Annotated in this window: 106 protein-coding genes and 5 tRNA genes (2 of these 111 only partly in view); 73 read left to right on the forward strand and 38 right to left on the reverse strand. The window is 52.7% G+C overall.

Annotation, left to right across the window (positions count from 1 at the left end):
• From IDM48_RS01400 to IDM48_RS01410, 3 genes are all read left to right on the forward strand, one after another.
• Positions 1-50: the final stretch of a glycine betaine ABC transporter substrate-binding protein gene (locus IDM48_RS01400; RefSeq protein ID WP_068172325.1), read on the forward strand. It extends 940 nt beyond the left edge of the window; 50 of the gene's 990 nt are visible here — the last part of the coding sequence; the start codon falls outside the window, past its left edge; its stop codon occupies positions 48-50.
• Positions 51-132: 82 nt separating this feature from the next.
• Positions 133-486 carry a thiol-disulfide oxidoreductase DCC family protein gene (locus tag IDM48_RS01405; protein ID WP_190617732.1) on the forward strand — a complete coding sequence of 118 codons (354 nt, stop codon included), beginning with the start codon at positions 133-135 and terminating at the stop codon, positions 484-486.
• Positions 487-529: 43 nt separating this feature from the next.
• Positions 530-766: a hypothetical protein gene (locus IDM48_RS01410; RefSeq protein ID WP_190617733.1), complete on the forward strand. Its 237-nt coding sequence runs from the start codon at positions 530-532 to the stop codon at positions 764-766.
• 1 nt (position 767) lies between these two features.
• On the opposite strand, the gene IDM48_RS01415 is transcribed toward IDM48_RS01410, so the two are convergent.
• The 3 genes from IDM48_RS01415 to IDM48_RS01425 form a co-directional block, all read right to left on the reverse strand.
• A complete protein-coding gene (locus tag IDM48_RS01415; RefSeq protein WP_238398003.1) occupies positions 768-1,373 on the reverse strand; it encodes a recombinase RecJ in 606 nt (201 codons plus the stop codon).
• A gap of 61 nt (positions 1,374-1,434) precedes the next feature.
• Positions 1,435-2,154 carry a hypothetical protein gene (locus tag IDM48_RS01420; RefSeq protein WP_190617735.1) on the reverse strand — a complete coding sequence of 240 codons (720 nt, stop codon included), beginning with the start codon at positions 2,152-2,154 and terminating at the stop codon, positions 1,435-1,437.
• Positions 2,155-2,198: 44 nt separating this feature from the next.
• Entirely contained in the window at positions 2,199-5,906 is a 3,708-nt protein-coding gene (locus IDM48_RS01425; protein ID WP_190617737.1) for a TM0106 family RecB-like putative nuclease, read from the reverse strand.
• A gap of 507 nt (positions 5,907-6,413) precedes the next feature.
• On the opposite strand from IDM48_RS01425, the gene IDM48_RS01430 reads away from it, so the two are divergent.
• Complete coding sequence (locus IDM48_RS01430; protein WP_190617739.1) at positions 6,414-7,538, forward strand: CAP domain-containing protein; 1,125 nt, start codon at positions 6,414-6,416, stop codon at positions 7,536-7,538.
• A gap of 176 nt (positions 7,539-7,714) precedes the next feature.
• Here the strand turns inward: IDM48_RS01430 and dacB are convergent, their stop codons facing one another.
• Positions 7,715-9,133, reverse strand: coding sequence for a D-alanyl-D-alanine carboxypeptidase/D-alanyl-D-alanine endopeptidase (gene dacB, locus IDM48_RS01435; RefSeq protein ID WP_190617741.1), 1,419 nt, complete (start codon positions 9,131-9,133; stop codon positions 7,715-7,717).
• A 137-nt stretch (positions 9,134-9,270) separates the two neighbouring features.
• On the opposite strand from dacB, the gene ppa reads away from it, so the two are divergent.
• The 7 genes from ppa (at position 9,271) to folE (ending at position 16,102) form a co-directional block, all read left to right on the forward strand.
• Positions 9,271-9,792: an inorganic diphosphatase gene (gene ppa / locus IDM48_RS01440; RefSeq protein ID WP_068172293.1), complete on the forward strand. Its 522-nt coding sequence runs from the start codon at positions 9,271-9,273 to the stop codon at positions 9,790-9,792.
• A gap of 212 nt (positions 9,793-10,004) precedes the next feature.
• Positions 10,005-11,150: a zinc-dependent metalloprotease gene (locus IDM48_RS01445; protein WP_190617743.1), complete on the forward strand. Its 1,146-nt coding sequence runs from the start codon at positions 10,005-10,007 to the stop codon at positions 11,148-11,150.
• A complete protein-coding gene (gene tilS / locus IDM48_RS01450) occupies positions 11,150-12,322 on the forward strand; it encodes a tRNA lysidine(34) synthetase TilS (protein WP_068172286.1) in 1,173 nt (390 codons plus the stop codon). The genes IDM48_RS01445 and tilS overlap by 1 nt, the downstream gene beginning before the upstream one ends.
• A 22-nt stretch (positions 12,323-12,344) precedes the next feature.
• The gene (locus IDM48_RS11705) at positions 12,345-12,476 is read left to right on the forward strand and encodes a hypothetical protein (protein ID WP_255376927.1); all 132 of its coding nucleotides are present in this window, start codon (positions 12,345-12,347) and stop codon (positions 12,474-12,476) included.
• 125 nt (positions 12,477-12,601) lie between these two features.
• Positions 12,602-13,153, forward strand: a complete 552-nt coding sequence (gene hpt, locus IDM48_RS01455) for a hypoxanthine phosphoribosyltransferase (RefSeq protein ID WP_151146392.1) — start codon at positions 12,602-12,604, stop codon at positions 13,151-13,153.
• A gap of 328 nt (positions 13,154-13,481) precedes the next feature.
• A complete protein-coding gene (gene ftsH / locus IDM48_RS01460; RefSeq protein WP_238398062.1) occupies positions 13,482-15,533 on the forward strand; it encodes an ATP-dependent zinc metalloprotease FtsH in 2,052 nt (683 codons plus the stop codon).
• On the forward strand, positions 15,533-16,102 hold the full coding sequence (folE, locus tag IDM48_RS01465) for a GTP cyclohydrolase I FolE (RefSeq protein ID WP_145174035.1): 570 nt from the start codon (positions 15,533-15,535) through the stop codon (positions 16,100-16,102). The genes ftsH and folE overlap by 1 nt, the downstream gene beginning before the upstream one ends.
• 90 nt (positions 16,103-16,192) lie before the next feature.
• On the opposite strand, the gene IDM48_RS01470 is transcribed toward folE, so the two are convergent.
• From IDM48_RS01470 to IDM48_RS01480, 3 genes are read right to left on the reverse strand one after another with little or no spacing between them, the layout of a single operon-like run.
• Positions 16,193-16,954, reverse strand: a complete 762-nt coding sequence (locus tag IDM48_RS01470) for an ABC transporter ATP-binding protein (RefSeq protein WP_068172277.1) — start codon at positions 16,952-16,954, stop codon at positions 16,193-16,195.
• Positions 16,948-18,006 carry a FecCD family ABC transporter permease gene (locus tag IDM48_RS01475; protein WP_145174032.1) on the reverse strand — a complete coding sequence of 353 codons (1,059 nt, stop codon included), beginning with the start codon at positions 18,004-18,006 and terminating at the stop codon, positions 16,948-16,950. The genes IDM48_RS01470 and IDM48_RS01475 overlap by 7 nt, the downstream gene beginning before the upstream one ends.
• Complete coding sequence (locus IDM48_RS01480; protein WP_190617747.1) at positions 18,007-19,185, reverse strand: ABC transporter substrate-binding protein; 1,179 nt, start codon at positions 19,183-19,185, stop codon at positions 18,007-18,009.
• A gap of 198 nt (positions 19,186-19,383) precedes the next feature.
• On the opposite strand from IDM48_RS01480, the gene folP reads away from it, so the two are divergent.
• The 14 genes from folP to IDM48_RS01550 all read left to right on the forward strand — a co-directional run bounded on the left by folP (position 19,384) and on the right by IDM48_RS01550 (position 33,521).
• Positions 19,384-20,271 carry a dihydropteroate synthase gene (gene folP, locus IDM48_RS01485; protein WP_190617749.1) on the forward strand — a complete coding sequence of 296 codons (888 nt, stop codon included), beginning with the start codon at positions 19,384-19,386 and terminating at the stop codon, positions 20,269-20,271.
• 349 nt (positions 20,272-20,620) lie between these two features.
• On the forward strand, positions 20,621-20,986 hold the full coding sequence (folB, locus tag IDM48_RS01490) for a dihydroneopterin aldolase (protein WP_190618563.1): 366 nt from the start codon (positions 20,621-20,623) through the stop codon (positions 20,984-20,986).
• Entirely contained in the window at positions 20,977-21,483 is a 507-nt protein-coding gene (gene folK / locus IDM48_RS01495; protein WP_190617751.1) for a 2-amino-4-hydroxy-6-hydroxymethyldihydropteridine diphosphokinase, read from the forward strand. Before folB ends, folK begins: the two co-directional genes overlap by 10 nt.
• On the forward strand, positions 21,480-22,010 hold the full coding sequence (locus IDM48_RS01500) for a DUF3180 domain-containing protein (protein ID WP_190617753.1): 531 nt from the start codon (positions 21,480-21,482) through the stop codon (positions 22,008-22,010). Before folK ends, IDM48_RS01500 begins: the two co-directional genes overlap by 4 nt.
• 137 nt (positions 22,011-22,147) lie before the next feature.
• The gene (locus IDM48_RS01505) at positions 22,148-22,702 is read left to right on the forward strand and encodes a PH domain-containing protein (RefSeq protein ID WP_190617755.1); all 555 of its coding nucleotides are present in this window, start codon (positions 22,148-22,150) and stop codon (positions 22,700-22,702) included.
• Complete coding sequence (locus tag IDM48_RS01510; protein ID WP_190617762.1) at positions 22,702-24,171, forward strand: PH domain-containing protein; 1,470 nt, start codon at positions 22,702-22,704, stop codon at positions 24,169-24,171. The genes IDM48_RS01505 and IDM48_RS01510 overlap by 1 nt, the downstream gene beginning before the upstream one ends.
• Positions 24,172-24,222: 51 nt before the next feature.
• Positions 24,223-25,143 (forward strand): Rossmann-like and DUF2520 domain-containing protein, encoded by a 921-nt coding sequence (locus IDM48_RS01515; protein WP_190617764.1) that lies wholly within the window; start codon positions 24,223-24,225, stop codon positions 25,141-25,143.
• A 40-nt stretch (positions 25,144-25,183) separates the two neighbouring features.
• On the forward strand, positions 25,184-26,104 hold the full coding sequence (gene panC / locus IDM48_RS01520) for a pantoate--beta-alanine ligase (protein WP_233126048.1): 921 nt from the start codon (positions 25,184-25,186) through the stop codon (positions 26,102-26,104).
• A 100-nt stretch (positions 26,105-26,204) separates the two neighbouring features.
• Entirely contained in the window at positions 26,205-27,662 is a 1,458-nt protein-coding gene (gene lysS / locus IDM48_RS01525) for a lysine--tRNA ligase (protein WP_190618564.1), read from the forward strand.
• Between the two features lie 113 nt (positions 27,663-27,775).
• Positions 27,776-28,006 (forward strand): hypothetical protein, encoded by a 231-nt coding sequence (locus IDM48_RS01530; protein WP_068172236.1) that lies wholly within the window; start codon positions 27,776-27,778, stop codon positions 28,004-28,006.
• Between the two features lie 175 nt (positions 28,007-28,181).
• A complete protein-coding gene (locus tag IDM48_RS01535; protein WP_068172233.1) occupies positions 28,182-28,532 on the forward strand; it encodes a histone-like nucleoid-structuring protein Lsr2 in 351 nt (116 codons plus the stop codon).
• Between the two features lie 420 nt (positions 28,533-28,952).
• Entirely contained in the window at positions 28,953-31,610 is a 2,658-nt protein-coding gene (locus IDM48_RS01540; RefSeq protein ID WP_238398004.1) for an ATP-dependent Clp protease ATP-binding subunit, read from the forward strand.
• Positions 31,611-31,645: 35 nt separating this feature from the next.
• The gene (locus IDM48_RS01545; RefSeq protein ID WP_202939898.1) at positions 31,646-32,692 is read left to right on the forward strand and encodes a type IV toxin-antitoxin system AbiEi family antitoxin; all 1,047 of its coding nucleotides are present in this window, start codon (positions 31,646-31,648) and stop codon (positions 32,690-32,692) included.
• The gene (locus IDM48_RS01550) at positions 32,679-33,521 is read left to right on the forward strand and encodes a hypothetical protein (protein WP_145174014.1); all 843 of its coding nucleotides are present in this window, start codon (positions 32,679-32,681) and stop codon (positions 33,519-33,521) included. Before IDM48_RS01545 ends, IDM48_RS01550 begins: the two co-directional genes overlap by 14 nt.
• A gap of 154 nt (positions 33,522-33,675) precedes the next feature.
• On the opposite strand, the gene IDM48_RS01555 is transcribed toward IDM48_RS01550, so the two are convergent.
• The gene (locus tag IDM48_RS01555) at positions 33,676-34,638 is read right to left on the reverse strand and encodes an HhH-GPD family protein (protein ID WP_145174011.1); all 963 of its coding nucleotides are present in this window, start codon (positions 34,636-34,638) and stop codon (positions 33,676-33,678) included.
• Positions 34,639-34,716: 78 nt separating this feature from the next.
• Here IDM48_RS01555 and IDM48_RS01560 point away from each other — a divergent pair, with 78 nt between their 5' ends.
• Positions 34,717-35,529, forward strand: a complete 813-nt coding sequence (locus IDM48_RS01560) for a hypothetical protein (protein ID WP_145174008.1) — start codon at positions 34,717-34,719, stop codon at positions 35,527-35,529.
• Positions 35,530-35,617: 88 nt separating this feature from the next.
• On the opposite strand, the gene disA is transcribed toward IDM48_RS01560, so the two are convergent.
• From disA to IDM48_RS01575, 3 genes are all read right to left on the reverse strand, one after another.
• Complete coding sequence (gene disA, locus IDM48_RS01565; protein ID WP_145174006.1) at positions 35,618-36,664, reverse strand: DNA integrity scanning diadenylate cyclase DisA; 1,047 nt, start codon at positions 36,662-36,664, stop codon at positions 35,618-35,620.
• A gap of 91 nt (positions 36,665-36,755) precedes the next feature.
• Positions 36,756-38,156, reverse strand: coding sequence for a DNA repair protein RadA (radA, locus tag IDM48_RS01570; protein WP_068172215.1), 1,401 nt, complete (start codon positions 38,154-38,156; stop codon positions 36,756-36,758).
• 66 nt (positions 38,157-38,222) lie between these two features.
• Positions 38,223-39,467 carry an FUSC family protein gene (locus tag IDM48_RS01575; protein WP_238398005.1) on the reverse strand — a complete coding sequence of 415 codons (1,245 nt, stop codon included), beginning with the start codon at positions 39,465-39,467 and terminating at the stop codon, positions 38,223-38,225.
• Positions 39,468-39,751: 284 nt separating this feature from the next.
• Here IDM48_RS01575 and pstS point away from each other — a divergent pair, with 284 nt between their 5' ends.
• From pstS to pstB, 4 genes are all read left to right on the forward strand, one after another.
• Positions 39,752-40,858 (forward strand): phosphate ABC transporter substrate-binding protein PstS, encoded by a 1,107-nt coding sequence (gene pstS, locus IDM48_RS01580; RefSeq protein WP_369796775.1) that lies wholly within the window; start codon positions 39,752-39,754, stop codon positions 40,856-40,858.
• Between the two features lie 190 nt (positions 40,859-41,048).
• A complete protein-coding gene (pstC, locus tag IDM48_RS01585; protein WP_190617771.1) occupies positions 41,049-42,017 on the forward strand; it encodes a phosphate ABC transporter permease subunit PstC in 969 nt (322 codons plus the stop codon).
• A 2-nt stretch (positions 42,018-42,019) separates the two neighbouring features.
• Complete coding sequence (gene pstA / locus IDM48_RS01590; protein ID WP_190617772.1) at positions 42,020-43,120, forward strand: phosphate ABC transporter permease PstA; 1,101 nt, start codon at positions 42,020-42,022, stop codon at positions 43,118-43,120.
• A gap of 72 nt (positions 43,121-43,192) precedes the next feature.
• Positions 43,193-43,972: a phosphate ABC transporter ATP-binding protein PstB gene (gene pstB / locus IDM48_RS01595; protein ID WP_068172206.1), complete on the forward strand. Its 780-nt coding sequence runs from the start codon at positions 43,193-43,195 to the stop codon at positions 43,970-43,972.
• A gap of 130 nt (positions 43,973-44,102) precedes the next feature.
• On the opposite strand, the gene IDM48_RS01600 is transcribed toward pstB, so the two are convergent.
• Positions 44,103-44,678: a YceI family protein gene (locus IDM48_RS01600; RefSeq protein WP_233126047.1), complete on the reverse strand. Its 576-nt coding sequence runs from the start codon at positions 44,676-44,678 to the stop codon at positions 44,103-44,105.
• Positions 44,679-44,994: 316 nt separating this feature from the next.
• Here IDM48_RS01600 and IDM48_RS01605 point away from each other — a divergent pair, with 316 nt between their 5' ends.
• Together IDM48_RS01605 and IDM48_RS01610 are read left to right on the forward strand one after the other, a co-directional pair.
• On the forward strand, positions 44,995-45,237 hold the full coding sequence (locus IDM48_RS01605) for a hypothetical protein (protein ID WP_190617774.1): 243 nt from the start codon (positions 44,995-44,997) through the stop codon (positions 45,235-45,237).
• The gene (locus IDM48_RS01610; RefSeq protein WP_190617776.1) at positions 45,213-45,701 is read left to right on the forward strand and encodes a LuxR C-terminal-related transcriptional regulator; all 489 of its coding nucleotides are present in this window, start codon (positions 45,213-45,215) and stop codon (positions 45,699-45,701) included. The genes IDM48_RS01605 and IDM48_RS01610 overlap by 25 nt, the downstream gene beginning before the upstream one ends.
• A gap of 27 nt (positions 45,702-45,728) precedes the next feature.
• Here the strand turns inward: IDM48_RS01610 and IDM48_RS01615 are convergent, their stop codons facing one another.
• The 3 genes from IDM48_RS01615 to IDM48_RS01625 form a co-directional block, all read right to left on the reverse strand.
• Positions 45,729-46,745 carry an inorganic phosphate transporter gene (locus IDM48_RS01615; RefSeq protein ID WP_083147319.1) on the reverse strand — a complete coding sequence of 339 codons (1,017 nt, stop codon included), beginning with the start codon at positions 46,743-46,745 and terminating at the stop codon, positions 45,729-45,731.
• A gap of 3 nt (positions 46,746-46,748) precedes the next feature.
• Positions 46,749-47,369 (reverse strand): phosphate transport regulator, encoded by a 621-nt coding sequence (locus IDM48_RS01620; RefSeq protein ID WP_068172188.1) that lies wholly within the window; start codon positions 47,367-47,369, stop codon positions 46,749-46,751.
• 401 nt (positions 47,370-47,770) lie between these two features.
• The gene (locus IDM48_RS01625) at positions 47,771-48,505 is read right to left on the reverse strand and encodes a hypothetical protein (protein ID WP_068172186.1); all 735 of its coding nucleotides are present in this window, start codon (positions 48,503-48,505) and stop codon (positions 47,771-47,773) included.
• A 162-nt stretch (positions 48,506-48,667) separates the two neighbouring features.
• Here IDM48_RS01625 and IDM48_RS01630 point away from each other — a divergent pair.
• A tRNA-Lys gene (locus IDM48_RS01630) sits at positions 48,668-48,740 on the forward strand.
• A gap of 87 nt (positions 48,741-48,827) precedes the next feature.
• Here IDM48_RS01630 and IDM48_RS01635 read toward each other — a convergent pair.
• Complete coding sequence (locus IDM48_RS01635; protein ID WP_068172183.1) at positions 48,828-49,313, reverse strand: hypothetical protein; 486 nt, start codon at positions 49,311-49,313, stop codon at positions 48,828-48,830.
• 132 nt (positions 49,314-49,445) lie between these two features.
• Between IDM48_RS01635 and IDM48_RS01640 the strand changes: the two genes are divergently transcribed.
• A complete protein-coding gene (locus IDM48_RS01640; RefSeq protein ID WP_083147318.1) occupies positions 49,446-50,210 on the forward strand; it encodes an MOSC domain-containing protein in 765 nt (254 codons plus the stop codon).
• Between the two features lie 3 nt (positions 50,211-50,213).
• Here IDM48_RS01640 and IDM48_RS01645 read toward each other — a convergent pair whose 3' ends face one another.
• Positions 50,214-50,942, reverse strand: a complete 729-nt coding sequence (locus IDM48_RS01645) for an SDR family NAD(P)-dependent oxidoreductase (RefSeq protein ID WP_233126046.1) — start codon at positions 50,940-50,942, stop codon at positions 50,214-50,216.
• A 202-nt stretch (positions 50,943-51,144) separates the two neighbouring features.
• Here IDM48_RS01645 and IDM48_RS01650 point away from each other — a divergent pair, with 202 nt between their 5' ends.
• From IDM48_RS01650 to IDM48_RS01670, 5 genes are all read left to right on the forward strand, one after another.
• Positions 51,145-51,921, forward strand: coding sequence for a transposase family protein (locus IDM48_RS01650; protein ID WP_087038209.1), 777 nt, complete (start codon positions 51,145-51,147; stop codon positions 51,919-51,921).
• 227 nt (positions 51,922-52,148) lie between these two features.
• Positions 52,149-52,889 (forward strand): succinate dehydrogenase cytochrome b subunit, encoded by a 741-nt coding sequence (locus IDM48_RS01655; protein WP_068172177.1) that lies wholly within the window; start codon positions 52,149-52,151, stop codon positions 52,887-52,889.
• 21 nt (positions 52,890-52,910) lie between these two features.
• Positions 52,911-54,851, forward strand: a complete 1,941-nt coding sequence (locus tag IDM48_RS01660; RefSeq protein WP_145173971.1) for a fumarate reductase/succinate dehydrogenase flavoprotein subunit — start codon at positions 52,911-52,913, stop codon at positions 54,849-54,851.
• Positions 54,848-55,600 (forward strand): succinate dehydrogenase/fumarate reductase iron-sulfur subunit, encoded by a 753-nt coding sequence (locus IDM48_RS01665; RefSeq protein ID WP_068172174.1) that lies wholly within the window; start codon positions 54,848-54,850, stop codon positions 55,598-55,600. Before IDM48_RS01660 ends, IDM48_RS01665 begins: the two co-directional genes overlap by 4 nt.
• Positions 55,601-55,640: 40 nt before the next feature.
• Positions 55,641-55,949 (forward strand): hypothetical protein, encoded by a 309-nt coding sequence (locus IDM48_RS01670; protein WP_190617778.1) that lies wholly within the window; start codon positions 55,641-55,643, stop codon positions 55,947-55,949.
• Here the strand turns inward: IDM48_RS01670 and IDM48_RS01675 are convergent.
• Complete coding sequence (locus IDM48_RS01675) at positions 55,905-57,572, reverse strand: ABC-F family ATP-binding cassette domain-containing protein (RefSeq protein ID WP_202939899.1); 1,668 nt, start codon at positions 57,570-57,572, stop codon at positions 55,905-55,907. The genes IDM48_RS01670 and IDM48_RS01675 overlap by 45 nt on opposite strands.
• Before the next feature lie 360 nt (positions 57,573-57,932).
• On the opposite strand from IDM48_RS01675, the gene IDM48_RS01680 reads away from it, so the two are divergent.
• Positions 57,933-59,630: a hypothetical protein gene (locus IDM48_RS01680; protein WP_190617779.1), complete on the forward strand. Its 1,698-nt coding sequence runs from the start codon at positions 57,933-57,935 to the stop codon at positions 59,628-59,630.
• A gap of 80 nt (positions 59,631-59,710) precedes the next feature.
• Positions 59,711-60,178 carry a GNAT family N-acetyltransferase gene (locus IDM48_RS01685; protein ID WP_238398006.1) on the forward strand — a complete coding sequence of 156 codons (468 nt, stop codon included), beginning with the start codon at positions 59,711-59,713 and terminating at the stop codon, positions 60,176-60,178.
• 91 nt (positions 60,179-60,269) lie between these two features.
• Here IDM48_RS01685 and IDM48_RS01690 read toward each other — a convergent pair whose 3' ends face one another.
• From IDM48_RS01690 to IDM48_RS01700, 3 genes are all read right to left on the reverse strand, one after another.
• Positions 60,270-62,429 (reverse strand): glucose PTS transporter subunit IIA, encoded by a 2,160-nt coding sequence (locus IDM48_RS01690; RefSeq protein ID WP_190617783.1) that lies wholly within the window; start codon positions 62,427-62,429, stop codon positions 60,270-60,272.
• A 385-nt stretch (positions 62,430-62,814) separates the two neighbouring features.
• Positions 62,815-65,295: an HAD-IC family P-type ATPase gene (locus tag IDM48_RS01695; protein WP_190618568.1), complete on the reverse strand. Its 2,481-nt coding sequence runs from the start codon at positions 65,293-65,295 to the stop codon at positions 62,815-62,817.
• 336 nt (positions 65,296-65,631) lie between these two features.
• Positions 65,632-66,321, reverse strand: coding sequence for a DedA family protein (locus IDM48_RS01700; protein WP_274382298.1), 690 nt, complete (start codon positions 66,319-66,321; stop codon positions 65,632-65,634).
• 170 nt (positions 66,322-66,491) lie between these two features.
• Here IDM48_RS01700 and IDM48_RS01705 point away from each other — a divergent pair, with 170 nt between their 5' ends.
• From IDM48_RS01705 to IDM48_RS01750, 10 genes are all read left to right on the forward strand, one after another.
• Positions 66,492-68,675: a RecQ family ATP-dependent DNA helicase gene (locus IDM48_RS01705; RefSeq protein ID WP_190617784.1), complete on the forward strand. Its 2,184-nt coding sequence runs from the start codon at positions 66,492-66,494 to the stop codon at positions 68,673-68,675.
• 143 nt (positions 68,676-68,818) lie between these two features.
• Entirely contained in the window at positions 68,819-69,253 is a 435-nt protein-coding gene (tadA, locus tag IDM48_RS01710; RefSeq protein WP_151145565.1) for a tRNA adenosine(34) deaminase TadA, read from the forward strand.
• Positions 69,254-69,376: 123 nt separating this feature from the next.
• On the forward strand, positions 69,377-70,219 hold the full coding sequence (locus IDM48_RS01715; protein ID WP_190617786.1) for an ABC transporter ATP-binding protein: 843 nt from the start codon (positions 69,377-69,379) through the stop codon (positions 70,217-70,219).
• Positions 70,220-72,823 (forward strand): YhgE/Pip domain-containing protein, encoded by a 2,604-nt coding sequence (locus IDM48_RS01720; protein ID WP_190617788.1) that lies wholly within the window; start codon positions 70,220-70,222, stop codon positions 72,821-72,823. It begins immediately after the preceding gene.
• Positions 72,823-73,479: a TetR/AcrR family transcriptional regulator gene (locus IDM48_RS01725; protein ID WP_190617790.1), complete on the forward strand. Its 657-nt coding sequence runs from the start codon at positions 72,823-72,825 to the stop codon at positions 73,477-73,479. The genes IDM48_RS01720 and IDM48_RS01725 overlap by 1 nt, the downstream gene beginning before the upstream one ends.
• A gap of 62 nt (positions 73,480-73,541) precedes the next feature.
• Positions 73,542-73,632, forward strand: a tRNA-Ser gene (locus IDM48_RS01730).
• 90 nt (positions 73,633-73,722) lie between these two features.
• Positions 73,723-74,361: a uracil phosphoribosyltransferase gene (gene upp / locus IDM48_RS01735; protein WP_068172149.1), complete on the forward strand. Its 639-nt coding sequence runs from the start codon at positions 73,723-73,725 to the stop codon at positions 74,359-74,361.
• A gap of 804 nt (positions 74,362-75,165) precedes the next feature.
• The gene (locus IDM48_RS01740; protein WP_190617793.1) at positions 75,166-75,951 is read left to right on the forward strand and encodes a winged helix-turn-helix domain-containing protein; all 786 of its coding nucleotides are present in this window, start codon (positions 75,166-75,168) and stop codon (positions 75,949-75,951) included.
• 89 nt (positions 75,952-76,040) lie between these two features.
• Entirely contained in the window at positions 76,041-76,826 is a 786-nt protein-coding gene (locus IDM48_RS01745) for an alpha/beta fold hydrolase (protein WP_068172144.1), read from the forward strand.
• 9 nt (positions 76,827-76,835) lie between these two features.
• Positions 76,836-77,363 carry a SixA phosphatase family protein gene (locus tag IDM48_RS01750; RefSeq protein WP_145173943.1) on the forward strand — a complete coding sequence of 176 codons (528 nt, stop codon included), beginning with the start codon at positions 76,836-76,838 and terminating at the stop codon, positions 77,361-77,363.
• A 79-nt stretch (positions 77,364-77,442) separates the two neighbouring features.
• Here the strand turns inward: IDM48_RS01750 and IDM48_RS01755 are convergent.
• Both IDM48_RS01755 and IDM48_RS01760 read right to left on the reverse strand, forming a co-directional pair.
• A tRNA-Ser gene (locus IDM48_RS01755) sits at positions 77,443-77,534 on the reverse strand.
• Between the two features lie 179 nt (positions 77,535-77,713).
• Positions 77,714-77,801: transfer RNA gene (locus tag IDM48_RS01760), tRNA-Ser, on the reverse strand.
• A gap of 141 nt (positions 77,802-77,942) precedes the next feature.
• Here IDM48_RS01760 and IDM48_RS01765 point away from each other — a divergent pair.
• From IDM48_RS01765 to IDM48_RS01790, 6 genes are all read left to right on the forward strand, one after another.
• On the forward strand, positions 77,943-78,935 hold the full coding sequence (locus IDM48_RS01765; RefSeq protein ID WP_068172137.1) for an NAD(P)H-quinone oxidoreductase: 993 nt from the start codon (positions 77,943-77,945) through the stop codon (positions 78,933-78,935).
• Between the two features lie 100 nt (positions 78,936-79,035).
• Positions 79,036-81,315 carry a carbon starvation CstA family protein gene (locus tag IDM48_RS01770; RefSeq protein ID WP_145173937.1) on the forward strand — a complete coding sequence of 760 codons (2,280 nt, stop codon included), beginning with the start codon at positions 79,036-79,038 and terminating at the stop codon, positions 81,313-81,315.
• Between the two features lie 13 nt (positions 81,316-81,328).
• Positions 81,329-81,520, forward strand: coding sequence for a YbdD/YjiX family protein (locus IDM48_RS01775; protein WP_083147317.1), 192 nt, complete (start codon positions 81,329-81,331; stop codon positions 81,518-81,520).
• 151 nt (positions 81,521-81,671) lie between these two features.
• A complete protein-coding gene (locus IDM48_RS01780; RefSeq protein ID WP_145173934.1) occupies positions 81,672-82,148 on the forward strand; it encodes a dehydrogenase in 477 nt (158 codons plus the stop codon).
• A gap of 186 nt (positions 82,149-82,334) precedes the next feature.
• The gene (locus IDM48_RS01785) at positions 82,335-83,384 is read left to right on the forward strand and encodes a chloride channel protein (RefSeq protein WP_190617794.1); all 1,050 of its coding nucleotides are present in this window, start codon (positions 82,335-82,337) and stop codon (positions 83,382-83,384) included.
• Positions 83,385-83,520: 136 nt separating this feature from the next.
• Positions 83,521-84,723 (forward strand): acyltransferase family protein, encoded by a 1,203-nt coding sequence (locus tag IDM48_RS01790; RefSeq protein WP_068172127.1) that lies wholly within the window; start codon positions 83,521-83,523, stop codon positions 84,721-84,723.
• A 66-nt stretch (positions 84,724-84,789) separates the two neighbouring features.
• On the opposite strand, the gene IDM48_RS01795 is transcribed toward IDM48_RS01790, so the two are convergent.
• A complete protein-coding gene (locus IDM48_RS01795; protein ID WP_151145164.1) occupies positions 84,790-85,419 on the reverse strand; it encodes a response regulator in 630 nt (209 codons plus the stop codon).
• Positions 85,416-86,711 (reverse strand): sensor histidine kinase, encoded by a 1,296-nt coding sequence (locus tag IDM48_RS01800; protein WP_190617797.1) that lies wholly within the window; start codon positions 86,709-86,711, stop codon positions 85,416-85,418. Before IDM48_RS01800 ends, IDM48_RS01795 begins: the two co-directional genes overlap by 4 nt.
• 326 nt (positions 86,712-87,037) lie before the next feature.
• Here IDM48_RS01800 and IDM48_RS01805 point away from each other — a divergent pair, with 326 nt between their 5' ends.
• The 3 genes from IDM48_RS01805 to IDM48_RS01815 are packed head-to-tail and all read left to right on the forward strand — an operon-like array spanning position 87,038 to position 89,808.
• Complete coding sequence (locus tag IDM48_RS01805) at positions 87,038-88,171, forward strand: ABC transporter permease (protein WP_145174232.1); 1,134 nt, start codon at positions 87,038-87,040, stop codon at positions 88,169-88,171.
• On the forward strand, positions 88,171-88,905 hold the full coding sequence (locus IDM48_RS01810) for an ABC transporter ATP-binding protein (RefSeq protein ID WP_151145170.1): 735 nt from the start codon (positions 88,171-88,173) through the stop codon (positions 88,903-88,905). The genes IDM48_RS01805 and IDM48_RS01810 overlap by 1 nt, the downstream gene beginning before the upstream one ends.
• Positions 88,906-88,956: 51 nt before the next feature.
• Positions 88,957-89,808 carry an HpcH/HpaI aldolase/citrate lyase family protein gene (locus IDM48_RS01815; RefSeq protein ID WP_145173918.1) on the forward strand — a complete coding sequence of 284 codons (852 nt, stop codon included), beginning with the start codon at positions 88,957-88,959 and terminating at the stop codon, positions 89,806-89,808.
• A gap of 82 nt (positions 89,809-89,890) precedes the next feature.
• Here the strand turns inward: IDM48_RS01815 and IDM48_RS01820 are convergent, their stop codons facing one another.
• The 3 genes from IDM48_RS01820 to IDM48_RS01830 form a co-directional block, all read right to left on the reverse strand.
• Complete coding sequence (locus IDM48_RS01820) at positions 89,891-90,130, reverse strand: hypothetical protein (protein ID WP_068172109.1); 240 nt, start codon at positions 90,128-90,130, stop codon at positions 89,891-89,893.
• A 191-nt stretch (positions 90,131-90,321) separates the two neighbouring features.
• Positions 90,322-90,396, reverse strand: a tRNA-Thr gene (locus tag IDM48_RS01825).
• 221 nt (positions 90,397-90,617) lie between these two features.
• Complete coding sequence (locus IDM48_RS01830; protein WP_238398008.1) at positions 90,618-91,112, reverse strand: HAD family hydrolase; 495 nt, start codon at positions 91,110-91,112, stop codon at positions 90,618-90,620.
• Positions 91,113-91,235: 123 nt separating this feature from the next.
• Here IDM48_RS01830 and IDM48_RS01835 point away from each other — a divergent pair, with 123 nt between their 5' ends.
• From IDM48_RS01835 to IDM48_RS01860, 6 genes are all read left to right on the forward strand, one after another.
• Complete coding sequence (locus tag IDM48_RS01835; RefSeq protein WP_151145173.1) at positions 91,236-91,910, forward strand: SDR family oxidoreductase; 675 nt, start codon at positions 91,236-91,238, stop codon at positions 91,908-91,910.
• Positions 91,911-92,058: 148 nt separating this feature from the next.
• Positions 92,059-92,607, forward strand: a complete 549-nt coding sequence (locus tag IDM48_RS01840) for a GNAT family N-acetyltransferase (protein WP_190617800.1) — start codon at positions 92,059-92,061, stop codon at positions 92,605-92,607.
• 2 nt (positions 92,608-92,609) lie between these two features.
• Positions 92,610-93,233, forward strand: a complete 624-nt coding sequence (locus tag IDM48_RS01845) for an isochorismatase family protein (RefSeq protein ID WP_190617802.1) — start codon at positions 92,610-92,612, stop codon at positions 93,231-93,233.
• A gap of 150 nt (positions 93,234-93,383) precedes the next feature.
• Positions 93,384-93,716 carry an acylphosphatase gene (locus tag IDM48_RS01850; RefSeq protein WP_068172099.1) on the forward strand — a complete coding sequence of 111 codons (333 nt, stop codon included), beginning with the start codon at positions 93,384-93,386 and terminating at the stop codon, positions 93,714-93,716.
• A 14-nt stretch (positions 93,717-93,730) separates the two neighbouring features.
• Positions 93,731-94,648: a cation diffusion facilitator family transporter gene (locus IDM48_RS01855; RefSeq protein ID WP_145173905.1), complete on the forward strand. Its 918-nt coding sequence runs from the start codon at positions 93,731-93,733 to the stop codon at positions 94,646-94,648.
• A 44-nt stretch (positions 94,649-94,692) separates the two neighbouring features.
• Entirely contained in the window at positions 94,693-95,484 is a 792-nt protein-coding gene (locus IDM48_RS01860) for a spermidine synthase (protein WP_190617804.1), read from the forward strand.
• A 6-nt stretch (positions 95,485-95,490) separates the two neighbouring features.
• On the opposite strand, the gene IDM48_RS01865 is transcribed toward IDM48_RS01860, so the two are convergent.
• Entirely contained in the window at positions 95,491-96,549 is a 1,059-nt protein-coding gene (locus tag IDM48_RS01865) for an EamA family transporter (RefSeq protein ID WP_190617806.1), read from the reverse strand.
• A gap of 162 nt (positions 96,550-96,711) precedes the next feature.
• On the opposite strand from IDM48_RS01865, the gene IDM48_RS01870 reads away from it, so the two are divergent.
• The gene (locus IDM48_RS01870; protein WP_190617807.1) at positions 96,712-97,494 is read left to right on the forward strand and encodes a di- and tripeptidase; all 783 of its coding nucleotides are present in this window, start codon (positions 96,712-96,714) and stop codon (positions 97,492-97,494) included.
• A 231-nt stretch (positions 97,495-97,725) separates the two neighbouring features.
• On the opposite strand, the gene IDM48_RS01875 is transcribed toward IDM48_RS01870, so the two are convergent.
• The gene (locus IDM48_RS01875; protein WP_145173893.1) at positions 97,726-98,718 is read right to left on the reverse strand and encodes a hypothetical protein; all 993 of its coding nucleotides are present in this window, start codon (positions 98,716-98,718) and stop codon (positions 97,726-97,728) included.
• Positions 98,719-98,830: 112 nt separating this feature from the next.
• Positions 98,831-100,261 carry an adenylosuccinate lyase gene (gene purB, locus IDM48_RS01880; protein WP_190617809.1) on the reverse strand — a complete coding sequence of 477 codons (1,431 nt, stop codon included), beginning with the start codon at positions 100,259-100,261 and terminating at the stop codon, positions 98,831-98,833.
• Between the two features lie 205 nt (positions 100,262-100,466).
• On the opposite strand from purB, the gene IDM48_RS01885 reads away from it, so the two are divergent.
• A complete protein-coding gene (locus IDM48_RS01885) occupies positions 100,467-100,997 on the forward strand; it encodes a hypothetical protein (protein ID WP_190617812.1) in 531 nt (176 codons plus the stop codon).
• On the forward strand, positions 100,997-102,829 hold the full coding sequence (locus tag IDM48_RS01890; protein ID WP_202939900.1) for an alpha/beta hydrolase: 1,833 nt from the start codon (positions 100,997-100,999) through the stop codon (positions 102,827-102,829). Before IDM48_RS01885 ends, IDM48_RS01890 begins: the two co-directional genes overlap by 1 nt.
• Positions 102,830-102,832: 3 nt before the next feature.
• Here the strand turns inward: IDM48_RS01890 and IDM48_RS01895 are convergent, their stop codons facing one another.
• The 3 genes from IDM48_RS01895 to IDM48_RS01905 all read right to left on the reverse strand — a co-directional run bounded on the left by IDM48_RS01895 (position 102,833) and on the right by IDM48_RS01905 (position 105,865).
• Positions 102,833-103,933 carry a glutathione S-transferase C-terminal domain-containing protein gene (locus tag IDM48_RS01895; RefSeq protein WP_190617815.1) on the reverse strand — a complete coding sequence of 367 codons (1,101 nt, stop codon included), beginning with the start codon at positions 103,931-103,933 and terminating at the stop codon, positions 102,833-102,835.
• A 104-nt stretch (positions 103,934-104,037) separates the two neighbouring features.
• The gene (locus IDM48_RS01900; RefSeq protein WP_190617817.1) at positions 104,038-105,444 is read right to left on the reverse strand and encodes a Y-family DNA polymerase; all 1,407 of its coding nucleotides are present in this window, start codon (positions 105,442-105,444) and stop codon (positions 104,038-104,040) included.
• Positions 105,434-105,865: a LexA family protein gene (locus tag IDM48_RS01905; protein ID WP_190617818.1), complete on the reverse strand. Its 432-nt coding sequence runs from the start codon at positions 105,863-105,865 to the stop codon at positions 105,434-105,436. The genes IDM48_RS01900 and IDM48_RS01905 overlap by 11 nt, the downstream gene beginning before the upstream one ends.
• 149 nt (positions 105,866-106,014) lie before the next feature.
• Here IDM48_RS01905 and IDM48_RS01910 point away from each other — a divergent pair, with 149 nt between their 5' ends.
• From IDM48_RS01910 to IDM48_RS01925, 4 genes are all read left to right on the forward strand, one after another.
• On the forward strand, positions 106,015-107,169 hold the full coding sequence (locus IDM48_RS01910; RefSeq protein ID WP_190617819.1) for a histidinol-phosphate transaminase: 1,155 nt from the start codon (positions 106,015-106,017) through the stop codon (positions 107,167-107,169).
• 191 nt (positions 107,170-107,360) lie between these two features.
• A complete protein-coding gene (locus IDM48_RS01915) occupies positions 107,361-108,551 on the forward strand; it encodes a thiamine pyrophosphate-dependent enzyme (protein WP_190617820.1) in 1,191 nt (396 codons plus the stop codon).
• A 3-nt stretch (positions 108,552-108,554) separates the two neighbouring features.
• Positions 108,555-109,535, forward strand: a complete 981-nt coding sequence (locus IDM48_RS01920) for an alpha-ketoacid dehydrogenase subunit beta (RefSeq protein ID WP_190617821.1) — start codon at positions 108,555-108,557, stop codon at positions 109,533-109,535.
• 27 nt (positions 109,536-109,562) lie between these two features.
• Positions 109,563-111,110, forward strand: a complete 1,548-nt coding sequence (locus tag IDM48_RS01925) for a dihydrolipoamide acetyltransferase family protein (RefSeq protein ID WP_190617822.1) — start codon at positions 109,563-109,565, stop codon at positions 111,108-111,110.
• 410 nt (positions 111,111-111,520) lie between these two features.
• On the opposite strand, the gene IDM48_RS01930 is transcribed toward IDM48_RS01925, so the two are convergent.
• The 4 genes from IDM48_RS01930 to IDM48_RS01945 all read right to left on the reverse strand — a co-directional run.
• On the reverse strand, positions 111,521-112,540 hold the full coding sequence (locus IDM48_RS01930; RefSeq protein ID WP_190617825.1) for a hypothetical protein: 1,020 nt from the start codon (positions 112,538-112,540) through the stop codon (positions 111,521-111,523).
• Positions 112,533-113,858 (reverse strand): sensor histidine kinase, encoded by a 1,326-nt coding sequence (locus IDM48_RS01935; RefSeq protein WP_068169306.1) that lies wholly within the window; start codon positions 113,856-113,858, stop codon positions 112,533-112,535. The genes IDM48_RS01930 and IDM48_RS01935 overlap by 8 nt, the downstream gene beginning before the upstream one ends.
• A gap of 119 nt (positions 113,859-113,977) precedes the next feature.
• On the reverse strand, positions 113,978-114,691 hold the full coding sequence (locus tag IDM48_RS01940; protein ID WP_151145199.1) for a response regulator transcription factor: 714 nt from the start codon (positions 114,689-114,691) through the stop codon (positions 113,978-113,980).
• A gap of 249 nt (positions 114,692-114,940) precedes the next feature.
• Positions 114,941-115,343, reverse strand: the 3' portion of a protein-coding gene (locus tag IDM48_RS01945; RefSeq protein ID WP_068169301.1) for a hypothetical protein. The gene runs 626 nt beyond the window's last position; the window shows 403 of its 1,029 coding nt (coding positions 627-1,029); its start codon lies beyond the right edge, outside the window; its stop codon occupies positions 114,941-114,943.

Raw genomic sequence — 115,343 nt, forward strand, 5'->3', positions numbered from 1 at the left:
TTGCCTACGACTGGATGGTACAAGAAGGGTTTATCTCCGCAGCGAAGTAGATGAGTTCGCCGTCTATAAGTACCTCCATCCGATGCTGTGCCGGGCGGTCAATGCTCCCCTCTGCAGAGTAAAGTTTCTCCTATGAGTACCCTTCTTTTCGACCCGGACTGTGGATTGTGTACACGAGCCGCCGCTCTTTTGCGGCGGCTCGACCTGCGTGCAGATATTGAGCCGGGATGGCGCGAGGAGCTTATTGTTCATGGCGTTGACTTACGGCGGTTTGAGCGGGCTATTCCCTTTGTGCTACCGACCGGCCAGGTTGCTTACGGGGTGGTCGGTATTGCGTTGGCACTGAAAACAAGTCACAAGCGTTGGGCGCGAGGAACCGGCGTCCTGCTACTTTTTAGACCCGTCCGTAAGGTCGCCGAGAAAATCTACGGTTGGGTGGCAGACCACCGCGGCCAGTTACCCGGTTCGACGTGTTCGATGCGCTAGGTCTTGGTGCCTGCGCAATCGGGGAACTCAGGAGAGAGAACGGATGCTCGGAGTTTTAGAAGGCTTCACCATTATTGGTGTAGTCGTAGCTGTGGGCTATGTTCTTGCCCGTGTTGAAATACTTCCCTCGAACGCCGGGGTGGTGCTCAACCGTTTTGCCTTTTTCGTTGCGCTACCAAATTTCAGTCGTGCTGACCCGCGATATCGTACTGCTTTCCACCTGCGCCGCAGTTCCCGCCAAGTTGCTGACTTCGTTCTTGATGCAGTGACTTTGCGCTAAATTAGCTGTCTTGATCGAGATTGATGAGTATCTCCGCCAGAGCTGGCAAAGCTGCTTCTTGCTCGTGATAGTAAGAACGCACCAGCGTTTTACTAACTGCCTGTGCAGATATTCCCAGCGCCTGAGCTACAGCTTTCTGCTGCCCACGCACCCCTGGAACGATGAGCGAGAGCACCCGATTTTCCGCGTCGGTGCGCTCGCTAGCTACGCGGAAAATGAGCCGCGCTAAACCCGTTGCTTGCTCTGAAAAAGCTCGGTGATGCCCCAGTACAACGATGCCGCGCGCAGGGGACCCTGTTTGAGCTTGTTCGACGGCAAGACGGGAGAAATCCAGCGCGTCGCCTGAGCACTCTGGGGTGGAAATTGCACCGAGTGCTGCGGCGAATCGGGGTGCTTTCACCGCGCCGACTCCGATACCTGCCCAGAAACGAGCCTCTGGGGCAGCTAACAACATGGCTCGAAGCGCTGGTTCTGCGGATTCAAAACCACCTTGAACTTCATCGGGGTATGTCTGAATGAAAGGGATGGCTGGCTCAAGGGCGTTGAGCTGCTCTAGCAATTCAGAGAAATTTTCTGGGCTCTCGGGGGAACGAGAAATAAGGGTCACTACATACACACCCCTCAGTATGCCAAATCAACCGGGCAGGGTTGATGAAGTAACTCTCGTGTTACTCCCAGAAAAGCGTTTCTGCATATACTCCCGCAGCGAATAATTCTTCCTGCAATACTTGCCGACATCCCATGGGCAGTGCCAAACAGTTGTACCGCGCGTCGGTACCGATAAAACCGGTGGCTTGGCTAAAACCTGTTCGAATAGGGGCGAGTTCGCGGCAGAGCTCCATGATGCCGTCAAGGTCATCGGCAGAACCAAGGACCCAAAAAGAATCTTCTGAAGTGAGCTGAAAAAGTCCTACCGGGTAACCAGCGCCGGCACGTTCGTCCAATCGTGCCCAGCCGCCCATCTCTCCTGGACCATCGGGTGGCAATACTGAATCAAACTCCCAAGAACGCGCGTTTTTGAGCCACACCGGCATCTCATTGAGCACCAACGGTGCGTTGCCAACAGGCCAGGGAGTCCCTAAGAAAACACCTTTTTCTATGGCATCCCAAAATTCTTCCCGCTCTAAATTAGCGCCCACCGAGTTGAGCATACTTTTATCGTTCGCTGCCCCAAAATCTTCTACCCCGGTGCCTTTGAGCTCTATATACTCGCCAGAAGGTCCCTCAAAATATGCCTGATCCCAGAAAGTAGGACGAGTAGATATTCCCGCTTTTAGCAGTAAATCGTTGATTTCATAGAGAAATTCTGGGTTGCCCAAAGCTACCGTTTGCCCCTTGAAATGAAAGAGGTAAGGGGTGCGTGCGCGTTCAGTGCGGTGCAATGGCACAGGTGGCTCCTTTCGAGCTCTTACAGGCAAGGCCTGCTGTTATTTTACTCTGCGGGGAAGGGGTAAGAATCTTCTGCAAGACGCACAAACCCGCCTAACTGAGACAACCCGGCGGGGGTCGTCGGTAGAAAATTGGTGAGAGAGGAAGATTTCACGAGCACAGCACACCATTGACCGCGGGATATCGCCACGTTGAGTCGGTTGGGGGAGAGCAAGAACTCTGCCCCGCGGGCCGATTCGCCGGCGGAGGACGCCGCCATGGAGACAATCACTACCGGAGCTTCTTGCCCTTGGAACTTATCGACCGTGCCTACGCGCACTCCGCCGTCTTCGTCCTTCAACCCTGCCGACTCTAGTTTTTCAGTGATGAGATCCACTTGGGCGTTATAAGCAGCAACTACCAAAATATCTTCGGGTTCTAAGGAGCGGTACTTTTCGGGGTGAGCTAAGTTTTCTGTCCACTGAGCGCCGATGAAGCTCCGCGCAATATGGGCTACCTCCAGTGCCTCTTCTATTGAAGAGGTAGTGTTTCCTCGATGGTCAACCTCTCGCACAAAAATCCCAGGTGCCCACCCAGCAAGCTCTCGCTGCGCACCGGCAGGCGCCGATTGGAGCTTACCGCTATAGGAGAGTAGCGAAACCGGGGCACACAATGCTGGGTGCATACGCCAGGAGACATCCAAGAAATAACCTAACTTCTCGGGCAGTGTGTCATGCCCAGCAGAGAGCCAGCCGAGAGCCGATTCATCCACCGGGTAGGGGTGGGTGCCTTGGGTGACTTGAGGAAGCTGCTGGGGGTCCCCCAATAGCAGCATGTTTTGTGCCGCGCGTGCAACCGCAAGCGTATTGGCTAGCGAATACTGACCGGCCTCGTCAATAACCAAAAGATCGAGTACTCGGGCATCGAATTTCTTATCGCTGGAAAAATCCCAGGCTGTGCCGCCGATGAGAAAACCAGCAGGTTCTTTGAGTGCCTGAGCCAACGCATTCTGGTCCACTTCCACCCAGGGTGCCTGGGACATCTGAGTTTTGCCGGCAAATTTTGCGACCTGTTCGGGGCGCACTTTGCCTTTTTCAATACAGCCCAGCAACACGTTTTCGACGACGGCGTGAGATTGGGCGACCACCCCAATCTTCCAGCCGTCCTGAATCAAACGACCTATCACATGCGAGCCTAAGAAAGTCTTGCCAGAACCGGGAGGCCCTTGTACTGCCACATAGGACCGATCCAATGCGGATACTGCCGCATAGATAGCTTCGATAGTGGCAAAAGAGCCGTGTTTTTCGACGTTAGGGCGCTCTAGGGTATGTCCAGGTTTGAGACGGGGTGCTCGACGCCGCAGAATATCTAGTTCTGGCGCATCGGGAATCTCAGGTAGATACGCGCCTACCTCTTCCGCTAGACCTTGGAGAGACTGCTCCTGCGCCTTGGTTTGCAGTGGCTGCGGGGGAGTGAGCGCCATAGGAATCTGCGTGAATTCCGCTGCACCGCGGGGGAGTGATTCCCGAATACGCATATTCACCGTTCCATCGGGCTGAGCTTCGATACTCTCAATCGTTCCCCTGAAATCGCCGGCCCGAAGAACATCAGGAACTATCCCGTCATTCGAAGCGGCGAACTTCTCTGCCTGCTCCGCTAACTTTGCCTCAATATAAGGTGGAAACGAATCCTGGTACATCAGATACAGACCACTATCGCCTTCTTTAAGCGAGGAACCTTCAGCCACCCGAGCCCGCACCCCCAACAACCGCGTAGGCTGAGCTCGCGGACGATCCGGATCCTTCGCCCAATCTTCGACGACGTCGGCGCGTTCAAATAGCGCCACATTGCGGGTCTCCTCCCACTCCTCCACGGCAGATGCCAACCGGTCAAAGTGATCCCACCAGAACTGTTTGCGCTCGCGGCGGTGGTAACCGGTGGCAGAAGCAACCATGGCAATGGCTTGCTCATCTGCACCCAGCCCCTGCTCAGGGTCAAGATTCTCTACAAATTCAATGAGGGCTTTTTCTGCTGCAGACGCTTCTTCGCGGTCTTTACCCGACGCCGCTACCAGCTCCTCCAGCGACCCGTGTGCGGCGTCGTCCCCGCTCGAATGAGTCAGAACGTTTGCGGATTCTTCAGCGGCATTTCGCCCCGCCAACTCCAATAACCAATTACGCAAGCGCAGGGTGGAAACACAGTCATACTCGTTATAGTCAGCAATCGAACTCTTGATATGTTCTGCTAGCTCTGCATTGCCGGTGTCTCTAGCGGTGCAAAAATCTGCGTAGGCAACCACGGAAGCACCGGCGTCAGTTACTTCTCCACCGCGTAAATTCTCACCCATATAGAGTGGCTCAAGCTTTTTAATGCTGTAGGAATTTTCGCTAATTCTCAGCGAGTGGCGCACGGTCTCAAAAAGATCAATCAGCACGTTTTCTCGCAAGAGTTCATCCACGGTTTCTTCACCCACGCCATGGCGTGCCGCTAAGCCCCGTAGCGCGCGTTTCTCATAGTTTGCATAGTGGTAAATCTTCATCCCAGGGTACTGCTGCCTGCGCTGGCGCACGTACTCTAAGAACTCCATGAGGGCGCGACGTTCCTCCACCCGGTCATGCGCCCAAAACGGAATAAACCGAGCAGTCTCTGCGGAGCTATCGGCTTCAACTACCCCAAAGAGGTACTCCAAACCCCATGAACCTTCGCCATCCTGCCACAGCGGATCACCTTCGAAATCGAAGAAAATATCACCGGGGTTAGCACGAGGTAACGAACCCAATGTGCTACTGGGCAAAAGAGCGTAGGACACAGTATGTGACTGCCCGTTTTTAGTGAAAGTGCGCGAACCATCGAACCCAGCTAGCCCAGTCTGTAGGGCCGCCTGATCTTTAAGCTTCTGATATGACGCCGGCAAGTACCCCCGCTGCGGCTCTAAAGTAGCCAACTCATCAATAGTGCGAATCCCATACTTTGCCCACAAATTATTGCGGGTGCGCACGCTCATGCCAGCCACCAACAGCATGTCCCGGTGCTTCTGAATTTCAACGGCGCACCGCTCGCACCTGCCACAGCGGGCAACATCTTCCGACCCAAACCAGCTCACCGCCTCTACGCCCTCTTGCGAATGGCGCGCTAAGGTGTCGAGGAAGCGGCGTCGGCGTTCGCGAAAGACCGGCAGAATCTCATAGATGTTGTGGGTTGATTCTTCTCCGGTTCCGAGAATCAGCACGGCATCTGGATGAACAGCGAACTCTGCTTTGAGGAGCTGATCCGCATAGGCTGCTAACTGAAGGAGCGCAGTTACTTTAGCGTGGCGGGCCAGTTTAGTGTCGTACACCGCGAATTCTCCGGGGCCAGTTTTGACGAGGAAGTCTGCTCGCCCGTGAAATTCGCCGTCAAAGAACGATGCTTGAAAGACGACGTCGGCGCCAGCTTCAAGCGCCTGCATAGTTTCGCGGTGTTTAGCTTCCAGTGCTTCTCGCGAATAGTCTGAGGCAGGCTCTACCTCATATACTCCGGTATGGGTCTCAGGGTTCCACTGCCCAAACCGTTCTTTGAACTGTTCTAAAACCGCGTTTTCATGCTGATCTCCCAAGACACTGGTGCGTGCCAGTAATGCATCTTCTGCAAAATCGCTGCGGGGGATTCTGCCGAGTTTTTCATCGAGCACCTGAAGCGAGGCATACTCACAAGTGGCAGCGAGCACAAGATCGCTGGCAGAAAAGACAGCGTGACGCTGAGACGTTCCGTCAGAAGTAGGCAAGAAGAACATAGTTTTCTCTCGACGAGGGGTACTGGTGTTTCCAACCTAGCAACGTCCACTGACAAGATAAGCACTTCTGCCTCCGGGAGGGGAGAAAAATTTGCGGGGAGCGTGTCGTATTTCAAGACACGATGCCGTGTGTCAAGAAAATAATTTATTCGAAAATAACTTAAAGTTTAGTAAATATACGTAATAATTGGTGCGATAATCCAGCGGAGCAATTTAACTTTTTTATTTAAATAATTAAACAATTTTTCATGTTTACCTTTCAGAAATAATGAAATGTATTTGCTGGAGGAGTTCTTGTGGCTCATATTCCGATCTGGCGGGATGATGCCCTGCATAGCTGGCTGACAAAATTGATATGAAACCGCACATTAGTATTTATATTCGAATCATTCGAATATAAAGAAAAAGTTTCGATAAGTTGATTGGGATTTAGATAACGATTCTATAAAGTTGTGTCTGCACAGCTTCATTTCTCCCCCTACCAGAAAAGCTCGGAGACGCGATTTTATGTCACAAAATACTATGAACCAGATAGGTTCCTTCTCTCTATCCCGCCGCCACGCAGGCCTTGCCGCCCTCGTCGGCCTGGGAACCCTCGCCGTGAGCTCTGCGGCACAGGCGTCGTCCAGCGATATCCGCACCGTCAGCGAGCAGTACCGTGCTGCAGACGCTCAGCGGCTGTTAGATCTCGTCAACGAATACCGCGCTGAGCATGGACTGGAGGCTCTTCGCCACTCAGCTACCGTAGCCTCGGTGATGGATAATGAAGCGAAACGACAGTTTGACCAGGGATTTTTCTCCCACGGCACTGAATTCCTCAATAACCCGAAGGTCCAGGGCTACTCCTTCGTACGCGAAGTAATCGCACTTTCTTATAACGACGACATCAGCCAACTTCTAGCTTTCTGGAAGAGTTCACCGGCTCACAATGCCGCAATCCTCGCGCCGTCCGCAAACACCTGCGGTATCGGCCTATGCTACGGATACGGCAACAACCTGCCCTGGCGTGTTTTGGGCAACATGGGCATTTACCGCTACGACACCGACGGTCCCTCGGATATTCAGAACACCGTCTCTGGCGCCAGCACAGCGGTGCAACCTAGCGGCTTTAAGGTTCGCGATGGCATTGCTGCCGGTTACTACCGCGACGGTGGAGCGGCCCGATTTGGCGAACCCACCATGAACGAACGCGGGGGCCTGCTCGACGGTGGCGCCTGGCAGAACTTCAACAAGGACGGAAAGATCCACACCTTCATGTGGTCTAACTACACCGGTGCGCACCCAGTATTCCGCCAGGGCGCTATCGGTCGATTCTGGATTAACAATGGCTGCGAAAACACACTGGGTTATCCCACGATGGCAGAGCAGGGTGGACTGGTCGACGGCGGTTACTACCAGGTCTTCAACAAAAGTGGAGAACGTTCGAAGGTTCTCTGGAGCCCCGCAACCGGCGTGCATTCGGTCTATGAAAACGGCGCAATTGGCGCTGAATTCGCGCGCCGCGGCTTTGAAAACGGCGTAGGATACCCCACCACCGAGGAATACTGGGACGGCATTTTTGTTCGCCAGAACTTCAGCGGCGGCCAGGTTATTTCTTGGAACTCATTCACCGGCGCAGTTTCTGTAGCCTAAGTTCTCATAAGGGTACTCATTGGTGGGAGCTCAGCCAGCACAGCAGTAAGGTGAACTGGCTGGGTCTGGCATGAATCGTTTCTGCGAGCTCTTGCGAGCCAGACGAGAAGGTTAGTTCACCGTTGCTGTGCTGGCTGAGCTAACTAGAACTAATTGATCACCTTTATTCCTGAGTCTTAACGGTTGGTGACTACCGCTACTGACCTGTCGATTGTGTTTTTTGCCTGGGCGGTATCTGTGACATTGTTCGTGATGAACGAGTAAATGAGAACTTGCCCGTTGTCTCGCTCGGTGTAACCGGTGAGGGCAATAACCTTGTTGAGCGTTCCCGTTTTGCCTCGGGCGTACCCTCGGGCGGCGGCTTCGGCGGAATCATCAAACCGTGATTCGAGGGTTCCGCTTCCCCCGGCAACGGGGAATCCGCTGAGCGCAGCACTCAGGCCGTTCTCATCGTTGACCATTGCGCGGACGATTTGAGTGAGGGTTTCATGGGTGACTTTATTGTCCATGGAAAGCCCGCACAAATCGGTTTGGGTAAGACCTTCGGTAGGGATTCCGTCGGCTTCTAGAGTGGATCGTACTAAATCTTTGGCGGCTTGTCCGGATCCCTCTTTGCCGGCGGCAATAGCGGCGTTTCTGCCCAGCACTTCGGCGAGCATGTTGTCTGATTCTTGCATCATAAAGGTAGCCTGCTCGCTGACGGTCGCAGACTCTACAGCGGCAACAGTGGCGGCGCCGTCGTCCGCCTTTTTCTCCTTGCCCAAGGTGAAAGTGATGCCTTGTTGAGCGCCTAGTTCGTTGAGGGTATCGAGCAGGTGCTGCTGCACTTCTTGGGCTGGCTGAGTAGGGCGGTTGGTGGTAGAACGTCCGTCTGCGCCCGGTGAATAATGCGAGTAAAAAGCAACAGGAGCCAGGTTGTTCACAAACCCTGCGTCTATATCTTCCTGCGCCCACGCGCTATTGATAGCTGGGCCAGAATAAAGCGACGTATCCAGGTTGAGAACAAAGTTTTTCTGGTCTTGCTGTGCCAGGGCATCGATAGTTTTCTGCGCTAAGGTTTGCAACCCTGCATGTCCTACTACTAAATCTTCGTTGGACTTACCGGTCCCCAGCAGGGTATCTCCACCGGCAACGAGGGTCAGGGTGTTCTCCGCTTGCTTGACGGCGGTGGTGTAGCGAGCTGCAGGATCCGCGTGACGCATTAGCGTATAGTCGGTGAGAATTTTGAAGTTAGAGGCAGGAATCCTCGCCGCATCTGCACGGTGGGAGTAGAGCAATTCGCCGGTGGCGGCGTCGGTCACAGTGCCCGATATGTTGCCCGCATTAAAAGATTCTGCGATGGGTTTCAGCTGAGTATCTAGAGCACCTGCGGTTAAGGTTTGAGTTGCCGTAGGAGTCGCTGCGCCGCTGGGAGCAGGAGCGGAGAACGACGGGTCTGCGCCGTCTTGAATTTCTTGAGCCTGCTGAATGTGCGGAAAAGCCCACGCCCCGGTAGCTATGGCGCCAGCGGTAAGGAGAGCGGCAATTCCCCATCCCGATCTGGACGAACGCGCGGAGGAAGAACGAGAAGATGAAGCCGGGGTATCAGCTGACAAGGGGGATTTACCTCCGAAAGCGTCAATTCAGTTGAAAAACTGCGAGGAACAAAGGGTACTGAGATAGACTGTACACCGAATGGTCGGGAGCAATTCAAACAATTGCTCTCATTTCATACGCACCTGAAAGGACTCTTATGGAACTCGATGTCACTATTGAAATTAACCGTGGCTCACGCGTTAAGTACGAAATCGACCACGAAACCGGCCGCCTGCGCCTGGACCGTGTGCTCTTTACTTCTATGCAGTACCCCACCGCTTACGGCTACTTTGAAGATACCCTGGGCGAAGATGGCGATCCACTGGACGCCATGGTTCTGATTAACGATGAGCTCGTACCCGGCGTTCTCGTTGAGTCACGCCCCGTCGGCGTTTTCAACATGACCGATGAGGCTGGTGGCGACGCTAAGGTTCTGTGCGTTCCTTCTGACAAGCGCTACGACGAAATCAAGGAAATCGAAGATATCCAGGAGCACGTCAAGGCTGAAATCGCTCATTTCTTTGAGCGCTACAAGGATCTTGAGCCCGGCAAGTGGGTTAAGGCTGAAGGCTGGGAAGGCCGCGAAACCGCTGAGCGCCTCGTTCGTGAAGCTCAGGAGCGTTTCAAGGAATCTCACTATGAGACAGCTGCTGAAGCTGAAGCTGACGACAAAAACTAAGATGTAGCTGATATGTAAAGCCGGTGAAGCAGAGAAATTTGCCTCACCGGCTTTTCGTTTGTCTGAGAGCTGCATCTTCGAAACGGGGTAAAAAAGTACACAGTTTCAGCTTAAATACACTCTCTAGCTTGTATTTATGCCGAAACTTTGTACTTTTTGCGAAAATCCAGAGACGCTCATCTTTTGGAACAAGCACCAGTAGACTGGGATAGATGACTTCTGTGAATATAACTCCTCAGTCCCAGGGCACTTCTTCCATTATCCGATGGGAAACTGCCGCGAAAGTAGCTAAGAACTTGGCTCCGGCTGGCCCTAAGGTAAAACCGGCGGACATGCGTGCCGCCGTCGAGAGCATGCGCTACGCTACCGTGGCTTCAGTAGATTACGTCTACGAGATTACCGGGCTTGAAGCCGCTCATAACCTGCGAGATTCCGAAGTGCTTATCGTAGACCGCGCGACGTGGGCGAAGGCTAATACGCAGTCTTTCGCCGTCATGCTTGACCCGGTGGGGGATTCCCTCATGGGGCAAAAATTTGCAGAGATGACTGACTCGCAAAAGAACCTGGCATCTGTTGCTGGCTCAACTGAGCTCGGCGGGGTGCTCGCTTATCTTTCCACTCGCGTGCTGGGTCAATATGATCCCTACGCCGCTTTAGCAGGACACGGTGCCGAAGGCGGGCGACTCATGATTGTAGCTCCCAACCTCATCCAACTTGAGCAAGAGCTCAATGTTGATCCCGAAGATTTCCGCCTCTGGGTCTGCCTCCACGAACAGACGCACCGCGTTCAGTTTGCTGCCGCTCCTTGGATGCGCGAGCATATTCTGCACCTCATGCAGGCTATGACCGAAGAACTGGGCGCCACCAGCGAGAATCTGATGGAGCGCGCGCTGTCTGCGGCGTCATCGCTCAAGAACTCCAAAGAGAGTGATTCATCGCAGAAAACTAGCGGCGTTGAAACCGTTATGTCCGCTGAAGCCCGTGAATTACTGAGCCAGATTACCGCGGTGATGAGTCTGTTAGAAGGTCATGCCAATGTAGTGATGGACGCCGTCGATTCTTCGATTGTGCCGACCGTTCGAACCATTCGCCGCCGCTTCAACCGCCGTAGCGAAACCCAGAAGATACTCACTAAATTTATGAGCAAGCTCTTGGGCATGGATCGCAAGCTCCGCCAGTATAAAGACGGCCAGAAATTTGTTCAGTTCATCGTGGACGCGCGGGGTATGCAGCAGTTCAACCGCATCTGGGACGGCGCGCAGAACCTTCCCACCGAAACCGAAATTCATAATCCTCAGGCATGGATTGACCGCGTCTTAGGTGCAGAGATCGAATCCGCTCGTGGTGGGCAGAAATAATGCAGGACGGGCGTAAGGGTCGCCTTCACCCGGCAGTAGGTTTTGCGCGAAACGAGGTGGCAGAAGCACTTAACTCTGTGCTGGGAGACAACACCGTTGCTGCCTCCGGTAAAAAAGCACCCCGACCTGATTCTGAGCAGGAGAAAAAGCTAGTTCTCGTGGGTTGCTCGGGCGGTCCTGATTCGCTTGCGCTGGCGGCAATTAGCGCGCACTTTGCCCGCCGCGGATCGATTGCCGTAGGAGCAGTGATAGTAGATCATCAAATGCAGGAAAACTCTGCAAAAGTTGCGCGCCAAGCAGCGCAACAGTGTGCAGATCTGGGGCTTTCCCCTATTCTGATAAAAACAGTAGAGGTAGAGCATGCTTCGGAGGGGCCTGAAATGGCGGCGCGTACAGCCCGCTACGGTGCTTTTCGAGAAGCCGTGGATCAGACCAGTGCTGCCGTACTTTTGCTAGCACACACCCTCGATGACCAGGCAGAAACAGTCTTGCTCGGTCTTGCGCGAGGGTCGGGAACCAAATCCCTCAGCGGCATGCCACGGGTTCGAAACATAGATAGTCTGACCCTGGTTCGCCCTCTTTTGAACGTGCGGCGCTCACAGATTCAGCAGATTTGTGAGGCTGAGGGGTTAGAACCGTGGAACGATCCCACGAACTTTGATCAGAGTCTGATGCGTGCGAAAGTCCGCCACTCGATACTTCCCTATCTTGAAGACAACTTAGGCGGCGACGTCGCGGTATCGCTGGCACGCACCGCAACCATTATTGGCCCTGACGCTGAGTATATCGACGAGCAGGCACACCAAAAATTGCAGGACATTTCCCTGAACCTAGAACAGGTAGGGGGAGTGGAAAATCTGCGCCTCCAGCAGCCGTTGCAAGACCACCAAAGAGTGCGCGTTCTTAACCGCGCGGCGCTCTCCTCCTTGCACCCGGCGCTCTTGCAACGAGTACTTTCACTAGCCGTAAAAGCTGTAGGCGGGCAGAACCCCAGCTTTGAAAGGCTCACCGCCTTGACCGCTTTCGCCGCTGAACACAGTATTGGCGGCCCCGTGCAACTTGCCGGGCATGTGAGCGTGTATCGGCGTCGTCCAGGAATAAGGATTTCTACCCCCACCGGAGAATTCGACTTGAAACAAACCGGAATTCTTGTTTTTATCGAAAATAAATAGATTTCTTTTATCCATAAGGTAGATGCACCTGACGCCTGGCACAGCGTCGGCAAGCGATCCCTCTCGCCTGAGTTCGCTGGCGCTCGCTGAGGCGATTCACGCCAGACCCAGCCAGCTTGCCTCCCGCTGCGCCGGACTGTCGGTGCAATCTTAGGGATAAACCCCGGAAGTCTCAAATGTTTAGAAAACTACTGGCTTCCTGCTACTTTCTAGGCACAGAGAATCAACAACCGGTACACTGATTTTAGGTTCACATCTCGAGAAAGAAGACCCCAACTCGTGCAGGAAAAAGACGTACAGAACGATATCAAGCACGTTCTCTTCACCAAAGAAGAAATCGATGCAAAGATTAAAGAACTTGCAGAGCAGGTTGACCGCGATTACGCAGGCAAAGACGTCCTGCTGGTCGGTGTGCTCAAGGGCGCCATCATGGTCATGGCAGATCTTTCCCGCGCTCTGACCGCTCACTACACTATGGACTGGATGGCTGTTTCTTCTTACGGCTCCGGCACTAAGTCTTCGGGCGTTGTCCGCATTCTCAAAGACCTTGATACTGACCTCACCGGTCGTGATGTTCTGATTGTTGAAGACATCGTTGACTCAGGTCTGACTTTGCAGTGGTTGCAGCAGAACCTGCAGCACCGCGGCGCTAACTCTGTTGAAATTTGCGCTTTGTTGCGTAAGCCTAAGTCGGTTAAGACTGATGTTCAGTGCAAGTATGTTGGCTGGGATATCGAGCCTGAGTTCGTGGTCGGTTACGGGTTGGACTTCGCTGAGCGTTACCGCAACCTTGATTGCATTGCCACTTTGGCACCTCACGTATATTCCTAATTCTTAGGGTGAAAATCCCGGTGCGATTCCCCCTTGCTGCGGTGGGGTCGCACCGTAATTTTTTAGCCCGAAGTGGAACAAACGCTAACTTATAGGAAGTTTTCAGCGTTGCCTTGTACATTGGGCAAGTACATTTCGATGTGCAACTTATTCTTTCTGCCCGCATATGCAGAATGGTTAGGGCGGCGCCCGCCGTCTTTATGGAGGACTATTAGCCTTGGCGCAAAAAACTAACGACAAGAATCCCGGTGAGAAGAAGGGGTTCTTCAATAAGCTCATTTCAGGACCTTGGTTCTGGGTTATTCTTGCGGTCATTATTTTTTTCTCTATGTCGCTGAGTAGCCTATTTGGCGGTGCTAGCCGCGTAGACACCAATGTTGGTCTTCAGTTGTTGAATGACGACAAAGCGGTCAGCGCCAAGATGTATGACGGCGATCAGCGCGTCGATCTGGAGCTTAAAGACGAGTACACCAACTCTGAGGGGCGTAATCTCGGTAAGAACGTGACGTTCTACTATGTAGAGCCCCGTGCAACCGACGTCGTTAAAGCAATTGATGATGGACACCTGGATAGCTATACCGATCAACCGGTAGAGAATAACTGGTTCCTTTCAATGCTGAACCTGATTATTCCTTTCTTGCTGATTGGCGTGGTTTTCTGGTTCCTCATGTCCCGTATGGGCGGTGGCGGTTCGCAAATTATGAACTTCTCCAAGTCCAAGGCGAAGAAGTTCAATAAGGACAACCCCACGGTTCGTTTTGCGGATGTTGCAGGTGTTGACGAGGCATTGGCTGAGCTTGAAGAAGTTCGTGAGTTCCTCGCTGAGCCTGAAAAGTTCACCCGTTTGGGCGCAAAGATTCCTAAGGGCGTACTGCTGTACGGCCCTCCCGGTACCGGTAAGACCTTGCTGGCTAAGGCTGTTGCGGGTGAGGCTGGTGTACCGTTCTACTCCATTTCGGGTTCGGACTTCGTTGAGATGTTCGTGGGTGTGGGCGCTTCGCGTGTGCGTGATTTGTTCAAGGAAGCAAAATCCAACCCCTCTGCCATTGTTTTCGTGGACGAAATCGACGCCGTCGGCCGCCAGCGCGGTGTTGGCATGGGCGGCGGTAACGACGAGCGCGAACAGACCTTGAACCAGCTGCTGGTTGAGATGGACGGCTTTGATGGAACCTCCAACGTCATCGTTATTGCCGCTACGAACCGCCCAGATGTTTTGGACCCCGCGCTTCTTCGCCCCGGTCGTTTTGACCGCCAGGTGGGTGTGGATGCTCCTGATCTCAAGGGCCGTCAACGTATTCTTGAAGTTCACGCTGCAGGTAAGCCTATTGACCGCCGCGTTGAGTTGTCATCGGTGGCTAAGCGTACCCCCGGTTTCACCGGTGCGGATCTTGCGAACGTCATGAACGAAGCTGCTTTGCTGACTGCTCGTGACGGCGGAAACGTGATTGACGAGCGCGCGATTGATGAGGCTATCGATCGTGTGATGGCTGGTCCGCAGCGTTCCTCACGCATTATGAACGAACACGAACGTAAGATTACCGCCTACCATGAGGGTGGTCACGCTCTGGTTGCAGCCGCCCTGCGTAATTCTGCGCCCGTTACTAAGATTACGATTCTTCCTCGTGGCCGTGCTCTGGGTTACACCATGGTGATGCCGGAGGACGACAAGTATTCCACCACCCGTCACGAACTGCTTGACCAGATGGCGTATGCGATGGGTGGACGCGCGGCTGAAGAATTGATTTTCCATGATCCTTCAACCGGTGCTTCGAACGATATTCAGAAGGCAACCGATACTGCACGCAAGATGGTCACCGAGTACGGTATGAGCTCGAAGATTGGTTCTGTGCGTTTGACCGCCCAAGAATCCGACCCATTCCTCGGCGGCGGTGGCGGAAATTCCAACAATTACTCAGATGCTTTGGCGTTGACGGTTGATCAGGAAGTTGCTGCTTTGCTTTCGGATGCCCACGATGAGGCATACGAGATTTTGCGGGATAACCGCGACGTCCTCGATCGTCTTTCCTTCGCTCTTTTGGAGAAAGAAACCCTGCTGGAGAACGAGCTGCGTGAGATTTTCGCGGATGTTCGCAAGCGCCCAGAGCGTAGCTACTGGTACTCCAAGGAGAACCGCGAACCTTCTGATATCCCTCCGGTAAAGGCACCTTCTGAGCTGGAAGAGGAGAAGAAGGGTAGCGTCCCTCAGGATGAGACTGAAGAAGACAGCATCGTTCAGCAGCCGGTGATTGAGCCGGAAACTGGAACGGTAGAAAAGCCTGCCACCGATGTAAATCCTTCACCTGGGTTGGGCGGTAACGGTCCTTCCAACGGGGGTATCAATGGTGGGGATATTCATAATCCTTGGGGAGGAAATCTCTAATGAGCATTGATCAGCCCCGTATCGAAGCCGCTGTTCGGGAAATCCTTGAGGCAATCGGGGAGGATCCGAACCGGGACGGCTTGCAGGACACCCCTGCACGTGTAGCTCGTGCTTATGCGGAAATGTTCAGTGGTCTGCATGAGGATCCGAAGGAGCTTCTGAGTAAGACCTTCGATATTGAACATTCTGAGATGGTGCTGGTAAAGGACATTCCGTTTTACTCTACCTGTGAGCATCATCTGGTTCCTTTCTACGGAACTGCTCATATTGGGTATATCCCGGGGGAGAACGGGAAAGTTACCGGGTTGTCTAAACTGGCTCGTGTGGTTGATCTGTTTGCTAAGCGCCCTCAGGTGCAGGAGCGTATGACTACTCAGATTGTGGAGGCTCTTGAAGACAGCCTTCAGCCTGCAGGCGCCATCGTCGTGGTGGAGGGGGAGCACATGTGCATGAGTATGCGCGGCGTGCGTAAACCCGGTGCCAAGACGGTGACGAGCGCAGTGCGTGGTCAATTACGTAATGAGGCTACTCGTGCGGAGGCTATGAGCCTGATTATGAGTAAAAACTAGTTTTTACTAGGTAAAGATAAAAGGATGCCGGGGAAATAAATCCCCGGCATCCTTTTATATAGAACTTCTTTGAGACCTGCATGGGTGGATTTAGCTCACCGTTGCAATGACCGGGGTATCCCCATGATGCAAAATTTCAGTTTCTACTTCAAAGACTGCACGTAACAATTCAGGGGTAAGGAGGTCACGAGGGCTACCTTGTGCTTGTAGGGTACCTTCTTTCATCACGAGCAACTCGTCGCAGAAACGTGCAGAGAGGTTAATATCGTGGATTGCAACCAGGGCTAGGGCGCCTGTGGCACGTACTTGCTCGCGTACCTGTGCTAATAAGAACAACTGCTTATTGAGATCGAGAGCGCTCGTTGGCTCATCAAGAAGCATCACCGCAGGCTTAGCAACAAGCATCTGGGCAAAGGCTACCATTTGCCGTTGCCCTCCAGAGAGTTCACTGAGATAGCGGTGTGCGAGATGAGAAATTTTTAGGTCGCACATTACCTCAGCAGCTAGATTCTCCACACCATGGCTAGAAGAATCCCGAGAAGCTGACACCATGACGGTCTCAAAAGCTGTGAGTGCTGCAGAACCTGGTAAATCTTGAGGAACATACCCGATATGGCGAAAGTGCTCTTTGGGGGCAATCTGTTTGCCGTTTAGAGTTACCCTCACAGTACCTAATTGCGGCTTATGTACTCCCGCTATTGTTTTGAGAAGGGTTGATTTACCACAGGCGTTGGGACCAAGTAGGCCTACTACCTTCCCAGAGGTAAGAGGGGCAACGGTGAGATTATCGAGAACTTGATGCTTGCCGTAGGCGGTATGTAGCCCGTTGACCTCTACTGAAGTTTCTACCATTGGGTTCTCTTTCTAGTCATAATGATGAGGAAGAAGAACGGTACACCTACCAAGGCAGTAATAATTCCAATGGGAATAGCGATTCCTGGAACAATTACTAGGCTCAAGGCGTGGGCAGCGCACAGGATTCCAGCTCCTGCCGCCATCGATGCAGGAAGGAAATAGCGTTGGTCCTCGCCGACGAGTAGACGGGCAATATGCGGTCCTACAAGACCGATAAAGCCAATTACTCCGGCAAAAGCTACAGCAGTTGCCGCCAGAACTGAAACCAGTATTAGTACAGTGATTCGAACGCGGGCGACGTTGATGCCCATTGCCCGTGCCCGTTCGTCGCCTAAGCGCAAAGCAGTGAGTTTCCATGAGAGCACCCACATCCACGGCAATGCAATCAGCAAGACTCCTGCAAGGACGATATTTCCCAACCAGGTTGCTCGCGTCAGGGAACCCATAGTCCAAAAAACAATCTGCTGGAGTGCCTCGGTAGAAGCCTTGTACTGCAACAATGCCAGCATCGCTTGAAACATGAAAACTAGTCCAATGCCTAGAAGAATCATGGTTTCCGAACTCGCTCCGCGAAGTACCGAAAAGAAGACAATTAATGATGTAGCAGCAATGGCGCTAACCCACGCCACAAAGGCAAGGTTGAGCTGAGGGAGGGGCAAAAAGCTCCAGCCTAAAACGATGGCGCTCGCCCCACCCAAAGCCGCTGCGGCAGAGATGCCCAAGGTGAAGGGTTCAGCCAGCGGGTTGTTCAGAATTGTCTGCATCTGCGCACCTGCAGCACTGAGAGAGACACCGATGAGTACTGCCATCACCGACATCGGTAAGCGGAGTTTCCAGAGTACTGTGCGCTGAGTTTCAGAGAGCGCGGAAGGGTCAAACACTCCGTGGATAACTTGCATAAACCCGATATCAATCGGACCTACAACGGTGCTCACGATAAACGCAATGGTAGCTGTGGCTATCAACAACCCAATAAGTGTCCAGCGCCGCCGTACCACTGCCCGGTGAGTGCGTACAAGTGATGAAGGGGTCTCGCTAGCGATTGCCATTTATTTCTGATCTACCTTGTGCTGAACGAAGAATGTTCCAGAAGCTTCAAAGGGCTGGAAATCTTGGTGTGCCTGCTTGATTTCCTGATCCATATCTAGGTCGGTAAAGAGTTCAGGGTGTAGCCACTGAGCAATTTGTTGAATGGCGAGGTAGTTCAAGGGGGAGTCGTAATACTGGTGCCAAATTCCGTAGAATTCCCCATTTTGCGGTGCTTTGAGTTGGTCGAAACCTGGGGTTTTGAGCAGTCCTGCCAGAGTGCTCTCTGCATGAGAGTAATCGGTGGCATAACCCAAAGAAACGTGAGGTACCGGTTGAGGCTTATCTTTTTTGGGTGCCCAGGAGCCACCGGTGGCTATGATGACCTCTGGTTGCTGTTCGATTACTTTTTCAGGGGTAAGAGATCCTTCTTCGCCATCGAGGAGGTTATCTCCGATATTTTCTCCGCCTGCAACATTTATAAATTCCGCAAAGTTTGATTTGTTGAACGACATGCAGCAATCGGTCTGGCCGGCTGCACGCCAGAGGAAAGTACGGGGCTTGGAATCGGCGGAAGCAACCTTTTCTTTGACGCCTTCAACTACCTGCTTCCAGTGCTCATTGAACTTCTGAGCCTGCTCCTCGCGGTCAAATACTTTGCCAAATATATCAACGGAAGCTGTGGTGTTCTCCAAGGGGTGCTGGCGGAAATCAGTAACGAGGTATTTGATTCCTGCTGTATCCATCTTGTCAATCATGCCTGTGCCCTGGGCGGCATCGTAGTGGTCTTTGGTGATGATGACGATGTCGGGGGAGTAGGAGATGAGGTTTTCAACCGTTACATCGCCTTTGGCAATAGCTCCGATAGTGGGAACATCGTTGAGTTCGGGGTGAGTTTCTTCTAGCTTCTGGTAGAAGGAGGGGGCGCTGGTTTTGAGATCTGAACCCATAGCGACGACGTTTTTGAAAGGTTCTTCGTGGTTCAGGATTGAGGTGGCAAAGAGTGCGCGTCCTTCGCCGAGGACTATGCGCTCGGGGGCTTTATTAAATTCCACGGTGTGCCCGATGACGTCGGTAACTGTGAATGTTTCTGAAGAATCTTGGGTGGATGATTCTTCAGTAGAAGTGGTTCCGCAAGCGGTGAGAGATCCGAGAAGTGTTGCTACAGCGAGAGTGCTGCCAATGCGCTTGAGTAGTCTCATGAGCTGCTTTCTAATGAATGTACTAAGTGTGAACAAAATAATAAGTAAGGTAATACTTACTTAGGTAGACCTTACCCGTACTTTAATCGTGTGTAAAATTACTTTTAAACAGGTCTAGAGGTAGCAAGCGCGGCGGAGCTGGAAGAAAAACCCTTTGCTCAGTGAGATGATAAAAATCCACGATGAACAGAGGAGCTAATGATGGAAAATATTCGTGGCTGGGGATCGTACGAAAATCTCCCTGCTGACAGAACTCTGGTCATGGGAATCCTTAATGTCACCCCTGACTCCTTCTCAGACGGCGGTCAACACTATGGGGTGGAAGACGCCGTAGCGCACGCCCGGCAGATGATTACAGACGGCGCAGATATCATCGACGTCGGAGGCGAATCGACCCGTCCTGGATCGGTGCGTATTACTCCTGAGGAGGAGCAGCGCCGTATTCTGCCGGTCATTCGAGAACTGGCAAAAATGGGTGCGGTGATGAGTGTGGATACCCTTAACCCCGAAACGGCTCGCGCAAGTATTGAAGCCGGGGCGCACATCATTAATGATGTTTCGGGAATGAGCCTTCGCGACGACATGATTGCCGTAGCTGCTGATTTGCAGGTTCCCTATATTCTGATGCACGCCCGAGGCGATTCCAACACCATGGATTCAAAGGCCGTGTATGAAGACACTGTTTCTGAAATTTGTGAGGAACTCACGACTCTGCGCCGGCGGCTGCTGGATGGCGGTGTGAAACCGGAAAATATCATCATTGATCCTGGTCTGGGGTTCGCTAAAGCTGGAGATCAGGACTGGGAATTGTTGGCAGGAATTGACCGCTTGAAAGAGTTGGGTCATCCTGTGCTGATTGCCGGGTCCCGCAAACGTTTTGTTGCCGCCTTGCTAGATGCGGAGGACGATCGTCGAGCGCAGTCGCCCGGGCATCATCGCTCGCCTGCTGATCGAGATGGGGCGACCACTACCATAAGCACTATTTCTGCTCAGCAGGGAGCTTGGGCAGTACGGGTGCATAATGTGCAGCCCACTGCCGATGCCATTGCGGTGGTGGAAACCCTACGGCGGGTAGCAGAAAAATAAGTTGCCGTCATTTCTGTTCTCTTTTATTTCAGCTACTGAAGTGGCTGGCGTAATTTTTTGAAATAGGAGGGAAGAAGAGAGGGAAGTTCTTGTGATGTTGACCTCCCCTTTCTTCGGTGGATCTTTATGTCCGCAAAAAATCCCCCTGATTATTGCGGGTAGAATGTGCGATTAATGAATGAGACTGCATATATTCATTTCTAAGGAATATGCCTTCGGAGTGATTAATGAGGATAATAGCGTTTAAGGATGAGCCTTTTACCCTCAAGATGGAAACAGTATAAGGAAACCAGTGACCCTCACCGAAAAATCTGCAATGTCTAGCACTTCTGTTAATCAGTATGCGCGCATGGATCGTATCACTCTGACTGGAGTGGGGGTAGTGGGTTATCACGGTGTTTTAGATTCTGAGAAGCAGTCCGGCCAGCCTTTCTTTGTAGACATTACGATGTTTACTGATTTTCAACGCGCCTCTGAAAGTGATGATGTTGAAAACACCGTGAATTATGCCGAGGTTGCAGAGTTAATTCGGGATGTCATTACCGGAGATTCCTTGGATTTGATTGAGACTCTTGCGGAAAATATTGCGCAGGCTGTTTTGGCTCGTTTTCCCTTGGAAGCTTTGGAACTTACCGTCCATAAGCCAAAGGCACCCATCGAGGTTACCTTCTCTGATGTTTCTGTCACCGTATTCAGGGAGAGAAAATGTCTGTAAAAGCTATTCTCGCTTTGGGGTCTAACCTGGGCGAAAAAGAAGAAACATTAGTGCGTGCTATCGGTGATATCTGTAGCCACGACAAAATTGTGTTGCGAAAAATCTCTCCCATGGCAATTACAGAAGCGGTAGGCGGTCCGCAGGATCAGCCTGATTTCTTGAATCTTGTGGTGGAAATTGAAACGAGCCTACGCCCCTTTGAACTGCTGCATTTTTGCCAGAGCGTAGAGCAAAAGCATCACCGTGTCCGCGAGGTACGATGGGGGCCGCGCACGCTGGATATTGACATTATTGAATACGGCAGTTTAGAGATGGACGAACCTGATCTCACCCTGCCTCACCCCCTAGCGGCAGAGCGGGCTTTTGTGCTGGAGCCCTGGGCTCGCATGGATCCTGCTGCCCAGCTTGAGGGGCAACTGGTCAGCAAGTTAGCTGAGCAGGCTGATGATTTTGACGGCATCATTGAATTCCGAGACGCCCCGGTGGTGTGCGCATGAGCTCGCTGAAAATGCGAATTCTTCTTCTTGTCTTTGTTGTTTCTTTGGCTGCAGGGGCGTTGCTCAACGGACTGAGCGTGGGCGCCGGTGGTCCTGAGCTTCAACTGCCTGCCACTGTTCTTGTGGTCAGCGTGATTTATTGCGGTATTTTGCTGTGGTTTGGCGTGCAGGTCTCTAAGTATCGGGATCGTGAAAGAAGGCAGGACGCTCGCGCTATGAATCCGCTCACCGCTGCTCGCACAGTGGTATGGGCTCAAACCGCAGCGTATGTAGGGGTGATGTTTTCTGGCTGGCATGTTGCTCTAATTTTCTATCACCTGGGGCTACTGTCCGTTCGTGCTACCTGGGGCCCGGTATGGGGCGCAATCATCGGAGTTATCTCAGGTGTGCTCATGCTCGTGGTGGGAATTATCGTGGAGAACATGTGCAAAATTCCGCCGGGAGATTCTGACGACGACGGGTCGGGCTCCCTTGCCCCCAACACCGAACAAGCTAACCGAGGTCTGGCGCGGCGTCGTCCTGAATAAGCGATAGGCAAGGGCAAACGCTTCGGCTACGGCGGAGAAGTTCGAGTTTTTCGTTCCTGGGGAGGATTCGCTACGCACAGAGGATTGAGATAATAGGGGCAGATAGCCTCATTCTGTTGGAACCACCGAGGAGAACAATGTCAGCATCTCACGAAAATCCGCCTACCCGCCTGGAGGGTCCTCAACTCTCTTTAGATACGGATATCGATAGCGTTGCGTGGAAAAGGGTATCTCCTCGTTACTTGAAACTTCGTCTGGTTCAGCGCAGTATCTGGACTATCCTCTGCGTGGCTCTCAGCGCTATTCCGTTACTGGGGCACTATATTTTCCATTGGAACGTCCCCCTCTGGCTGGGGTGGGGTTTAGTTGCTCTGATGCTGCTGTGGCAAGGGGGTCTTTTTGTTCTCGTACCTCGTCAGGTGCGCTCCTGGGGATACTCTGAATATCCCGAGCACCTATTGCTGACTAAAGGTTTGCTCACTCGTTCTACTACCGCTGTACCCTATGGGCGCATGCAACTGGTAGATGTCAGTTCTGGACCTCTAGAAAACATGCTTGGGCTGGCTACGGTGGATTTAAAAACGGCTTCGGCAGGTACTAACGCGGTGATTCACGGCTTGGAACGGGATGAAGCGCACCGGTTGCGCCAGGTGTTAACCTTGCGCGGTGAAGAACGCATGGTGGCAATGTAATGAGTGAAACCCCAGCAGAAGAAAAAGAAACAAGCCTGAACTGGTGGCGCGCGCATCCGCTCTCGCCGCTGACTCAAATGTGGGTTATCTTTGCGGTCATCGCGTGGAATGTGGGAACCTCCGTGTACCAGGAATGGAATAACGGCGAGGGAGATTTTATTGCGCGAGTAGGGGAGTCTCTCTGGCAGATTATTGCTGAAAGCTCCTTTTTCTTTAAGCTCGCCATCCCGTTATTTCTGCTGGCTTTAGTTCTTACCTATTGGGGCTGGTTTGTTACTTTTTTTGCGGTGGGTTCAGATGCCGTATATAGACGCTCGGGTCTTTTGACCAAGAAGTACCGCACGGTGAATCTTGAACGTATTCAATCTATTGATATTGTGCGGCCGTTTTTACCCCGCCTTTTGGGGCTTTCCCAAGTGACGGTGGACGTAGCTGACGGTACCGATTCAGCTTTAAAGATTGAGTACCTCAAGCACTCCGTTGCGAATGAGTTTCGCAGTAGTCTCTTGCGCAAGGTTCGAGAAGCAAAATCCGGCGAGGAGCTGGAGACAGGTGCACACACGGATACGGTGTCAGATCCTGCCATCACAAGAGCGGCGGATCCATCAGCTGAAGAAACCGAGTCAGCGACCACAACGGAGGAGCGCCAGCTTACCCGCCTGCCGATGGGGCGTCTAGCGATGTCGATCTTACTGAACCTCAAGATTTGGCTCATTCTGTTGTTCACAGTAGTTTCCGTTGGCGCACTCGTGTGGGCGAGCGATAACATCTGGGGCGCCATTGTCGGAAACCTAGCCATCGTCCTGATGGCGGCAACTACAGCATGGAATGAATTCAATCAGGGATTTAATTTCAGAATTTTCCACAGCTCTGAAGGGCTGAAAATTCGTAAGGGGCTCACCAACTCCACTACTCAGTCTGTCCCTACCGGCCGTATCCAAGCCTTAGAAATCAAACAGCCTCTGCTGTGGAAACGCCTGGGATGGTTCACGATTACGATGAACGTGGCAGGGTACGGGCTAGAGCTCAAAGAAGAAAGTCTTCACCGTTCAAACCTCATGCTGGTTGCCACCGAAGAGGAAATAAAAAAGGTACTGCCCCTGGTAGTTGCTCAGCGCTGGAACGCGCAGAGGGAGGTGGAGACATTCCCTCGTGTATTTTCTGGTTCTATACCTGACGACGGATTCACGCCCGCTCCGGCGTCCTCCCGCTGGTTTGATCCGCTAACTTATCGCCGCAACGGTTATCTGCTCACCCCAACTTTCTTGCTTATCCGCAGAGGTCTACTGACTCGACGTCTGACCGTGGTTCCCCACGACTGCATTCAATCGGTTGAGCTCTCTTGCGGGCCACTGCAGCGAAAGACAGGGCTGGCAACGCTGAAGCTCCATTCGGTCGCAGGGCAGGTTACTCCGCAGGCAAAGAATATCGATCGAGACAATGCCAAGAAGCTCCTAGCCCTTTACTAAGCCACGAACACGAGCGAAGAAAATTAACCCAGAGCACGTACAATTTGCAGGATGAAGGAGGCGAGTAAAGTAGAGACCGTGAATTCTTCAAAACCAGCACGCCTGGGAATCGGAATTATTTCCGCGGGCAAAGTAGGTTCGGTACTCGGTGCTGCACTCCGAGAAGCCGGGCACGCCATCGTGGGTGTTCACGCGGTTTCAGAAGCATCACAAACACGGGCAGAAGCCCTTCTTCCAGGCGTACCCGTGTTGAGTATCCCTGAAATCGTTGAGCGCTCAGAGGTTGTCCTCCTAGCAGTTCCAGACGATGCCCTACCTGCACTCGTTAACGGATTGGCAGAAACTAACGCCTGGCAGGCTGGGCAGATTATTATTCACACCAGCGGACGCCACGGCACGAACGTCCTGGATCCAGCGCGCGAAAAAGGTGCGGTTGGGCTGGCAATTCACCCGGCAATGACATTCACCGGTCTCTCCCTCGACCTCACCCGCCTGAAGAACTGCAGCTTTGCCGTCACCGGTCCCGCAGCTTTCCTTCCCATTGCCCAAGCTCTCACCGTAGAAATGGGAGCGGAGCCAGTTATCGTTGCCGAAGGCGATAGACCGCTCTATCATGCGGCTCTAGCCCATGCCTCAAACCACCTGGTCACTATCACCGGTCAATCCCTTCAAATTCTTGAATCCATCGGCATACCCAACCCAGCCCACTACATCGAGCCCCTCTTACGAGCAGCCCTCGATAACGCCCTGGCATCAGGAGAAAATACTCTCACAGGACCCGTCGCCCGCGGCGATTTCAACACCGTCAGAACCCACCGCGAAGAACTTCATGGATACTCCCAAGAAGAAAAAGCAGACGACATCACCACCGCCTATCTTGCCCTAGCAAAAGCCACCGCAATCCGAGCATACGAGCGCAAAGTTCTCTCGAATGAACAATTCGAGCAAATTATCAACGCGCTCAACGGCTAAAATACTTTCTGGTACACACAACGAAAGGACCGCTCACACCGTGACTGATAGTCCCTACATCGTCCGAACAATTGACGAGCTCCAAAAACGAGTGCGTAAAGCACTGAAAAAAACCCAGCAGGAACTCAACGCACAAGCAACCGAGGAATCACCTGCCGGGCAATCCTCTTTAGGATTTGTACCCACCATGGGCGCTTTGCACGACGGGCACGCAACTCTTATTCGGCGCGCACGCGAGCAGAACGAGGTCGTTTTAGTCTCCGTATTTGTGAACCCCTTGCAGTTTGGTCCTAACGAAGATTTTGACCGCTACCCCCGTCAGTTGGAAAACGACGTCGCGCTCGCTACCGAAGCTGGCGCAGATATAGTTTTTGCACCTGCTGTTGAAGAGATGTATCCCGCGGGCGCTCCCCTGATTACTGTTTCCTCAGGCAAGCTTGGCACCATGTTCGAGGGCAAAACCCGCCCCGGACATTTCGACGGCGCGCTCACTGTGGTCAATAAGTTCTTCAACATTCTTACCGCAGTTCGGGGAAAGCATTCTATCTATGCGTACTTTGGACAGAAAGATGCTCAGCAGCTTTCTCTGGTTCAGCGTATGGTTCATGATTTCAACCATTCGGTGATTATTAAACCTGTTTCCATTGTGCGTGAGGATAATGGTTTGGCGCTGTCTTCTCGCAACCAATATTTGAGTTCCGAGGAGCGAGAAAACGCGCTCGTGCTATCCCGCACCCTTGCACTGCTACGTGAAAAAGAAATTACCGGTCGAATCAGCGAGAGCGATTTGGATATGGCTCGCGAAAAAATTAATTCGACTCCGGGGATCCGCCTGGACTACCTCGAAGTAGTTGACCCTATGACGTTCGAGACGCCTACGGAGAACTCGCAGCAGGTTCTTGCACTCGTTGCCGCCTATGTGGGTGAAACTCGCCTCATTGACAACATGGAACTGCACTAAAATTATTCTCTTAATCAACTTTCGATAGGCTTTATACGTGACTAAGAACGACAAGGGCGCTACGCCCGAAACCCCGACCATTTCAGACCTGTCCGAGCAGATGCAGATTCGCTTGGAAAAGCGTGCGAAACTGCTCGAATCAGGTCGTGAAGCATACCCCGTAGGTGTGCCCGTAACCCGCACGATCGCGTCAATCCGTGAGCAATATGACGGCAAGCTGGAAGCTGATGACACCACCGGTGACATCGTGGGCATTTCAGGTCGCGTGGTTTTCGTTCGTAATACCGGTAAGCTCTGCTTTGCCTCACTCCAGCAGGGCGATGGAACCCGAATTCAGGCGATGATTTCCCTCGCTGGTGTGGGTGAAGAAGCTCTGGCCGATTGGAAATCTCTCGTTGACCTGGGCGATCACGTTTTCGTACACGGTGAAGTAATTTCATCGCGCCGTGGCGAACTTTCTGTGATGGCAGATGGCTGGCAGATGGCGTCTAAGGCGTTGCGTCCTATGCCTAATCTCCACAGCGATCTGAGCGATGAAACTCGGATTCGCCAGCGTTACCTTGATTTGATGGTGCGCCAGGAAGCCCGCGACATCGTCGTCAAGCGTGCAAAAATTACTCAAATGGTTCGCGACGTTCTCAACAACCACGGTTATATCGAGTTGGAGACACCCATTCTTCAGCTGGTGCACGGTGGCGCCTCGGCACGTCCGTTTGAGACCCACCTGAATGCTTTTGATCAGAATATGACCCTGCGCATTGCAACCGAGCTGTTCCTCAAGCGTGCAGCTGTGGGTGGGCTGGAACGTGTGTACGAAATCGGTCGTGTGTTCCGTAACGAAGGCATTGATTCAACCCATAGCCCCGAGTTCACCACCTTGGAATGCTACGAAGCGTATGCAGACCAGTTTGTGATGGCAGAGCGTATGCAGGAAATTATTATGACCTGCGCAGATGCTTTGGGTGTCTATGAAATTGAGACCGATAAGGGCACCATCGATTTGCGGGGTGAATGGAAATGGCTCTCGGTTTACCCCGGTCTTTCAGAGGCGGTAGGTCAGGAAATTATTCCTGAGACTCCCGTTGACACTCTGCGAGAAATCGCGCAGAAGCATGAGATTCAGATTGACCCGAAGTGGGACGCCGAGAAGCTGGTAGTTGAGTTGTTTGGTGAGATTGTGGAGCCTACTCTGCTGAACCCCACCTTCGTCTACGATTACCCGCCGTCGGCGCAGCCGTTGGCTCGCCCTCACCGCGATAAGCCGGGCGTTATCGAGGCATGGGACCTCATTATTGGCGGTATGGAGCGCGGTACTGCATTCTCCGAGCTCATTGACCCCGTGGTGCAGCGCGAGCGTCTGACCGAGCAGTCCCGCCTGGCAGCAGCTGGCGATGACGAAGCAATGCAACTTGATGAAGACTTCTTGCGTGCGTTAGAGCATGGTGCTCCTCCGATGGGCGGTATCGGTCTGGGCATTGACCGCCTGATTATGCTGTTCACCGGCGTAGGCATCCGTGAGACTATTCTCTTCCCGCTCATGAAGCCTGAAGCTGAGTAGCTAAAAGTCTGAGAGAGAAAACCTCAAAAACGTTGCAGTTCATTTCTGAAGCCGCGTTTTTGAGGTTTTCGCATTATGGTTGAACAGTACCCGTCTAAGGTAAGTGAGTTGATATGGACTACATCATCGCAATTATTCCCTCGGTGTGCGCCGGCATCCTGTTGTATTTGATTTTGCGTTGGATTACGCGTGCCGATCGTACTGAACGCACGGTTCAGCGAGAAATGCAGGACGACGCTGCGCAGTGGTATGAAAATGTGAAGCGCTCAGAAGGAACTAAGAATCCATTTGGCAAAGAGAGCGGAGAAAAATCTTCTAAGGATTCAAATATGAATAAGTTTTAAAGTTATATCCTGATTTCTCCGAATAATAGATTATTGATATATTATAGAAATCAAGAAGCTAATATAGCTTAAATTTGTCGATGTTACTCATGCTAGTGACCAAGAGTCGTATTTTGAAAAATATCCTCTCTCAATTCGGCAGTTATAGCTTTGTCTTAAACTCAGGAGAAATAAAATGGCTCAGAAGGTAAAGATTATCCTTGAAGATGATCTTGATGGTGGCCCCGCAGAAGAGACGGTTCGGTTTGGTCTAGACGGCGGTCAGTACGAGATCGATCTCTCTAGCGCAAACGCTGCACGTCTGCGTGACGCTATTCGCCCCTTTGCGACGAAAGCTCGTCGTGTTCAGGGCGCACGCACCCCTGGTCGTCCTGCCGGTTCACGTAACACTGGCGCGACTAAGCGTAACCCTGAAACTGCATTGATTCGTCAGTGGGCTAAGGATAATGGTTACGACGTTTCCGAGCGCGGTCGTATTCACCAGGATATTCAGGATAAGTACTATGCAGCTCAGAAGCAGAACTAATCTTTAAATCTGAAAAGGAGGGGGCGAGCAAAAGCTTGCCCCCTCCTTTTGCGTAGGAAAGATGGGGGGGGCGGTTTAGTCGAGTGGACCGATAGGTTTATATGCGGAATTTACTTAAATTTATTGGCTCATTTTTTCAACTCTGACTATTGCTAAATTAAATTTTCTCAAATTCGTCCCCATTTATGGCGGCAAATTGAAATGTCATTATTCTATACATTTACTTGGAGTCTCCACCTCAATAGCTGTGTTAATTTAACAAATACTCTGCGGTGTTATCTCAGCGGCATTTCTGAACCATGCTGAAAGCTGAGGGCAGAATACGCCAGCAGAGAGCTTTCACCCCGTGCGAACAGTAGAGTTTTCCCCCTCAAACCCAAGTAATCTTTTTCCTAACGTTAGATTTGTTAGGAGTGTTCAATGTTTGAACGATTTACCGACCGTGCGCGGCGCGTGGTGGTTCTTGCGCAGGAAGAAGCGCGCATGCTCAATCACAACTACATCGGCACGGAACACCTCCTGCTGGGCTTAATCCATGAGGGCGAAGGCATCGCCGCTCGTGCGCTTGAATCCATGGGAATTACCTTGACCGCCGTGCGAGAGCAGGTTCAGGACATTATTGGTTCTGGTCCTCAGGCTCCCAGCGGTCATATTCCTTTTACTCCGCGCGCAAAGAAGGTTCTCGAACTTTCAATGCGGGAAGCTATTCAGCTGAACCACGGATACATCGGAACTGAACACATCCTTCTCGGTATGGTTCGCGCCAATGAAGGTGTAGCTAATCAAGTTCTTTCCAAACTGGGTGCAGAACCAGCAAAGGTTCGCCAGACTGTCACTGATATGATTTCTGGTTACCCCGGTAACGGTGAAGGCAAAGAGACTGCAGGCGTCGGCGCTGGCCAGTCTAAAGAAGGAACCCCTGCTGGCTCCGCCATCCTCGATCAGTTCGGCACCAACCTCACCGCAGCAGCGCGTGAAGGCAAGCTAGATCCGGTTATTGGTCGCGGCAATGAACAAGAGCGCGTTATGCAGGTGCTCTCCCGCCGTACCAAGAACAATCCTGTACTCATCGGTGAGCCTGGTGTAGGTAAGACCGCTGTAGTTGAAGGTTTGGCACAGTCCATCGTTCATGGTGACGTTCCAGAGACCCTCAAAGACAAGCACCTTTACACCTTGGACTTGGGCTCATTGGTGGCAGGTTCCCGCTACCGCGGTGATTTCGAAGAGCGCTTGAAGAAGGTTCTTAAAGAAATCCGCACTCGCGGTGACATCATTCTTTTCATCGACGAAATCCACACCCTGGTGGGCGCAGGTGCCGCTGAAGGCGCCATCGACGCCGCATCAATCCTCAAGCCTATGCTGGCTCGTGGTGAGCTTCAGACCATTGGTGCAACCACTTTGGACGAGTACCGTAAGCACATTGAGAAGGACGCCGCGCTTGAGCGTCGTTTCCAGCCCATTCAGGTTGATGAGCCTTCGCAGGCTCTCGCCGTCGAGATTCTCAAGGGCGTCCGCGATAAGTACGAGGCACACCACCGTGTTTCCATCTCTGACGAAGCGTTGGAATCTGCAGTCAACCTTTCGGCTCGCTATATCTCCGATCGTTTCTTGCCCGATAAGGCAGTAGACCTTATTGATGAGGCAGGCGCTCGTCTGCGTATTCAGCGCATGACCGCTCCTCCTGAGATCAAGGTTCTAGAGGAACGCATTTCTAAGCTGAAGTCCCAGAAGGAAGCTGCAATCGCGGCTAACGAATTTGAGAAGGCCGCTGACCTTCGCGATAAGGAACAGAAGCTTGCCCAAGAGAAGGATGAACAAGAAAAGGCATGGCGCTCTAACGGCGATGCTTTCGGTGAGGTAACTCCCGAGGTCATTTCTGAAGTTCTTGCTGCCTCTACCGGTGTTCCTGTTTACAAGATTACCGAAGAAGAATCCGGTCGCCTGCTCAAGATGGAAGATGAGCTACACAAGCGCGTCATCGGTCAGGAAAACGCTATCAAGGCGCTTTCACGTGCCATCCGCCGTACACGTGCAGGTTTGAAGGATCCGAACCGCCCCGGCGGCTCATTTATCTTCGCTGGCCCCACCGGTGTAGGTAAGACTGAGCTTGCGAAGTCGCTGGCAGAGTTCCTCTTTGGTGATGAATCAGCGCTCATCACCTTGGATATGTCCGAGTACCAGGAAAAGCACACCGTTTCACGTCTGTTCGGTGCGCCTCCCGGATACGTCGGCTTCGAAGAAGGCGGCCAGCTGACCGAAAAGGTTCGCCGCAAGCCCTTCTCCGTCGTCCTGTTCGATGAGGTTGAAAAGGCACACGCTGATCTCTTCAACTCCCTTCTCCAGATTCTCGAAGACGGTCGTTTGACCGACTCCCAGGGGCGCGTAGTGGACTTCAAGAACACCGTTATCATCATGACCACCAACCTGGGTTCACGCGACATGGCTCGCAAGGTTCCCGTTGGTTTCCAGGGTGGCGGCGATCCCAGCGGTGACTATGAGCGTATGCAGGCTCGTGTGATGGAGGACCTCAAGGAGCACTTCCGCCCCGAGTTCCTCAACCGCGTTGACGACATCATTGTGTTCCCGCAGCTTTCCGAAAAGGAAATCTTGCAGATTGTCGATCTCTTCGTAGGACGCTTGGCTAAGCGTCTTGCAGAGCAGGACATGAGCATCGAGCTCACCGACTCTGCCAAGATTCTGATGGCTACCAAGGGCTATGATCCTTCGATGGGCGCCCGTCCGCTTCGCCGCGAAATGCAACGCAATATCGAAGATGTTCTCTCTGAAAAGATTCTGTTCGGTGAAATCAAGGCGGGAGACAAGATCACCGTTGACGCCGAAGGTGAGGGTGATTCGGCGAAGTTCACTTTCTCATCCCAGCCGATGAGTGAGATGGATGAATCTGCAATGGATTTCTCAGCTTATGAAAATAAGGACGACGAAATTATCCCCGCAGAACCTCAAGCTCAGGTAGCTAACGAAGCTGCCGAGCACAAGGCGGAAGAAGAGCAGGCAGATTCTTCTGAAGAGAAGAGCGCTCATATTGATCTTCCCAAGACTGGCGAAGATACTGAATAGGTAGTTCTCTGCGTGTAGAGGGGGGCTCCGCAATAATGCGGGGTTCCCCCTTTTTTGTTCACAAAAATAATTTGTTCACATATTATGAACATATGAAAAATGTGAACGAACCTGGATGGGCAGAGCAGATCGAGGAGCGTCTTAAAGATTTGGGATTGAGCACCTTAGAATCTGAACAAGGTGATGGAACACTTCTTCCTTTGCTTAGGGAGTATCGAGACAGCACAAAAAACAGCGTAAACGCGTTCCTGTTTTTATTAGAGGTTGGAGGGCTCTCTCATAAAGATAATTCCATTGAAGAAAGTGATTACCTTCTGTGTTTACCTTATGTCTCTCGTTCGATGCATGAATGGTTACGGGATCAAAAGCTAAATTTTATCGATGCTTCGGGCAATGCTTGGATTGATGTACCAGGAACGAGAATTTGGGTGGAAGGCCGCCCCAAGTCCGTTCCTTCCTATGGCACAATTGGTAAGTCTCGAGCCTTTAAAGCTACAGGTTTGAAGATTATCTTCGTCTTGCTTGTCTGGGAGGAACTTCTCAACTCAACGGTGAGAGAAATAGCGGACGCTGCAGGTGTCTCCATTGGAGCTGTCTCGAATACACTCAAAGATTTGGTGCAAGAAGGTTACCTAAGTGTCGAAGGACGACACCGGCGATTTAGAAACATGCGTCAGTTGCAGCAGCGCTGGATTGAACACTATATAACTGAGCTCATTCCCAAACTTAAGACGCGTCGAGTCCAAGGGCCTACTCCAAAAGAGTGGCGCGAAGTAATCGAAGACGAAAATTTGAGCCGCTATTCGATGAGTGGTGAAAATGCTCTGGCTTTACACGGACTCGGAATCGCACCTGAAAATACATTGCTGTATGGGCACTACCCCTGGCGCGAAGTCATAATGAAATTCCGTCTAATTCCAGACGCACATGGAAACACTCTGTTGCGAGAACAATTCTGGAACAATCCACTGGGCGACAATAAAACGCCGAAACTTTTGATATATGCAGATGTTTTAGCCACTCAGGATAGTCGACAAATCGAAATTGCAGAAAAACTAAGAGTGGAATTTGAAGAGTTTTAAAGAGTCACCTATACAAGATGTATTTGCCTACCTTTCTCTCCTGGTTCGGGAACTAGATGCAGTTTTTGGAACCCATCAATATATGATGATTGGTTCTTACGTCAGGGATATTTATATTTGTGTGAAAGCCGGTTTTGAAGCGCCAAGGAGTACCCAGGATGTAGACTTCAGCGCACTTGTGGTAGCTGAAGAAACTTTTCTCGAACATTTAGAAGCGGTAGGTAGAAAATCTGGACCAAAAGAAGGAAACCGAATTACTTGCCGTGTTCTCAATGGTACTGATGTGGATATCTTGCCCTTCGGCACATCTTCTGTTGGAACTCTCTTCAGACACAGGGAAGCAGAATGGGACGTTACAGGGCATGAAGAAGCATATCGATTCTCAGAAATAGTAGAGCTTTCTGCTGACCCTCAAATTTCAGTTCGCATACCTACGATAGATTGCATGTTGGGTTTGAAAATTATTGCTTGGGATATGCGCCAGCAGGAAGGCAATTATAAAGATGCTCAAGACTTTTTCTATCTTCTTAATGCGGGCGTTGTTATTGAGGTAAAGGGCAATGAGCTTTGGGAACAATACCAAAATTTGTTGGAACAGGCAGAATATGATGCTGAAAAGGCAGCGGCTTTACTTATAGGCATAAAGTTGAGAGAGCATTTTACAGGAATGGCGCTTGACCGTGTTTTGAATATTCTGAAAGATACTGAGCAGAGGAGATACTTCTTTACTGTGGCAGATGGGCGGGGTGTGTCAAAGCCCCTCGTCGAGAATGCTTTTTCCCAGTTCGAGTTTTTTTATGAGGGTCTTATCTATGACAGGAAGGAATAAGCCAACTAAGGTTTACCCCCGCCCTTGTTTACGATGTTCCTTCGACTGGCCAATCAGCTCGTTACCCTCTTGCAGAGTCAGGCGTGCTACTTGCCACAGAGGGAGTGACTTATTGCTCTAATACGGTGGGAAATACCCGCACGATTTTAGAGCTCTAGAGCGAAACCTTGCCATCGCGTTCTTGAGCTAGCCCATCTGAAATTAGTCCGTTGTAGCAGCGGATAACCTGGTCAGTTGGAGAATTTAGCTTTTTGAGGTTTTCTAGTGCTGGAACATTTTCGTCAGGGTATTTCAAATCTGCGGTAGCGGGGGAGAGTAAGAAGTCCCGAGGTAGAGGACCTGTGGCTTCGCGCAGTACCGCCATCATGGCTCCGCGAAGTTGGCGATCGGTGCCCGCCCATGCTTGTCCGCGAGGTACATAGTCGGGTTCAGGTTTGCCGGCCAGTATCCAGGCGCATTCTGCCTGAACAGGGCAGGCTTCGCATTGAGGAGACTTCGCGGTGCAGATAAGGGCTCCTAGCTCCATGGTGGCGGCGTTCCAGAGCACTGATTCCTCTAGACCGTCTGGCATGAGTGCTTCAGCTAAACGTGTTTCAGCGGCAGTGAGCGATTTTGAGGGGAGCGCTTTACCCAATACTGCGCGTGCATGGACGCGGCGAATATTAGTATCAATTACTGTGGCTCGACCCCCGAAAGCGAAAACGGTAATGGCGGCAGCGGTGTAGGAGCCTACTCCGGGTAAAGCCAGTAAATCTTCGTAGGAAGCAGGCACCTGTCCGTCGTGTTTCTCAACAATGGCCTGGGCGGCGGCGTGAAGCCGCAGAGCGCGTCTGGGGTATCCCAATCGCCCCCATGCTCGGACGACTTCCGACGAGTCGGCTGCAGCTAAATCGGCAGGGGTGGGCCAGCGTTCCATCCATGTCTTCCAGATGGGCAAAACACGGACTACTGGAGTCTGTTGCAACATGAATTCGCTGACCATCACAGCCCATGCTGTGCGGTCTTCTGCGCGCCATGGAAGGTCACGGGCAAAGCGTTCAAACCATTCAATTATATTCTGATGAAGGTATATAACTTTTTGCTGGTTGAGTTGGGATTTTGTCGAAGAAGAAGCCACTTCAATACCTTAGATGATTTCAAGTAAAGATAGCGAATAGTTGTCTCGAACGCCTGAAAAAACAGGTACTCTATACACATGTCTGAAAACGATTATGAAGAAGTCTCTAGCGTCGCTACCGAACCTTCCCCTGATGTGTATCGCCGTCGTCGCCTCCTCGCACTTGCTGCGCTTTTGCTCGTTTTGCTCCTCCTTATTTGGGGCATCGTCGCCATGGTGAGAGCCATGAGTGGAAATAATAACGAAAACGACGCGGCAACCGTAGCTACCGCGTCAAGCTCGGCTGAGCCCTTTAGCGACTTTAGTGAACGTCCCTCAGAATCGGCTTCTTCTTCTGCTAGCGCTTCAGCATCTGCTTCAGAAAACTCCTCCGCATCTGCAAGTGAGTCTTCTGATCCTTCAGCCTCGGCTACAGACATCGCGGCAGCGAGTGAATCAGCGACCCCTTCTGCTGAGCCTTCCGAAACTGCTACCCCTGCCCCCGAGGAAACTACCCCCGCAGTAGCTACTGCTTGCACCGCGCAGAACTTGAATGTAACTCTGAGTGCTGACCAGAAAACTTACGCGGCAGGTCAGAACCCTGCACTGGCAGTTACTTACACCAACACTGCTGGCGATCCCTGCTTGGTAGGCGGTGAAGCGCCCCAGGTAGACATCAACATCACCTCCGGTCCCGCCCAGGTCTTCAACCTAGCCCAGTGCCAGAAAGAATCCACTCCTGAAGCAGAGCTCGCTGCTGGAGCGACCGAGACCAAGGTAATCGCTTGGGATCGTAAACTCAACGCTTTGGGTTGCGGGACTAACCAGACTATTAAGCCGGGATATTACTGGGCAACTGCCACCGTCAACGGTGTTGCATCGGAGCCTACCCGCATCATAGTCACCGGTTAGAGTTGACTACCTTTCCTCTTGGGGGAAAGAACGAAAAGGGGGAAGTGCTCATCTGAGCACCTCCCCCTTTTCTATAACCTCTTCAGAATTACATAAAGCGTTCGAGTAGAGAAGACTCCGCCATCAGTGAGAGAGATTCCCGGATGGTTCGTGCACGATGTTCACCGATGCCGTCTACAGCCTTGAGGTCATCCAAATTAGCGGCCATCAGACCTTGCAGTCCGTCGAACTGCTCTACCAGGCGCTCGACGACGGCACCCGGCATTGTTTTTACGTCAGCAAGGAGACGGAAGCCGCGGGGAGAGAGGGCCGAATCAAGGTCGGTCCCAGCAAGTCCAACGGTGTGAGCGATGATGGAAAGATCTACGATGTCTTTATCGTCAAGTTTTTGAAGTTTCTCTACTGCGCTCTGTACGGCGCCTTCGTCGAGTTCTTCGCAGGTGAGGTAATCGCGCAAGATGATTTCTGTGTCGGGCATTTCAGGGCGGGTGAGTTCTTCATGCTGAAGAGCAATGAGGCGTCCGCTGGTACCCAGTTCCAGAATGTAGAACCCCACTTCGATTGAGATTCGGCGTACCATCTCCATGCGTTGCAGGGTGGTGGCGACATCTTTCATCGTTACGTTAGCTTCGATTTCTAAAGATGAGAGCGACTGCAAAACCTGTTCTAACCGATTGGTGTAAGACTCAAGAGTCTGAATAGCCTGGTTAGCGCGGCTCATTAACGATTGGGTGTCTTCAACCGTGTATCGGAGACCATTGACGTAGACAGAAATCAGGGACATCGAGGAACTAACGGAAATAACGGGGAACCCGGTTTGTCGTGCCACTCGCTCTGCAGTTCGATGTCGGGTGCCCGACTCATGGGTTTCGATACTGGGATCGGGCAGAAGCTGCACACCAGCGTTCAATAACATGGTGGCTTCTTTATCACAGATAATCGCGCCGTCCATTTTGGCGAGTTCCCTCACACGGGTTGCTGAGAACTCGGTATTAATGGCAAAACCACCAGAAGAAATGGACTGAACTGTTTTGTCATTGCCCAGAACAATGAGCGCACCGGTATGACCACGCAGGATCCTTTCTAGACCTTCGCGCAGTTCAGTACCCGGAGCGATTCGGGCAATAGTTTTCATCAGAGAATCACTATAAACAGTCAGCACCTTCTTAGTTTAAGGCAGGGAATGCAATGTTCAGACAAAAATTCTTGTGATGCTGAGCTGGCGGTTAGTTTTTACCTTGCGGAAAGAGAAGCGCTAGAGCTTCGGGGAGAGACGCTACTTCTCTGACCGATACATTAGCGGGGACTTCTCCCACACCGTTAGGAGACGCTGGAACGATAACGTGAGTGAATCCCAACCTGCCGACCTCTGCAATGCGTTGGCGAATGCCTGGAACCGCACGTACCTCTCCTGCTAGCCCAACTTCACCAAAGACTGCAAGCTTGCGGGGGAGCGGCTTGTCCTGTGCCGCCGAGGCAAGCGCCATGACAGCGGCAAGATCGGCTGCTGGCTCGGAAATTTTGGCGCCGCCCACGGTAGAAATGTAGCAATCGAGTTTGCCCACATTGAACCCCGCACGTTTTTGCAGAACCGCTAGGAGCATGGAGATGCGTGCATTATCAAGACCAGAGGTGGCTCGGCGAGGTTGCGGAGTTGCCGACTGGTCAAGAAGAGCTTGAATCTCGGCAAGGAGAGGGCGTCGTCCTTCCATCGTGACCGTCACGCACGTCCCAGCTACCGGGTGCGGAGTGCGGGAGACGAACAGCCCGGACGGATCGGTGACGGGCGCGATGCCGTCTTCGTGCATATCGAAGCAGCCGACTTCATCGGTAGGACCAAAACGGTTCTTGATAGCTCGCAACATGCGAATTGCAGAGTGCTTATCCCCCTCAAACTGGCATACGACGTCCACCAGATGCTCCAAGAGACGGGGTCCCGCGATGGTTCCTTCTTTGGTGACGTGTCCGACCAAAAGAGTGCACATGTTACGTGCTTTTGCCACGGAGATGATGGAAGCTGCGACTTCCCGCACCTGAGTTACACCGCCAGCTGAACCTTCAACTTCACCGGACGCAAGGGTCTGGACAGAGTCCACGATGAGGAGCGCGGGATTGACCTGCTCAATATGCGCCAGCGCCGTAGCCAAATCAGTTTCTGAGGTTAAGTAAAGAGTCTCTGCTACTGCTCCAATGCGATCGGCACGCAATTTCACTTGCGCTGCAGATTCTTCACCGGTGATGTACAGGACGTCTCGGGATTTTTGTTGCCCCGGATTGCGCGCAAAAGTAGCTGCGACGTCGAGCAACAGAGTTGATTTACCAACGCCGGGCTCACCTGCCATCAAGATAACCGCACCGGGGACTAAACCGCCACCCAGCACGCGGTCAAATTCTGAGTTTCCCGTGCCCATGTATTGGGCGATGGTGGAATCCACCTGAGCAATGGGTTGAGCAGGGGATTGCACAGATGACGCCGCAGTTGTTTTAGCGACGATTGACCCACCTTTTTCTTCGACAGTGCCCCACTGCTGGCATTGCCCGCACCTACCTACCCATTTGGCGGTGGTCCAGCCACACTCGGTGCAGCGGTAGGTGTTAGCAGTTTTAGAAGTTTTGCGAGGACTCATAGGTTTATCGTAGGGCAGAGGGCTGACAAGTTAAGGCTCTTTTTCGCCAGGCTGAAAGGAAAGAACCTATTCGTCGTCAAATGGATCCTCTTCCTGCTTTCTCAACACGATATTGAGCGCTCGTGTGTCATCTGGCTTGAGATTTTCAGTGTTGTCTTCTTCGTTAAAAGTATTTACAACGCGTGATGTTTGCTCAACGCGCTTTATCTTGTTGGTGCGAGGAGCATGTTCAGTCATGGATTCGCCCAGCGGAATCAGCAACTTAGAGGCATCCTTGTGGTTCAAGCCCGTGGCTTCCAAAAGATCAGTAACTAGTGGTCGTAGCATCAGCACCAGCGATTCAGCTTCTAACGTTTTCACACCCATGAGACTAGGCTCTAGGGTGCTACTAACGCCACTTAATTTCCGTCTTACCCGAAGACGAAGTGCTGCTCTATCTTTCTGATCTGAGAGGTAGAAAACTTCCCCTAAATCTGCGACAGCTACTGAAATCTGTCGTAAGACATCGGAAATAGATTCAATAGCATCTTGAGATATCCGTACATGATTAATCGTCGATGCCATCCGCCTGTTCAACACGCGTGTGTTGCGAATTGCCAAATCTAATCCAGTGAGAATGTTTGAGTATTCATCTAGCTCTTCGCGGTATCTTCTACCTAGCATCGAAAGCTTAGCCATACCTTTAGCGGTAATGACATCGCCCTTGGCCGCCTCATAAAGTGGTTCCAAGCTACGCGCTTGCTCTAGCGCCGACTGAGCTCTATCCCAGTCGTAGCGATCAATAGATTCTGCAGAGTTTCGTAATACATCTGCAAATGATTCGGAGAGCTTTTGTAGGTTCGTGCGTGGTTCTGCCCTGGGATCTTTGGGGAAGAAAAACATTAGCAAGAAAGCGAAGAGACCACCCACAATAGCATCGACACTTCGGGCAAAGACACCATCTGATGTAGGAACCATCAGCACCACAAGGCACGATTGAAGACCCATCTGAATGGTGAAAATAATTCCGTTATCCAAAAAGCGGGCTATTTGAATGGAAAGAAATAGAACCACAGCCGCTTGCCAGACCCCTCGACCGAGTAACAGCATCAGCAAATCGCCGATAAAAATTCCGAGTGTCACTCCGATTGTTACTTCAAGCATTCGTCGAGAATGAGTGGCGCCTCGCACGTAGCCCAGAGAAACGATTGCTGCTGTTGCCGCGAAGATTGGTTCATGATGTCCCAGCACGGAATGGGCGAAAGCATATGCACCAATTCCTGAAATCACAATCTGCAGGGATTGAAAAAACCCCTGCCGAACGCGCGTCATGCCCTCATGAAAGCGCGTGGAAATTTGTTGCCCGAAGTCAGGTCTAGTTTGGTCTGGGTACATGCCTTTAAGTCTAGGCAGAGGGCGGTAGATAAGGGCTATTGAACGCTGTTAAACGTCTCTCAGAGTTAACTTTCTATTTACCTATCTATCTAAAACAGGCTACCTTTCGCTCCTAGAGTCAAACGTTGTAGGGTCCGAAAGAACACAATATTCGGGCATTTCACACATGAGGGGAGCCGACGGCGTGCTTCCTCACTCGGCTCGTTGTAAAGGAAATTTTCTTGAAGACTAAGGCATTCGCAGGCGCTGGTTCTCTTGCACTCATTGGCATGCTCGCTCTTTCAGCATGCGGTTCAGATAACGCAACCGGCACTTCTACCGGTGATAAAGCATCTGACTCAAACATCTCCGGTTCTTTGAAGGGCATCGGTGCTTCTTCTCAGAAGGCTGCAATTGATGCGTGGGAAGCTGGCTTCACCTCCTCCAACTCCAAGGCAACCGTAAACTACTCACCCGATGGATCGGGTGCAGGTCGTAAGGCTCTTCTTGCTGGCGGTGCTCAGTTCGCTGGTTCGGATGCTCACCTTTCCTCTGATGAATACGAGCAGTCCAAAGAGAAGTGCGGCCCTGAAGGCGCAATCGATATTCCTGTTTACATTTCGCCTATCGCTATTGCTTACAACCTTCCCGGTGTTGATTCCTTGAACCTGGATGGCGAGACCATCGCAAAGATTTTCAAGGGTGACATTAAGAAGTGGAACGACGATGCTATCAAGAAGCAGAACGACGGCGTTGACCTTCCTGATACCAACATCACCGTAGTCCACCGCTCTGACGATTCTGGTACCACTGAGAACTTCACCGAGTACTTGGCTAAGGCATCCAACGGTGCTTGGGATAAGGAAGCAGACGGCAACTGGCCTTCAGATTACGCAGGTGAATCCAACAAGGGTACCTCCGGCGTCGTTTCTACCACCACATCCACCGAGGGCGCAATCACCTACGCTGATGCTTCAGCAGTGGGCGACTTGGGTAAGGTCAAGGTGAAGTCAGGTGAGGAATACGTGGAGCTTTCACCTGAAGCTGCAGCAAAGACTGTTGAGGTTTCAGAAAAGGTTGGCGGCATGCACGCTAACGATATGTCCCTGGACATCAACCGCACCCCTGAAGAAGCTGGCGCTTACCCTGTAGTGCTCGTTTCCTACCACATCGTTTGCTCACAGTACGACAACCAGGAAACTGTTGACCTCGTCAAGGCATACGAAAACTACGTCATCTCCGAAGATGGTCAGAAGACTGCAGCTGATTCAGCTCACTCAGCTCCTCTAACTGACACCTTGCGTGAAGATGCGAAGAAGGCAATTGACGCAGTAAAGGTTGCTGGCTAGTAACCTCCAAACAGTACGGTGTGACCGAGTTCTTAGAACCCGGCTGCACCGTACACGGCGTTGAGGGGACACCGCGGATTACGCCGCGAAGCATACAGAGAGAAACCACATCAACGAATAAACTCCCGGGCTCACTAGCTGAAGTCAGGATTGAGACATTCGTTCTAAGGACAAAAGGCATCAACCAGATATGTCAATTACTTCTGATTCACCGAACGGGCCGAGCACCCGTCGTAATAGCTCTAAAGAACTTCCCGACGTAGGCAACCCGGCAGCAGATAAAATTTTCTCGGGTATCTCCCTGAGCGCAGGCATTCTCATTCTCGTTGTTCTCGCTGCAGTTGCAATCTTCCTTGTAGCGCAGGCGCTACCGGTATTTTCTGCAAATGCCGAAGAACTTACTGCAGGTAGCTTCCTGAAATACATTTGGCCTCTGACCATTGGCACTCTCATTGCATCGGCCATTGCTTTGTTGATTGCTACTCCGGTGGGCATTGGCGTGGCGCTCTACATTTCCCACTATGCACCCCGCCGATTCGCTAAGACCATCGGTTACATTATTGACCTTTTGGCAGCGATTCCTTCGGTTATCTTCGGTGCATGGGGCGCGGCAGTGCTGGCACCCAAGATTGTGCCTTTCTACGACTGGCTCGCTGCTTACTTCGGCTGGCTACCCATTTTTGTCGGCCCTGCTTCGCAAACCGGTAAAACTATCTTGACCGCCGGCATCGTTCTGGGCATCATGATTCTGCCCATCATCACTTCAATGTGCCGTGAAATTTTTATTCAGACTCCCAAACTTCAGGAAGAAGCTGCGTTGGGTCTGGGCGCTACTCGCTGGGAAATGGTGAAGATGACTGTTTTCCCCTTCGCCCGTACCGGTATCGTTTCATCCGTCATGTTGGCTCTTGGTCGTGCTTTGGGCGAGACGATGGCAGTTACCCTGGTGCTTGCATCCGGCCCGCTCAACGCTTCCCTTATCCAATCCGGCAACCAGACTTTCGCTTCGGAAATCGCCTTGAACTTCCCTGAAGCATACGGATTGCGCATGTCCGAGCTTATCGCCGCCGGTCTGGTGCTGTTTGTCATCACCTTGATTGTCAACGTGATTGCTCGTATGATCACCAGCCGCTACAAAGAATTCTCAGGAGCTAACTAAACATGAGCTCAGCAGCAGTAACTTCTTCCCGTTTTACCAGCGGACAGGCTCCCAAATGGTTGACCCCCGCGGTGGGGTTGGCAGCTATTATCTTGGGCGCGGCTCTTTCCGCACTCATCGGATTCTCGGTGGCAACCTGGGCGCTTTTCGCCGGACTCATCTTTGTGATCGCCGGGCCAATTCTCATTGGCATAATTGAAGGGCGCCGAAAGGGCAGCGATGCTTTCGCCCGCTTCCTGGTGTACGGTACCTTCCTCATCGCTCTGATTCCTTTGGTTTCAGTTCTCTGGACTGTTCTCTCCAAGGGAATCCCCGGTCTTTCTGGCAATCTGCTGACTACCTCCATGAACGGTGTTACCGGCGTCGTCGATAACAAGACCGCTGCCGGCGATCAGCCCATACTCGGTGGTATCTACCACGCGATTATCGGCACCTTGGAAATCACTGCGCTAGCCACCATCATTTCGGTTCCCATCGGATTGCTCACCGCTATCTACTTGGTGGAATATGCAACCGGTGGACCGCTCAGTCGGGCTATCACTTTCTTCGTTGACGTGATGACGGGTATCCCTTCAATCGTGGCTGGTTTGTTCGCGGCGTCGTTCTTTGCCTTCGCAACCGGCAGCCCTTCAACTCGTACCGGTTTTGTAGCTGCAGTAGCGCTATCGGTTCTGATGGTTCCTACTGTGGTACGCAACGCTGAAGAAATGCTACGTATTGTGCCGAACGAATTGCGCGAAGCATCCTACGCGCTGGGCGTACGTAAATGGCGCACCATTATGAAGGTAGTTATCCCCACCGCAATCTCAGGTATCGCATCTGGCGTTACTCTGGCAATCGCACGTGTGATTGGTGAAACTGCTCCCATTCTGGTGACTGCTGGATTCGTCAACTCCATCAACTTCAACGCTTTCAGCGGATGGATGGCAACCCTGCCCACCTACATCTACTATCAGATCATGACTCCGACCAGCCCCACCTCGCCTCAGGTTTCTGAAACCCGAGCATGGGCAGCTGCATTGATTCTAATTTTGATTGTGATGCTTCTGAACCTGACTGCACGAGCCATCGCTAAGGCATTCGCACCTAAAACCGGCCGCTAGAATCACCGGTAAAACCCCAATAGATTTCGATAGCTCAGCTATTCCACAAATTCTTGAGTAAAGGATAAAACATTGTCTAAGCGCATTGATGTTGAGGACCTCAACGTATATTACGGCGACTTCCTGGCGGTTGAAGATGTCAACATGACTATTGAGCCCCGCTCCGTCACCGCGTTCATTGGCCCCTCTGGTTGCGGTAAGTCAACTTTCCTCCGCACCCTCAACCGTATGCACGAGGTTATTGCCGGTGCACGCGTTGAAGGCAAGGTCATGCTCGATGGCGATGACCTCTACGCTAAAGGTGTAGACCCCGTTTTGGTGCGTTCACAGGTGGGCATGGTTTTCCAGCGCCCTAACCCATTCCCTACTATGTCCATTCGTGAAAACGTGTTGGCTGGTGTTCGGTTGAACAACCGCAAGATTGCCCGCTCCGATGCTGATGATCTGGTAGAGAGCTCTTTGCGCGGTGCTAACTTGTGGAACGAAGTGAAAGACCGTCTTGATAAGCCGGGTTCTGGTCTCTCCGGCGGTCAGCAGCAGCGTTTGTGCATTGCCCGTTCAATTGCTGTTCGACCCAACGTGATTTTGATGGATGAGCCCTGCTCGGCTCTTGACCCTATCTCAACCCTGGCTGTTGAAGACCTCATCAACGAGCTGAAAGAAGAGTACACGGTGGTTATTGTGACTCACAATATGCAGCAGGCTGCTCGTGTTTCGGATAAGACCGCGTTCTTCAACATTGCAGGTACTGGCAAACCCGGCAAGCTGGTTGAATACGCTCCTACCCAGGAAATCTTCAACAACCCCAAGCAGAAGGCAACCGAAGACTACGTTTCAGGTCGCTTCGGTTAAGCCCAGTCTTTGCGGTTGAATAGGTTATTTATCAGGTTTTGATTTTCTCAACCTAGTACAGCACAGCGGAGCCCTTCCAGGAGGAAGGGCTCCGCTGTGTGTTTGAAAAAGTTAGATGGTCGAATGCAACCTAGGCTGCAGTGTCGGCAGACGAATCCTCGGTTTCTTTCACCAGGGAAAGCTCAAACTCTAGACTAATCTTTTCTGAAACCATGACTCCGCCAGCATCGAGGGCAGCGTTCCACGTAATTCCCCAGTCTTTGCGATCGATGCGACGTCCACCTTCGAGCCCAGCGCGAATGTTGCCGAAAGAATCTTGGTTGATTCCGGTCAAATCTAGAGGAATAGAAACAGGTTTAGTGACACCGTGCATGGATAGCTCACCCATGGCGATGAACTGGTTCTCGTCCACCTCATCAATAGAGGTTGAGACGAATTCAATAGTGGGGTAGTGGGCGACATCAAAGAAGTCATTATTGCGGAGATGCTCATCGCGTTGCGCATTACGGGTATCGATGCTGTCTACGCGGATGGACACGTTCGCGTAAGACTTTTTCCAGTTTTCTGGGTCAATGAAAGCGGTCCCTTGAACATCGTTAAAAGCCCCTCGGACTTTAGTTACCATTGCATGGCGCGCCGAAAAACCGATGCGAGAGTGGTCAGGATCGATGGTCCATTTACCTGCAAACTGAGAATCAAGTGCCAAAATATACCTCATTAAAAGATGAGCAAAACGTGGTTTTTAGAAAATCCAGCAACGCATTTTATGTAAAAAATAAAATGGTATGAAGATAGATTTGTGGTAAATCCAGTATATTTGATTTTGTTTTTTTATTGTTAGGGTCAGTTGTACACTATATCGCCCATAAAATCTGGGGTATGACTAGAGTGGATGTTCGAGGCGGTCGGATCAGGCTCTTGGGCTCTATAGTTTCCTCTATGCAGGGTATAGGTAGATATACCCTCATAAAGTACATTCTGCTCCACTGTAAAAAATGAGGCAGTTGAGAAAAATAATAGATATGAAAAATACATCAACTGCTTTAGGCATAGCACCAAGAAAAAATCTTTGGCGCTCTCTCGCTTCTCCCGCTTATCTTTTCTCAAAAGCGCCCTTTATTGCGCTTTTCAACTTACTTCTTCTGGCAGCTCTCGCCAGCGTCGTTGGGTCGCTCTCTGCCACCCTTATTTTTCTTTTGCTGCTCCCGCTGGCGGGCATGGCATTTGGTTACTTTGAACGATGGCGTCTGAATACGATGGGCTAGAAGCTGCCGCGCTTTTACGCGAACAGTTCCCCGGTTTGCCGATTCTGGTACTGAGCCAGTACATCGCAGCCGCCTATGCTCGGGAACTCTTTAGCGCAGGAGCTAACGGGCTAGGTTATCTTCTCAAAGATAGAGTGGGAAATATTGAAGAATTTGCCCGTGCAGTGAGCACGGTAGCCGCCGGCGGTACCGTGTTGGATCCCGACGTCGTCACGCATCTGATGAATACTGCGGTTACGACGCCACAGGGATCGCTAGCTACTTTGTCCCCGCGGGAGCGAGAAATCTTGGAACTGATGGCGCAGGGGCTCTCTAATAAAGAAATCGAGGATAAACTGGTGGTATCGGCTCCTACAGTTTCAAAACACATCGGTAATATTTTTGACAAGCTGAAACTTCAGCCGGACGAGGGGAATCGCCGCGTGCGCGCCGTTCTGGCTTTCCTTGAACAGGGCACGGTATAGACTGCCTCCGAACATTGCCGAACTACTCTACTGGGTTAGTAGAGGAGAAAGAGCCAGCATAAAAATCGCTGAAATGCAGAAAGCAGCGGGAATAGTTGCAAACCAGGTGAGCAAAAGCTTCATGGCAATTCCTGGGCGGACAGAACTGAATCGTTGGTTTAAACCGGCACCTAGAACCGAACTAGCGGCAAGATGCGATGAAGAAACTGGGGTGTTGAGAATCAGTTGACACAACAACATAAAAGTTGCTGTGGTACCTTGAGCTACAGCACCGCGGAACGGATCTAAGCGAACCATTTTGTAGGCGAAGGTATGACCAATGCGCCAGCCGCCCATCAAGGTTCCTGCTGTTAAAATTGCCGCACTGATGATGCCCGCTAACGCAAGTGGCCAGCCATGGGCAGGTAGAGAACCAGCAACGCAAATCATCAGGAAAATCATGACGGCACGTTGACCAATTTGTATACCGTGGACCAGCGAAATAATTGAGTTGGCAATGGATAACGCGTTTCGGGCAACTTTGTTTACTCGTCGGGGGTAAGATCGCGCAACCAGCATAGATAGCGGTGAAACCAAAAGCCAGGCAGTGCCGAAAATCAGGACCGGTACTAAAACCAGAGATATTCCAAAAATGGAGAGGGTTGACTCTGAAAAGGGTAATCCTAGTGAGTAGCCTACCGAGCGAGCTGCCCACAACGACCCCAATAACCCCCCCAACAGCGCGTGGGTGGACGAAGAAGGCATACGCAACCAAAAAGTAATGAGACCCCAACTAATCTGGGCAATCAGCGCAGTGAGGAGCATCGCCAGCCCCACGTCGTTAGAGGGCAATAGCAACCAGCGATTTGCCAGTTGCGTCAACAGGACAGCGGCAACTATGAAACCTAGAAAATTCAGGACGGCGCTAATCGTCAAAGCGTATTTAGGGGTGAGCGCGCGGGTGCGCACCGCAACCGCTACAGCGTTTGGAGCGTCGTGGAATCCCGAGACTAGAAGAAATCCTGCTAGCCCCAGAAAACACAGAAGTACCAGTGCGAGAGTCACGGGTTAGGATTCCTGCACAATAATTCGACCAATATGGGTTGAGACGGAGCGCATAGCTTGGGATGCTCCGGTAAGTTCTTCAACAAACTGAACTGTTTTGAGATAGCGATCTGTCTTGTATAAATCCAAAATCTCTGCCTTATAGACTTCACCGGTTCGGGTTGCCTGGCGGGAGAGTCGAATCATATCCATCCAGTACTCGTCGGTACCTTTGAGCTCACCCAAACGAGGAATAATGGCAGAAGTGAGCACTGCCTCCCGCTGAATTAAATCCAACAAGGTGGTGGCGTTGGAGGTAAACCTGTCAATTTTAAGAAGGGTAAGCACATGTCCGGCGCTCGTCAAACGTTCGACGGCGCTCATCAAGTGGTTCGCCAAAGTGTATAGATCTTCACGCGGCAGCGGCGGCGCAAAAGAACTACGCACCTGAGTCATTGCGGTAAAAAAAGTATTCTGACTTTGGGATTCATGCTCCAACATGTTGGCAAACACCTCAGGATAGTTCTCTTTCCCATGGGAACCCACCATCTCCGAAAGAAGCGCGGCTGCATCAGCTACCTGGTTCGAGAGCGACGCCAGGGCTTCTAAAGATGCGCTTTCCTGGGGGAACAGCTGCTCGAACACGAGTTCTCCTTGAGGTGTCGATTTATGAACGTCAGGTTATATATGCTCCCTCAAAGATAACTGCTTAGGGTTAACAAACTCGCAATTTTCTCATTTCCACCCATAATTTTTGATTGAATTTTTGGGCGCAAAGGGTAAAACGCGACGGTTGAGCGTAAAACGTTGGTTAAAGAAAGGAGGCTCCCCTCCACTTGAGAAAAAGGGGAGAGGAACCTCATGCTCTTCTTATAAAATTAGCGGTGCCAGACTGGGAGCGCCTCTCGGCGGAAGGCCGCTCGAAGCGGCTAAATATTGGAGCCCGGGGCTACCTATTAACAGCCTGACACCTGCTAACTAGTTTTCTCGTTTTCAGCCAGAGTGTCAATTTCAAGGCGCAGTTTGTGAACGTTCTTACGTTGCTATTAGCTATCGAGGGTTCCTGCCCGCCATTTGGCGGCGGCGGTTTCCAGCTCCACAGCAGTTCCTTTGAGCTTGCGGCTATGCTCCCGGAGTGACGACGCGCGGGTGGATGCCTCAGCCTGCACCTCGGCGCTTGGCGTCGAACGGCGAGAATCGGCGTCATTATTGAGTTCACGCTGAGGTTCAGAAGAGTAAGTTCCGGGCTCGATGAGGTAAGCCGTCGATTCTTCCCCTGCCGCAACTACTCGGCAAAAGGCAGCGAACCGTTCTAAGGCTATATCGAACTCGCCGGTGTATGCGCCGGTGAGGATTTCGTCGGTGGTAGTAATAATTTCCAGTTCGGTGGGAGGGGCAGCGACGCCGGACACTACGCGCGCCGCCCAGTCAGTGTTCATGCCTCGTTCGTAATACACGGAGATTTGCTGAGCATTTTTCTGCACGGTATCTCGGAGGGCATAGATACGCCACAGAGCGCCAGGTAAGGAAATCGCGGGGGAGTGGGACCACATTTCGGCTACGGTGTCGATGCCAAAAACGTCTGTAAATTCTACGAGCCGTTCGGTAACGAGAGGGTCGTCGGCTGCGCGCCCTCTGTGTAAAATCGCGTGCGCCGATCGATAAGCTGCCTCGTGGAGAGCCGCGGGGTCATCGCCACCGATGTAGTGCGTGAACTTATCCGGGGTGAATTTCACGGGCCGGTGCGGCCGGGGAGAGTTGGGGCAGGGCGAATGAGGCATAGCGACTATTTTAGAAGCATGAAGAGTGTTTGAGAAGGGATAAGAATTGCTGAAAAACTGGTCTGGTTATACTAATGTGCCCCATTGCACACGCAGGATTTTTAGGTTTCCGCCTCTGTGCTGTATAGTTGTTTTCGCTGACTTTCTTAGAAAGACAGTGGAGCGCCTTTAGCTCAGTTGGTAGAGCATCGGACTTTTAATCCGTGGGTCGTGGGTTCGAGCCCCACAGGGCGCACAACTAAATATAGAAAAACCCGCTCTGATTTGTGAAGACAAGCCAGAGCGGGTTTTTCTATGAGAAGCCACCGAAGTGGGTTAACCTTTATTTCTTGATTTCATCGGGGAGTTTGCACGAAGCCTCTTCACCATTCGTAGCTTCCGCCTGTGATTGGACGACGCCGTCTACGGAGATCTCACAAGAAACTGTGGCTGAAGAATCTTCACTCTTTGCGCGTAAACCGTAGCTATCCTGGGGACGGATGTCTTCTACCGTCTTATCCCATTCTCCAGCAAAGTCTTCGGCAACAATAGAATCATCGGGACCGTAGTATACGGTTCCGCTCGTGCTGGAGGTGGTTTTTAATTCGACCCGTACGCTCTCATTGTTACTGACGTTACCCACAAGTGCGCACCCGCCCCAGATGAGGAGGCTCAAAAGGAGTAAACCTATAACCCATGGCCAAGCGGGTTTCTTGGAGGGGGTAGTTTGGGCAGGAGGTTCTTCAGGGAGAACACGATTGGGCTCACGCTTAAAAGGTCTGGCATCGTTATGCTTTTCACCGTGATTGGGGTTTTGAGGTGTAGACATGATGTCCTTTCCGGTTCGTAGGGTTGTAATATCAGCTTACTTATAATCTGGTATATTACATACTCATTTAGGGAGAAACCGGTTGTCAGAGAAAGAATCTCGGTTTTTCCGGGGTATAGGTAAGCTGAAACTATGAAAACCCTCACAGTAAGTAGCTTCGGTTATTCTCCGATGAAGGGCACCCAGCATATGCACCGACGTAGCGGCCACTTATTAAATAGTTTCTTGCAGGAGGATCGTCGGTTGTGCCTGGTAGACATCACGAGCAGAAAAGTAATCCGCACTGTTCAGCACCCTGAGCTGATGGCGATTGAAGTCTTTCTCGATATAGAAAAGGCATCTGCGTGCATCGTTTTTCCCGGTAAAAAAGGGCGAGAGGTCAAACTTGTTCCACAAGAAACCGCCATCGGCGATTTCTGGGGCAGGTCTGTAACGCTTGGCATTCTGGATACGCCAGTCAATCAATTATTCTCTGATTTGCTACGTCAAGAGGTGAGCTTAGCTCTCGTAGAACCGGGTGCCATCCTATTCGGCGCACCTTTTTCTCTTATAGGATCAGCAACCATCGAAGAGCTTGCATCGCAACTAAATTATCCGTCGTTGGTTCACGAGGCGGCTCGATTCCGATCTACTTTTCTTATCAAAACAGAACGTCCGTTCGAAGAAGAAAAGTGGGAAGGAGAATCGTTCATTCTTCGCAACGAACGCGGGTTTTTACCGGCTAATCTCCAGAATCAAATAATTACTGTGGGGCAACCCATTGGCCGTTGCGCCGTCGTCGATTCAAACCCGGCAACCGGAACTCGGGATCTCAAACTCCTCAAGCACCTTGCGAAAACTCGCCTCTTAACGAGTGCAGGGGAACCACGCTTGGGCATGTACGCAAAAGCGGGTTAGACCCTATTTGCTAGGACGGCTCGTGCGCGCGAACTCCTCAGCTTTCTCGATATCGCTCATAGTCCTCTTGCGCTGGGCGTCCTTCTGAGTTGCTTCGGAACCGCCAATAACGTGGTCTTTACCCGCAAAGAGCGCATCAACACCGAGTTTAGCCACCAGAGCTGGCTCATTCTTCCAGGAATTATCTCCAAATTTGGTGTTATCCATCTTGGCTGTGTGGTGGAAATCAGTTGCGGTAGCACCGGGGAGGAGCGCAGTAACTGAAACGTTATAGTCCTTCATCTCTTCGCGTAACCCCTGAGCAAAGCTATACATGAACGCACGGGTGGGCCCATAGATTGACTCAAACGGGGTGGGAGTGAGCGCAGACATCGAGGTGGTAATCAAGATGCGCCCATCCCGCTGCTGAGCAAGCTGACGCACCACACGCTTTGCTAGCTTAACCTGCGAGATCACATTGAGATTGAGCATGTACAGCTCTTCATCAAGATCAGTATCGTGGAAAGATCCCCCTAGGCTCTTGCCGGCGTTGAGCACAGCCACGTCAAGGTTGCGCCCCTGCGATTCGAAGGTAGACCAAATTTTCTCGATTCCCTCATCAGCGGTGAGGTCAGCTTGTACCGGGTAAATCTGAACACCGGTTATTTTTTCACTGACTGAACTCACACGTTCAGAAGACCCTACGGCGATGATGTCGTGACCGCGCTCAGCCAACTCCTGGGCAATCTTCAAACCAATACCTGCAGAGGCCCCGGTAACTAGTGCTAGAGGGTTTATCGAGATCTCCTTTAACGAGTAGCTTTTGAATTTCAATGAGGCTTATTCAAAAGTAGGAACACACCCACACCCCACCAACTAGACAACGGCCCCACCAGCGGCAAAAATAAGAGGATTAAATCACTACAAATAACCTCAAGCCATACCGGAAGAACCGTTGCTCCACCAGCGTACAACAGGGCTCACACCTCAGCAATTCACCACGCTACTGACAGCCCTCACCTCTCATATCACCTGGGCAAAACCAGGCGGAAGACCACCAGCACTAACCCTGGCCCAGGGTCTTAAAGTCACCCTTTTCTACCACCGACACAACCTCACCGAAGAACTCCTCGCAGAAATCTTCAACACCTCCCAGCCCACCATCTCACGGACCCTCAACACCGTTGAAAAAGCACTTGAGAAAGCCCTCAGGCCGCTAGAACAGTCTATAGAAAACAGCCTGAAAATCCCTGGTTCACTGGTTATCGACGGCACCCTAATTCCCACCTGGAACTGGCGTTCACTAGGAAAAACAAACTTTTCTGGTAAGCATAAACGAGCCGGTTTCAACCATCAAGTGATTTGCACCCTGGGCGGGAAACTACTGGCCATCACTGACCCGGTCCCTGGCGCTAGGCATGATGCCTATGCCTTCAAGCATCATGGCTTGGAAAGATATCTTGATGAGAGCACTTTGGCTGATAAGGGTTACATCGGGTTGGGGCTGGCCACCCCAGTAAGACGCAGCAAAGCCCGCAGGATGCCTGCAGATGTGAAGGTGGTGAACAGGTTCATTAATTCACGCCGATCGGTGGTGGAGCGGGTTATCGCGCAGGTCAAGACGTGGCGGGTTTTGCATACAGGTTTCCGGCGGCCGCTGAGCGTGTATGGGCGGGTGTTTGCGGTGGTTCGGGGGTTGGTGTTTTATGCGGCTGGGAGGACTTTTGAATAAGCCTCAATGTATCATTTTTTAGTTTTTTAGTTTTTTGTTTTTAAAGCGCTTGCTTTCTGCCCAATAATCCCTGATAAGAACAGGGTTTTCTTCTCAAATACTTTAGGTCAGAGCAGACAAAACGTAATGCTTGAACATATTCTTTGAAACCCTACCCTCCTGCTGAAATAAACCAGTTTTAGGAGAAGACTAGAAGTATCACCCCAGCGGAAAGAAGCAGGCAGAAAATGAGTACCACCTCAGTGAGAGCTGGCACAAGAACCCCACAAAAACAGATCGGTCCGCGCTGGCTCAGCAACGTTCTTGCCAAATACATTATGGCTTTCACCGGCATCGTGTTTGGCGTTTTTGTGCTGGTGCACATGTTCGGAAACCTCAAAGTCTATCTAGGTCCCGAGCACTTCAATGATTACGCGCTATGGTTACGCACCCTCCTGGAACCCCTATTGCCCTATGAGGGATTCCTCTGGCTTTTTCGGCTTTTCCTTCTGGCTTGTTTAGCAGGGCACGTCTACTGTGCGTGGGTCATCAGCGCGCGTGCAAAAGCTCGCCGCGGCAAATTTGCCCGTAAAGGACTGCACGGCTTCAGCTCGTTCACTGCACGAACCATGCCAGTTACCGGCATCGTACTCCTGCTCTTCATCATCTTTCACCTGCTTGACCTCACCGCCGGGATAGGTGTCGCCACTGAAAACTTTCAACACGGGTCAGAGGCGGGCAGCTTTGCTTACCAGAACCTCATCGCCAGTTTTTCCCGCCCCGCAGTAGCAATCTTCTACCTGCTCGCCATGGTCATTCTCTTTCTCCATCTGGCACACGGTCTCTACGCCACGGTCAACGACTTCGGCATCACCCTCGGGCAAAAAGCCCGCTCCACCGTCATGCTCCTCAGCGGACTTTTCGCGCTCGTCGTCATGCTCGGCAACATCACTATTCCCATCGCGGTACTCACCGGACTCGTGAGCTAACGCGAATAGAGAGGAAAACCAATGGCAGACATCAATATTTCATACGGGGAAGACATCAGCGGGCACGTACCTGAAGGTGACCCCGCTACCGCCTGGGAGAGACGCCGCGATGACTACAAACTCGTCTCCCCGCTGAACCGCCGCAAATTCAAGGTCATCGTCGTGGGCACCGGTCTAGCTGGCGCAGGGTGTGCCGCAGCACTGGGCGAACTCGGCTACAACGTCTCCTCATACACCTTCCACGATTCGTCCCGCCGCGCTCACTCGGTGGCAGCGCAGGGCGGCATCAACTCCGCACGCGCTCGCAAGGTAGACAACGACTCGATTCACCGGTTCGTCAAAGACACCGTCAAAGGTGGGGACTTCCGCGGTCGCGAAGCCGACGCTTTCCGTCTCGCTGAAGAATCCGTGCGCGTCATCGACCATATGAACGGGATAGGCGCTCCCTTCGCCCGCGAATACGGTGGCGAGCTCACCACTCGATCCTTCGGCGGCGTCCAGGTCTCACGTACCTACTACACACGCGGGCAAACAGGGCAGCAGCTCCAAGTTTCAGCTCACCGCGCCTTACAACGCCAGGTAGCGGCGGGCACAGTAAACCTGCACACACACGAGGAGATGCTGGACCTCATCGTGAAGGACGGACGCGCGGTCGGCATTGTGACCCGCAACCTCCGCACAGGAAAAATCAGTGCGGAAACCGCTCACGCCGTCGTACTAGCAACCGGCGGGTACGGCAACGTATTTCATAAATCGACCCTGGCAAAGAACTCCAACTGTACGGCTGCCTGGCGAGCGCACCGGCGTGGGGCTTATTTTGCATCGCCTGCTTATATTCAGTTCCATCCCACGGCGTTGCCCATTAGCTCCAAATTCCAGTCGAAGACCACGCTGATGTCTGAATCTTTGCGTAACGACGGGCGTATTTGGGTTCCGCTCACAGCGGGGGATACGCGCGCGGCAAACGATATTCCTGAGAACGAACGCGACTACTATCTTGAGCGGAAATACCCGGCGTTTGCCAACCTGACTCCCCGTGATATTGCCTCTCGTGCTGCTCGTGAGCAGATTGAAGCAGGGCACGGCGTAGGGCCGTTGAAGAATTCGGTGTACCTAGATTTTCGGGATGCCAAAGAGCGCTTAGGCGTGAAGGTTCTAGATGAGCGCTACGGCAATCTGTTTGAAATGTACCGTGACGCTACTGGCGAGGACCCCCACGAAGTTCCGATGCGTATTGCACCCGGTGCCCATTTTGCAATGGGTGGTTTGTGGACTGACTATGACCAGATGAGCAATATCCCTGGCTTGTTTGTGGGTGGCGAAGCTGGCTGGGCGTATCACGGTGCTAATCGTTTAGGCGCGAATTCGTTGCTTTCTGCCTGTGTGGATGGGTGGTTCACTCTGCCTTATTCGGTACCTCACTACCTTGCGGAGCACCTGGGCGAGGCACCGGTGGACGTGGCGGACGACGTCGTCGTGCAGACACTTGCCGATGTGCAGGAGCGCATAGACCGGCTCATGAACATCCGAGGTACTGTGCCCACCGATCATTTTCACGCCCGACTAGGCGAAATCCTGTACGAAGGGTGCGGGGTAAGCCGAAACGACTCCAAGCTACGCCGCGCCATCGAAGAGATTCGTGAATTGCGCGACGAATTTTATCGCGAGCTTTTCGTGCCGGGAACCGGCGAGCAGTTCAATCAGGAACTCGAGCGGGCTGGACGCGTAGAAGATTATCTGGAACTTGCCGAACTCATGTGCGTGGATGCGCTTGATCGTAAAGAATCTGCTGGCGCACATTTCCGCGAAGAATTCCAGACGGACGACGGTGAAGCACAACGAAATGATGAGGAATGGTGTTTTGTGAGCGCCTGGGAAATGGGCCCTGACTATTCCCATATTCGCCATGCCGAGCCCCTGACCTTTGAGGCTATCGAACTACAGACGAGGAATTACAAATGAGACTCACCATTGAGGTATGGCGCCAAGAAAACCCTGATGTTCCCGGGTTCTTCGAAGAGCACGCCATTGAGGGCGCACAGGAAGAAATGTCGCTTCTTGAGCTCATCGACTACCTCAACGATCACCTGGTATCTGAGGGGAGGGAGCCGATTGCCTATGATTCTGACTGCCGTGAAGGCATTTGCGGAACCTGCGGAATCACGGTCAACGATCAGCCTCATGGGCCGGTGCCCAACACGCCGTCGTGTCGTCAACATCTGCGTTCCTTTAAGGACGGGCAGAAACTGCGGTTGGAACCGCTGCGCTCGGCGGCGTTTCCCGTCATCCGCGATTTAGTAGTGGACCGATCGGCCATGGACCGCGTGATTCAGGCGGGCGGTTTTGTGGCGGTGGATGCCGGCACTGCTGCCGACGCCGACTCCATGCAGATTGGGCACGGCCGGGCTGAAAAAGCCCTTGATTTTGCTGCCTGTATTGGGTGCGGAGCGTGCATCGCGGCATGCCCTAATGGTGCTGCGAATCTGTTTGCAGGTTCGGTGCTCAACCACCTCTCCACCTTGCCGCAGGGCAAACCAGAACGCTCTAAGCGAGCTCGTTCGATTATCCAAGAAATCGACGAATCCTTTGGACCCTGTTCGGTCTACGGCGAATGCGCAGTGACCTGCCCCGCTGGCATCCCGCTTTCGGCGATTGCCGCCGTCAACCGCGAGCGAGCCCGTGCAGCCCTTCGTAGAGGAAAGGATGACTAGAAGGGGGCCTCACAGCCGGTGGGTCACTAAATCAGTGGAAGTGCACTCAAATAAGTGCACTTCCACTGATTTAGTGACCCAGACGGGACCAGCCATCTTCTCGGCACGCAAAACGCAGCTCTATACTTCAAGTATGTTTCTCTTCCGCGCCGTCGTAGCGCTCGTCGTTATAGGCATTATGGTCGCAATAGCATTTCTGCTCCAATACCTTAACAGGTCGAAAGAATTCCCCGACGACTGGGGCAACGTCCTTACCTTGCCCCAAGAGACAACGGCGCAGCGGATTGCCTCCTGGGTTGTTGCTCTAGCTGCTGTTGGCGGAATTTATTGGTATCTCACGAGGGGTTAAGTCCACCAGCGTTTGCACCCCGAGTTGCTCACAGAAGTACTCGTCATGGCTCACGAGCAACAGAGCACCTTCATAATTTTTAAGGGCACTCCCCAGCCAATCCACCGATGTCATATCCAAGTTATTCGTGGGCTCATCGAGAATGAGGAGCTGCGGCGCCGGTTGCGCCAATAAAATCTGCGCAAGCGCCACCCTGAAACGCTCCCCGCCGGACAGGGCTTCAGACGGTAAAAGCACCCGGTCGCGGCGAAAGAGCAGACGAGCCAAAGCATCACGAATCTGCTGTTCGTTCATCATAGGGTTGGCGCGCCCGACCATTTCCAGCATGTTCAAACCGGTCTCTAGCTCAATTCGCTGAGGCAAATACCCCACGTTCTCAATGCAGTACTCTGCCCGATAAACCGGCACCGGAGCAGAAGACGCGCGCACGCCAAGGATTTCCTGAATAAGCGTGCTTTTTCCCGAACCGTTTTCCCCGGCAATACGCCAGCGTTCGGGGCCAGCCACAATAATCTGCTCAGGTAAATCGTCGCTTTTCTTCAGCTCAGAAGACTTTTGTAATTCCAAAACTTTCTTTCCCACGGGCAAGGAAGTACCGGGTAAGTCCAAATAGATACTTTCATACTCGCGAACCTTGCTCTCAGCTTCGCGCCTAGCCGCATCCGCAGAATCGAAGCGATTCTGATGCACCTGCCGGGTTTTCGCGTAGCTACGCTGGGCAGACATCTTATCGAGCCCTAAAGCTAGGGGCGCTTTTTTCTTGTTAGCTACCGCTTTCTTACCTGCTTGTTCAGCACGCGCTATTTTGGTTTCTGCTTCGATGCGCTCCCGTTTTTGGCGTCTTTCGTCTGCCTTTGCCTCGCGCACATGGCGTTCGGCGGCGTCCTGCTCGGTATCAAGAGCAGCCCGATACACCTCGAAATTTCCCGCGAAGAAGCGCAAGTTCCCCTCATAGAGTTCAGCAATCTGGTCAACATGCATCAGAAGATCACGGTCGTGGCTCACCACAATTGCCGGGCACGATAGTTCTTCTAGCAAGTGAATGAGCCGTGCTTTGGCGGTTGAATCCAGATTGTTCGTGGGTTCATCGAGGAGCACAACATCAGGGGCGGACTGTAACAGCGCGACGACGGCGGCAGTTACCGCCTCGCCACCAGAAAACTCGGTCAGGGGTCGAGTTAGTAAAGTCTGGGATTGTTCCTGCTTTGCTGGTTCAAACCCTGCCGAGGCCAGGGTACTCAGCGTTTTTTCGGCGATGTCCCATTGCTCGCCAATGATGTCATAAAGTTCAGGGTCGTACTCGCCGGCTTCTATCGCATCGAGGGCAGAGAGAACCTCTGCAATGCCGAACAGCTCTGCAATCGTAGAGTGCTGCGAAAGACCAAGATCTTGCGGCAAGTAGGCGACGGCATCAGGCACGCTGATTTCTCCTGAGCTAGGTTCGATGAGCCCTGCGAGTACTTTCAATAAAGAAGACTTGCCCGAACCGTTATCGCCGATTAGCCCTGTTATTCCCGGTGGGAAAGTACCGGAAAGATGATTAAAACAGGGGGTACCGTCTGCCCACAATAGGGATAAATCAGTAAAAGAAAGAGAGGGCACGGAGGTATTAAAAATATGCATGGATAAGCGTCTTTCGCTAGAGATTAAGCTGAAGACGGGTGCTTCAGCGGTTATCGAATAAACGCTGCAGAATCCAATGCAGAACCTTCCGTAGGCAATAGAACGATTCATAGTTTAGCACCGTGCTAGCTCAACCTAAAGAAATATCGAAAATCAATCCCTAAAGAATTCAGAAAATGTAGACACTTAAGGGGGTAAATTGCCTAAAAAGTGTGTCTGACTAGGAGAAACAGTGGTGAACTACTAATAATCGATAGTACAAAGCTCAAATTATATTGCTTTCTTACTTCGTTTCCCCTCAGTATCTTCAATCGCAACCACAGTAAAAACTTTTATACGTCTTATCAGGAGACCCCTTTCGTGAAGAACACCCTCAAAATCGGTTCAGCATTTATTTCAGCGACTATGTTGTTTGGAATAGCGCCCACAATGGCTCATGCTGCCCCCACCTCATCGCAGGGCGCAATCTCAACATTTGCTACCTCCCACGCCAAACAATTAGGTACCCCCACCAGCGCAGAAGAATGCTTTTCTAATGGAACATGCGCCCAGGAATTTAAAACAGGTATCGTCACCTGGCGTCCTTCCACCGGTGCCAAAGCCCTCACTAACTCCGCTGAGATGCAGAGTTTCAAACAGGCTGGTGGTCCTGCGCAGTTAGGCGCCCTGGAGAGCTCCTCTTGGAAGAGCTCTTACTGTGGTCAAATCGTCACCACTACCTCCGGTAAGACTCGATGGCTAGTCGTAGTTGACCAGGCCACCCAGCCTGGATCTAAAATCGATCTGCAGAGCCCTGAAGCTAAGACATGGATGGCACAACGTGCCAAAACTCGTGCCTGCTTCACCGCAAACACCGCTCCCGTTGTGAAAGGCTCAGAAAATATCAATTGGACCGCCGCACAGTTCATTCCAGCGCAGCGAGCTCTCCTTTCCATCACCGATACCACAGCTTACGTAACTGCCGCAGATGCCAACGGCGCGCGGGTTCCCGGCTCCGCCGTCGTCGAAGTTCCCTGGCTCAAGACAAACACCGCCGCGCTCAACGACTGGACAGGTAAAAGCACCTGGTCAGAGGGGTCCGCTATCCAGGCCCTGGGTCTGCCAACCAGCAACCCCGTGTGGAATGGCACTACTGCTCAGCAGAATTTCGAGCACGGAACCCTGACTTTCTCGCGCGACAACACCACGGTGAAGACCCAGCTCAACACCGAGGGTTTGAAGACTCTGGAAGAAAGCCTGAATTTTACGCCTAAAATCTCCGGGGAATACAAGACGGTCAATGACCGTTTGACTATCAAACAGGGCGGTACTTCTGTTTTCGTTTACGATGCGCAGACCGGGCACGCTACCGTAATGGATCAGCGGGTGTATAACGAGTATTTGAAGAACCCTGACCGCTTTGGCGCTCCGGCAGGTTGGCGTTGGGCAGGTGCCGACGGCCACGGTAGCAGCCAGTACCTCACCACCATGTTTACCGACGCCGCGGGACGTATAACTACTGTATGGGGTGCCGATACTGCTTCTGTAGTAGTGGACCCAGCAGAGGGCGATATCTTCACCATCAATAACGAACCGGCAACTGTTGATCCGGCCGCTATCAATTGGGATTACACCGATTACAGCTTGATACAGAACGCTCGAATCTACCTCCACGAAGGCGATAACGTTGCATACACCATCGCCGCCGGTAGCGATTACCATGCAGTTGCCGGGTCGCCCGTCTTTTCATCGCGCTGGCTCGGTTATAACCTTGCCCAAATGAAATCTGATGCCTGGGATTCATACTCTGATACCAACCAGTACAAAGAATGGAGCCAGGGAGAGTTAGGTTTGCACAGCAAGGTTTCGGCAATCGGTTTGCCGGTAGCTGCGGCAAAGACCGTTGTTGAAAACGGCGTAACGTACGAGGTCCAGGAGTACTCTGGCGGCACCGTCAAGTGGGCTATTCCTGGTGCTGCCGCAGCAGCAAACGCCGGGGACGCTCAGATTACCCTCAACGCTGTTGGTCAGGAACGTGTGGCAGCGGCAGATGCACAGCGCAAAGCAATCTACGGCTAAACCCCACTATGTGATATCACCGGGCAGCGTATGTGCTACCCGGTGATACGCTTTTTTCCATGAAAAACCCACAGTTTCACGTGAAAACATTTGATGAGCTGACCTTGCGGGAGCTACACAGCATCTACGTGATGCGTGCGCTCGTCTTTACCGTGGGGCAACAAATTACCGAGCAAGAACCGGACGACGCCGACCTCGACTGCATGCACCTTTTCGTCAAAGCTAACGATGGATGCGTCATCGCCTACCTGCGCATGTTTGATTTGGAGACCGTCACCGACGATTCTCACGAAATCACTCCTGGCGCGTGGACGATTGGACGAGTTGCCGTCCTGCCCGAAACTCGCGGAACCGGGCTGGGCAAAGCGATTTTTGCCGAAGGTATCCGCTGGATTAGCGAAAATACCGATGCCCAGCGCATCGAAATTTCGGCCCAGCAGTACCTCGCGGGCACTCTCTATGCAGCTGCGGGGTTTGCCCAGGTGGGTGACGTGTACCTTGAAGCGGGTATCGATCACGTGCATATGGTTCTAGAGATAGAACGCTAGATTTAAAACAATTGACCGCCGTAGCGTGTTTTGACCAGATATACCTGGTCAAAACACGCTACGGCGGTCAGTCGCTTAGGAAGCCCGCGATTTAAGCAGTAATCTGAATCAGATCATCGCCGGGAGCAACTTCACCGGTCTTCGCCGAAACCTCGGAGAACTTCACGGTGTTGGTCACCAAAACGGGGGTGACGAGGGGGAATCCGGCGTCCTCAATGACCTTGCGATCAAAGCTGAGGAGTGCCTGACCAGCTTCAACCTGCTGACCCTTAGTTACCTTGACATCAAATCCCTGACCGTTGAGGCTTACGGTGTCGATACCCACGTGAATCAGGAGCTCTGCACCGTTATCCAGGCGTAGACCAACCGCGTGTCCGGAGGGGAAAGTCGCAATAACCTTGCCCGCAGCGGGTGCATACACGGTGTTACCCGAAGGCTCGATTGCCGCACCCTTGCCGAGCTTTTCGCCAGCGAAGATGGGGTCAGGAACTTCCGCGAGAGGAATCGCGCGTCCTGCAAGAGGAGCAGGAACATCCAGACCAGAGTTGTTTGAGCCAGCCCAAGGCAGATCTGCGGATGCTGCAGAATCTGAGGACGATGCCGCAGTAGTAGTATCGGATGCCTGGTCTGCCGAGCGGTGCGCACCAGCAGATGCGGTAGCCGCGCCCGCTACACCTGCACCGGCAAGACCGGCAGCTACAGAAGAAGTTTTATTCTCTTCCACGCGATCGGCTACGGTTTCACCCTCGGTAGCATCATCTTCCAGCGCCTTCTTGGAGGTCTTGGAGTCGTAACCGAAGATCAAAACACCTACGAGAGCACCGAAGTAAGCAACAGCCAAACCAATCATGTAGAGAGGCGCAGGCTGCATTGCAGGGATCGAAAGTAGAGAGGTGAACGCGAAAGCGTAGGACTTGACACCCAGCATAGAAATCAGTGCGCCACCGATGACAGCGGGAACAAGAATGAGCGGGAAGACACGCTTGTAACGCAGAACCACACCGTAGAGCGAAGGCTCAGAAATACCACCGAGCAGACCGGAAACAGCGGCACCGGTTGCGGTCTGACGAAGCAGCTTATTGTGGCGAGCACGGATCGCAACACCGGTAACTACGCCGAAGACAGCGAAGTTGTAAGCGCCCATGGGGGACTGAATGAAGTCGAAACCATTGGTCTGCAGGTTGTTGATCATGACAGCGTTCAAAGGCCAGTGCAGACCCAAGGGAACCATGAAGAGATACAGACCAGCGATGAGCGCGCCTACCAACCAGGGAGCAATTTCGTTGATGTTGCCAATGAAGTCAGAGATCAAAAGTGCGAACTTGATGCCGAAAGGTCCGATGAGGAACGCGGTGAGCGGAACCAAAATCAGGACGGATAGCATAGGCACGAAAACCATGTGGAGCATGGTTGGAATGACCTTCTTGAGGAAGCGTTCCAGCGGTGCCAGCAGCGCCGCTGCGAACAACGGCGGGAAGATCTGACCGGTGTAGTTCATAACGTACAGCGGGATGGTGAGGCCGAGGAAGGGGACCTGAACGACGCCGTCAGTAGCGACGTCGGCGAAACCCTGGAAGGTGCCGGTCATCAACGCTGCGGGGATTGCTGCACCAACCCACATGTTGGCGCCCAAACGCTTAGCTGCGGTTGCACCAATCATGATGGGCATGAACTGCAGAACCGACAGTGACGCTGCCAGAAGAATGAACCAGAAGGGGAACTTCAAACGCCATTCGTTGAGCATAGAAGCTGCGGCATCTGGGTCTGAAAGGCGTGGGCCATTCACGATGTCGATGTTCACTACCTGACCGGTGAGGTCGGTGTAGGTTCCGAAGAAGCCTAGCTGCTGCAAGAACACGATGAGGGTCAGAATCATCGAGGTACCCAGCAGCGCCCACAGGATGGGGCGGAAAGCGTCGGAGAGGACGTCGAAGACGCGGGTCAAAAGGCCCGCTTTCTTTTCGTCGTTGTCGTCGGCGTCAACGGTGCCTTCGCCTACGTTTTTCATGCCGGGAAGTTTGAGCATTTCGTTGTAAACGCCCTCAACCTTATCGCCCAGCACAACCTGGGTTTGGCCAGATTGTTCAAGGATGGAAAGAACGCCGGGAGTGCTCTCAATTTTGTCTTTATCGATAGCGCCGTGAGACTTGGGGGTAACGCGCAAGCGGGTGGCGCAGTGGGTGAAGTGCGAGATGTTCTCAGGGCCGCCGAGGCCTTCGAGAATCTGCTCACCCATCTGGGAGTTGTTCATGCTGATCCATTTCTGAATACGGGGATTGCCGGTGCATAGCTGCCTGAGAATACAAAAAAGACCCGAGCTGTATCGATGATTCTCCGTTTAGATACACTGCGCGTATGGGAGCCGCAAGTACACCACCAAAGTGGTCAACGGGAACTCGCGAGTGTTATGCATGAGGGGCTTTCGCTCCGCTGCTTCACGAGTTGATACAACTCAGGTCTTGCCTGCAAAATCAGTAACAATCCTGATATGTGTACGTTTTTCAACGCATTTGAAATTTACTCTACACCCGGGGTAATCGCTGGCGCAACAGCAGATATTTACCCCGCTGGAAGTGAGAAGGACCGCTTGTCGATGCTGTGTCGGCTAGCGGTATGTTCTGCCTTATGAGAATTTCCTAGGATGCCTGAGCATTTTTAAGGGCCCGCACGGTCTCTGGGTGTTTGCGGCGCAGCCAGCGCTGGTGCAACTGCAGATTAATTTCGATGAGTACGATACCCAGCAAACCTAAGCCCCATGCCCAAAGGCGTAATGAGCCGGAGGGAATCTCAAATTGGTGGTAAGCCGCCAAAATCGGTAGGTGAATAGCCACGACCATACCCGCATACATCAGCACAATCAGAGCGAGCCGGTAGGGTTTGAGCGGGCGAATGACCGTGGTGATGTTGTAAACGCCCATCAGCACTAGCGTTATAAAGGTGGCGGTCTGAACCTGCTGCAAGCTCACCGCGCTACCGAGTGAGCGTCCTACAAAATTCACTCCAACCAGCATGGCCGTGATAATGAACGCGGTGGGAATCGCATAGTGTAAAGAACGGGATAGGAACCCCGAAACATACTTGCGAGTATTGGGGAAGAGCGTAATAAAGAATGCTGGGCCGCCCACCATAAGTAGGTCGGCGGTGGAGTACTGGCGTGGCAAGAATGGGAACTCCCAGCACAGAATACCCAGTACGACGCCGAGAAGAATCGCAAACCCCGTCTTGGACAAGAAGAGGTTCGTGACTCGCTCGATATTGGCAATAATTTTGCGACCCTCGCCAAGAACACTGGGCAGACGGTCAAAGCGCCCGTCCAACAGAACCATGCGCGAGACTGCCTTAGTAGCGGGGGCCGCGTTTCCCATGGCGATACCGAGGTCAGCGTGTTTGAGCGCCAGTGCATCGTTGATGCCGTCGCCCGTCATCGCAACCGTCTTACCGTTGCGTTGCAGAGCCAACACCATGTTCTTTTTCTGCTGGGGATTCACGCGACCAAAAACGGCGTGGTCCATGACGGCGCCTTCGAGCTCAGTACCATCGTCGGGCAACTGCGAAGTATCAACCACGCCGGCAGAAATATCCATACCGGCCTGTTGAGCAGCGGCGGCGACCGTGTACGGGTTATCGCCAGAAAGCACCTTCAAATCGATACCTTGGGAGCGGAAATATTCGAGAGTGGCAGGGGCTTCTTTGCGTACCTGTTCGCGGAAGGTTACAAAGCAAACCGGTTCTGTGCCTGCGGGAATCTCTGCCGCCGGCTGCCCCTTGGCATCACGCATGAGCTTGGTTGCATGGGAAAGCACCATGGTACGTAATCCCCCTGCGGCAAGGTCTTTTGCTCGCTCGCGTTCGGGGGAATCTGCAGATAGCAAAGCCTCCGGTGCCCCCAATATCCACGCACCAGATTCTTCAAACTCGACGGCGGAGAACCGTTTGGCTGAATTGAACGCTACCTGACCGGTCGGTTCTGCCGCAGGAGGCTCAGAGAAACCTTCTGACAGCGCCGCTGCCGTGGGGTTAGCGTTTTCATCCGCGCCAAACCAGGCAAGAGCTGCCTGCGCCGAGGAATCTAGGGGCGCAGCGTCGTCATTTTCGGTGGTTGCGGAAAGAGAAAGAGTCTTGTTGAACCGGACGCCGCCTTCAGTAAGGGTTCCGGTTTTGTCGAAGCAGACGACGTCCACTCGGGCTAGTACCTCGACCGCAGGTTGCTCCTGAATCAGAACATCATCTTGCGCAAGCTTTACCGCCGCCGTAGCAAACGAAATAGTGGTCATCAGCGCAAGACCCTGAGGAATCATCGAGGCAATAGAAGAAACCGCCACAATCAGAGCGTCCTGCCACGCCCCACTTTCTAACGCATGAGACCAACCCCCAGCGGCAATCATCTGGCCATTGAGCACAATCGCGATAATCGGAATAATCGCCCACGTAATCCACTTGACCACACGATCCATACCGGCGCGTAGTTCAGAGTTGATAGCGGTAAATTTTTTAGCTTCTCGGGCGAGCTTAGCGGCGTGGGATTTCTCGCCCACCGCATAGACGCGCACGCGCCCGGTTCCACCGACGACCGCCGAAGCAGACAGTACCTTGTCGCCGGGACGTTTCGCCACCGGATCGTTTTCGCCGGTCAGCATAGATTCATCAAGATCCAAACCGTCGGAGGTTAGCACCTCGGCATCGGCGGGCACCTGATCGCCGCGGGAAAGCACCACGACGTCGTCCTGTACCAACTCCTCCATACCAACTTTTTGGCGGGTTCCGTCGCGCAAAACCACTACAGGGTCGCGGCGCAACAGCGCAATCTGATCAAGTTTGCGTTTAGCAGAGAATTCTTGCACAAACCCGACGACGACGTTTGCGATAGCTGCCAACAAAAATAGGGTATCGAGCCAGCGACCCAACATGACCACCGCGAGACCGCACAACCCTAAAATCAGATTGAACAGGGTGAAGAGATGGGAACGAATGATGGTGAAAGTGCTACGAGAAGACGAATGATCCTGCGTATTAGTGAGCCCGGCGTCGCGACGTTGCTGAACCTCCGCGCTAGTGAGGCCCTCGGGGGAGAGACGGGAAGTAGAAGTGTCAGCGGTTGAATTGCCGAGGGTGTTCACGAGGGCGGCTCCGACTATCTCATCTGTGCGGTTCGTTAGGGTTGCCACCGGGAAGAAGCGCAGGTGGCAATAGCGCGGGGTTAATAGAGCCCGCACGCTCTAGCCTAATAGGGGTTACTTACTAAAACCTCCTACCGGAGGAGGAAAACTGGGATTCGTTTGCTTTTAAGAGGACTTACTTGGGGGGCGGTCAACCAAAGAGGTGTCTCAAGGTCAATTTTATAAGCCCTAGGGTGCATGAAATTCGCTTTTGAGGTACAACTTCATAAGCAACAAAGCCCGCCGTCTCGTCCTAGGACAAGTCGGCGGGTTCTGTAAAAAATGAAGTGGCGAGGGTTAGAGTTCTTCCTCGAGAACCTCAACCGTTGTCTTGCCCTTGCGGCGCTCAACCATGAACTCAATTACTATCGGCAGCAGCGAGACGACAACGATGATGATGGCAATAACATCGATGTGGTCGCGGATGAACGAAATACCACCGAGCAGAACGCCGGCAACGGTCAGCAGAACCACCCACAGCACCGAGCCGATTACGTTCCATTTGAGGAAGTCGCGGTAGCGGTAGTTAGCAACACCGGCAGCCAGCGGCACGAAGGTGCGAACAACGGGCACAAAACGTGCCAGAACCAGTGCCTTACCGCCGTACTTAGCAAAGAAATTCTCCGACGCCGCAAGGTTCTTCGTGTTCAGAATGCGCGCGCCAGGCTTGAAAAGGCGGCGTCCAAACTTGTGCCCTAGGAAGTAGCCAATCTGACCGCCAGTAATAGCTGCTACCAGCAAAACACCCAAAGTCAGCCAAATATTGAGGCCAAGCTGCGTGTGGAGCAAACCGAGGGTGAACAACAGCGAATCGCCAGGAAGAAAAGGGAAGAGAACACCCGATTCAACAAACACGATGAGCGCAACAACAGCCAAAGCCCAAGGGCCAGAATTTTCAAGGATTTGTTCAATATCGATACCCAGGAGGGCAACGGGGGCGTGGGCAACGTCAAGGGACGACGATGCCGCAGCAAGCAAAGTGGACACAGGCAACTCTTTCAGAATAAGGGTCTATCTGAGGTGAAATCTTACTCTGCTCCCTGTGCGAGGAGGTGTGCCCGGGCTGTGGGTCTGCTGTGGTTTCTACTACGAGCTGCAAAAATCGCCTGTGGATAACTCGATAGCTTTGAATCGAGGTGCGCCTTTAGACTGAGGGTATGACTTTCGACCAGAACCATTCTGCCCTGCACTCCGAAGCCTTGGAGCTGTTGCGCAAGCTGACCGGTAACCCTAAGGCAATATTCCACGAGGGGCAGTTTGAGGCAATTGAGGCGCTGGTTGCTGAACGCCGTCGGGCGTTGGTGATTCAGCGAACCGGCTGGGGCAAGTCGGCAGTGTATTTTATTGCGGCGTTGCTGATGCGCCGTCGTGGGGCGGGGCCTGCCTTAATTGTTTCGCCGCTTTTGGCACTGATGCGCGATCAGGTAGAGGCGGCATCGCGCGCAGGTGTGCGTGCGGCGATGGTGAATTCATCGAATGTGACGGAGTGGGAAGAGATCCGCTCGGCGCTAGAAGCGGGGGGGCTGGATGTGCTCCTCATCGGCCCTGAGCGTCTAAATAACCCAGCCTTCCGCACCGAATGGCTGCCGAGTATCCAAGCGCGTATGGGTTTGTTGGTTATTGATGAAGCGCACTGCATCTCTGACTGGGGGCATGATTTCCGCCCCGACTACCGACGTATCCGCCATCTCATTGCTGAATTACCGGCGAGCGTTCCGGTGCTGGCCACTACCGCTACTGCTAACCAGCGAGTGGTGCAGGACGTCGCTGAGCAGCTGAACGTGCACGGGGGAGGAGAACAGACGCCAGATTTTTCTCAGGAGGTCTTCATTCTGCGCGGCCCCCTCTCGCGCGATTCCCTGCGTCTGGGCGTTCTTCAGCTCAAGCATTCATCTGAGCGCGTTGCCTGGTTGGTTGAACACTTAGGAACGCTTGAAGGTTCGGGCATTATTTACGCTTTGACTGTTTCAGCCGCCGAAGACACCGCTGCAGCTCTGCGTGAAGCTGGCTACGAGGTACTCGCGTACACGGGTAAGACAGACCCCGATGAGCGTCTTGAAGTCGAGAGCGCTTTGAAGGACAACCGCGTCAAGGCTCTTGTGGCCACCAGCGCCTTGGGCATGGGCTTCGATAAACCCGATCTTGGCTTCGTGGTACATTTGGGGGCGCCGTCGTCGGCAGTTGCCTACTACCAGCAGGTTGGACGCGCCGGCCGCGGAGCCATCAACGCCGATGTTCTGCTTCTTCCCGGCAGCGAAGACACAGAAATCTGGGAGTATTTCGCTACCGCATCGATGCCTACTGAAGAAAACACCACACAGCTTTTGAATGCGCTCGCTGAGTCTACGGCGGCGGGGCAGACGCTTTCTGTTCCTGCGTTAGAAACCCGGATTGACGTGCGAAGAAGCTCCATTGATTTGCTCTTGAAAGTCTTGGCAGTAGAAGGGGCAGTAGAACGGGCGGACCGCGGTTGGGTATCGACCGGCCAACCCTGGGTCTATGACCAGGCGCGTTATGACCGCGTGGCAGCTACCCGTCAGCAGGAACAGCAGGCGATGCTGGACTATGAGCACACCGATGTATGCCGCATGGTGTTTCTTGCTCGTGAGCTCGACGACATGTCGGCTCAACCATGCGGACAGTGCGACGTGTGCGCAGGTCCCTGGTATTCGCAAACCACAAGCGAACAAGCCGCTCAGATAGCTCAAAATAACCTCAAAAGGGTAGGCGTGGTCATTGAGCCGCGGGGCATGTGGCCCACTGGATTGGACCGGTTGAATATTTCAGAAAACGGAAAGCCGGTGAAGGGCAAAATTCCTCCAGCTTTGCGGGCTGAAGCAGGGAGGTCTGTAGCTCGCCTTTCCGATTTAGGCTGGGGTAACCGGCTGCGAGAAGTCTTTATCACTGATGCCGCAGGCGTTGCTGTGGACGGCCCGGTTCCTGCTGATCTTGGACGCGCGGCGGTCAAGGTTCTGGGGGAGTGGGACTGGCCCGAGCGTCCGGCTGCGGTGATTTCCATTCCATCCCCCACGCGCCCTCAACTGGCTGATTCGTTGGCGCGTGGGCTGGGCGCGGTGGGAAAACTCAAAGATTTGGGCAGCGTGCAACCTGTTGCGCCCTCGGAACACTTCGGCGGTAACTCGGTTTTTCGGTGTGCCGGTGTTTTCCACTTTTTTGAGATTCCTCAGGAGGTGGAAGAGTTCTTGCGCGAGAATCCGGTTTCAGTTTTGTTGGTGACGGACGTGGTGGATTCACGCTGGACGTTCACCGTAGTAGCACGCCAGCTCTTGCAAGCGGGGGCTTCAACAGTGTTGCCGTTTGCATTGGCTTCGACCCATTAGGAGTCGGGATGAAGAGTTCAAAAACTAGGGCTTCTTCGGGTGCCTCAGTTCCCTCCCAGAATGTCTCGGGTGAGTTGGCCCCCTCCGCCGCCGGTGATTTTGTTCGTGCCCGAGGAGTAACGAATCCACAGTATGAACAGTGGATGGATCGGGCGCTCATCTTGGCCGGAGAAGCGGCAGCAAACGGCGATGTTCCGATTGGTGCAATAGTTCTGGACGTCGCCGGTGAGGTAATCGGCCAAGGGTATAACCGCCGCGAAGTAGACCATGATCCCACCGCTCATGCTGAAGTGGTGGCAATCCGCCAGGCAGCTCGCCAGCGGGGAAGCTGGCGATTGGAGGATTGCACGCTGGTAGTCACCCTTGAGCCCTGTCTCATGTGCGCGGGTTCTATTTTGTTGGCGCGGATCCCGCGCGTCGTGATGGGGGCATGGGAAGAAAAGATGGGCGCAGCTGGAAGCCAGTACGATGTTCTGCGGGATAGACGATACCCACACACCGTTGAAGTAATTTCTGGGGTGCGGGAGCAAGAATGCGCTGAAATTTTACGTGTGTTCTTTAAAGAGCATCGCCCCTAGCCACCTTTGTGAAATACGTCGCAGAGGGCGGTCTAATATTTCACACCTCCTTTCTGTAAACTGACTGGTCGGTTCAAGTTAGAATTTTGTGGTAACTGCAATATATATTTTGAAAGTGGGCGCATGCTGATCATCAACAATATTTGGGCAAAGGGACGCCATAACGCTCTCTTTGGGCCGACAAGCTTTGAGGTTGAAGCCGGTGAAGTTATCATTATCCAGGCCGATAGCCAGCTGGAGCGAACAGCGCTCTCTTTGACCTTGACCGGTCGAATGAAACCATCAGGTGGAAGCATTAGCCGCGCAGAAGGCAAGCACTCAGTAAGAAAAGAAATTCGTCGCAAGCAGTTGCGCAAGCGCTCGGAACTAATCGATTCTCCCGATGTCAACGAACCCGAAAATTTCATGCGCGTGCACGATTACGTTTCGGAAATGCTCAGCTACCAACTTTCGGCATTTAGCAGACCTCGTAGTAAACAGTGGCTTGAAGAAAATGGTCTTGAAGAGCTCGATAACCTATGGATTGAGCAAGTCAGCGGTGAACAAAACATTCGTCTCATGAGCGCCTTGGCACGTAGCTACGATAAAGCTGACTTGCTAGTTTTTGACACACCAAGCCGCCACCTCAACCATACGTATATGTGGTTGCCCTACCTGCAGGAACTTGCAGAGGATCCCGAACACCCTCGCATCGTGATTGCCGTGGTGCCACATATTTCTAGCGAATGGACCGGTAAACGAGCTGTAGTGGGTAACGCGCACGAAGAATTTGACGAGGCTTCAATCCGACATTCTCCGGTGATATGGCATGAGGTAATAGAAGATTCTTCTGAAAATCAGCTCTCTTCCACTGAACCTCAGTCTTTGAACGGGAGCGTGGCTAGCGATGAAACTTTGCACGAACATTATCTGCCTGTGCCAACAGAGGCGGAAAATTATTCTGCAGATACAGAAGGAACCAAATAAATGGGTATCGTACGAGTAACACTTTCCGAACTGAAGCGGTTAAGCGGCGGCATTCTGCCCAAACTGGTACTGCTTTCAATGGCTTGTATTCCGCTGCTCTACGGCGGAATCTACCTTTACGCTAACTGGGACCCTTATGGCTCGATGGACGATGTTCCGGCGGCTATTGTGATGCTCGATAGTGGTTCAACTGATGCCAATGGAAACTACCAAAAGGTGGGTCAAGACGTTGAAAAAAACCTCAAAGACTCAGCTGATTTCCAATGGCAAGATGTAGCTACCCGAGATGAAGCCGTGCAAAAAGTTACCGATGGTGACCTACAGTTTGCCTTGGTTATTCCTCAGGATTTCACGAAAAATCTGCAATCTACTTCTGAGATTAAGCCCGATGCAGACGGCAAGGTGACTAACCTTAATCCGGAATCTGCTGGAATTGAAGTTATTACCAATGATGCCAATAACTATATTTTGACTAATATCGTCAAAACTGCCGGCACCACCATTCGTGATTCCGTAGCACAACAGGTGGGCGACAAAACCGCAGATACAATGCTGGCAAGCTTCACGCAGATTCACTCGAATATTTCAGATGCAGCAGATGGCGCGGATCAGCTTAACGCCGGTTCTATCAAGTTGAAAGACGGTATAGACCAGCTCAAAGACGGCTCCTCCCAGCTTTCTGAAGGCACTATCACGCTCAAAGATGGCACAGTTCAGTTGCGAGATGGATCTGGTCAGCTGGTGGATGGCCAGCAAAAATTGGCAGATGGATCGAGCCAGCTTGCTAGCGGTGCAGACCAGCTTAGCCAAGGTGCCTCCGATGCTAATGATGGTGCCAAGAAGCTTGCTGATGGTTCCAGCCAACTCTACGACGGCACGAAGAAACTTTCTGATGGAGCTGATTCCTTGGCAAGCGGTACGTCTGATTTAGCTGACGGTGCGAGCACCTTAGCAACAGGTACTCAAGATCTATCTACCGGCGCTGGTGCTCTTGCCAGCGGAACCAAAGACCTCTCTGACGGGGCAGGGCAACTCGCTGCCGGAACTAGTGAACTGAATCAGAAATTGAACGAGTCTGGTTTGAATACCGTTGCCTCTGATCTAAATCAGGTCTGCACTGATATTTCACAGAATAAGAGCACCGGTGATGCCGGAGCCAAACTTACTGATCAGGTAACCACTCAAATTGCTCAGCAGTTTACTCAGCAGGTTCAGCCGCTGGTTGCTGATGGAACACTTACTCAGCAGCAGGCAGATCAGCTGGTGGCTACCTTGACATCGCAGCAGACGAAAGACGATGTTACCGCCGTCAATAATAAGGTGATTGACGACGTCGATGCGCGGTTGGAACAGCTGGGAAGTTCGTGTGCTACTGACGGGACTTCATCCGTTGCCACCAAGATTACTGACCTCACTGGCGCTGTTTCTCAAATTAATGAAGGCGCTCAGTCTGTTGCTCAGGGAGCCAGCGATGCCCATGATGGAGCCCAGAAACTCTCTGATGGTTCTACGCAGCTCAATGATGGTGCTCAGAAACTCTCGCAGGGCGCAGATTCTGCACGAGACGGCGCGCAACAGCTCGCAGATGGTGCGCAGCAGGTGGAAGAAAACACTGGCAAGCTCTCCGAGGGCGCGGCAACTCTCGCGGACGGTACACAGAAACTTGCCGATGGTTCATCTACCTTGGCAGCCTCCGCTCATCAACTTGCTGACGGCGAACAGACAGCTTTAGAAGGTCAGAAGGATCTCAATTCTGGCGCTACTAAACTCGACGACGGCGCTACCAGCCTGAAAGATGGCGCCTCTGAACTGGATTCAGGAATCGGGCAAGCGCAGTCGGGTGCTGGCGATCTTCAGGACGGTTCAGGAGAATTGGCAACTGGACTCTCTGATGGTGTTAAAAAGATTCCTTCTCTGACCGATAGCCAGCAACGAGATACTGCAGAAACCATGTCTAACCCGGTAGATCTCAACCGGACGTCCTTGGCATCAGGAGAGAACTACGGTGAGGGCATGGGACCCTTCTTTATGGTTCTTGCATTGTGGATTGGTGCTCTGATGCTGGTGCAGACTATGCGCCCTAAAAATACCCGCGCCCTTGCTTCTAACGCGAACTCCGTTCGCATTGCAATAGGCGCATGGGGACCCTTTGGCGTGGTAGGTATTTTGCAGGCATTCCTGCTCTACCTGGTCGTTGATAAGGTACTAGGGTTTAACTTTGCACACCCCGTCATGGTGTTCTTCTTCTTGCTTCTGGTATCCCTGGTCTACACCGCTGTGATTTATGGCCTAGTCGCTTTGCTCGATGCCCCAGGTAAACTATTGGGTCTGATTATTTTGATTATCCAGCTGGTTACTGCGGGCGGTATGATGCCCTATCAGACCCTGCCTGATCCCATCAGATGGCTTCACTTTGTACTGCCGATGGGATACGCCCTTGGCGGTGTACGTAGACTTGCCTATGGAATTGACCTAGGGGCTCTACCGGTCATTATCGCGATGTTGCTTTTGTGGGGATTCATTGGGCTATTCTTAGGTTATTTAGGAACCCGAAAGAACCGTACCTGGACCCTCAAGACACTTAACCCGGAGATCGCGGTCTAATGAATTCTTCTATTCACCAACCCTCTACACAGGGATTTCAGTACCCAGTCCCCGTGGTGAATGCTGATTCTCGACGTCCCGGGCGTACCAACCGCACTCAACTTAAATTGTTTCAGGCAGCACTGGAAATTATGAGTGAGAAAGGTCCCTCCTCTACCACGGTGGAAGAGGTGGCATTGAAGGCGGGGGTCTCTAAAGGAACGGTTTACTATAACTTCGGTTCTAAGAAGACCATGGTCGAACAGCTGTTGCAGTATGGAGCAAACCTTCTCAAAGAAGAAATCTTGCTGGGTGCTCAGAAGAATGATCCGCGTGAGGCAATACGAGGGGCAGTTAAGTCAGCATTTATCTATTTGGAGAATCATCCGGGCTTTGCGCGCCTGTGGATTGCAGAAGTTTGGAAGGGCAAGGCGTCGTGGTCTGAAACTATGATTCAAATTCGTGCTGAATTGATGAGCGTGCTTGAAGACCTCGTACGGAGTATTTCCACCCGTTACACGGTAGATAAAGCACAAGATCCCGAGGCTATCGCGGTAGCTATTTTTGGCTCAACTTTTATGCTCTCCATGGACCATGAAATTCACAATGCTTCGCGAACAGCTGAGGACGCTACTCGCGCCGTAATGCTGACTATTGATGCTTATATTTCTCACTAGATACTCCTTCAGGGGTAAAGATTTTGAGAAGTTAGGCAAGTGCGGGTAAAGTATCCACAGTTGGTGACGTGTCCGAGCGGCCGAAGGTGCAACACTCGAAATGTTGTGTACGGTAACCCCGTACCGAGGGTTCAAATCCCTCCGTCACCGCCAGCGAAAGCTCCCGAGTTCTCTTACTCGGGGGCTTTTCTTTTGCCCTTTTTTCTGACGCATGGGGACTGGGAAAAGTGGTAGCTTGAAGGTATGCAGATTACCATTCTTAATCACCCTCTTGTAGACCATAAAATTTCAGTTCTTCGTGATAAGAACACTCCTTCGCCCATTTTTCGTCAGCTGGTAGAAGAGCTAGTTGCTTTGCTGGCTTATGAAGCAACTCGCGGTATTCGTACAGAAGAACGTGAGATTGAAACTCCCGTGGCAAAGACCGTGGGGCGTATGTTGGCGAGCCCCCGTCCGCTGGTGGTTCCCATCCTTCGCGCGGGGTTGGGCATGCTGGAGGGTATGACCAAGTTGCTACCTACCGCTGAGGTGGGTTTCTTAGGCATGGCGCGTAATGAGGAAACTCTAGATATCGTGACCTACGCGGAGCGCCTGCCTGAGGACTTAACCGGTCGTCAGGTTTACGTCTTGGATCCCATGCTGGCAACTGGTGGTACCTTGATTGAAACCATTAAATTTCTGCGTGAACGCGGAGCCGACCACATTACCTGCTTGTGCATTATTGGTGCTCCTGAAGGTATCGAGGCGCTTCAGCAGGGCGTGGCAGGAATGGAGAACGTTAATCTTTTCTTGGCGACTCAGGACGAGCGATTGAACGAGAAAGCTTATATTGTGCCGGGGCTGGGCGACGCCGGCGACCGCCTGTATGGGCTTGCCGAATAGTCGAGAAGTAATGTAAATCACTAAACGCCGTAAGTGAAGCTTTGCTTTACTTACGGCGCTTTCATCACTGTATATATGCAGTTTGTTACCTAACCTTTACCTGGGAAGTTTCAAGGTGTTAGTGAGGCGACGTTTCTGGAGTGTCGATGCATCTTGGAGGAGTAGGCGGGTTGCTGCTTGCGGTGGTCAATCCTTGCGATTCCACGTGCTGTTTTCATGTGGGGTATCTGGTTTTTGCCCTTAGGTTCCCGGTGGGAGGGGATAGATCTTAAGACTTTCCGAACGCTTACTACTAGTGACGGGTTGATTGATGGGGAGCGAGTTGAAGAGCGGGTGGTTTTAGGTGGTTGCCACAGTGTTGTTTTGTGTGGGAAAACGATGTGCCTGAAGGTCTAGGATTCGAGACAAGCTACTTTCGCTGTAAAATATCTGAGGAGTAAAATCAGTTTTTTTGTCAACCCTCTTGACAAGCAGTCTAACTCAGGTGTTGTTCAGGAAAATATAAATTTACCAGATTTGAGCCGTGCCTAAAACTAAGTATCTAGATGTATAAATAAAGAATTTTTGTATTTCTATTCAAATTTTATGAAGTTCACTTAGGCCTTTGGCGGGGAGGGAATCCCCCTTAAATAGCTGTTTCCTTCAAAAAAGACACATTTATTACTTGATTTATTGAGAGATTCAGACCACGATTGAAGAAGTAAAGCGATGAGGCGTCGTCGAAGAACTTCTACACTCCACCGTGGGTTTTAAGGGAACGATTTCAAGATTGCCGCATCCCACTTCAACGAAGCAGGTAATCTCATGTCAGGTGCTCCCGGATACGTGCATATTTCCCAGCGCGGTCGTAATAATGCTCAGCGCGCTGGAGCTCAACCCCACTACATGGGGGAGGGTCGAGCCCATCTGTCACCTGCCAATTTGCGCCCCATGGCAACAAGCCAAATAGAACAAACCGCCGCGCGTCCTCAGCAGCAGGCTGAGAATGAGGCTCGGGGGTTTGTGATTTACGTTGGTCTGTCCGAAGAAACCGCTGCCTCAAACGGCACTTCACTGGTTCGTATTGTGCAAGATCTACGTGCATACGCCCATAACTTGGCTCCTGAAGCTGAATCTTACGCAGCCGTTGCGCTTGCCCCATCGGATGCCGAAGGTTCGGATCTAGAGGTAGTGCGCAACGCTTTGGGCGACCCTACTGCAGTGCACCATCAGCCAGAGTCGCACCTCATGGTTCAGCAGTCCAGTCAGGACAACGCGCCCGGGCACAACGTCGGCGTCTTGATTGACCTTTCCCGCCGCGAAGTATTCCTGGACGGCGAGATTCTCAACCTCACCTATAAAGAGTTTGAGCTATTGAACTACCTGGTAGAAAACGCTGCGCGTACCGTGGGTCGCGATGAATTGCTCAACAGTCTTTGGCGGGAAGCCGAAGAAATTCCTAATGAGCGAACCATCGACGTTCACATCCGCCGGTTGCGTTCTAAACTAGGGCGTTTGGCAAATACCGTGCGCACTGTACGCGGCCAGGGCTATCGCTTCTATGAGCACCCAGAAGTTGTAGTCTGGGCAGCTCCCGAATACTCCATCTAATCTGATTTTCTTGAATCCGCCGGTACTGAGTCGCTCAGTGCCGGCGGATTCTTTAGTATGGAGGGAAATCGTTCAAGGAGTGTAGATAGATGCAACAGGGTCGGGAACTAGCGCACGAGATTGTAGGAAATGGTGCTCATCGGGTGGTTTTTCTGCACGGGCTGATGGGCCGAGGAAAGAACTTTACAACTATCGCAAAGCGTCTGGGGGATGACTTCACCGTATTATTGGTAGATTTGCCTAACCATGGAGCTTCACCTTGGACTGAAGATTTTGATTATGACGAGATGGCAGATCTTGTTGCCGAATTTCTCTCCGCTGACTTTGCGAAAGATTGCGCCGTGGATGTCGTCGGGCATTCTATGGGTGGAAAAATCGCCATGCGGTTGGCGCTTCGCTATCCTCACCTGGTCAAGAAGCTGGCTGTTCTCGATATCGCGCCGTCGGCATCGAGCGGAAATTTCGATCACCTGCTGGGAAGCATGCTAGCTCTTTCGTTGAAAGACTTTTCGACACGCGGGCAGGCGAGCCAGGCGCTAGAGCCGGCGGTTCCACAGGACGGCACGCGGGGATTTCTGCTTCAAAACCTGACGCGCCGCAACGGCGAGTTCGTGTGGGAGCCTAACCTGCAGATGCTCTATAACAATCTGGAAAAAATTATGGGATGGGAGCAGCCCGTTGCGCAGTTCGAGGGAGAGGTTCTGTGGGTGGCTGGGGAACAGTCGGGATATATTCGCCCCGAAGACTCTGCCCCTATGCGTGAATTGTTTCCGCGCGTGCGAAAAGTGACGCTCAAGGGCGCTGGCCACTGGGTTCATGCTGATAAGCCTGATGAAATTGTCTATATGTTGCAGACTTTTCTATTGGGTCAATAGACTCTAGGTATGCCTGAATTTTCAAAGCGTCACGATTCTAAAATGCTCATCATTATGCGCCATGCAGAGGCGGACTGGGGGCTGGACGATTTCAACCGCCCTCTTACTCAGCGCGGTCATGGTCAGGCATCTGAGGCAGGGCAGTGGTTACAGGAAACTGGGGCGATTCCCGAGATGATTATTTCATCGGCGGCTTTGCGCACCCGGCAGACCACTACGTGGATTGAGGACGCGCTGGGGGAGAAAGCTCCTACGGCGTCTTTGGACGAACGCCTGTATAACGCGCCGTCGTCGGCTCTCATCGGGGCGATTAACCATGCCCCTTCTGCCGTCAATTCGCTGATGCTGGTGGCGCATTTACCGGGTGTGCAGGATGCCGCGATGGAACTCATGCGCTCAGATTCGGCGGTGGAGGCATCCACGGAGATTTCTTATGGGTTCCCGCCTGCTTCGGTTGCCGTTTTTGAGGTGCTGGGAAATTGGAACGAGCTGGCGCCGGGTGAGGCTAAGCTTATTGCTTTTCGGACGTTCAGTTAGAGGCTGGGCGCGTTTTACACAAACGAATGCCAAAAGCCCCTGTTTCCTTGATTTCTCAAGGGAACAGGGGCTTTCTTTCTGGCGGAGACGGGGGGATTTGAACCCCCGGTCGAGTTTAAGCCCGACCCTTCATTAGCAGTGAAGTCCATTCGGCCGCTCTGGCACGTCTCCAACACCGCATCGCTTGTAGCTCGTCAACATAGCGCTACATTGCAACACAGTATTCACCATACTAACTGCTTTCTCAGAACCGGTCAAAATGCTGCTTTAGTGGGCAAGCCTGAGGGGTGGATGAAAACTACGGAGAAACAAAAAAGTCTCGGGTTCTTTCGAACCCGAGACTTATCTCGCGGATGGTAAGGGATTTGAACCCTTGAGACGGGGTTGCCGCCTACTGGTTTTCAAGACCAGCTCCTTCGGCCGCTCGGACAACCATCCCTGAGGAAAAACTCTAATGGATGCCGTGGGCGATTGCAAAATATGAACTGCTCAAAGTGGTAGAAAGCATAGGTTTTCTCTGGAAAGAGTGGGTAATGATGCGTACGGTGGATAGAAAAGACGCTCAGAGAAAGAGGAGACATGAAAGCTGTAGTTGAAAATGAGCATGGCGGTCCAGATGTTCTAGAAATCACCGACGAACCCCAGCCTCAACCTCAGCGAGGTCAGGTTCTCCTCAAGGTCATGGCTGCAGGTATCAACCGCGCCGACGCCATGCAGCGTCGCAATATGTACCCTGTCCCTGCCGGCGAGTCGGCAATCTATGGGCTAGAAGTTGCCGGAGAAATTGTAGAAGTTGGCGAGGGTATCGATTCTTCTTTGGTAGGTCAATCGCGAGTTGCGCTTTTAGGGAGCGGTGGATATGCCGAATTTGTTGCGGTGAATGCCGAACACACGCTACCCGTGCCCAAGAACGTGAGTATAGAAGAAGCTGCAGGACTGATTGAGGTTGCCGCGACCGTCTATTCCAACCTGGTGTTGGCAGCAGGTCTCTCTACGGAGCTTGCACAAAACCAGGGCAAGACCGCGCTCGTTCACGGCGGAACGGGCGGAATCGGTATGCACGCCACCCAGCTGTTGAAGTACCTGGGCGTAAAAGTGTTTGCTACTGCAGGAGAGCCTGAAAAATGTGCCTATCTTCAAGGGCAGGGTGTAGAAGCCATCAACTATAAGAAACAAAATTTCAGGGAAGTAATCGCCGATGAAACCGAAGATGGCGTGGACTATATCCTCGACGTCGTCGGCGGAAAGTACCTTGCTGATAACCTTTCGTCGCTGGCAAAGGACGGTCACCTGTGCATTATTGCCTTGCAGGGTGGGGCAAAGGCTGAAGCTAATTTGGGGCTGATGATGTCGCGCCGCCTCAATATCCACGGTACGACTTTGCGAGGGCGACCGGCCCAGCAAAAAGCTGAAATCGTGAAAGGTGTGGGTGAAGTAGTGTGGCCACTGATTGAAAAGGGCTACATTAGCCCTGGCCTCGACCGCTCCTTCCCTTTTGAACAGGTGCAAGAAGCACATGAATACTTTGACTCGGGCAATCATCGCGGAAAAATTGTGCTCACCATGAGCTAATTTTTGACGGCAGACGGAGGACGCCGGGGCAGATTGTGCTGTAGATAACTCAGGTATATGGTTTAAATTACACACACTTTCTATCCCCGAAGGACTTTCCATGCGTGAAAATTCTGCGTCCTCCACCGACCTCTTGGAGCATGAACGGCCACCGGCCTATGTGGATCCCGAGATTATTGCGGCAGAAGAAAAGAAATGGACCCCTAAGAAGATAGCCCTCTGGGTAGCTATCTCTCTGGTAGGTGCCATCAGCTGGTTTATGCTCGCCATCGTGCGGGGCGAGACCGTCAACGGTATTTGGTTCGTCTTTGCCGCGGTCTGTTCGTACCTCATCGCTTACCGTTTCTATGCCCGTTATGTTGAGGCGAAACTGGCTAATCCCGACGACCGCCGGGCAACCCCCGCTGAGTATGATGCCGACGGCAAAGACTACGCAGCTACCGATCGTCGTGTTCTCTACGGCCACCACTTTGCCGCTATCGCCGGTGCCGGCCCGCTCGTCGGCCCTGTGCTCGCTGCGCAAATGGGTTTTCTTCCCGGAACTATCTGGATTATTGTCGGCGTAATTTTTGCCGGTGCTGTGCAGGACTACCTGGTACTCTTTTTCTCGATGCGCCGTGGCGGACGCTCGCTGGGGCAGATGGCCAAGGAAGAGCTGGGTACCGTAGGCGGTTACGCAGCCATCCTTGCCACGCTCACCATCATGATTATCATTACCGCCATCTTGGCGCTGGTGGTTGTCAACGCACTGGGCGAATCACCCTGGGGCGTGTTCTCCGTGGGTATGACCATTCCCATTGCACTCTTTATGGGTGTCTATCTGCGCTATCTGCGCCCGGGCAAAGTGGGCGAAGTATCCCTCATCGGATTCATTTTGCTGATGGTCGCAATTATTGCCGGCGGCTGGGTGGCTGAGACATCCTGGGGTGCACAATATCTGACTCTCGACCGCGTTACCCTCGCATGGGCAGTTATTATCTACGGTTTCGTTGCCGCTATCTTGCCTGTTTGGCTCCTGCTCGCCCCGCGCGATTACCTCTCTACCTTTATGAAGGTGGGAACCATCATTTTACTGGCAGTGGGCATTATCGTTGTCCGCCCAGAGATCTCTGTACCTGCCTTCTCCGAATTCGCTTCCCGTTCCGATGGCCCCGTATGGTCCGGTTCGCTCTTCCCCTTCCTCTTCGTCACCATCGCCTGTGGTGCACTTTCGGGCTTCCACGCGCTGATTGCTTCGGGCACCACTCCTAAGATGGTGGAAAAAGAACGCCAGGTTCGTTTTATCGGCTACGGCGGTATGCTCATGGAATCATTCGTGGCAATCATGGCTCTCGTAGCTGCTGTGACCGTAGACCGCGGAATCTACTTTGCGATGAACTCAGCTGCGGGCGCTACCGGAGGCACAATCGAAGGCGCAGCGGCGTTCGTGAATTCGCTGGGGCTTACCGGAGTCCACGTAACCCCTGAACTCCTCGGCGAAACCGCCCAGCATGTAGGCGAACAAAGCATCGTTTCGCGTACAGGCGGCGCACCCACCCTCGCCGTCGGTATGGCAACCATTCTGCATCAGATGATGCCTGCCTTCGACCTCATGAGCTTCTGGTACCACTTCGCCATCATGTTCGAAGCACTCTTCATCCTCACCGCGGTGGACGCCGGAACGCGTGTAGCCCGATTCATGTTGCAGGATACGCTGGGCAACTTCTTCCCCCGGTTTAATGACCACAACTGGCGCTTGGGCGCATGGCTGACCACCGCCATCATGGTTGCTGGCTGGGGTAGCATCCTGATTCTTGGCGTCACCGATCCTTTGGGCGGTATCAATACTTTCTACCCGCTCTTCGGCATCGCCAACCAGCTGCTTGCTGCCGTGGCGCTCGCGGTTTGCCTTGCCATCGCAGCAAATAAGGGCAAATTCAAGTACCTGTGGATTATTGCTCTACCTCTCGTCTTTGACCTAGTAGTTACCGTGGTTGGTTCTTGGCAGAAAATCTTTAGTTCAAACCCCAAGGTGGGTTACTGGGCGAATCATTTTGCTTTCAAGGACGCCCTGGAATCCGGTGCTTCCTCCTTTGGCGCGGCGAAAACTCCCGCGGCAATGGAAGCGGTTCTTCGCAATACCATGGTGCAGGGAACGCTCTCCATCATTTTCGTGGTGCTTACTCTAATCGTGGTCCTTATGGCAGTTCTTGAAGTCATGCGCGCTGCCAAGGGTCAGCAGAAGGAAACCCGCGAGAACCCCTATATCGAATCTCGAATCTTTGCACCGGCAGGGCTCACTGCCACCGATGCAGAGAAGAAACTTGAGAAAGAATGGGCAGAGTTCTACCGGAAACATCCTCAGGAAATCGCCGGTTCTGCGGGTCATTCGGCTCACTAAGCGAGGGCGTTCTATGAATAAGATCAAAGAGATTATCTCAGCGATAGAGTGGTTTACCTCTGGCATGCTGGGTGGAGATAAATACCAAAAATATCTTGCCCACCACCGCCAAACGGGGTGCGATCACGCTCCGATGAGCGAGCGAGAATTCTGGCGTGATTATCACCGTCGACTAGACGAGAACCCTGGCGCTCGCTGTTGCTGACCCCTCTGTCGGTTGGATAAACCGTGTACCGCTCGCTCCGCTCACTGTCCATGAAGTGGGCGGAGCGAGTTTTTATACTTTTATTTAGGTGACGAATCGTCCCTCAACAATTTAGGGTAACCTCAGTATGGAACAAACGGGAGGAGGCTCTATGGGAATCAGAGACATGCTGCAAAGCCGCAGAGACGACGCCGAGTTGGGGCGCGGAGTCTGGCGGCGTGCCCATGACCGTTTTCGTCGTGGAATTGACCGTTTCCACCAGATTTTAGAGAAGCTTCCTCACGACCAAAATTTTGAACTTCTTATTCCAGAGGCAAACGCATTAGCAGATCTTTTGCCCCGTGTGCGAGATATTGCCCGCCAAGCACAGCTTCTTGCACCTAGTCAGGGAACCGATATACCGGCGTCACCCCACGGTACGTATTCGGATCTTCACCGCAGTCTCTCGCGCGCTGGCAATGCCGTTGCCCTGTGTGCCGAGGCTCTCGCCATGGTGCGTTGCCAGGGCGACTGCCAGCTTTCGTGTTCCCGGAAAGTTGCAGTGAGCCGGCGTCTACAAACAGTAATTGAGCATATTGAAGATGCCGAAGCTAAACTTGCGCAGGCGCATCGCGAATCTACTAACTAGGCGAACGAGGCTAATCGCGTGCGTGGGTCTCTTCTAGCGAAACGTTATTTCCCCCTTTTTTGTGCCACTGCTGTTGCTATCGTCTGCGCGGCTCTCGCAGGTGTTCTCTCTACTTATTTTCTGCACGCAGTTGAAAATATCTTTCATCATTTAAGCGCTTACCCCCGGTGGGTTCTATTGCTTGCCATGACGTGCACAGGGGTTACGGTAGGGCTTCTCTGGTGGTTCGTTCGAGCTAAACCCCTGGGATCGATAAGCGAGGCCTTGGGGCAAAAACTCTCCACCTTTCCTCTCGCACGAAACACTCTCGATGCCACTTTACAGCTTACGGTGGTAGGGGCAGGAGCTTCGATCGGTCGAGAAGGAGCACCCCGACAGCTAGCGGGTGTCTATTCTTTTCACTTGAGTACGTTGCTCAAAGTACAGGACCCTGATCGAGCGGTAGTGACGGCGTCGGCGGCAGGGGCGGCTTTGGCAGCAGCGTACAACACGCCTTGGGCGGGAATCGCATATACGGTGTGCGTAATGATGGGTAGTTGCAACTGGTTCTCTCTTGCAGTGGCATCGGTGACTAGTTGGGGCGCGGTGTTACTCTCCCATATCTTCTTAGGTAACAACGCCTTTTACCCCCTGACTTTTTCTGCGGTGCGCTGGGAAGTATGGGTCTGGGCAGTTGCCTCTATCCCTCTTATCGCTGTAGCTGGCTTTGTATTTCGTCAGATAGCGCAGCACGCCAACAAGAAATCTTCCACCGTACAAGGGGCTTTTCTGCCGCTCACCATCGGTGTGGTGCTGGCGCTAACCGGTCTAGTGATGCTGGTTGCCCCGGATATTTCGGGTAACGGCGTCCTCATTCTTCAGAACGGTTTTGCGGGAAACATTAGTCTCCGAGGTTTCCTCCTACTGATTCTTCTGAAACCATTTTTTACGTTTCTCACCTTGGCTGCAGGAGCCAAAGGCGGGGTGCTTACTCCTGCGCTTGCCCTGGGCGGTGCGCTGGGCGGAGCCTGTGCAATAGCGACTGGAAACAGCGAGAGTTTACTGCCGTTCATGGTGGTTGGCGCTGGCGCTTTGCTAGCAGTTTCAGAAAATTCCATTGCATTTGGCCTGTTATTTGCGTTGGAACTGGTGCACGCTCCACCGCCGTTGTGGGGTGCAGTCGGTGTAGCTACCTGGGGGAGCGTCTCTCTTGTTCAGCTGGTACAGCGCAAATACAAGCACTCCGACCAGAGGTAATATGACAGAACTATCCCCATTAAGGCGGCTAACAATCCCAGCTAAGTGGTGGTAGGTTTTGCTGTTATGGTGCATTTTGCTCAAAATGTACCGTTCGCACTCGCTTGTACCATTTAGAAACACCAGAAGGACCCCCTTGAATCGCTACGCTCACATCGATGCAATGCGTGCATTTGCAGTTTTGCTCGTCGTTTTTTCGCATGCAGGACTGACCTTTGTACCCGGCGGATCCGGCGTCACCATCTTTTTTGTCATTTCAGGCTTTATCATTACGTTCTTGCTCCTGCGAGAACGAGATAAAACTGGAGGGTTCGACCTCGGTGGCTTCTATATGCGACGCCTCATCAAAATCGCCCCGCCCCTCTTTCTCGCGCTAATCATCCCAACCCTGATCTATATGGCTTTCGGTGGCGCCGTCAATATTGGTGATTTCCTCGGGCAGATTTTCTTCTTCTTTAACTGGCGCTATCTTGATTCCCAAGTCACCGTTCTCCCTGGCTCTCATGTCACCTGGTCCCTAGCGATTGAAGAACAGTTCTACCTGGTCTTCGCGCTGATTTGGCTCTTTGCCGTCAAGAGCAAGCACTACCTCAAAATCGTAGTGAGCCTCGCTATTTTTGCCATTGTATGGTCGAATCTCTCACGATTCTTCCTGTTCCTCGACGGCGCAAGTTCTGACCGTATTTACTTCGGTACCGATACCCGCGTTGAAGCTATCGCTGTAGGCACTCTCGTGGCTGTCTGGTTCTTTAAATACCGAAATACCGACATGGTTCAGGGCCGCTCCATCCGTGGGTCTCGGTTTGCCGATTCTTCTCTTACTGGTGCCGGGCGTAGCATTCCCTTGCTGGGCCGTAACTGGGTGATTGTGGTAGCTGTAGGAATCTACCTTTTCTCACTCGTAATTCGTGATGATTTCTTCCGCGATACCGCACGCTATTCCCTCCAGGCTATTGCTGCCGCACTGATGGTGCTGTGGGGTCAGGTAGCTCGACGCCAGCCGCTGGGCACTAAGCTCATGAAACTACTCCAGTGGCGATTCCTGCAGCTGTTGGGACTTTCCAGCTACTCCATCTACCTCTCTCATGATGTTATTTACCGCCTGGTTGAACCCCACCTGGAATTCTTGCCCCGTCCCGTGATGGTCCTTCTCATGGTCGCTCTCGGCCTGGTGGTAGGAATTGCCATGTATAAGTTCGTGGAAGTTCCCGCGCTGGCGTACAAAGATCGCCACTTCGCTTCAGCTAATTACAAAGCTGAGCAAGAAGCCCGCATGATTGCTGCGGCGAATAATACCTCTGACGTTCAGGGGCAGGAAATCCGTCAGGCACAGGACTAAGTTCCGCCGTCGAATTATTGAAAAAAGAATCGCCGCCGGTTCACCATGAACCGGCGGCGATTCTCTTTAAATAAGCCGCATTTCTCGCGCGACGCCGATTGCCGCCGTCCTATTATCCACTCCCAGCTTGGAATAGATATGGACGAGGTGGGTTTTTACAGTCGCCTCAGAGATAAAAAGTTGCTTGGCCAGTTGCTTGTTAGTGGCTCCAGTGGCAAGTGCTTGGAGAAGTTCAATTTCTCGCGGGCTCAAATCGGGAGCGGGGGTGCGCATCCGGTCAAGCAATACCTCAGTGATATGTGGAGAAAGAGTTCTGCGGCCTGCCGCCGTAGCTAAAACAGCATCGTGCACTTGCTGGGGCGGGGCATCTTTGAGGAGGTAGCCTAGCGCTCCGGCTTCGACCGCTGCCACAATATCCGATTGGGTATCAAAAGTTGTTAGCACCAGCACCGGCGGCCCGCCTGCCTGGGTAATAGCCCGGCAAGCTTCTATCCCGTTCATGGGTTTCATCTGTAGATCCATGATGACAGCGTCAGGCGCTGTGCCGTTCTGGGTGACCTGCTGTAAAACATCTAGTGCCTCTGCGCCGTCTGAGGCTTCTGCGATAACCTCAATATCTTCGAAGGAAGTGAAGACTGCTTTCAACCCGGCACGCACGATGGGATGATCGTCAACCAACATAATAGATACGGTCATGAGCGTCCTTGGGTAAGCGATGAATGAGGTAGGGAAAGAGTCACTACTGTACCTTCACCCGGAGTAGATTCTACGGCCAGCTCTGCGCCGATTTCGACGGCGCGAGCTCGGAGGGATACTAGCCCGTAGCCTGAGCCATCAGCGGGGTGGGTCGGGTGAGCCTCGGCAGCAAGCGTGGGGATGAAACCGCGGCCGTCGTCAAAAATATCTAAAGTGGTGGTGTGCTCCCATAGCCCCAGGGTAACGACGGCGTGCTGGGCATGGGCATGAGCTGCAACGTTGGCTAAAGCTCCCTGGGTAATGCGTATGAGAGCCTCTTGGATAGGTTCGGGAAGCTCTGCGGCACTCAGCGGAGACTGATCCCCATCAAGGTGCACCGTGCAAGAGAGCGAATCGCCTCGGGCAGATACCATTCTCTGAGTCTCGGCACAAAGGCGCTCTAAAGCTGGGACGAGCGATGTAGTGAGAGAGGGAGAGGAAAGGTCTCGGATGAAGCGGCGGGCTTCTGCAAGGTTATCTGCGGCGACGCGGTTGATTACGCTGAGCTGTTCTCCTACCTCTGGGGCGGTGGGTTTTGCTGCTGCCGCTCTGGAAATCAGCACGATAGAAGAGAGCCCCTGGGCGAGCGTGTCATGTATTTCACGGGCGAGCCTTTCCCGTTCTTCCAGCCTCCCCGATTCGTGCTCTTTTTGAGCAAGTTCAGCTTGGGTTGCGCGAAGTTTCTCGGCGGTACGCTGATGCGCTAGGGAATCTCGGTGAAGTTGACGGTATGCAAGCGAAATAATGATGGCTAACAGCGCGCCCAGGCTGGGCCCAATGATGGCACCGGCACTGAGTTCGTGAGCGCTTTCGTGCTGTGTCTGAATCGCGGGAAGCCCGATAGAAATGCCGGTAAGAAGAGCCACCGCCCCCAATGCCGGAATAACCGGTAGCAGATGCATACACAGGAAGACGAGAGGGAACATCATCCAGGTGAAACTACTGTGATGGTACAGCAACACAAGCCACAGCATCACGACAATCGCTAGCCAGGTTCTCGCTAGCGCAGGGCGGGAACGCACCAGATTAGCTCCGCGAACTCCGCCGAACTTTCCCCGGGCAAACCGGTTCTCCACGATAGTGCCAGCCATATACGTCAGCGCCAGTGCGAGCGAGCCCACCGTCAGTCTGCCGGGGGCGGCGTCGTCCTGAAGCGCCGAAATAAAACCTACTGCCAGCAAAAAAGCGAACATCACGTGCAAACTGATGCGCAAAATCTGCAGAACAGATGATTCTTCGGGGGCCGGATTCATGGGTCTACTTTCAGCAAAGAGGTTCTGATAATTCTAAGGTACCCACTGTGAAGATATTCCGCCTGCCTGCCCTATCAACCAAATGGTTGATAAGAGGTTCAACCGTTCACGTGATGTGCTAGAAACCAGATTTTTCCAGAATAGAAGAAGAGAAGTCGAGGTTTATAGATGGGTTGCGCCTGTCAGCCCGGTGCCGAGGTCGGCAAGCTGGCTGGGTCTGGCGTGAATCGCATTTGCGAGCGCTAGCGAGCCATGCGATAGGGACCGCTTGCCGACGCGGTGGCGGGCAAGAGGCGCAAGAAGCCTATACGGGTGAAAGGGATCCAGTGTTTTTAGGAATAAGAGAAATATTCTCTGCGCGAGGGCGGTTTGCTCTTATCGCGGCAGTGGTAGGGTTGCTGACCCTGCTCTTGGTGATGCTCACCGGTCTCACCGGGGGTTTGGGGCAGCAGAATACGGCGGGGCTGGAATCGCTCAAGGCAGATCGCTTGGTGTTTGGTTCTGCAGGTTCGCAGGAACCGGAGGTATCGTTCACCTCCTCCAGCGTGACTGCCGGCGAACAAAAGATCTGGGCGAACCAGGACGGCGTGGACTCTGCTACCCCGGTGGGTATCAGCCAGACGGTGTTAGAGGGGTCTGCGGCGTCGCCGTCGATTGCAGTCTTCGGTATTCCTGCGGGAAGTTCACTACTGCACGATTCGGTAGGGCATGCGTTAGAAGGCTTCACGGAGCTTTCCGATTCAACGGTGGTTTTGGGAGAAACTATCGCCCAGGACTCGGGTACGAAAGTGGGGGATAAGGTCACTATCAGCGGAAATACGTTTACAGTCGGTGGGATTGTTGCTGACACCTACTACTCGCATACTCCGGTGATGTGGGCTGATACTGCCGCTTGGCAGAAAATCGGGCATGTGAACGCTGGCGCTTCGCAACAGCCGGCGGATCAAGAGATCGTAGGTACTGTGTTAGCCATCTCTGCTCCCCATGCAGATGACGCCGCGCTGACTTCCGCCGCCGACCAGTCAGGAACCAAAGCAGTCACCACCAAAGAATCGTTTCAGGGGCTAGCCGCCTTTCAGTCAGAACGTGGATCACTGCAAGCCATGCAGGGGTTCCTCTATGGAATTTCGGCGCTAGTGACTCTCTCTTTCCTGACCGTGTGGACTATCCAGCGCACTCGCGATTTAGCTGTATTGCGCGCTCTAGGAGCTTCCACCGGGTACCTTCTGCGCGATGCGATGATTCAAGCCGCCATTATCCTCTTTGGAGGAGCTGCACTGGGTGCTCTCTTGGGCTGGGTTCTTGGCGCGCTTGCCCAGAATGCTCTTCCCTTCCAGCTTAACCTCCTCACCGTTCTGGGCCCGGCAGTCGGTATCTGGGCTATTGGACTAGCCGGGTCGTTTATCGCCACCGCCCGCATCACTAAAATCGACCCCATGATTGCTTTAGGAGGCAACTAATGACCACCGTACTTTCCCTAGAAAACGTGACTCTCCAATACCCCGACGGTGTAGATTCCAACGGTCAGCCCCAAACGCTCAAAGCTCTTGACTCCATTACGTTTCAAGCAGATAAAGGAAGTTTCACCGCTGTTGTTGGCGCCTCTGGCTCGGGTAAGTCATCGCTCCTTTCTGTGGCTGCCACGCTGATTCAACCTACCTCTGGCAAGGTGTTCCTCAACGGGCAAGAAACCTCTGGTCTCAAAGACGCCGAACGTACTCGCCTGCGTGGCAACGACATTGGCATCATTTTTCAGCAACCCAATTTGCTCCCCGCCCTCACTTCAGAAGAACAACTCGTTGCGATGGCACACCTAGCTGGTGCACGCGGCAAAGAGCTCAAAGATACCCGAGACCGAGCCGCCGAATTGCTCGACGTCGTTGGGTTGGCAGATATGCGCAACCGCCGCCCCCACCAGCTCTCCGGCGGACAACGCCAGCGCGTCAACATCGCCCGAGCACTCATGGGGAACCCCTCCCTCCTGCTCGCCGATGAACCCACCTCGGCCCTCGACCACGAACGATCAGCATCTATTGTTGCGCTTCTTGCCCAACTGACCAGCGAATTCCAGCTCGCCACCGTCATGGTCACTCACGATTCCATTACATCCTCAGCAATCGACGCTGTCTTTGAAATGAAAGACGGGCGCGGGTACATGATACCCTCAACGGCAAAGAGTGCAGACGCCGCCTGACGAACCCAAGTAGAATCAAAGTAAATACTCGATTCTGCATGAAGGATGACCGTGCCCCACTTTCACCGAAATGACCGAGCAGCAGCCCTACCTGCACGAGTTTCTCGTACATGGCTGTTAGTTTCTGCAGCAGCCGACGAAGAAACTATCGCCGCCGCTCTCGAATCAGAAGCGGACTCCATCCTGTTAGACCTGGAAGACGGTTGTCCCGAGAATCTCAAAGACGCATCCCGCGAAAAAATCGTTCAGCTCCTGGAAAATTCCATGACCGCTTGGGTGCGTATTAACACCATGGGCACCGAGCACTGGAAGAAAGACGTTCAAGCACTCAACGGCGTCAGAGGTCTGCGCGGCGTGATGCTGGCAACCACCGAACATCCTGACCAAGTAACCCGCACTGCCATGATGCTCGCTGCAGGCACCCCCGTTATTGCGCTCATCGAATCGGCAGTTGGCATGCTCAACGTCGTCGATATCGCCCGCGCGCCCGGTACGTTCCGCCTCGCCTTTGGCGTAGGTGACTACCGCCGCGATACCGGCGTCTCCGCAGATCCGATTGCCCTGTCCTACGCGCGCTCTCAGCTAGTTCTGGCGTCCCGTGCAGGAGAACTACCCGGCCCCATCGACGGCCCCTCAGTCGGCAAATACGGTGGAGATCTCATGAAAGAATGCCACTACACCACCATGCACGGGATGACAGGTAAACTCTTGCTGGACCCGCGCCAAGCAGAAACCATCAACCTCACCCTCGCGCCCAGCGACGAAGAAATTCAATGGGCACAAGAGATGCTCAACGAAGCCGGCGGCGGCAACGTACCTAAAGACGGCTCCTACCTGCCGCGCCTGGCGCGCGCTCGCAAAGTGTCAGAACTGGCGAAAACGTACGGTTTGTGGCGTAGCTAAGTCTCGCTGAGGTATAAGCCTTAAAGAAAAGGGGCGGTTTCAACCTTCATCGGTTGAAACCGCCCCTTTTGATGAGCTGAAATTATTCGGTAATCTCAGCGGTGTGCTGATCTTCGCCATAGCCAATGAGATAAGCCCACAGCCACGCAGTAATAGCGGAAAGAGCAATCATTCCTGCAATAGAAGCATCTGCCTGGAAAAGCGAACGATAAAAGAACCAAATCGCTGCAGAAGGAATGAATAGAAGAATAACGAGGAGCAAGAAGCCGCGTGCGGAACGGTTCCCTGATCCTCCAACAGAGCTAAAGAGCTCTTTTAACATGGAGAACCTCCAGAATTTCAAGGGGGAATGTACGAGTGTCTTCCAATCATAACGGTTTGATATACACGAAATAAAGAGTGTCACGGTTCGATAACAAAATTAATAGAAATATTTTCTTTTATGACGTGCGGTTCTCATTACTGGCGGGTAATACAAAAAAGTCCGCTACTTAGATAAGTAGCGGACTTACATGGAGCCCCCAGTCGGATTTGAACCGACGACCTTTTCTTTACGAGGGAAATGCTCTACCCCTGAGCTATGGAGGCCTGCTCTTTCGGCGCTCGCGCACGTCTTGAACGAATGCCACTGTACCAGAAACCCACTATTTCTCTCCACTCGGTTATCTAAAAGCCTTCGGCAACCAGACGCGGCAACTCTGCCATGTCCTCAAAAATCTGGGCACCGGCATCCTCCAACTTTTGAGCCGGCGTATCCAAGAACTTTCATACCGGCTGCGCGTGCTGCGGTTACACCGTGGGCGCTATCTTCAATGACCAGGCAGTCCTTCGGATGAAACCCCCATCGACGACGCCGCGTGCAAGAACAAATCGGGAGCAGATTTTCCGTGGTGCACGTCCTGGGCACTAAAAATATGGGAATCTTCAAAATAACCCAACATTTTGCACAAAGTGAGAGAGTGGCGGATACGCTCGTGAGTACCGCTGGACGCCACACGCCGTGGGTCCTCGAGCTGCTCCAATGCTTCGATGATTCCCGGAACGGGCCTGAGGTCTTTCTCAAACGACTCTTTATAGCGGGCTTCGAGCGAATCAATCCAGTCAGCACCCAGTGGGCGGCCCAGATGCTCTTCGAGACCTTCCTGCACCTTAGTCATGGGGATCCCCAGAAAATGCTCAATGACCTGTTCGCGAGTGAGCGACCATCCGTGTTCTTCAAGAACCATACGGTCAATCTCAACCGCAAGAACTTCACTATCAACGAGAACACCGTCGCAGTCAAAGATGAAAAGTCCGGGTTGCATGGGAGTCTTTCGGTGGGGCAAGAACGTTGAAATCTAATCTACTACGGGGAATAAAAACTAAGCAGTGATAGTTTTGTTGAAAGAAGAGGTTAAAACTCTTCGTAAACTCGAAAGGAGATTCTCATGGCAAACGTAACGATTATTGGTGGCCACGGCAAGGTTGCTTTATTGGCAGAGCCCAAACTGGTTCAGGCAGGGCACACCGTTAACGCAGTGATTCGTAACGCCGATCAGAGTTCGGACATCGAGAGCAAGGGCGCGAACGCCGTCGTCCTGGATATCCAGAATGCTTCTACTACCGAGATTGAGAAGATGCTCCAGGAGACAGAAACTGACGTTCTGGTGTGGAGTGCCGGCGCGGGCGGCGGCGATACTTCGCGCACCTACGCTATTGACCAGGACGCAGCGATTCGAACCATCGAAGCCGCGGAGCACACCGGGGTAAAGCGCTACGTTATGGTTTCTTACCTTGGCTCCGGCAACGGACATACGGTTGGTGAAGACAACGGTTTCTACGCCTACGAGACAGCGAAAGCTGTAGCAGATGCTTACCTGAGAGACTCCGATTTGGACTTCACTATCTTGGGTCCAGGTATGTTGACGGAGGACGCCGCTGCCGGCATCGAGGTAAATCTCAAGCCTGAGAACGCAGAGACTCCGCGGGAGCTAGTTGCTGATGTGATGGTGGCGGTCATTGCTGACGACTCCACTATTGGCAAGGCGATTCCGTTCTCGGCAGGATCAAATGAAGTGAGCGCGGCTGTGGCTGCTGCGCCAGCTAAGCGCGACTTCAAGTAAGAACTCTTACTTCGCTCGTCGGTTCGTCGCCCTCCCGTTTGTATTCGATTTCCGCCTGTGTACCACGCTTTTCGTGGTACACAGGCGCATTTTTGATACAAACTCGATGTAGGATGCGGGATGAAACGCATTTTGGAAAAGGACTCCCATGCATCTTCATTTAAAACCTGTAGCGATGAAAGATATCGATACTTTTGAATTAGCTTTTTCCAATCGAGAGGGCGCAAGTACCTATCAGTGGTTTGGGCTGACGAATTACAACTCTTTACGAAACGCTTATACTCAGCGTGGAGCTTTGGGCGGGGACGAAAATACTCTCAGCATCTATTATGGCAGTGAGCTAGTAGGAAGAGTAGATTGGTTCGCCAAGGCATGGGGACGTGCGTCTACCAGCAAGTGTTGGGAAATAGCGGTAGGAATTTTGCCCACCTACCGGGGTCGCGGTTTTGGTATTTCAGCTCAGAGACTTCTGGTTGACTATATTTTTACGCACTATCCGGTTCACCGAGTGCAGGTAACTACCGATCCAGAAAATAAAGCGGAGCTCGCTTGCATTCACAAATTAGGGTTTACGTTGGAAGGGCGCGTTCGTCAGGGCCAATGGCGTGAAGGGGCATGGCATGACCAGCTTCTTTTCTCCCTTCTCCGCAACGAGTGGGAGCTCGCTTCCCCTCACGAATTAGGTGAAGGAGAGTAAATATGGCTACTTTTAGCGCTGACATCGCCCAATATTCTCTCAAGGAATTTTCTGCCACTGCGGAAGGATTAGGCTGGGAAATAGATTTTTCTCGCTGTGCTATTCTCCTCCACGATTTACTGCCCTATTACCTTAAAGTTCTTCCCACAGAACTGATAGAAGAGGTAATTCATCAGAATCAGCAGTTAGTAGATTTTGCTCGGGAAAAAGATATCCCGCTAATATGTTCGGCACCGCGAGCAGCTCATACCCTCCACCAGCGGGGGCTTGGCGCACGATTATGGGGGCTAGGGCCATCTGAAGAAGAAGCTCATACGTTTGCGTTAGAAGGTCTAGATGAGCCTGAAGTTCCCTGTATGCGTAAGCGGTCTCTGAGCGCATTTTTTGCCACTGACCTTGAGACGGAGCTCCGCCGTCAAAAGCGCGACCAGCTGATTATTAGCGGTGTCTTCACTGCCGGTGGCATTTTGGCGACTTCATTTGATGCGTTAGCCCGTGATATTGAGGTTTTTGTTATTGCAGATGCATGTGCTGACTTTACTAGAGAGAGACATGCTAGTGCTCTTCACCAGATAGCAACGACGACCGGCGAAGTAGTACCACTGAGCGCTGTGTTGGAGGGCTGAACAGCTTGTACCAAATTTGTGAAAGCGGACCGTATCGCATGCGGTCCATTTTCATTTTTCTGGTTCAAACCTCCCTATTTTGATACAAACTCCCCCCGCTTATTTCCAACGCCCCTGGCCCCTCCTCGCCTGGTGTATTAGGCTTACTCTATGAGTTTCTTTAACGTATTTGACCGAGAAAAATCCGCTCAGCAAGGCTCCGGGGAACCTGCTGAAGCTCAGCTGAATGCCAATGTTACCGGCCGTGTCCAGGGCGTGGGATTCCGCTGGTGGGCGAAGAGCGAAGCAACTCCTCTAGGGCTGGTGGGTTATGCCAAGAACTTGGATGACGGTTCGGTAGAGATCGTGGCTCAAGGCAGCCGTGAAAATTGTCAGAAACTTCTGGATTCGCTAAACTCGGGGAATACCGCGGGGCACGTAGATCACGTAGACGCCGAAATTGGAGACCCCCAGGGTTCCTACCGCGATTTCGGAACCTACTAGGAGCAGTTCACTTTATGGGTCATGACCACTATTCCCACGGCGCAGGTGCCAATTCCAAGCGTCTCACCGTCGTTGTTGCTATCGCCTGGCTTCTCTTCGCCTTTCAGCTGGCAGGGGCTTGGATTACCGGGTCACTGGCGCTTCTCTTTGACACGGTTCATGTTTTCACCGATGCTTTGAGCGTTACTGTCGCCCTGGTAGCTGCGCATCTTGCTGCGCGCCCGTCGTCGTTGAAACGCACATGGGGGTGGAAACGTATTGAGGTTATCAGCGCCATGTTCCAAGCAGCGTTTTTGCTGGGCGTGGGAGCGTTCGTCGTCGTTGAGGCGATTAAGCGGTTCTTCAATCCGGCAGAGATTCCAGGGTTTGAAGTACTCATTTTTGGTGCAATCGGGCTGGTGGGCAACCTTGTTATGATAGCCATTTTGGTAGGGGGAAACCGTCAAAACTTTAATATGCGAGCGGCTTTCCTCGAAGTACTCAACGATGCTCTGGGCTCGGTCGCGGTGATTGTTTCTGCGCTGGTGATTGGTGTGTGGGGCTGGTATCAGGCAGACGCCGTGGTGGCGCTCTTCATTGGTATTTTGATTATTCCCCGCACCCTCAAACTCCTGTTTGAAACTATCAATGTTCTGCTGGAATCGACTCCACCTCACCTTGATTTGCAGAAATTACAGAACCACTTGGAATCCCAGGAACACGTTTTGGCGGTCCATGACCTGCATGCATCTCAAATTTCTTCGGATTTGCCGGTGCTAACCGCGCACGTGGTGTTGCGCGATGAATGTTTTGAAACCGGGCACACCGTTGAAATTCTCAAAGCCTTGCAGAATTGTGTGAATGAGCATTTTGAGGTGAGCATTCGCCACTCCACCTTCCAGCTGGAACCTGAATCTTTGAAGGAGAGCGAACATTACGCTCATCTGCATTAGCCATCGGCGCGGGGAAAGCTTGGCGCATCCTCTACGATGAGAGCATGAAATCTCGTACAGTTCAGCTCTCCTTTTCAGGTCTTGGCGCGCGCATTATTCCCGACGGGCTGAGCGACTCCGGTTATATCCTTGAAATCGGCGGTGCTGAGCAGTCGCACGTTGATATGGCTGATCAGAGCCACATTTTCTATGAATATTTACGCCGTATCGCTCATGTGATTGATGTTTTTCGCCCTACCCAGGAACCTATTTCGGCAGCACATTTAGGCGCTGGGGCGCTCACTCTGGCACGCTATATTCAGGTAATCCGCCCCGGATCTGTGCAGGTCGCGGTGGATATTGAGCGGGAATTACCCACATTGGTATTGGATGAGTTGCCCTTACCCGCAGGTAGCTCATTAGAAATTCTGATTGACGACGCGCGGTCGGCGGTTCCCCGCCTGGCCCCCTTGCTCAAGACTGAGCAGGGAATCGACGCGATAGTCCTCGATATTTTCTCCGGCTGGCAGGCTCCTGAGCACCTGACCGAACCTGAATTTTATGGGGAACTGCAGAACGAGCTTTCTGGTGGGGGAGTACTGGTAGTGAACGTGGGCGATGACCCGGGGCTCACCTTCTTTGCCGCCCAAGCTCGTACTATGCTAGGGATTTTCAACCATGTATGGTGTTTGACCGAGCAGTCACTGCTGACCGCTAAGTACCCGGGAAACCTTATCCTGGTGGGTACAGACCAGCCCCTGTCCGCCGATATCCGGGCTACGTTGAGCGCCGCAGGCCCTCACCCCGGCGTCGTGCTAGATACGCATGAGCTCAGCGAGTTCGTGGCAACTCTTTAGAACTGGTTAGCTCCCAGAACGATAGTCGTTGGAGAGTTCGATTTTTCGGATAGATTGGGTGAGCGGGCTGGGGTGTTCGGGGTCTTCTAAATCCACAGGAGTTTGGAATCCGACGAGGGTAGGTAGAGCGCCGGTTGCCGTAGATTCGTCGTAGCCCAAGAGCTCAAGCTCAGTGGTGGCAACAGATACTTCAATAGGTTTGGTGCGGGTAATGCCGATGCTGGCACAAATCAATAGGGCAATAGCGCACCACCGTACCGGTCCCGTTTCCTGCTGTAAGAGAAGCCAGCCGCCAAGAGCGGCGATGGCAGGTTCAAGACTTAGCAAAATACTGAAGATATTTCGCGGCACCCTTCGCAGCGCCATAAACTCAAAAATTGCGGGGGCAAGCGATGACAAAATACCGGTGAGCACGCCGAAAAGAATGAGCTGAGGATCCCAGAAAGCCACAGCTGCTCCCGAGACGCCAAAGGGAAGAACCAACAAAGCGGCAATCACAAGGCTGGCTGCAAGCCCACTAGCGCCGTCGATAACTTCACCTACCCGAGCACTGCAGAGAATATATCCTGCCCAAAAAAGCCCGGCTATGAAAGCGTACAAAACACCCAGGGGATTCACCGCATCAGCACCGGAGAGAGCTTCTACCCCCAGAATTCCTAGGCCAAGTGCTGCTATTGCTGACCAGAGGAGGTCGATGCGACGCCGGGAAAGCGCCATCGAGAGCAGAAGCGGCCCAGCGAATTCTACGGCGACCGCCAAACCGAGCGGAATCCGAGAAAGAGCTTGATAAAAAGCCGCATTCATACCGGCAATAGATACTCCGAAGAGAAGAACTGCCCGCCATTGAATCCACGTCCACGCCCGAATCCGAGGGCGAATCGCTAGTACCATAAAAAATGCGGCAACGGCGAGACGGAAAGCAGTAACTCCCCACGCACCCATATGAGGGAAAAGGTAAACTGCGAAAGCCGAACCAAACTGAATAGAAGTCGCAGAAAGAAGCACTAATCCAACGCCTGCGCTGATACCTGATTTAGCTGACCCTGGATATGCTTTGTTCTTCATAAAACTCCCTCTGTGCTTTTTGACCCTCACCTAGTTTAGCCATCTGCGCAGAGGGGGCAACTTAAAGCCCATCTGCCTAGAACGGGCAGGCGGGAGTGAGCTGTGGGCAAATTTTTGGGTGGATTGCAAGAAAAGTAAGTAGGGAGATGATTTACTTTAATCATGTTTAATCCTACGAAGAATGCTTTTGATAAAGACGGCAATCCCAAGCCGGCTCTCACTAAAACACTTGACACTGTGCTGCGCATCCAGCGCCCCCTTGTGCTTTCCATGGTGAAGAAGATGCGGGAGAAGCACCCCAACGAAACCCCTTCCCAGATTGCTAAGCGCCTGGAGCGGCAGTACCTTCGCGACGTCACCGTGGGCGGCGGAGCTATCGGTGCTTCGGCTTTTGTGCCAGGTATCGGCACCGCAACCTCGGTAGGGCTTTCAGTGCTAACCGTAGGTGGCTATTTGGAACGCACGGCCCTGTTCGCCCAGGCAATTGCTGAGCTGAACGGCGTAGATAACCTGAGCGAAGAAGAAACCCGCACCATGGTCATGGGTATTATGCTCGGTGAAGACGGCGCCAGCCTGATGAACTCGCTGGTAGCTCAAAGCGGCTCCGCTTCAGGAATCACCAGCAAATGGGGCCTGATGATGGGCAAAAAAGACTCCGGCAAGGCATTCAGCGTGGAGCGCACCATCCGCAACATGTTTGTGAAGCGCTTCCTCCCCCGCCGGTCCGGCGCACTGCTCGGACGCGCGCTACCCTTCGGCATCGGCGCGGTAGTGGGTGGCGGTGCAAACCTCGCTCTGGGTAAACAGGTTATCAAGTCCACTCAGGAAGCCTTCGGTGAAGCTCCTGCGATTTTCCCCGCCGCACTGCAGATTAACGAACGTGCACCAAAATTCGAAGACAAAAAAGCAGAGAAAAAAGACTCTGCCGAAGAAATCACCAAGTAATTGAGCGTGGTGGGAGAGGCACTCTGAAGGGTAAAAGCCATGCAAGCACGGCAGTAAGGTGAACTGGCTGGGTCTGGCATGAATCGCCTTTGCGAGCGCCAGCGAGGCAGGCGAGAAGGTTAGTTCACCGTTGCTGTGCTTGCATGGCGACTTAACCGCTTGAATAAGCCTCTCATCCCACAAAAGAATGCCTCCGCTCTTCTTCGAGAGCGGAGGCATTCTTTTGAGGTTTTACTTTTTTCCGAAACCAAACAGTCCGGTCTTTTCAGAGCCCTTAGCAAACATCTTGGCAGCTAAGCGAGCGCCCTTGACCGAGGCAGAGTTTTGCGTGGCAATACGTTCGAGTTCTTCCGCAGAGGTTGCCGCAACCTCCTCGGCGGGAGTTGCCTCGATATTCTCCGGAGCCTTATCTACCTCAGGCTCAATGACCTGGATGAACCGATCGGGGAAAGCGGCAGGCGTTTCCCCGAGTACCTCTTTCGCCTGCGCTATTAGCTGTTGAGCAAACTCCTTCCGAGCCTTAGAGCTTTCCACTACCGAGCCGCCGGATCTCACCAACTGTTCACCGCTCTTGACCAGCAAAAACATCTGCGGGTTGCGCAAACCGATCTGTGAAATTGCCGTGATCACGTTCAACGGCGAAGCTCCTGATTGGTGGGGCTGGCGTGCAATAGGTTGTTCTAACGTGGTGAGTAACTGGTGGATGTCCCCGCCGAGAATTTGGGCGGCGGCATCGTCGGCGTTATCCACGGGAAGGTGGTGCAGAAGCGCCTGGGCAAAAAGATAGGTCTTGATAGCCTGGGAGGAACCGACGTGTGCCGCTGTGCTCACTCCCTGGGCGGTTTTTTGAGTGTAGGTGGAGATACCCTGCACCGCGCCGATTTGGGTAGCTGCTCGGGTGAGACCAGCAACCTTGCTGTTGCGGGTAGCGGCAGTTACAGCGCCGGGCACCAAGTTATTGACACCTGCTTCTGCGCCGCCCACAAGCGTAAAATCGCGAATAAAAAGTTGATCGAGCGCATCAGAAATTTCAACCGGTGTACCTTCGGGGTTTTTGCGGCGTAGCTTGAGAATGCGACGAATGGCAAGTGGTTCTTTAGCATCGGTAGCGGGGCGCGCATCGTTCGAGCCGGATGCACCGACGTGCGGACGCGCGGCGGGGGAGGACGTCTCCGTCCGGAGCTGGTCGGGGGTGCGCTGGCGTTCGTCGTCGAGTTCTGTCATGTCTCTAGTCTAGGGAGGCAACTGCTTTAAAAGCGACCAGGAAGATGCTCTTTTGACCAGCAAATACTGGTCAAAAGAGCACTTCCCTGGTCGCTTTCAGCGAATGCGCTATTTACTGGGCGAATTTCAAGAGCTCGGGCGCAATACCAATGTAGGTGTTGGGGGTGAGCTCTGAGAGGCGCTTTTCGGCATCGGCAGAAAGACCTAGCCCCGCGACAAATTCCTTCAAACGGGTAGCGTCAACGCGCTGTCCTCGGGTCAGTTCCTTCAAACGTTCGTAAGGATCTTCCATACCCTCGACCCCGGCGATTGCCTCGGCGCGCATGACCATCTGAATAGCTTCGGCGAGAACTTCCCAGTTTTGGTCGAGATCCTCAGCGATGACGTCCTCTGCGACGTCCAATCGAGCCAGACCTTTCGCCACGTTCGAGATCGCCAGAATGGAGTGACCAAAAGCCACACCGATATTACGCTGGGACGACGAGTCGGTGAGGTCCCGCTGCCAGCGCGACTGAATCAGGGTGGAGCCCAAAGTGTTCAACAGGGTATTAGAGATTTCTAGGTTAGCCTCAGCGTTCTCAAACCGAATCGGGTTCACCTTATGCGGCATAGTCGATGAGCCGGTCGCACCTTCCACAGGAATTTGGCGGAAGAAACGGATAGAAATGTAATTCCAAATATCGGTGCACAGGTTATGCAGAATCTGGTTGAAATGCGCGATAGAAGAATACAGCTCTGCCTGCCAGTCGTGGTTCTCGATCTGAGTGGTGAGTGGGTTCCAGTCCAGACCCAGTCCGGTCACGAATTCTTCAGAAACTTTCAGCCAATCGGCACCGGGAACAGATGCGACATGTGCAGAGAAAGTGCCGGTAGCACCGTTGATTTTGCCCAAGAACTCAGCATTTTCCACGTGCTTAACCTGGCGGCCCAAACGGTAGGCAAATACTGCTAATTCCTTGCCCAAAGTGGAGGGTGTGGCGGGCTGACCGTGGGTGCGAGAAAGCATGGGAATGTCTTTAGCGTTTTCTGCCATCTCGTTAATCTGAGCTACCAGATCGCGAGCTGCTGGCAGCCACACATTGTTGACGGCGTCCTTGATGCCTAGCGCGTAGGAGAGGTTGTTGATGTCTTCGGAGGTGCACCCAAAGTGAACCAGGGGCTTGAGGCGTTCTAATCCGAGCTTCTCTAAGCGGCGGCCGATGAAGTACTCAACGGCTTTGACATCGTGCACGGTAACCGCTTCGATCTCAGCCAGTTCTGCAGTGGATTCCTCGGTGAACTCGGTGACGATTTCACGCAGACCCTTTTTCTGATCTTCGGTGAGGGGTTCAAGACCGGGCAGGACCTTGTGATCGCAGAGGTAAATAAACCATTCGACCTCTACGTGCACGCGGTCGCGGTTCAGCGCGGCTTCAGAAAGGTAATCAACCAATGGTTCGGTTGCTGATTTGTATCGGCCGTCGAGAGGACCAAGGGCGAGACCGGCGCCGGTCAATGAATGGCGGCCGTTGGGCAAGGTGGTGCAATTATCACGATGAGACATAGTCCTATTTTGACACGAAGCGGCGCTAGAAACCTGGTCGAATGTCAAAGATGAAGACGGCGACGCCGGCAAATAAGGTACCAGCAGGGTGTGGATAACTTTATAAGACATTTTTGAGGGGGTTTATCCACAGATTTCTTTCATGCTCTCCTCCTTCAGGATCCCTTACCCTAGCCTGAAATAAACAGTTCGAGGAGGGAATCAGTTGAGTGTGGAATCCGTCATGGGCGTGGCATGGTCGGCGGGTATAGGAAGCGGCGTGAGCGGGCCGGTGTCTGCTGAGGTATGGACGTTAGCGCAAGAAGTTCGTATATATTCGCAGTCTTTGGCGCAAAATATCGAAGCATTTCAGGCAGAGAGCGAGCAGGTCTCAGCTCAACTTGATGCAATGTACGCAGTCAAGTGGGTATCGGACGCCGCTACTCAGTTTCGGGATTCGCTGGATACCTCTAATGAAGAACAGTACGACACTCAGCGTTCGCTGGCTGACGCCGCTGCGAAAACTCGTATAGGGGGCGAGGCACTTGCTCAAGAGTTAGAAACGTTGGCGGCGAATATTGCTAGCGCTGGGGCTGCAGTAGACCAGGGAATGCGCAGCTTAGAGGGGGCAACAGATCATCTTCCCGATATTCTGACCAACCCTCTGGTGAGTTCTGCCCAGGCTCATTTGGAATCGCTGATTCACAGCCCTCTGATTTCCTCTGTACAAAACACCTTAACCGCGGGAGCACGCTGATGAGCCAAAACATGTGCATGGCACGTACCGAAGTAGATACTGACAGCCTGACTGAAGTTGTAGAGCAACTCAAAACCGCGGGGGAAACGAACCAAGATTTAGCGGTGGACGTCTCTTTGATTGCCGCCCAAGTGACAGCCCTGCTTTCTTTTGATCCCACAGGGGAGGGCCTACATGCCGGTGCTATTCTGACCGCCACCGGCGCGAAATTCTTCCTTCTCTCCCAGGGGCATAAAACCCTTTCAGCCAAGGTAGAAACTGCGCGGAATAACTATATTGATGCAGAGCGCCTTGCCACTGAGATTCTCCAAGGTCCTGAGGGGTATGTGCCCGGGCTACTCTATCTGGCAGGCAAAAGCGTGGCGACGGGCGGCGTCTTAGGCGAAAAGATAGCCGACAAAGTGCCGTTCGCCAGCATAGTTTCCCCTTTAGTAGCGCGAGCTCTTTTCGGCATGGGATACTATGCCGATTTGAAAATGAACGGTGAATCTTTCGCTCGTAAACGCCGGGACGAACGAATGGGTGAGCTGGGCATGAGCGCTTCATGGCGACGTGACGTGGGGAAGCACCTCAAAGAATTCGGCGTCAAGACCGGGGTTGTCAGAGACCTCAATGACTCAAGCGTGCGCGTGGAGAAGCTTGAGGGGAAAAAAGAGTATGAAGATGCTACCCAGCCTATGTTCGCTGTTCCAGTAACTCCCTATCAGTGGGCTCATAACCTGGAGTTGGTCGGTAAAGGCGAGGACGCGATGGACGCACTCGATGGCGGTGATGGAGAAATCATCGAATACGACGGACTACGGGTACAAGTAGTCCGAGATGGTGAGGGTAACACGATTGCTGCCAATGTTTATGTGCCGGGAACGGACCCAGATTCGCCTGCCTACAGCGGTGGGATCAACACCTGGAGCACGAACGTTGCCTCTATCAATGCCGATAACCTCGATACCCTTGAAGAAAGCACAGCCATGATGCAGCTGGTAGATCGAGCTCTTTCGGACGCCGGCATATCTTCGGACGTGCCTGTTAACCTGGGTGGTTTTAGCCAAGGAGCAGCGACCGTTAGCGCCTTATCTACGAATAAGGAATTCGTGAAGAAATACAAGCTCAATTACCTCTATATGCAGGGCGGACCGACGGGCGATATGAAAGTTTCCCCCAATATTCCCACCATGATTGTGGCAGACAGGAATGACCCCGTACCCCATCTGCAGGGCTCTTCCGCTTACCCAGACCGAGGCAAAAATGTTCGGACTATCGAGACGAACTATGACATCACTCCCGACGGCATAGAAAAATTCAAGGAACGGGATGTAGACCATCTTGAGCAAAACGATGAACACATCAAGTTAGTCACGAGTATGCCTGTTCACGGGTATGACGAGTACACCACTGCTACTGAAGCTATCCCTCAATCACATATCCCGGAACAATCTTTGTTGGATATACGGGATCGTATGGCGAGTACTGAAAACTATGAAGTCAGCGGTTCTTCGTTTGCACCGGGGACTTCCCAGCAGGATATTTCTTTGAACCGCGCTCTGGGAATTGGGTCAGGAGCCTACGATGTCACAGAAAAAATTTTGAACAATACGGCATCCAAAGGGGCAAAATTACCAGGGCTCCCAGAAGACTACTCATCCACAGAATTCTACGATAAATATGTGGATCCGCTGGGGGAGTCTCCCAAGGCTTTTCTTTATACAGGGGTAGAAAGCCCTGCTCTTGCATGGGTCTTAAACCCCTCCGCCCAGTATTCTGAACCTCTCCAGGCTTCTTCCCAGGCGGAGCGGTTCTCGACTTTTACTCCGGCACTCAAACCGGCTCTTTAAAGCCTAGTTGGCTACGGGGTAAAGAGGGTTGTGACCAGCTTCTACACGTTCGCTGTCGCGTACCTCTGCGGGAGGGGTCGCTCCTGTAACCTCATCGAAAGGGGAGCCCCCTAATTCTTCGCGGTCGTGGGCAGTCAACCATCCGTCGGTACGAGGACCAACGGGCACAATTTGGGTGGGATTGATGTCTTCGTGAACGTAGTAGTAATGGCGCTTAATCTGCTCAAAATCTACTGTGTCTCCGAAGCCCGGGGTCTGGAAAAGATCGCGGGCATAGCCCCAGAGGTTCGGCATACTAAAGAGCGGCTGACGATTGCACTTGAAATGGGAGTAGTAGACGGCGTCGAACCGTACCAGTGTGGTGAACAGGCGGACATCTGCCTCAGTGATGTAATCTCCCATGAGATAACGACGGGTGGAAAGTCGTTCCTCTACACAGTCCAGGGCAGACCATAGTCGGTCATAAGCTCTCTTGTAGGCAGCTTGCGAACCGGCGAACCCGCAGCGGTAGACTCCGTTATTAATCTCGGTGTAAATGTACTGCATGACCTGACGCATCTCATCTTCGAGCTCAGCAGGCCATAAATCAGGTGCGCCCTCGCGGTGGAATTCCTTCCATTCTTTCGTAAAGTCCTCTGTAATTTGAGGGAAATTGTTGGTGACGACCGCTTTAGAGTCAATCTCAACAATGGCAGGAACGGTAATTCCGCGGGGGTAATCTGCAAAGCGGTTGAAGAATGCTTCCTGCAAGCGCTCGATACCTAATACAGGGTCTTTTCCGTCTTCATCTAAATCAAAAGTCCAGGAGCGCGCGTCGTGAGTGGGACCGGGCAATCCTACAGAAATGGCGTCTTCCAGACCTAACAGACGGCGCACAATGAGAGTGCGGTTAGCCCAGGGGCAAGCGCGTGCAGCCACGAGTCGGTAGCGGTTCTTCTCTACTGGCCAGATGCCATGTTCACGGTCATCTTCACCGGGGCCCATGCCAGAATGAGCAACGATGCGATCTTCGATGTAGTTAGTATCGCGGTCGAATTCTTCGCCAGAATGTACGTAGGCACCAGTGGTGGAGTGTTCGTCGTGCTTTTTCTGTTGAGATGTCATGGTGTTCATTATTCCCTGAAAAAGTTTTGGTGTAAAGTAAAAATTCTTTCGAATAAAAGTAATTTCTTGGTATCTGGCAGGTCGATGCGTTGATGAAATCCCCGCTAGCGTACGGAAGCTCTCACTAGTTCATCCCAGTGTGTCGTTCCTCGGCGCGAGAGAAGCTCTCTCTTCATCTCCCACACCGGTTTACGAGTGAAGCCCGCTCTGCCTAAGCCGAGCGATCCTTCCCCGCATTTTTCTTCCACCTGAGAAATCAGGGAGGCAACGTTTCTTCTTTCATGACTGTACTGAAACATCTCAAATGCGATAGAGGAATCCCCTGGGGCGAGATCCGTCAGCATAATCCCCGCCCTTGCATAACGGGGGCCATCAAAATCGGCACGATCTAATAGAGTAAGCGCTGCTTTAGTCAGCACTGCGGGGTCAGCGGTTCGTGCCTGTAACCTGACCGCGGAGGTAGGGAAAACCATGTTCTCTCCGTAAAAACTTGTAGCGCAAAAAGCAGTTAAAAGTTTCGCCTGCTGTCCATCGCGAACTAATCTCTTAGAAGCCCTTTGTGCATAAACACTCATCACCTGAGCCATATCTTCTCGATCAGTAATGGGATAAGAGAACGACCTTGAATAAATCAACTGATCTTTAAATTTCCGCACTGGTTCTAAGGGGATGCAGGACGTCCCCCGCAACTCTAATACCGTGCGCATGAGCACTATAGAGAACCGTTTACGAATAGTAGAAAGATCGGCGGTCGCTAAATCTCCGATAGAAATAATTCCCATGCTGGCTAATTTCTTGCGAGTCCTTGAGGCAACTCCCCATAGCTGATCCACCGGTAAATGGTGGAAAAGATGGGCACGGCGTCCAGAGGGCAGTAGATTCCACACACATACCCCGCCCAGGTGGGGAACATTCTTAGCGGTCTTATTGCTGAGTTTGGCCAAAGTTTTAGTAGCGGCAACCCCTACACACACCGGCACGCCGATGCGTCTTGCAATATCGTCCTTGATGCACCGGGCAATATGCGCGGCTTGGCGAGTAGATAGACGAACCGTCAGAAACGCCTCGTCAATGCTATATTGCTCAAACCCCTGGGCATACTCGCGCAAAACCTCCATTACCCGGTTACTAATGTCGCCGTATAACTCATAATTCGACGACCGGGCAATAACCCCTCGCGCTTCAGCTCCTTCTTTTACCTTGAACCAGGGTTCCCCCAGCCGGTAACCCATTGCTTTTGCCTCTGCTGAGAGCGCCACCATGCAACCGTCGTTATTAGAGAGCACTACTACAGGCTTGCCGTTCAATGAAGGGTCGAGAATGCGCTCGCAGGAGGCATAGCAAGAGTTGATGTCGACGTGGAAGTAGAGTAGCTGAGGCTTATGTTCGGGGAGGACCAAAGGCGGCGGACTGCTGGGTTGGCAGGATATCGAACTCTGGTTCTGGGCGTGAAGGATGGCGGGCGGAGGGTGGTTTTGAAAATCCTTAGCAGAGAGGGCTTTAGCCCACATGGTGAAGGCACCTCGTTACTACTCCAAAAATCATAAAATCTGCGTATTCAGAGATGGGGATAGCGGGGTAGGCGGGATTTTCGGGAAGTAGCCAGCCTTGACCGTCGGGGCTGCGGCGGAATCTTTTGACGGTGAATTCCCCGTCTAGTGCTGCGACGACGATGGCGCCCTCATGAGGTTCAAGGGATCGATCTACGATAATTTCGTCCCCATCTGAGATTCCTGCATCCACCATGGAATCTCCGTAAACGCGCAGAATGAAAGTTGCTGCTCGATCATGAATGAGAACCTCGTTTAAATCCAAGGTGGTTGCTGAATAGTCCTGGGCGGGGGAGGGGAACCCTGCGGGCACGCGGACGTCGGCGGTGGGGTAAGTTGCAGGCGCTGGGGAAGTGAGGCGCGCGAGAATTACTGCTTTCATGCCTTAAGAATAGAACATAAATTCTAAAATATGTATCAATATTAGAATATATCTTCTAAAAATTAAGAGAAATGCCATACTGAAAGCAACAAGCGAGAACTCATATAAGGGTAGAGACTGTGTGAGCTAGAACAACTATGATGAGAACCATGACTGATGTAAATGCATATCTTGAAACGGAAAGTAAGCTGAATCCTTCTCCCCGCCCGGTTTTTGACCGGCTGCCTAAATACGCAGCGGGCAAGCCTCCTGTAGCGGTAGAGGGGCTGGAGCAGTTCAAACTTTCTTCGAATGAGAACCCCTGGGGACCTGTACCAGAAGTTGCTGACATTCTTTCCCAGTTTGATACTGTGCATCGCTACCCGGATCCCCTCTCCACTCGTTTGCGTGGGGTTCTGGGCGAACATCTAGGTGTTGATCCAGAAGATATTGTGACTGGTGGCGGGAGTTTGGGCGCGCTCATCCAGATTCTTTCTACTTTCGCTGGCGCCCAGGACGACGGTAAGAAAGACGAGGTTATCTACGCGTGGCGCTCGTTCGAGGCATATCCTATTTGTGTGGGGCTAGCCGGTGCTGAAAGTATCCAGGTTCCCAATAAAGCTGACGGTTCACATGATTTAGAAGCAATGCTGGCGGCTATCACTGAGCACACCCGCGTCATTCTTCTCTGTACTCCTAATAACCCTACTGGTCCGGCGCTTACCGAAATCCAGGTACGGGATTTCCTAGAGAAAGTTCCTTCCCACGTGGTGGTAGTAATTGATGAGGCTTACTTCGAGTTCTGCTCCGCCTCAGAAATTCCAGAGGGTGAAGAACCTCCGGTCAACGGTTTGGACATTTACCCCGACTACACCAACGTCGTAGTGTTGCGTACTTTCTCTAAAGCCCAGGGCTTGGCTGGGTTGCGTGTGGGCTATTCAATTTCTCACCCGGAGATAACCCAGTATCTTCGCGTTGCCGCTACTCCTTTTGCAGTGACTTCTCTGGCGGAAGAGGCTGCTATCGCCTCGGTAAAGCACCACGATGTAGTGATGGATCGGGTGCGGCATTTAGTTTCTGAGAGAGAACGAGTCAAAAAAGCGCTTGAAGATTTAGGCTGGTGGATTCCTGAGACCCGCGCTAATTTCGTGTGGCTGGCATTGGGCGAGCACTCTCCTGAGTTTGCTCGACGAGCCGAGGAAGTCGCACTGTCTGTGCGAGCTTTTGGTACCGAGGGCGTACGCGTCAGTATTGGTGAAGACGAAGCGAATACCCGCTTCATTTCACTGTGCCAGAACTTCGAACATGGACCGAAGAAACCGTAACTCTATATGGGCTAAAAGTAAGTTCTGATGAGGCATAAGGGCATCTTATTTGTACTGAGGTCTCCTAATCCCGAGGCAACTAGGGTGCCCTACCTCTCAGAAAATTATTCTGGGACCGTATTTAGGGTTCTTTAGGAGAAAACAGGAATAGGGTTAATGCAGAGCCATTAGAAACACAGTAGGGAGGCCACATGCCAGCAGAGCTGACACCTGAGCAAAGTTCGGGCAAAATCTATCCCGGCGTTTTACCGCTTCTTCGCATCATGGATGAAGAAGGAGCTATTTTAGAGGACGGCACTTTCAGCCCTTATGTTCAAGACGTAGGCGAAGCTGAGCTGAAAGAGGCCTACCGTCAGATGAAGGTTACTCGCCGGTTTGACGACGAAGCTACTGCGTTGCAGCGTCAGGGGCAGATGTCCCTGTGGGCGCCCTCCCGCGGGCAGGAAGCTGCCCAAGTTGGCTCAGCGATGGGTTTGTTACCCCAGGACTATGTGGTTCCCAGCTATCGGGAACATGCTTTGGCTTTCGCTCGCGGTGTGGAATTCACCGACTTAGTGAAGTTTTTCCGCGGATCCGAGACCAGCCCCTGGGATATCAAGAAACATAATTTTCACCCGTATACCGTGGTGCTAGCGGCACAGGTTCCCCACGCAGTGGGATATGCTATGGCGCTCAACTTCGACCGGGAGCTAGAGGAAACAACCGGTGAAAAGCAGATGGGCCAAGGTCAGTTCTCCGCTTCGGAGGAGAATGCTCAGCCTGCTGCGGTAGCGGTTTACTTTGGTGATGGTTCTTCGACTGAAGGCGAAATCCACGAGTCGATGGTTTTTGCCGCTTCTTATAACGCGCCCGTCCTCTTTTTTGTTCAGAATAACCAGTGGGCTATTTCGGTGCCCTTTAAAACTCAGTCGCGGGTGCCTCTTTCTACTCGCGCTGCTGGCTACGGTATCGAAGGATTGCGTGTAGACGGTAACGACGTTTTGGCGGTTGCCGCCGCTACCCGCTACGCCATGAAGAAGATTCGCTCGGGAGAAGGTCCTGTACTCATTGAGGCGGAAACTTACCGCTTAGGCGCTCACACTACCGCCGATGATCCCACGAAGTACCGTACGGGTGAAGAAGAAAATGAGTATGCTCAGCGTGACCCACTGATTCGGCTGGAAAAATATTTGCGTCATAACAAGCTGGCAGACGAGAGCTTTTTCGAAGGTGTCGATCAGGAAGCTCAACAGGTTGCCTCCGAAGTGCGCCGGGTAGCTTTAGTTGCAGAGCCAGCCGAGTATGAGACTAATTTCGACTTCGCCTACGCAAAACCCCACACCCAAACTGAAAATGACCGCCGTTTTTACCGCGAGTACAACGCGGGATTCGAGGAGGAGTAAGAGATGACCACAGAGAACCTTGCTCTTTCAAAAGCAATTACCCGTGCCCTTCATGATGAGATGACCGAGAATCCGAAGGTATTAGCGCTGGGGGAGGACATCGGTAAGCTCGGCGGTGTCTTTCGCGTGACCGATGGTCTTCAAAAAGAATTTGGTGCCCGCCGCGTGATGGATACGCCGCTGGGCGAGGCTGGGATTATCGGTACCTCGGTGGGTATGGCTCTTCGCGGTTACCGCCCTGTGCCAGAAATCCAGTTTGATGGTTTTGTCTTCCCCGCTTTTAACCAAATCACCACTCAGCTTGCTCGTTTGCGAGGGCGCACTAACGGACAGTACGAAATCCCCGTAACGATTCGCCTGCCCTATGGCGGTTCGGTGGGAGCTATTGAACACCATTCGGAGTCACCTGAAGCGTACTTTGCGCATACTCCCGGTTTGCGGGTGGTCACGCCGTCGTCGGCTCATGATGCTTATTGGATGCTTCGTGCATCGATTCAACACCCCGATCCTGTAATCTTCATGGAACCTAAGCGCCGCTACTGGCTTAAGGGTGAAGTAGATTTTAGCGATACAGATTTTAATCCTTTCTGCGCTGCTACATTGCGCGAAGGTAGCGATCTCACCTTGGTCTCCTACGGACCGATGGTCCCTACCGCTCTTGCTGCGGCTGAGGCGGCGCGGGAGGACGGGCACGACGTCGAGGTGATTGACCTGCGTTCTATCTCGCCGCTGGATATCGAGACAATCTGTGCATCTGTAGCTAAAACGGGCAGGTTAGTCGTAGCTCAGGAGGCATATAACTTTGTGAGTGTTGCTTCTGAAATCTCTGCGGCGGTAACTGAGCGTTGTTTCTACTCGCTGGAAGCTCCGGTGCTGCGCGTGGGCGCATTCCATACTCCTTATCCAGTACCTCGGAGTGAAGAAGAATATGTGCCTGGGATTGACCGTATTCTGGAAGCTATCGACCGCTCATTCGCTTACTAATAGCTAAGAACCATACGAAGGAACGCTATGTCTCAAATTTTTAGGCTCCCCGACGTGGGCGAAGGTCTCACCGAAGCGGAAATCCTCAGCTGGAAGGTGGCGGTGGGAGACATCGTCGCGATTAATGATGTTTTGGCGGAGGTTGAAACTGCCAAATCAGTAGTAGAGCTGTCCTCTCCTTTTGAAGGTGTAGTGCAGACTCTCCACGCTGAAGAGGGGGAAACGGTAGAGGTTGAGTCGGCGTTGGTAACTATTGCCGATAGCGCTCAATCTGAGGCGGACGCCGATGCTCCTGCCGACGACGCTGAAGAAGCAAACACCGCAACCGGAGGCGCAGAAACTAGCCCCCATAACCTCGCCGCTGATACTCCGGGAGAGACGAAAAATCTCGTGGGTTCCGGTCCTAAAGCGGATCCAGTGAAACGTCGTGCCCGTAAGCGCCCTGTGGTACCTGCACCGCTGGCGGCATCTTCCGCCCCCTCGTCCGATTCCCAATCGCCTCAGCAGACCTCGCCTCATCTGGATGCAGTTCAACAGGAACGTAAGCTGTTGCGCGGCTCGTTAGGTGAGTCAATTGGTGGATTGACCGAACGGGCATCTGCTCTGATTGAGGGCGGCCTGCGTCGTCTCCCCAATACTGCTGAAAAAGATCTTGTGGCGAATGAGCCGGTAGGCTCTATACCGCGTCGTCATACGTTGGCTAAACCGCCAGTTCGTAAAGCAGCACAGGAAATGGGTGTGGACCTTGCAGAGGTTACTCCTACCGGTGATGACGGGCAGGTGACTAAGCGCGATCTTCTCAACTTTGTAGCTCACCTGCGCGAAGAAGACCACGAAGACACTCTGCCAGAGTCATTCTGGATTCCTCAGGGTGCCGGGGGAGACCGTATTGAGCGCATCAAGGTACGCGGTGTCCGTAAAGCTACGGCGAAGGCGATGGTGGAGTCGGCGTTCAATGCCCCCCACGTTTCAATTTTCGTGGACGTCGATGCCTCCCGCACCATGGAATTTGTGCGTAGCCTCAAGAAGTCCCGCCACTTTGAGGGTATTAAAGTGACCCCGCTTTTGATTCTGGCAAAAGCCGTTATTTGGGCGGCTGCACGAAATCCTCAGGTGAATGCCACCTGGACTGACCAAGAAATTTTGCTCAAACACTTCATGAATCTCGGTATTGCCGCGGCAACCCCGCGCGGTCTTATGGTTCCTAATATTAAGGATGCCCAGGATCTTTCGCTGCGAGAGCTAGCTATTGCGCTCAATGAACTCACCACGCGAGCACGCGAAGGTAAGACTCAGCCTGCAGAGATGAGCAATGGAACGCTAACCATCACGAATATTGGTGCGCTAGGTATTGATACGGGAACTCCGATTATTAATCCTGGCGAAGTAGCTATCGTAGCTTTCGGTACTATCAAGCAGAAACCGTGGGTAGTGGATGGCGAGGTTATTCCCCGCTGGGTTACTACCTTGGGAGGATCTTTCGACCACCGTGTGGTGGACGGCGATCTTTCCGCTCGTTTTATGGCAGACGTAGCGGCAATTATGGAAGAGCCAGCCTTGCTTCTCGATGAGTAAATATCAGCTCTAGATACTGCTAGGCGTCCCTCCTCAGATGAGAAGGGACGCCTAGCAGGTATCTAAATACCTTAAACGTAGGAGACCTCAGCTAAAAGCTGAGGTCTCGAGTACGTTAAGGCGCATACCTTGCAGTCCGGTTCGCTAGACTATCTCCCCCAAGAAGCCCAGGAACCGTTTGGATAAAATCCAAAAAGCAAGGAATCAGCTAGATACCTTAGGTTGAGAAGTGTTCTAGATCCGTCCCCCAACATCACTAGAACGTACGAGTCCCCCGACTCGCATTTCTCAACTACTTATAAGTCTGTCAAAAACAATAGGTTTTGTATGTCCCTATACTCGGTTACAAAGATTCTTATTATGCCTACAAAGTTCAAATACGATGAGCCAGGCTTCTTCGTGGGTGTTTCTTAGAACCTCTCAATTTCACCGGAATGCTGGGCAATTTCAACAGCAGAGGGCTCATCGTCCTCCGAATTACCGTCGTGTACCAACATAACTGCGGTGGGATCATCGGGAGGGAAGGCACGGATAGTGATGGTGCCTCCATAAGCATCATCGAGCAAATCAACTGCGCACGGGGTCAGAACCTCCACGATGTGGGGCGGCAGGGGCTCACCGCGTTCGTCCAAAATATCTACCTTGGCGCCCCGGCGTCGTGCCGCCATCGTCGCCTCAAGAATTTGTTTGTTCACAATGTGGCGACCGCGAATAGTATCTCGCAACTGAGCCTCGGTAAAACGAAATTCGTTAATCTCATCAGAGGTAACAGGTTCCCTGTTGTACGCAATCCGGTGCAGCATGTCCTCAGTAAGAGAGCGTACTTCCTGAACGCGATGCGCAGCTACGGAACTTACGCCCTCTTCATGTTCTCTGCCAAATTCTGCATGCTGGAGCAAAATGCGTGACTGCCTGGCCTTGTGAGAAGCCTGCTGAATCTGGTGTTTGAAGACATGCATGCCTCCCAGAATGGCGGTTGGAACCAAAAATTCTGCAGCGATAGAAAGAGACGAAATAAAAACGTCAAGATGCCACTTCAACACGAGCAACATGGATAGGGCAAAGAGAACCCATGGAGAAACCGCATGGTCACGCAAGATGAGGATGCTACACATCGAGAGCGAGTAGAGCAGCGGAAATAAAATACTGAGCTGGGTCAAGTTATGCGGCAGAAGAAGGAGCATCATCTGAAGCGTGACCATAGCAATCAAGAGGATTAGCGGCGTAATAAAAAATGGAAGCCGTTTGGTGTTCGTGGGAAACAGTACGAGCGTGAATGAGAGGATAATGCACGCCAAAAGAGGAACCCATGCCAATGGGGACATGAGTGCAAACTGCGAATACCAGATATAGAAACTGAACAGACCCAGGGCAAAAAATACGCCGACTCCTGTACGGAACAAGCGGTGGGAATAATACTGATTAAGCATTATCCTGCTCTCCTGGCCACTGTACGGTAACCTCAGTTCCTCGATAAGGCGCTGACTTGATGGTCACCTGACCGCCTGCCTCTTCCATCGATCGAATCATAGATACTCGCACACCCATGCGCCGCATATCCAGGTTTTTCATGTTGAACCCCTGACCGTGGTCTGTGACGGTGCAGTAGATGTATGAGACTTCATCTGCCGTTCGAGCGGTACCTGAGGGGCGACGTCGTTCGGTGCGTACGCTAATTTGGGTGGTGCGGGTGCCTGAATGCCGGGCAGAGTTCGAGACGGCCTCTGTGACGGCATGGGTAAACGCACGAGCTACCTCCGGGGGAATAGGGGAGGAAGGATTGGCTTTGGGGAAAAGTTCGACATCGTCGGAGACGAAACGTAACCGAGAGTTCCAGGGGTACACGCCGGTGGCAATTTGCTCGGTTAACTCTTGGAAGGTCACCGGCCGCATGGGCTGTACCTTGTTAGTTTCTTCTTCTAGCACTCCAATAGCACGACGGGCGAGGGCTCGGGTCCGATCGGCAATGGGGCCTTCGCTACGGCTAGCATCCAAGAGCGCCGCCATGACGTTATCGTGAACCAGCTTGTCGAACTCTTGAAGGTCCTGAGACTGATCTCTGGTTCGGGTGAGCTGTAGCTGGGCTGCGAGTGTTTCTGCATAAAACACATCAGAGCGTTCAGCGTAGATTCGAGCTACCCCAAAAACAGTTCCGAGCATGGTTGCAAGCGTGGCGAGATAGAAAACTTGAGTTCCCACCTCTGCCCATTCCACAGGCAATCCGAGAGCTAACTTGCCGCCAATAAGAGCAAACGATAAGGCGAAAGAATATCCCAGCACATTAAGGAAGATGGCTTTAAAACCGCCCATGCATAGCGGAACTATCATTCCGTAGAGCCCAATGAGCCAGCACCAAGGGTGAGCGCTGTAAGCATTGTCAGTGAGAGCAAAGGGCCAAAAGACGTATGCCCCGTATGTAATGTAAGCGGCAGGAGCAACTGATCCAGCAGAATATTCCCGTCTTAACCCCACATAAATTAGCCATGCAGCGTGGAAGAGAAAGGCTGCCACAAAAATGGTGTGCCACCACGCGAAGTTGAGGGGGTTAGTAGTGAGCGGGATAAACGCCTGGAAAAGTATCGCTACGGCAAGGAGCGAGAAAAACACTTCCATGGCGTAGATGAGACCGAAGCTAGAAGGACCAGCTAAATGTCTCTGTCCGCTAGCAAGGGGGAGGGGAAACCGCCAAGGGGTAGTTCTCAGAGACTGAGCAAGGTCTTTAGTTGCACCGGTGCGAACCTGTTCCAATAGTGGACCTCGTGAAGATTGCGGGGCGAATCAGGGGGAGAAGAGATTAACCAACATTAATCTCCAGAAGAAAAGGTGAGTTAGCTCTGAAGAGGAAGCCAACTCACCGTGTGCTGGGATTAGAAGTAACGTTCGGCGCTCTTGACGTCTTCCATCGTATCTACCAGACCGTCTTCGATGGCGCGGATACGCAAGTCAATTTTGGTGGGAGCAGGGCGGCCAACGCGAGCATACTTTTCGCGGATGCGGTCGATGTTGGTCTTTACTGCTGACTGCTTGATGCCCATGCGGCGAGCTACCTGTACCTGCGCAAAACCGGAAGCGTAGAGGCGGAGGGTTTCTTGCTCACGAGGAGAAAGATTAGCGCGGGAGAACTCATGGTCGCCATCAATTGCAGCAGCGAGCTCTTTAGTTACTACAGCTTTGCCTTCGGCAATGTTTTTAGCCTCACCTAGCGCATGCTCGAGAGGCTCAGACTTACGAACCAAGCCCAACGCACCTGACTTCAGCGCTTCACGAATCAACGCGGGGTTCTCACCGATAGAGAAAATTAGAACTTTGATGCCAGCCTGACGCAACAAATCAACGTTTTCTGAAGGGCGTGAACGGTCTTGAAGCGATAGATCAAGCAACACGACGTCGCATTCACGCTTGATTTTCCCCAGATCCGCGGAGCCGGGATCACGAGGATTGCGACCTAGCGCGACGAGCAAATCATTGACGGTAGGGGAAGCTCCAACTAGCTCTACTTCTTCAGATTTTTCTGCAACCGCACGCATGCCTTCCCGTACGACTTCGTGATCGTCAACAATTGCTACGCGTGTAACGTTCATTTTTCCCCCAAATAAGTGCACAGGCTCTGTGCGGTGTTGCTATCCATGTGTGTTGTCTATGCCAGCTATTTTATAGCGGTAAGCATGGCGCAGGTTTGTCTGTGGGAAACAATACCGCAAAATAATACCTGTAGTGCAAAAGATGATACTTTCGGATGAAACGGAATTTCTCTAGGTGAGAAAAATTGGAGAGGTAGCTCGGCACAGCTTTAAAACGACGGCTGTGGTTGCGTATTTTTCCGGGATTATTTACCTCTGTTGCTGGGACTGACGAACAATTCTGCGGTGGTAGCGCGGTCCAAAGAAAGACCCCAGAAGTGCACCTATCAGAATCAGACCAATCACCACCAAGATGCCCAAGATGTTCTGTCCGGCAGCACCGTCTAGCTGAGTTTGAAGTGCCAACTGGGGCTCGCCCGTCCCCATCAGTGAACCTGCAAAGAAAGTCATGATGGTTGCCAATAGCACCATCCCCAGATGCCACAGCCAGACGCCGAAGCCCTGCTTTGCCGGGGCAAAGCGAGCCATGCGGGCGGCGGCGTAGCCTCCACAACCGGCACTGAGAACAATCAAAATTGAGGCAATGATAAACCAGGTCCACGGAGCGCTACCTGAACCGGGTAAAAGACCGATTGCCTGAGCAAAAGCTTGG

Origin of the sequence: Rothia amarae (assembly GCF_014705945.2) — a bacterium.
GTDB lineage: Bacteria > Actinomycetota > Actinomycetes > Actinomycetales > Micrococcaceae > Rothia > Rothia amarae.

Excerpts from the sequence above, each read along its gene's own strand:
- IDM48_RS01405 (WP_190617732.1), top strand. The coding sequence starts at position 133 with ATGAGTACCCTTCTTTTCGACCCGGACTGTGGATTGTGTACACGAGCC.
- IDM48_RS01410 (WP_190617733.1), top strand. The coding sequence starts at position 530 with ATGCTCGGAGTTTTAGAAGGCTTCACCATTATTGGTGTAGTCGTAGCT.
- IDM48_RS01425 (WP_190617737.1), bottom strand. The coding sequence starts at position 5,906 with ATGTTCTTCTTGCCTACTTCTGACGGAACGTCTCAGCGTCACGCTGTC.
- IDM48_RS01430 (WP_190617739.1), top strand. The coding sequence starts at position 6,414 with ATGTCACAAAATACTATGAACCAGATAGGTTCCTTCTCTCTATCCCGC.
- ppa (WP_068172293.1), top strand. The coding sequence starts at position 9,271 with ATGGAACTCGATGTCACTATTGAAATTAACCGTGGCTCACGCGTTAAG.
- IDM48_RS01445 (WP_190617743.1), top strand. The coding sequence starts at position 10,005 with ATGACTTCTGTGAATATAACTCCTCAGTCCCAGGGCACTTCTTCCATT.
- tilS (WP_068172286.1), top strand. The coding sequence starts at position 11,150 with ATGCAGGACGGGCGTAAGGGTCGCCTTCACCCGGCAGTAGGTTTTGCG.
- IDM48_RS11705 (WP_255376927.1), top strand. The coding sequence starts at position 12,345 with ATGCACCTGACGCCTGGCACAGCGTCGGCAAGCGATCCCTCTCGCCTG.
- ftsH (WP_238398062.1), top strand. The coding sequence starts at position 13,482 with ATGTCGCTGAGTAGCCTATTTGGCGGTGCTAGCCGCGTAGACACCAAT.
- folE (WP_145174035.1), top strand. The coding sequence starts at position 15,533 with ATGAGCATTGATCAGCCCCGTATCGAAGCCGCTGTTCGGGAAATCCTT.
- IDM48_RS01470 (WP_068172277.1), bottom strand. The coding sequence starts at position 16,954 with ATGGTAGAAACTTCAGTAGAGGTCAACGGGCTACATACCGCCTACGGC.
- IDM48_RS01475 (WP_145174032.1), bottom strand. The coding sequence starts at position 18,006 with ATGGCAATCGCTAGCGAGACCCCTTCATCACTTGTACGCACTCACCGG.
- IDM48_RS01480 (WP_190617747.1), bottom strand. The coding sequence starts at position 19,185 with ATGAGACTACTCAAGCGCATTGGCAGCACTCTCGCTGTAGCAACACTT.
- folP (WP_190617749.1), top strand. The coding sequence starts at position 19,384 with ATGATGGAAAATATTCGTGGCTGGGGATCGTACGAAAATCTCCCTGCT.
- folB (WP_190618563.1), top strand. The coding sequence starts at position 20,621 with ATGGATCGTATCACTCTGACTGGAGTGGGGGTAGTGGGTTATCACGGT.
- folK (WP_190617751.1), top strand. The coding sequence starts at position 20,977 with ATGTCTGTAAAAGCTATTCTCGCTTTGGGGTCTAACCTGGGCGAAAAA.
- IDM48_RS01500 (WP_190617753.1), top strand. The coding sequence starts at position 21,480 with ATGAGCTCGCTGAAAATGCGAATTCTTCTTCTTGTCTTTGTTGTTTCT.
- IDM48_RS01505 (WP_190617755.1), top strand. The coding sequence starts at position 22,148 with ATGTCAGCATCTCACGAAAATCCGCCTACCCGCCTGGAGGGTCCTCAA.
- IDM48_RS01510 (WP_190617762.1), top strand. The coding sequence starts at position 22,702 with ATGAGTGAAACCCCAGCAGAAGAAAAAGAAACAAGCCTGAACTGGTGG.
- IDM48_RS01515 (WP_190617764.1), top strand. The coding sequence starts at position 24,223 with ATGAAGGAGGCGAGTAAAGTAGAGACCGTGAATTCTTCAAAACCAGCA.
- lysS (WP_190618564.1), top strand. The coding sequence starts at position 26,205 with ATGCAGATTCGCTTGGAAAAGCGTGCGAAACTGCTCGAATCAGGTCGT.
- IDM48_RS01530 (WP_068172236.1), top strand. The coding sequence starts at position 27,776 with ATGGACTACATCATCGCAATTATTCCCTCGGTGTGCGCCGGCATCCTG.
- IDM48_RS01535 (WP_068172233.1), top strand. The coding sequence starts at position 28,182 with ATGGCTCAGAAGGTAAAGATTATCCTTGAAGATGATCTTGATGGTGGC.
- IDM48_RS01540 (WP_238398004.1), top strand. The coding sequence starts at position 28,953 with ATGTTTGAACGATTTACCGACCGTGCGCGGCGCGTGGTGGTTCTTGCG.
- IDM48_RS01545 (WP_202939898.1), top strand. The coding sequence starts at position 31,646 with ATGCGGGGTTCCCCCTTTTTTGTTCACAAAAATAATTTGTTCACATAT.
- IDM48_RS01560 (WP_145174008.1), top strand. The coding sequence starts at position 34,717 with ATGTCTGAAAACGATTATGAAGAAGTCTCTAGCGTCGCTACCGAACCT.
- disA (WP_145174006.1), bottom strand. The coding sequence starts at position 36,664 with ATGAAAACTATTGCCCGAATCGCTCCGGGTACTGAACTGCGCGAAGGT.
- radA (WP_068172215.1), bottom strand. The coding sequence starts at position 38,156 with ATGAGTCCTCGCAAAACTTCTAAAACTGCTAACACCTACCGCTGCACC.
- IDM48_RS01575 (WP_238398005.1), bottom strand. The coding sequence starts at position 39,467 with ATGACGCGCGTTCGGCAGGGGTTTTTTCAATCCCTGCAGATTGTGATT.
- pstC (WP_190617771.1), top strand. The coding sequence starts at position 41,049 with ATGTCAATTACTTCTGATTCACCGAACGGGCCGAGCACCCGTCGTAAT.
- pstA (WP_190617772.1), top strand. The coding sequence starts at position 42,020 with ATGAGCTCAGCAGCAGTAACTTCTTCCCGTTTTACCAGCGGACAGGCT.
- IDM48_RS01605 (WP_190617774.1), top strand. The coding sequence starts at position 44,995 with ATGAAAAATACATCAACTGCTTTAGGCATAGCACCAAGAAAAAATCTT.
- IDM48_RS01610 (WP_190617776.1), top strand. The coding sequence starts at position 45,213 with ATGGCGTCTGAATACGATGGGCTAGAAGCTGCCGCGCTTTTACGCGAA.
- IDM48_RS01625 (WP_068172186.1), bottom strand. The coding sequence starts at position 48,505 with ATGCCTCATTCGCCCTGCCCCAACTCTCCCCGGCCGCACCGGCCCGTG.
- IDM48_RS01635 (WP_068172183.1), bottom strand. The coding sequence starts at position 49,313 with ATGTCTACACCTCAAAACCCCAATCACGGTGAAAAGCATAACGATGCC.
- IDM48_RS01640 (WP_083147318.1), top strand. The coding sequence starts at position 49,446 with ATGAAAACCCTCACAGTAAGTAGCTTCGGTTATTCTCCGATGAAGGGC.
- IDM48_RS01655 (WP_068172177.1), top strand. The coding sequence starts at position 52,149 with ATGAGTACCACCTCAGTGAGAGCTGGCACAAGAACCCCACAAAAACAG.
- IDM48_RS01660 (WP_145173971.1), top strand. The coding sequence starts at position 52,911 with ATGGCAGACATCAATATTTCATACGGGGAAGACATCAGCGGGCACGTA.
- IDM48_RS01665 (WP_068172174.1), top strand. The coding sequence starts at position 54,848 with ATGAGACTCACCATTGAGGTATGGCGCCAAGAAAACCCTGATGTTCCC.
- IDM48_RS01675 (WP_202939899.1), bottom strand. The coding sequence starts at position 57,572 with ATGCATATTTTTAATACCTCCGTGCCCTCTCTTTCTTTTACTGATTTA.
- IDM48_RS01690 (WP_190617783.1), bottom strand. The coding sequence starts at position 62,429 with ATGAACAACTCCCAGATGGGTGAGCAGATTCTCGAAGGCCTCGGCGGC.
- IDM48_RS01705 (WP_190617784.1), top strand. The coding sequence starts at position 66,492 with ATGACTTTCGACCAGAACCATTCTGCCCTGCACTCCGAAGCCTTGGAG.
- tadA (WP_151145565.1), top strand. The coding sequence starts at position 68,819 with ATGGATCGGGCGCTCATCTTGGCCGGAGAAGCGGCAGCAAACGGCGAT.
- IDM48_RS01715 (WP_190617786.1), top strand. The coding sequence starts at position 69,377 with ATGCTGATCATCAACAATATTTGGGCAAAGGGACGCCATAACGCTCTC.
- IDM48_RS01720 (WP_190617788.1), top strand. The coding sequence starts at position 70,220 with ATGGGTATCGTACGAGTAACACTTTCCGAACTGAAGCGGTTAAGCGGC.
- IDM48_RS01725 (WP_190617790.1), top strand. The coding sequence starts at position 72,823 with ATGAATTCTTCTATTCACCAACCCTCTACACAGGGATTTCAGTACCCA.
- upp (WP_068172149.1), top strand. The coding sequence starts at position 73,723 with ATGCAGATTACCATTCTTAATCACCCTCTTGTAGACCATAAAATTTCA.
- IDM48_RS01740 (WP_190617793.1), top strand. The coding sequence starts at position 75,166 with ATGTCAGGTGCTCCCGGATACGTGCATATTTCCCAGCGCGGTCGTAAT.
- IDM48_RS01745 (WP_068172144.1), top strand. The coding sequence starts at position 76,041 with ATGCAACAGGGTCGGGAACTAGCGCACGAGATTGTAGGAAATGGTGCT.
- IDM48_RS01750 (WP_145173943.1), top strand. The coding sequence starts at position 76,836 with ATGCCTGAATTTTCAAAGCGTCACGATTCTAAAATGCTCATCATTATG.
- IDM48_RS01765 (WP_068172137.1), top strand. The coding sequence starts at position 77,943 with ATGAAAGCTGTAGTTGAAAATGAGCATGGCGGTCCAGATGTTCTAGAA.
- IDM48_RS01770 (WP_145173937.1), top strand. The coding sequence starts at position 79,036 with ATGCGTGAAAATTCTGCGTCCTCCACCGACCTCTTGGAGCATGAACGG.
- IDM48_RS01775 (WP_083147317.1), top strand. The coding sequence starts at position 81,329 with ATGAATAAGATCAAAGAGATTATCTCAGCGATAGAGTGGTTTACCTCT.
- IDM48_RS01780 (WP_145173934.1), top strand. The coding sequence starts at position 81,672 with ATGGGAATCAGAGACATGCTGCAAAGCCGCAGAGACGACGCCGAGTTG.
- IDM48_RS01785 (WP_190617794.1), top strand. The coding sequence starts at position 82,335 with ATGACGTGCACAGGGGTTACGGTAGGGCTTCTCTGGTGGTTCGTTCGA.
- IDM48_RS01795 (WP_151145164.1), bottom strand. The coding sequence starts at position 85,419 with ATGACCGTATCTATTATGTTGGTTGACGATCATCCCATCGTGCGTGCC.
- IDM48_RS01800 (WP_190617797.1), bottom strand. The coding sequence starts at position 86,711 with ATGAATCCGGCCCCCGAAGAATCATCTGTTCTGCAGATTTTGCGCATC.
- IDM48_RS01810 (WP_151145170.1), top strand. The coding sequence starts at position 88,171 with ATGACCACCGTACTTTCCCTAGAAAACGTGACTCTCCAATACCCCGAC.
- IDM48_RS01820 (WP_068172109.1), bottom strand. The coding sequence starts at position 90,130 with ATGTTAAAAGAGCTCTTTAGCTCTGTTGGAGGATCAGGGAACCGTTCC.
- IDM48_RS01830 (WP_238398008.1), bottom strand. The coding sequence starts at position 91,112 with ATGCAACCCGGACTTTTCATCTTTGACTGCGACGGTGTTCTCGTTGAT.
- IDM48_RS01835 (WP_151145173.1), top strand. The coding sequence starts at position 91,236 with ATGGCAAACGTAACGATTATTGGTGGCCACGGCAAGGTTGCTTTATTG.
- IDM48_RS01840 (WP_190617800.1), top strand. The coding sequence starts at position 92,059 with ATGCATCTTCATTTAAAACCTGTAGCGATGAAAGATATCGATACTTTT.
- IDM48_RS01845 (WP_190617802.1), top strand. The coding sequence starts at position 92,610 with ATGGCTACTTTTAGCGCTGACATCGCCCAATATTCTCTCAAGGAATTT.
- IDM48_RS01850 (WP_068172099.1), top strand. The coding sequence starts at position 93,384 with ATGAGTTTCTTTAACGTATTTGACCGAGAAAAATCCGCTCAGCAAGGC.
- IDM48_RS01855 (WP_145173905.1), top strand. The coding sequence starts at position 93,731 with ATGGGTCATGACCACTATTCCCACGGCGCAGGTGCCAATTCCAAGCGT.
- IDM48_RS01860 (WP_190617804.1), top strand. The coding sequence starts at position 94,693 with ATGAAATCTCGTACAGTTCAGCTCTCCTTTTCAGGTCTTGGCGCGCGC.
- IDM48_RS01865 (WP_190617806.1), bottom strand. The coding sequence starts at position 96,549 with ATGAAGAACAAAGCATATCCAGGGTCAGCTAAATCAGGTATCAGCGCA.
- IDM48_RS01870 (WP_190617807.1), top strand. The coding sequence starts at position 96,712 with ATGTTTAATCCTACGAAGAATGCTTTTGATAAAGACGGCAATCCCAAG.
- IDM48_RS01875 (WP_145173893.1), bottom strand. The coding sequence starts at position 98,718 with ATGACAGAACTCGACGACGAACGCCAGCGCACCCCCGACCAGCTCCGG.
- purB (WP_190617809.1), bottom strand. The coding sequence starts at position 100,261 with ATGTCTCATCGTGATAATTGCACCACCTTGCCCAACGGCCGCCATTCA.
- IDM48_RS01890 (WP_202939900.1), top strand. The coding sequence starts at position 100,997 with ATGAGCCAAAACATGTGCATGGCACGTACCGAAGTAGATACTGACAGC.
- IDM48_RS01895 (WP_190617815.1), bottom strand. The coding sequence starts at position 103,933 with ATGACATCTCAACAGAAAAAGCACGACGAACACTCCACCACTGGTGCC.
- IDM48_RS01900 (WP_190617817.1), bottom strand. The coding sequence starts at position 105,444 with ATGTGGGCTAAAGCCCTCTCTGCTAAGGATTTTCAAAACCACCCTCCG.
- IDM48_RS01905 (WP_190617818.1), bottom strand. The coding sequence starts at position 105,865 with ATGAAAGCAGTAATTCTCGCGCGCCTCACTTCCCCAGCGCCTGCAACT.
- IDM48_RS01910 (WP_190617819.1), top strand. The coding sequence starts at position 106,015 with ATGACTGATGTAAATGCATATCTTGAAACGGAAAGTAAGCTGAATCCT.
- IDM48_RS01915 (WP_190617820.1), top strand. The coding sequence starts at position 107,361 with ATGCCAGCAGAGCTGACACCTGAGCAAAGTTCGGGCAAAATCTATCCC.
- IDM48_RS01920 (WP_190617821.1), top strand. The coding sequence starts at position 108,555 with ATGACCACAGAGAACCTTGCTCTTTCAAAAGCAATTACCCGTGCCCTT.
- IDM48_RS01925 (WP_190617822.1), top strand. The coding sequence starts at position 109,563 with ATGTCTCAAATTTTTAGGCTCCCCGACGTGGGCGAAGGTCTCACCGAA.
- IDM48_RS01930 (WP_190617825.1), bottom strand. The coding sequence starts at position 112,540 with ATGCTTAATCAGTATTATTCCCACCGCTTGTTCCGTACAGGAGTCGGC.
- IDM48_RS01940 (WP_151145199.1), bottom strand. The coding sequence starts at position 114,691 with ATGAACGTTACACGCGTAGCAATTGTTGACGATCACGAAGTCGTACGG.